This window comes from Alcaligenes sp. GW821-FHT11D07 (assembly GCF_058808495.1).
Map to the genome: position 1 here is coordinate 1,379,636 of NZ_JBXART010000001.1, position 115,343 is coordinate 1,494,978.

Consider the following 115,343-nt stretch of genomic DNA (forward strand, 5'->3'; position numbering starts at 1 on the left):
ACACCCGCCGCAATCGGCACAGCCATACGTGCCAAGGTGAAAATGGTGGACTGCAAGCCGTAGTCAGAGGCATTGCGCTGACGGCGGGTAAAGAACATGGTCAAACCAAACAAGAGCGCCGAAACGGCTCCCATGCTGGCAGCAATCAGCAAGGCACTAATCAGCAGCCATACCGGGCCCAACTGCGCCCAGACCGATGCCATTAACAAGATCAAGGACAACAAGGCCGCCAGCAGATAGATAGGAATCGCGCGTGCCGCCCCTAGAAAAGAGGCCAGCCGTCCGCCTATCAGGCTGAACACAGCCCCGGTAATGCCACCCGCAATCCCCACCGTCCAGGCGACTTCTTCCAGGGCCATGCCTTGATCCAGCATCAAGGGTTTCAGGTAAAACCACACCGCGCCAATAAAAGGAAAGCTGGTCAGCAGCAAGCTGGTCCACTGCTTGGCGCCTTCCTGACCAAAAAAGCTGACCCAATCGGCCACAAAACCGGGCTGATTCTGCACCTCCTGCTGCACTTGCAAACCCGCTTTCGAACGCAGAAAGGCAAAAGGCACACATCCAATGACCAAACCCAATCCCATCAAGGCGAACGGGGCTTGCCAGCCCCAGCGAGCCTGCACCAGCACCATGACGCCTGCCCCTACAATCGCCCCTAAAAAGAGCGCTGCCGAACGAATGCTGCCAGCCCGCAACTGCTCTTCACGCGGCAAATACTGCACAGCCAAGGCATTCAAAGGAATGTCCATCCAGGTCGCCACAATGCTGATGGCAAAGGTCAAAGCAAATAGAGTGGCTCGTTCATCAATCAGGTTGTCCCGGCCTATGCCCACATACAAAGCCAGCAAGAGCACCGCCATCAGCCATAGCCAATGCACAAAATGCCCACCGCCCAGACGAACGCGCTGCACGGGCATGGCCAGCACCAGCTTGAAAATAGCGGGCAAGGCAGCCAGTTGAAACAGACCAATCTCGGTACCGGACCAGCCGTGCTGGCGCATCACCAAAGGCATGCCCAGCATCAAATAAATACTGGGGACGGCCAATACCAGATTCATCCAACCAAACAGCAGCTGCGCCGCCCACGCTTTCCAAGTCCTCATGCTCATCACCCTTTGTGCGCTTTACACGCGATCAGTGCAGTCACAGGCGCAACGGGAAAGCGCACCTCATCAAACTGCTGAATACCCTCAAATCCGGCTTGATCCAATAGCTGGGCCAATTGCCCTTCAGGCAATACCTGACGGCCTTGCATGCGCATGTGCAGGTAGTAATGCAAAATCCGCCGGGCCTTGCCGATTTGCGTATGCACTTCGGCATGACAGCAAACCAGCACACCACCGGGACGCAAAGCGCGATGCAGGCGGGCTAGCAAAGCCGGAATATCGGGCACAAAATGCAGCACGGAGGAACACCAGATCAGGTCGTAATCCCCTCCAAAATCGTCCACCAGCAAATCGCCTGCCATCGTGCTCAAACGATCCTGCAATCCCGCTTGGACGATCCGCTGCTGCGCAACCGCTGCTGCCGCTTCGTACTCGAACACCACACCCGTCAAATCGTGCTGCTGCTGGGCCAGGGCGATCGCCACCAGGCCCGGGCCACCGCCCAGATCCAGCAAACGCTGCGCCTGCCAAAACTGCGGCACCGCCCCAAAAATTTCACAGGCCACCTGGGCCGTGACCGCCGTCTGTTCCTGGGCAATCTGCGAACGTGCCGCGGCCGCCCAAGCTTGCTGGATCACATGCGGATCAGGGCCTGGCGTCTTGCCATCGCGCAGCAAACTCGCTAACTGATTGCCCACCTGACGCAACACGCCGTGCCGAAACTGCATGGCATCGCCGCAGTACTGGGCCGACTCCGGATTCAAGTAACGTGCGGCTTTGGGCAAGCTGCGATAGCGGCGCGGACAGGTCCATTGACACTCCAGCAACTCCAGACTCCACAGCAATTCCAGCAAGTAATCCGTGTTGTCTTTGTCCAGATTCAGCCTGTGCGCAAGTTCTTCAGCAGCGATAAACTGATCCAGGTGGGCAAACAGACCCTGCTCTAAAGCCAGCTGCAAGGCATCCGCGCTCAAACCCGCCAACTGCGCATCCCAACAGGCTTGCAGCTCGTGGGACTCCAGCAAATGCTCGGATAAAACCACCTCTCTTCGCGATCGATCCAACACCGTTTTCTACCTCCGTGATTTCAACAATGGCTCCTGAAACTGCCATCACAGCTAGAAATGATATATATTTAATGAGAACCATTTGCATTAAGATATATGCCGAACGGAGCAATTCGTATGCGAGGCGCTTTTAGCAGGAGAAATGATGAGCACGCGCAATTTTGGCTATCGCTTAGCCACGGATGAACCGAGATCATGTCGGGCCCTGAGCGATGGCCGAGTCCGGCTACAACTACCCGAGGAGCTAGGCCACTGCTACTCCGAATGTGTGGAACTGGAACAAGGTTTTTTGCTGGGCCGCTTGCACTACCACCCCAGCCGATCCCTGATCGAAGAAAGCAACGGCCCCCATGCGGGCCGTGTCATTGTGGTGACCGTGGGCCTGCAAGGTCAGTCGGCCTACCAAGGCCGAGAAAGCTCGGACCTGCTGTTCAAGGCAGGCCACACTACCGTGACGGCCTTTCGCTCTTTACAGGGGGAACGCCGCTATCAGGAGGACCAGTCTGTCTCGCAATTGCGGTTGGTCATCAGTGAAGCGGCACTGAACAAATACGTAGGCCCGGAACGCGCCACCCAGTTGCTCGATTGCGTGGGCTTACACCGCCTGTCCTTTCAGGCCAGCAGTCAGGCCACGATGGCCCACGCCGCTGCCCTTGCCCGCTATATGCAGCCCTGCAGCCCGGAGCAACCCATTCACCACCACAGACTGAATCTGCAAATCCATGCACTCAGCCTGCTGGCCGAGCAGTTCAACCGGCTGGCGCCCCCCAGCACCCAGACCAGTTCGCCCTTGTCCGTGGATGATATTCAGCGCGTAGAGCGCGCCCGTGATCTGCTCAGCTCGCAGTTGGACCAGCAAATCACGGTGGAGTATCTGGCCACCACCGTGGGCATCAACGAGCACAAACTCAAAGAAGGTTTTCGCTACTTGTACGACAACACGCCTATTGGCCTGCTGCTGGAACTACGTATGCGCAAGGCCTACACCTTGCTGGAATCGGGACAACAAGTAGCGCAAGCCGCCTGGCAAGTGGGCTACAAATATCCCAATAATTTCTCGGTTGCCTTCACGCGCTACTTTGGTCGTTCGCCCAAGTCCATCTTTGGCAACAAACGAGCCTAAACCCTTGTATTTCCGCTGTTTTTGGCCTCTGTATTCATAGAGGCCCTCCCTTCCTTTCGGGCCGCCCCCTTGCGGCCCTCTCCCTGAAAAGTTCCCCATCTGCTTTGACAAAGCCCTTCAATTGCAGCGGATTTCCGGTCCTGCATAGGAATTGCTCCGTTCCGCATATCAATCTAAGTGATAACTATTCTCATTAATGTGAATAATATCCCCGTGCCTACCGTCGCCCTTGGAGACCAGGGTGAGCGGAGCCACTAAAGGGATTACGCCCTCATAGATTCTTATTTTCTTGCACGGAGCTCTGGTTCGTTTTATGTCCGCCACCCTTTTACCCCCAACAAAAAAACATGTGCTCAAGCCGCTGGTGTATGCCTTGATTCTGGCCTCCTGGGCCGGGCAGACACAGGCTCACAGCGTGGGCAGCGCCCCGCCCTCCTCCCGTCAGGACGAGAGCCCGGAAGACACGAACCGAGCCACTCGTCTGGACACCATTACCGTCGTCCGTGAAACCCGCGATGAGGTCGGTAAAGCTGATGTATTCGAGAAAGACGTCTCCAATGTGTATGCAGGCAAAGAAGAAATCGAGCTGTACAAGGGCAGCTCCGTGGGGGACTTGTTCAAGGGTTTGAACGGAGTCTATGCGGGGGACTCGCGCAATAGCGGCGCGCTGGACCCGAACATTCGCGGTATCCAGGGTGAAGGCCGTATCCCGCTGACGATTGACGGAACGGAACAGGCCACATCCGTCTGGCTGGGACCGGCCGGGGTGGCCAACCGCAACTATGTTGACCCCAATATGATCAGCAGCATTCTGGTGGAAAAAGGCGTGTCGGCAACGTCGGGAGCCAGCGGGATTGGCGGATCGGTGCAGATCCGCACGCTGCAGGTGGAGGACATTGTTAAACCGGGCGAGACCTTCGGGATTGAGCTGAAGGCAGAGACGGCAACGAATTCGACCAAGCCCAATGAGCGGGCTTTTGGGATATTCGGAAAAGACTATCGCGATATTCCGGGGGCGGTCTTTGATAGAGGAGGCAGCAACAGCGTTGTTCTGCCTGACAACATCTCGGCAGACCGTATGCCGAAAGTCGGGAATAGTGGCAAGAACTTCAACTTTGAAGACCACTCCTATCGTCTGGCCATCGCCACACAACAAGAAAATTTTGACCTGCTAGCCGCCTACAGCTACCGCAGTCGCGGCAACTATTACAGCGGTAAAAAAGGTAGTGGCAAGTACGAGAACGACACCTGGCAAGAGGACGCAAATAGCGACTACAACCCGTCGTACTCCTTCCCCAGAGTGAGTTACATCGCCAAGTACTACCGTCCTGGTGAAGAAGTTCTGAACACATCCAGCGAACTGGAAACCACGCTGCTGAAAGGCACTTTGCGCCTACCTCATGATCAAGCCATTGATATGAGCTATATGCGCAGCAACCATACCTTTGGCGAAAACGTGCCATGGAACGTGGTCTGGGCAATCCACGCCTTGGATGGCTATGGCGACAAAAAACTTCTCCAAACCGAAAATCCGTATAGCAAGGTCAAACAGGACACCTGGAACCTGAACTACTCCTGGAACCCCGAAGGCAACCGTTTCATCAACCTGAAAGCAGGAGCCTGGATTACCCAAAGCGATAGTGAACGTCATCAAAATGGCGACATCATTTATGGAATCCAAGGCCAAGGTCTTAATTACGGACGCGATGGTGACTGGGACAACTACACAAATTGCCATGTCCTGGGCACGAACGGCTCTGAGTGCGCTTGGGTACCGCCCACCGCCCCAGAAAAGCTGCCCAATACAGACGGGCGTTTCAACATCATCCCCAGAGCTTTGCAAATTACCGACCATAGGCGTAGCGGGCTGAACCTGAGTAACGCCATGACTTTGCATCCAGCTTTGGACCTGAGCTTATCGGCGGATTTCACACGGGAAAAACTCAAGCAGCATGACGCTTCGGAGAAGCTCGAGAACCTGAATGAGTTGACCTGGGGTGTGAACCACATGGGGCCTCGTTCGGGGACCCGTCAGCAATGGAATTTTGGTTTTAACTTCGACTGGCGGCCTGTGGACTGGCTGCAGGTGAATGCTGGTGCACGCTATAGCGACTATTGGTCATACGACGACAAGCTGGCAGACATGCGTAGTCAGCAACATAAGAACTGGGCTATTCAGCCTGCCCTGAAGGGCTACAACTATCAAGTTCAGCGCTTAATGAGCAACCAAGAAGTTGCTGACTACGAAGGCCAAATCATCGAAAAAGAACTCCCTCTGTACAAGCAATATGAAGAAGACTGGCAGTTCATTTCCGATTTAGATCCAAGCATGCTGGAGGCCGTTTTCGGGCATACAAGCAAAAAATCATTTGAAGAAATCTTAGGCAATTCATTTCATAAAGGAAAAATTAACGGCTATCGCTATACCGAAGAAACGGTTTTTGTTCCCTCTGGAGAAAGCCACAAAGGTTTCACCGCCAATAACCCCTTCACCAATGGCGAAATTGATTCAACAGAGCAAGTCACCGATGCACAGGGGCAAAAGGGCACAGTAGATAAATACATTGCCTCGATCAGTAATCGTAAGCCTGTTTACCAAAACGAATCTGAAATACCCAACAAATGGGAAGAACCTAAAAAACAAAAAGACCATGCATGGGTTCCCCACATCGGGCTGACGGCCTTCATTACAGACGATATTCGTCTTTATGCCCGATACAACGAATTTGTACGTTTTCCAAGCCTGTTCGAGTCCTCCATGGCCTTGGCTGGCGGCAGCAAGCGCTCGACCGGAGCCGCGAATCGTCCTGAGCATGCCTACAACTGGGAAATCGGTTATGTCCACAATCTGAGCAGCTACTTTCCAAGCCTGGACTATGCAGACCTCAAGATCAATTACTTCAACAACCGGATCAAAGACTATATAGACCGGGATTGGGACTTCAATACCGTGCAGTTTGACGAGAAAAAGATGTCCGGTATTGAACTGCAAGCTCGCGTGGATAGCGGTAAATACTTTGCGAACTTTGGCGGCACATACCGCTTAAAGCAGCAGCTCTGCGACGCTGACTACGCCCAGACGTTTATGCCCATTCCTGGAGCCGCAGGAAGCAACAACATACCTGCCTGCGTTGATGGAGGCTTCCCCCGCACCTTTGCCAGAACCAGTCTGCAACCGCAGTACTCGCTAAACCTGGATGTCGGTGCACGCCTGCTGGAAAAGAAACTATTGCTTGGCGCACGCGCGGTGTATCACAGCGCCGCGAAAAACAAAGATGAAGGCCATTTTGGCCTGGGCTGGGGACTGAACAGAGCGAACTACTGGAACCCCATTTTGGTCTTTGATGCCTACGCCAGCTATCAGGTGCAGAAAAACCTGAATGTGGACCTGGCAATCAGCAATCTAAGCAATCAGTACTACCTGGACCCTATGGCCCGCACTTCTATGCCAGCCCCTGGACGAACGGTGCGCGTCGGTATGACTGCACGTTTTTAAGTTAATGGTTTTTTTTGGTCGTTTTCGTAAAAACGCCCTTTTTCTTCACTTAATGGAGTTCGTAATGAAAGCAAGTCTGAATGTACAAAAACTGGCTATTGTTTCGGCTTTCCTGCTGGCCTCCGCCAGCAGCTTCGCTGCCCCGGTAGCTGGTGGCGCTTCGAAAAAATTTGTAGTCGCTGATCAAGCATCTACCTTGATGGCTCCTGGAGAGGCTGGCATCTCCATGCCCGGTAAAGACCCTTACAGCACGAATCCAGCTGATCAATCAGGTGTGGTCAGCTTCAAGAGCGGTCCGATTTGGCAAACCAACACCGTCTTGGGCGGCGTAGACGGACATGGCTATATTCAAATGCCCGTTGGCACCAAAATCTCCGAAACATGGCGCCACACCATCACCAGCGGCGTGGGTGCTGGTACTCAAATTTACGCTTATCGCCAAATGAATAGCCCTCTGCCAACATTCCCCCATTTCGGCGGTGAGGTCGTTGCGAAGGTTCCTGGTCAAGAGGTGTATTTTGGTGAGTGGGCTCCGCGCGTCGCTAACCCCAGCCAAGGCAGCAGCACGGATCTGAACCTGAGCCATGCTGACCGCACGGTGTTCTACACCGGCGAAAATCCCACCACAGCCATGCCTAACCTGGTCAATGCCAAGTACGACGTTGTAGGTGTCAACCAATACAACCCTGGCACTCAAACCGGTATTTCCAAAGGTACCTTGACCGCTAACTACGGTGGTGGCACAGGCACGCTGGCAGGTCTGGTTGGTACCGTAATTTTCAATGGCGCGACCATTAGTTCCAACGGTACCTTCGCCAAAAACTTTACCGACTCGTCCAAAATTGAAGGACAGTTTTACGGTGCTGCCGCTGATGCGCTGGCTGGTATTTACTACAACACCCCTGGTGGCACTAAAGACATGGCCTTCGGCGGTGCCAAGCAGTAATCCGCCTCTGACAACACCCTAGTGTTGCCATAAGAAAAAAGGGATCGACACGCTCGATCCCCTTTCTCTCCGGACCCTGCGTCCATCTCCCCTTTTTCTGGCAAGGTTTTCATTCATGCATGGGCGAGCCCTTCCCCTTTTGTGCCTGCTGCTGGCCATGGCATCCAGCGCGGTGCAAGCCAACGACGACGACACGCGCCGACTTCTGAATCAAATCGACCGTAATCTGAACGAACGTGAACGCTCCCATTTAGTGGAAGAAACCCCGCCCGATGTAGACCCGTCGGCGCTCATCACCATCAACGGCACCACCTATAGCGTTGATGCCACGCTGACTGATCTGGAACCGGCCATTTATGTCGCCATCAATCTGCAGCAGTGGGCCAAGGTGGATCAGTTCGTGGAAAAGTATCAGGAGCTGCCCGGCCACAACCCTGCTTTGGTGCTGATGGCTCAAGGGATGGTGGCCCGTAGCAAGGACAATCACAGTCTGGCTATCCGCAAGCTGCGCCAGGCTCAAGAAAGCGATCCCACTATGATGCGCGCCAAACTGGAGCTGGCCCGCGTGCTGTTCGAGGACTATCAATCCAGCGAAGCCAAAGAACTGTTCAGCCAGATTTCCTCTGCCGGTATTCCTGATGAAGTACGGCCCGTGATTGAAGGTTTCCAGGGTGCCCTGCAAGACCGCAATGCCTGGCACGGTTCAGCCTCGATTGGCCTGGGCTACAACAGCAATATCAACAAAGAAAACGGCCAGCAAGACACCTTCTTCACCTGCTATTTCTTTGGGTGCTTTCCATCGGTGCGCAAGATGCCGGACCCGGTCAAATCCACGGCCATGGTCTACGACCTGACCTTGAACCGGCGTTTCCAGCTAAGCGGCAACCACAATCTGCTGCTGCGCGGCTTGAGCTACGGCAATCTGTACGACAAGCACAAGCAAGCCGAGCCCAAGAATATTTATTACAGCGACAACACCAGCATTATTTATGCGGGCTACAACTATCAGGACGCGAAAAACGATCTGTCGATTACGCCCCTGTTCGAGAACAATTACACCAATCGGCGCACCAGCTATCAATCCTGGGGTGGACGTGTGGACTGGAAGCACAATTTTAGCGACAGGCTGCAAGTGGGCGTGAATGCTCAACACAAGAGCCTGTCCTACAAAGGTGATTTACGGCAGTACTTTGAAGGCACCAAAGAGAACCAGCTAGGTTTGTACGGCTCGTATCTGATTGACGCCAAAACCGTGGTCTACGGGGGGCTGAACTACACCCGCAATTTGCAGTCGCAGCAAACCGCGCAAAGCCGCAGCTATATGGCAAACCTGGGAATGTACAGAGCCTTTGATGCGGGCTTCAACATCAACGCCACGGCACTGTACCGCCAGACCCGTCACGATGCCGAAGACTTGTTCTTGGGCGGGCTGCGCAAGGACCGTCAGCAGATTTATATCCTGAACGTGGGCATGCCACGCTTCGCGTTCCAAGGCATTACGCCCAATCTGTATGTGAAGCACACCTTCAACAACAGCAATATCGACTGGGCCTTCAAGTACAAGCAAACCGAAGTCGCGCTAAAGCTGGAAAAGCGCTTTTAAATTGCCTGGCTGCGGGGGTAGACCGCCTGGATTCTGCCTTAAGGAGCCTTGTTCTTGACTTCAAGGGTGGCTAAAGCATGAGACTATGTGCCACTAGCAAGGCCTTATGCCTGAATTTATCTTGTCCTGCTGGTTGCCGCCCAAGGCTGACATCGCGCACACAGGACAAAAAAAACCCACAAAAACTGCTCTGTGAAAGCCCCCTTGACCATCAGCCGGGATATAGTCGAGCAATCGATTTTCCTTAGCAGTCAGAATATTTACCCCCTGGAGTCTCTCCCAATGTTTGGCCAAGAAAAAGACACTCGCTCTGATACCAGCCCTCAAGACAGCGCCTTCCTGGAAGAAAAAGCCTTCCGCGCCCGTACCGTGCAGGTCTTTGGCACCATTACGGACAAGCTCGCTTCAGAAACCGTACGCAAGCTATTGGCATTGGATGCCGAATCCGACGCCCCCATCACCATGATCGTGTCCTCGCCGGGTGGCCACCTGGAATCGGGCGATGCCATCCATGATATGGTGCGTTTCATTTCCTCGCCCGTCACGATGGTCGGTACCGGCTGGGTGGGCAGCGCTGCTACTCACCTGTTCCTGGGTGCTGCCCGCGAACGCCGCTTCTGCCTGCCACAAACTCGCTTCCTGATTCACCAGCCCAGCGGTGGCGCCGGTGGTCAAGCCAGCGATATGGCTATTCAAGCGCAAGAAATCATGAAGGCTCGTGAGCGTATTGCCCAAGTAATCGCCCGTGAAACCGGCCAGCCTATTGAGCGTGTGCGTGATGACATCGAGCGCGACAAGTGGATGGCGGCCGACGAAGCCATTGAATACGGCTTGATCTCCCGCATTATTGAACGCCGCGACGAACTGAAGTAAGCACAACTCGGCAGTGACAAGGCCCCAGCATGCGGGACATAGCGAGCAAAACGTCTTGCATCCCTGCGTAAAGCCTTATCCAGCCTAAAAAGATGCCGCAAACTGGTTTTGCGGCGTTTTTTATTGCTATCGTTTGCGCTGCCTTATACCTCTACCTCCCTCCCGCCATACTGAAGATATGCTCATGGAAGAAACGATTCGAGTCGGCTGTGGTGCCGTTATCATGCAAAACGGCAAAATTCTGTTGCTCCAACGTGTACGTGCTCCAGAAGCCGGGCATTGGGGCATACCCGGCGGCAAGGTAGATTGGCTTGAAACGGTCGAACATGCTGTCAAGCGGGAGATCGAAGAAGAAGTAGGCCTGCGCATAGACAGCATGGAATTGCTGGCAAATGTGAACCAGATTGACGCTGACAAAGCCGAACACTGGGTAGCTCCCGTATACCGTGTGACTGCCTTTAGCGGCCAGCCCCTTGTACAAGAACCGGAGAAACACAGCGGCATGGACTGGTTTGATCTGAACGCACTGCCCGAACCCCTGACAATCGCCAGCAAGGTCGCGATTGCAGCCCTTCTAAAGCAGCCATCCAAGGTCTAAGCACACGCGGTCGTTGACTAAGTTTGGGGCCACATAAAGCGTCTGCCAGCCATTAGTGGGCATCTGGTTTTGTAATATACTTTTCCGCATGCGCGCCCTGGGTCCCCGTTTCGTACTTCGCCCTGTCCGAGTCTGGCAACTTCTGTTTTGCCTGGCTTTGCTGGCCTATGCCTGTCGCGCCATCATTCCTGCAGGCTATATGCCCAGCCGCTCAGCACAAGACAGTGGCTTTGCCATTACCTTCTGTACGGCCGGCAATAACGCCAACACCCTGTGGATTGATTTGCTGGGGCAAGCCGACCCGTCAGACTCAGACCCGCACCTGACTCAGCAAGACTGCCCTTTTGGCATTGCTGCCTCACCCGCGCTATTGCCGCCCCCAGACACCTCAGTACTGCTCAGTCTGCTTTCTTATCGGCCCATTCTACGGGTCGCCCTCAATCAGACACGGCCCGCCCTTCCCGCACAAGGCCCGCCTTTAGGCTCCCGCGCCCCGCCTGCTTTCCTCGCTTGATATGTCCTGCTGATCGTCCCTGTGATGGTCTCTATCTTTCTATCTTGCCGAGGTTTCTCATGTTGATGACTCGTATTTCTTACCGTGCCCTGGCGGGCGTGGCTGCTGTTCTGTTCACCTCTTCTGCCTACGCCCACGTTTCCTTGCAACTTAAGCAAGCCCCGGTGGCCAGCAGCTACAAAGCCGTTCTGACCGTGCCACATGGTTGCAAGGGCTCGCCCACCACCAAAATCCGTGTGCGTATTCCCGAAGGCGTAGTGGGCGTCAAGCCCCAGCCTAAAGCGGGCTGGACCTTGGAAACCGTCAAAGGCGAGTACAAGCAGCCCTACACCCGCTTTGGAGCAAAAGTCAGTTCCGGCGTTCAGGAAGTGGTTTGGGCCGGTGGCCCCTTGCCGGATGAACATTACGACGAGTTCGTCTTCATCAGCTATTTAAGTGATGAGCTCAAGCCCAACAGCACACTGTACTTCCCAGTCGTTCAAGAATGTGAGCAAGGAGTAGAACGCTGGATTGATCAATCGCCTCCCGGTCAAAAAGAAGCGGCTGACCACTCGGATGCCCCTGCCCCTGCGCTGCAATTGCTGCCCAAGCCATAAACCTATTGGTCGCTGAGGCATGCAGTCTGCGTGTCTCAGCCTGAAGGAGAAAGTATGCAAACGCAGCTTATGCGTGGGCGGGCAGCGTGGCACATCATCGGCTTATGGATGCTCGCTTTGTCTCTACTGGTGTGGACATCGCCGCTCTACGCTCATGCATCCTTAACGGCCAGTACGCCGCAGGCTGGCGAAGTATTGCCAACCGCCCCCCGGTCCGTCACCTTGAGCTTTAATGAATCTGTCTCGCCCTTGGTGATGCGACTGATTCATCCCGATGGTTCCACCCAAGCACTAAATGAAGCACAGGCACAAAACCAAAACGTAGAACTGGCCTTGCCCGCTCTGGAAGCAGAAGGCTCCTACGGAGTGAGCTGGCGAGTGATCTCTGCAGACGGACACCCGGTGGGCGGCACACTGATGTTTTCAATCGGCGCCCCCAGCACTACGGCTCTTGATGGTGGGAACACGCATCCATTTAGAAATGGGGTGATCTGGCTGTCCCGTTTGCTCGGCTATCTTGGCTTGTTTATAGGCATAGGCTGGACCCTCTACAAAGCCAAAATCCATACAGTGGGCGGGCTTTATGTCCAACAGCGTAACTATGCCTGGATGGCCTTGGCCGTCGCTGCGCTTGCCTTGTTGCTGAACCTGGGGCTGGTGGGCGTAGATGCACTGGATCTCGCCCCTAGTGCGCTGCTGACTGGCACGGTTTGGACTACGGCAGCGGACACCTCAATGGGGGTAGCTGTCATGCTGGGCTGGGCATCTTTGGCCTGTGCGGCGGGCTCTTGGCTCAGCAAACGAACAAGCGGCCAAGCCTGGCTGGCCACCGCTGCCGTGATCATCCTGGGGGCATCTTTATCGGCCAGCGGCCATGCCAGCACGGCCACACCTGCCTGGCTATCCCGCCCCGCTGTGTGGCTTCACGTTGTCGCGTTAACGCTGTGGATAGGCTCTTTATTACCTTTGGCCTTTGCTTTGAAACAGCAGCAGGAGTCCCGCTTGCTGGCCCACTTCTCGCGCTTGATTCCCATGGCTTTGATCGCCCTGACACTGAGCGGCGCGGCGCTGATTTACGTCCAGTTCGATCAGTTGTCCTCTTTGTGGGAAAGCGCCTACGGGCAGATATTGAGCATCAAACTGCTCCTGGTCGCCTTGCTGCTGGGTGTGGGGGCTTACAACCGCTACCACCTGACAGCCGCGGTTTTGAACCAGCACAGCCAGGCCCGGCACACCATGAGCCGCACCATCAAGTTGGAAATAGTGCTGGTCGTGTTGATTCTGGCGCTTGTCGCTTTGTGGCGCTTTACACCGCCCCCGCGCGCCTTGGCAACAGTAAACACGCCAGCCATTGCCACTCATGTTCATACCGAGGCAGGTATGGCTGATCTGGTTTACACCCCTGCCCATTCCAACCAAGCGGCCCATTTAAACCTGTCTTTATTCGAGCCTGATTTCAGCCCCTTAAAGGCTCAGGAAGTGGAAGTGATCTTCGCCAATCCACAAGCCGGGGTGGAAGCGATTTCCTACCCCGCCAGCGAAGACACACAAGGGCAATGGCAAGTCGGCCCGATTGATTTGCCTAACTTGCCCAGCTGGAATATTCGAATCCAGGTTCTGATCTCCGACTTCGAGCGCATTCATCTGGACAGCACGCTGGATTTGCATAAGCCCTGAATAGTGGACGGGCTGATCTCATCGCCCAGGAATCAATATGGGTTCCCGGGCGATGGCATGCCTCTGTAAAAGGACGGGTCTTGGGCTTAGGCCTTATTGCTCATCGCACCTAGCAAACAGTCCAGCGCCTGCTGATACAGACCCGCTGTCACTTGCCCCGACCCGTCCTGCGTCATGGAAGCAGGCAAACCACAACCATGAGCGTGATCGACCAGAATCGCCAGCCACAACTCCGCATCCGAGGTGAGATCCAGCAGCAAACTGCGCAGGCGCTCCGTAATCTGCCGTGTAACACCCGCAAAGGCTTCTGGCGCTGCAAAGATGGCCAAAGTCAGATGAGGGTGACGGCTCACAGCCTGCTGATAGCGCAACAAAATCTCCCGCAACTGAGCCTGGCGGTCTGCCTCCTGAGCCACGCCGTCCAGCACTTGGCCATAAACACGATCCGACAAGGCACGCAACAAACCGGCCCTGTCCGCGACGTGGTTATACAGACTCATGGGAGTCACGCCCAAGCGGCTTGCCAAGGCGCGCATGCTCAAGCCCTGCTCACCACTTTCATCCAATAAGGCCAGGCCTGCAGTCAAAATATCGTCCAAAATCAAGCCGCTTCCAGCGGCAGGACGCCCGCGCCCGCGGCTCATGATCGGCGCTTGTAGTGCGACTGCAGCAAGCCGGAAGGAAAGCTTTGGCTAGAAACCAGGCTCCAATCCATGTCTCGGCCTAGATCTCCAAATAAACGACGGCCTTCCCCGATCAGAACCGGCATAGTGGAAATAATCATGTCCCGCACCAATCCAGCGCGTAAAAAGGATTGAATAAGCTGGCCGCCGTCTACATACACACGATGCAAATTCTCTGCGGCTAACTGTGCCATCACTTGTTCAGGCGTCTGATCAGAAAAGCGCAACTTGCCTTGCAGGGCCTCTGGCACTGGCGTGCCCACCAACTGGCTGGACAAGACCACGACAGGCAATTCATAAGGCCAAGCCTCAAATGTCACTACTTTTTCATAGGTTCCGCGCCCCATCACAACCGCCTCTTTATCCGCAATAAAAGCCTGATAACCGTGGTCTTCCGCAGGGTCGCTGCGTTCCAGCAACCAAGAGATGTCACCGTCTGGCTTGGCTATGAAGCCATCCAGGCTGGTGCCGATAAAAACGTGTGCTGTGCTCATCGCCTATTCCTTTAAATATACGATGTATATTTTATAGAGAAAACCATTGTTCCACAGCACAATTTATGGAAAGAATAACTAAGCAGCCTTTACGGCTTAAACAGGCCGGCTCGGAACTACCCACAAAACAGGCCGCATCAAGCGGCCCGTTTCATGAGGATGTTTTTTAGTAAAAACGGTTTATGTCCGCGTAACCCTGACCGGTAAGCACCGTATCGCCCACCATCTAAACTGGTTTCAAACCTATCGGAACCAGCTTTTACACCTTGGCATCGATAGACCTTGGAATACGGCGGCTCCGCATTGCTTAGTGCATCAAAAAGCGATCCGCCTCCGCACGCGCCTGGCCCTCATCCACTACAAAGGCAAAGCGCAATCCCAGCACGCGGCCCAGGGTATGTTGCGCCAGACGCGCTGCGGCCGGGATCGCTCGGCCTTGAGTAATCACCACCATTCCGGCACATAGATCTTTCAGCCGCTGCTTATTGTGTTTGAAAAACAAAGCGCGCTGTTTGCGATCCTCGTGGCTGTCTTCCTGGCTATGATCCTCACCTCCCAAGCGCTCCGTCAGCAAGACAAAACGCTGGCCCCGGTTCAGCAGCGCCTCCAACTGATGCTGGGCCTGTTGCGGTGTTTGCAACTGATCCTGCTCTCTTAAAAACACCAAGGGGAACTGGGTATCATCCACTTGCATGGCTCTCTCCTGAGAATTAATAAAAACAGCCAATGTCAAAGCGTCGAACCCCCTGGTAGGCCGTGCCCCCAAAAGCATGCATCAAGCCGCAAGGCAGATAGAGCCAAGCGGTATCACGCAAAAGATAAGGCCTGACGGTTCCACCTTCCCCTCTTCTCACAGCCTGGACTCCACAAAGTCACGCAGTTGCGGATCACGGATTTCCAGCGTCTCGAACAAGCCCAAGGCTTTCAAAGCGGGTAAAGCCGCAATAATGTCATTCAAGGCTTGCTGACGCTGTAGGTCGCTCAGATCAGCTTGGCGCAAAGTGGCCGCATTGGCCAGAAACGCACCCACCGTTCCCTTGCGGATCGTGGTGCCGTCAATCTGAATCTCGTTGCTGTGGTCGGGAAGAATGTCTTGGGCGTGCATCTGGAAACTCCGTTGTTCATCAAGGTTTCCAGTGTATGCAGAAAGGTTTTGGCGGCTATATACTATATCGGTCAATTAATATCATAAATACGCCATGACTGAACGCAAGCTGGGTTTGCATGATTATTTGAACCGGCGTGGCCATCCGACCCTATTCGCCATACAGGGCAATTACGATGCCGAGCTTTCTTCCCACCCTCATCAACACGAACGCGGACAGCTGTTTGGCTCGCTGCGCGGACTTTTGTCGGTAGGGGTGGAAGATGCCGTGTGGGTTGTACCCGCCATTCACGCTGTCTGGCTCCCCCCACGCACCCTGCACTCCGGCCAATCTCATGGCCCTTTTCATGGCTGGAGTGTGTACGTGGACGAAGGGGCCTGTGACGACCTGCCCCAACAAGCCTGCACCCTGCGTACCTCCGGCTTATTGCTGGAGGCCGTTTTACGCGCCTGCAATTGGGAACCGATCAGCCCAGACCCCTTGCCCGACCCCCAGGCCCATATTGCCGCTGTGATTCTGGATGAAATCCGCAGCCTGCCCATCGAACCTTTTGGCCTGCCCTTGCCCCAAGATCCCCGCTTGCAACGTATTGCCCGCGCCCTGATCGCCGACCCTAGCGATGACAGTGGCATGGAGCATTGGGCGGACTGGGCTGCCGTCAGCCTGCGCACACTCAGCCGCCGTTTCGTGACGGAAACCGGCTTTAACTTCACCGCCTGGCGCCAACGTGCCCGTCTGATGCGCTCCCTGGAAATGCTGGCCGCCGGGGTCCCGGTAGCCACCATTGCGTACGACCTGGGTTATTCCAGCCCCAGTGCCTTCATCAGCCTGTTCAAACGTAGCTTTGGACAAACACCGGCGAACTATCGGAATCAGCTTTGAACGCTGTTTTAACCACCTATCTGAGCACCCAGGCAAACTGAAATCCGGTTAGCCGCCTCCACAGTCAGCTGCGCCATTTCCTCAACCGAAGGAGCATTACTGACCTGTGTGGGTCTGCCTGCACTTACAGCCGCAATCACACGCCCTGTGAAGTTATAAATAGGCGCTGCCACAGAGACCGTTCCCCGGAATGAGCCATCTTCGGAAATTGCGTAGCCTTGCTGGCGGATGGCAATAATTTCCTCTACCAGGGATTCCCGTTTGGAAATATCAAAAGCAGAAAAACGCTTTTCCGCATAACGGCCCAATTTTTCGTAGATCTCATCGTCGGGCAGGTCCGCCAGGAGCACTTTGCCCATGGCAGTCGTCGCCAGTGGAACCTCTGAGCCCGGTGCGATACGGATATCGTAGTGGCCATAATCTTGAATCGTAATCAGGTACACCACGCTCAAGTCACGTGCTACGCCCAAAAATGCGTTCAAGCGATGGGCATCGACCAAGTTACGCAAAACAGGCGGCGCACAAGTCTCAATACGCGCAGAGCGCAGATAGGTACGGCCTACTTCAAAGGCTTCATAGCCGATCCGGTACTTGCCGGTTTCTGGATTTTTATCCAAGTAATTCAGTTCAGACATCGAACTCACTAATCGGTGCACAACCGCCAACGCCAGCCCTGTCTCCCGAGCTAGGTCACGAATTCCGATCTCTCCCCCGCAATGAGCGATATGACTGAGCAATCGCAGACCCTTGGTCATGACCTGGCTGCCACTACCCTCTGCCGCTCCTTCTCGCTTGGTTTTTGCTTTCTCTGTTGCCACCGTGCGTCCTTTTACAAAAAAACATCGTTCCGATTATCGGAAACTTGATCCGATATTGTCAATAAAAAATAGGGGAATGAAGCGAAAAAACACCCTTGTATTTAGTAAAAACCCTAAATTGACAGCATAATCAGTACGATTAAGATAGTCATATTACTTCGGAACAGCGTTCCTTTAAACGGAACGCTTATAAAATTTTCTTATTTTTTACTTTTATAGCAGGAGCGGTAATGAAGGTCATCCTATTTCATGAGGCGATTTGTCCCGCTGGCACCAGTTGGGCTCAGCGCTACAAAGAAGTCGTGAACGAAGCAGTTCATGCCGAACATTGCGGTTTCGATGGCTATGCCATGTCCGAACAGCACTTTGCCAGCGGTGAAGCCATTACCTCGGCACCCGAAATCGTGCTGCCCTATGTGGCTGCCCTCACCAAGAAGCTGCGGCTGCGCATTGCATCGGTCAACTTGCTGCCCTATAACCACCCTATCCGCATCATCGAGCAAATGGCCACCCTGGACTTGCTGTCCGGCGGCCGTGCCGAACTCGGTGGCGCACGCTCCAATAACCCTTACACCCTGGATGCCTTTGGCGTCGATCCCAAGCTCACCCGCGAATACCGGGACGAATTCCTGCAGATTATTGGCAAAGGCTTCACACAAGAAAAACTGGAACACAAAAGCGAGTTTTATGACATTCCAGCCCGCCGTATTTCACCCTGGCCCGTAGGCCGCCGCCCCGTCCCCGTCCATCTGTCCACAACCAGCCTGGAATCCCATCAGGAAGCAGGCGAAATGGGGGTGGGTGCCATGAGTGGCCTAAGTATCCTGGGCTGGGAATATGCCCAAGCATGTATTGATGCCTACCGCAAAGGAGCTGAGAGCGCCCAGAACATTACCGGCCTGATCACCAAACGCCAAGGTCTGTTCTCCGTCGGCGTCAACTGCCACGCAGATCGGGCCACCGCCTTAAAACAGACCGAAGAGAACACCTTGCGCTTTGTGGAGGTCATCATGGACTGGATGACCAAGCTGGCCAGTCGCTCAGCGGGGTATGAGTACTTCGCTCAAATCGAACGTATCCGCGCCAATATGCATGATTTGAACTATCTCGTGGATAGCTCGCCCTACATCATGGCCGGCACACCGGACGATCTCATCGCCCGCTGCGAACGCCTGCACAAAATGGGAATTGACGATCTGATCTGGCGTATCGACGGCATGGGCCACGACAACAATAAAAAGGCCTTGGAAATTATTGGCAAAGAGGTTCTGCCTGTGGTTCAGAGCTGGTCCGAGCATAGCTACTCCACACCCAGCTCAAGCTGGACACAAGACTAAAAGCCCGCAAAGGGACCACTAATAGGGGGTTTACCGTGAACGCATCGCGACTCATACGCGTTTTAGGGTCTGTACTGATCACTGCCTCGCTGGGCAGCGTCTCAGCTCAGGCTATCGCTAAAGACAAATTTGTCTTTGCCTGGCCATCCGCAATCAACTCAGGCGTCGCACCCTTGTCCTACGCCAAAAAACTGGGTTATTGGGACGAAGAAAACATCGATTTAACAGTCCAGGTTCTGACCGGCTCTGGGGTCATCGTGCCTCAATTGCTGGCTGGCAATATTCATGGCGCGTACTCCAGTCTGGAGACCCTGGTAATAGCACGCCAACCCGGTAAACCAGATTATCCTATTCTGTTTTCCTACAACTACTTGCGTAACTCCATCTGGGAGTTCGCCGTCTTGCAGGACTCCCCCATCAACACCTTCGCCGACATGGCGGGAAGCACGATCGGCGTGCTGGCACTGACATCAGGCAATATTTTCATGAGCCGCGCTATCTTGCGCAGCCAGGGTGTGCCTGAGAACAGCGTCAAGTATCTGGGCGTGGGAACCGGAGCAGCTGCTTTTGATGCACTACGCACCGATCAGATTCAGGTACTGAACCTGTTTGATACGGCCAATGTACGTATTGAGCAAAATGGCATCCCCATCCGCCGCATTTCGCTTCCTGAAGAGTTCCAAGGCCTGTCCAGTCACGGAATTTCCGTCACGAAAAAACTGTTTGATCAAAACCCTGACCTGATCGCCCGATTCGGTCGAGCCTTAACTAAAGGCACCTTGGCCTGCCAAGCAAACCTGGATAGCTGCATCAAAGCGTACTGGGAGGACTATCCAGCCATGCGCCCTCGCCCCGAGCAAGAACAAGCCATGCTTGCGCGTGAACACCAGGTTTTGAAAGTTCGCATGGCCAATCTGACTTTCTTTCGTCCCGGCGAGCCCCAGCAATACGGCGCCTTCTCCGACAAAGACTGGAGCACGCTGATTGCCGCGCTCAAGGCAGGTGGCGAGATTACTAAAGTCGATATGGATATGGATTCTCTGTATTCGAACAGTCTGGTCCCGCAATACAACCAATTTGATGTTGAAGCCGTCAGGCAGCAAGCCATTGCTAACTGATCAGGCTTTGCCACAGGATAAAAAAATGATTGATAGACAGAGCAAGGACGTAGTCCAGCCTCAATTGCAGATCGATGCACTCACGGTTACCTACCAAACGCGGCGCGGCGAATTAAATGCCGTGGCGGATCTTAGCCTGGATGTGGGCCGTAAAGAGTTCGTCGCTGTACTAGGCCCTTCGGGCTGCGGCAAGTCCACACTCCTGAAAATTGTGTCCGGCCTGCTCAAACCCAGCGGTGGGCGGGCGATTTTGGACGGTAGCGAAATTACTGGCCCTCGGCCAGATGTAGGCATTGTTTTCCAACAACCCGTGCTGCTGCCCTGGAAAACCATTTTGGACAATGTGCTGGTGCCGATCCGCGCCTTGCAACGCTCCGAAGCCGACTACCGCGACACCGCCTTATCCCTGCTCAAGCTGGTGGGCCTGGAAAAATTTGCACAGCATTACCCGCGCGAATTATCCGGTGGCATGCAACAGCGCGTAGGTATCGCCCGTGGCTTGATTCACAACCCCCGACTTTTATTGATGGATGAGCCATTTGCCGCACTCGATGCCATGACACGCGAGCAAATGTCAGAAGAGCTGCAAAGCATTTGGATGGAAACCGACAAGGCCGTTTTATTTATTACCCACTCTATTTCTGAAGCGGTCTTCCTGGCGGACCGCGTGATTGTGCTGTCTCCCCGCCCTGCCAAAGTCGTCGATAACGTGCTCATTGATCTGCCTCGGCCCCGGCAGTCCAACATCGCCAGCAACCCGCGTTTTGGCGAACTATGCGCCCACCTGAAAAGTCACTTTGCCAATGACGGCCCCAGCCCTGCGGGCGCGGCGACCCATTAATTGGAATTACGATGAACAATCGCTACGCAACTGTCTTTCTTCCATTGCTCACCCTGGTACTGATCCTGGGTCTCTGGGATATCTCAATTCGCTGGCTGGGCATGCCGTCCTACTTATTACCGCTCCCAGCCGATGTATTTTCTGCGCTTTGGCACGGTTTTGCCTCTGGTTTGCTATGGCCACACTTTCTGACCACCGCAGCGGAAACGGTGGGCGGCTTTATTCTGGGCTGCTCGGTTGCCGTTGTAGTCGGTAGCCTGGTCGCAGAATTCAAGCTGATCGAGCGCATGGTGTTTCCTTACGTAGTGGCCTTGCAGTCCATGCCTAAAGTGGCTTTGGCCCCCTTACTAATTGTTTGGTTTGGCTTTGGCATCATGTCTAAAGTCGTCCTGGTGGCCTTGATCTGTTTCTTTCCCATGTTCGTTAACGTTGTGGCCGGGCTGCGCAGTGCGCGTCAGGAACTGATCGACCTGTATACCGCCTTTTCAGCCAGCCGCTTTCAGATATTTCTGGACATCAAACTGCCCTCGGCCTTGCCCTCTATTTTTGCCGGCCTCCAAATTGCCTTGGTCCTGTCTTTGCTAGGTGCCGTTGTGGGCGAGTTTGTAGCCTCACAAAAAGGCTTGGGCAGCCTGATCCAAGCCGCTTCCCTGAACTTCGATCTGCCCATCATGTTCGCCTGCATTTTGACTCTGGCCCTGATGGGTGCCGCTGCTACCTTGCTGGTCAGTTGGGCACAACGGCGTCTGCTGTTTTGGCACGAGTCGACCCACACACAGACCAAGACCTGAGCAATCGAGAACACTATGACTTCCCCAAAAATTCTGGCGATTTCCGCCAGCCCTTCATCAACCTCCAAGACCGCCCTTCTAGTGGATCATGTCCTGGCCTTGCTGGGGCCGGCCGCCCACGACGCTGATCATTTGCGCGTACGAGATATCAATGCCAATGCGCTGCTCAGCGGTGATTTTCAAGATGCCAGTTTGCAAAACGCCATGTTCCAGTTGGAACAAGCGGATGCGGTGATCGTGGCCACGCCAGTCTTCAAAGCCTCCTATTCGGGCCTGCTCAAGGCATTTCTGGATATCCTCCCTCAGTTCGGGCTGGCTGGAAAATGTGTATTGCCCCTGGCAACAGGCGGCAGTGTTGCCCACGTTCTGTCGCTGGATTACGCCTTGCGCCCCGTCCTGCAATCGATGGGAGCAAGGCACGTTATTCAAGGCTTTTTCCTGGCCGAGTCCGACGTTTTAGCTTCAGCCCCCCAGTTTCAGATCAACCCCGTTGCCGCTGACAAGCTGGCCGAGGTGGTGCATCACTTTCGATGCGTTCTGAACGCTCCCGTAGCCGATGTTTTATTAGGACACCCACGTCCCCAGCGCCCATCCAACAATCCGCCCTCTTTGACACACGTCTGCTCATGACAACTCAGCACCCATCCTTAATTGCAGGCTATATCGATGGACAGTGGCTCTACACATCCAATCCTGGTTTTCCGATACCCAGCCCTGCAGATCGTCGCCAATCCGGAGAGCTTTTCGGCCGCGCAGAGCGCCTTCATCTGGAACAGGCGACAGCGGCCTGCGAACGGCAAGCCCACACATGGGCGCAGACCCCGGCGCTAGAGCGGGCGGCCTTATTAAAGCAGGCAGGTGAGCTTGTGCTCGCGCAAAGCGAGTCGCTGATTGCAGTGCTTGCCACCGAGGCTGGAAAACCTCGGCAAGAAGCACTGGGCGAGGTGCAGGCGGCTGCCGGATTTCTCTATGGCTTTGCCGCTTGGGCATCCTGGGGCCAACACGGCACCGTCAAGCAAAACGGTGAGCTGACCGTCGTGCAGCAAAAGTATCCGCGCGGTACGGCCGCCATAATCACGCCCTGGAATTACCCCCTGTCCAACCCTTGCCAGAAAATTGCTGCGGCGCTGATCGGAGGAAACCCGGTCATATGGCGTCCCTCCGTTCTGACACCCAGCCTTTCGGTGAAATTGACTGAGATTCTGCACCAGGCCGGCTTACCTGCAGGAGTCTTTAACCTGCTACTGGAAGACAAGGACACGGTTTCCAAAGCCCTGGTGGCCCACCCTTCTGTTCAGGCGGTGAGCTTTACCGGTTCCACTCGTGTCGGTCTACTGGTGTCCACCGCGGCTGCAGCTCGTGGTGCGGCCATCCAATGCGAAATGGGCGGCAAAAATGCGGCTGTCGTCATGCCTGATGCCGATCTGGACCTAGCAGCAGCTCGAATCGCGTTCGGCGCTTTCTCCTTCGCAGGCCAAAAGTGCACCGCGGTCAGCCGTTTGCTGGTGCATCACGAGGTGGCTCCCGCATTAATCGAAAAACTGATTATGCAAATGCGCACTTACCTTCCCGGTGACAAACACGCACAGCAAGACTGTCTAGCCCCTTTAATTTCGTCCGCCCAACTCACCAAGCTGACCCAAGTAATAGATACGGCCAGGCGGCGCGGTCTGCAGCCCCTAACAGGAGGACATTCGATTCAGCAAGGGACTTATCAACACGGGAACTACTTTGCTCCCACCCTGATGGAGCTGGAAACCGCTAAAGACCCTTTATGGCAAGAAGAATGCTTCGGGCCGATCTTGAGCCTGCGACGCTTTCACAACCTGGATGCGGCCATCGGTGAAGTCAACGACAGTCAATACGGCTTGGGTGCCGCGATCTTCAGCCAAAACCTGAGCACCATCCAGCAGTTCTGCCGCAATGTGCAAACGGGTGTCATCAAAGTCAATGACGTCCCCCCTGGCCTGTACCCGCATATCTCGGCAGGCGGCTGGAAGCAGTCTGGCGCTGGCACAAACGAACTCTCTGAGGATGGCGTAGATTTTTTCATGCACAAAAAATCCGTCTATCTGAACTGAACACGATGTAGTTAACTGCAAATCACTTGGAGAATTACCTTGGCACACAATCCTATCGATGTCTGGAAGACCATGGCCATGAAGATCTGGCCAGAACGCTATTGGCTGATCGACGTAGCGGCTGACCAAAGCGCTGCCGTACTAGCAGTGCTGGAGCACAGCGCGGGCAAATACAACTGCGTTATCCGTGACCAGACGGGCTACTCCTTGATCGTGGACGAGGCCACCTGGACTGCGCAAGGCTCACAGCAGGCCGAACGCCAAAAGTTTGGCCCTTTGAAAGTCATCTCCACAGACGGCCCCCTGCCTTTTGACGTAACCGGTTTTATTAAAGCCGCACTGGAACCTGTCAACTCCCTGGGGATGAAAGCGGCTCCGCAATGTGGTGCTGCCGCAGACCACTTCTTTTGTGCTGAAGCTGACATAGAAAAAATCAAGGCCGTCTTCGAGCAATTTACGGCAGGCTTTGCAAATTCACGATGACTACAACGGCCTCTTTGCCCCCGCCAGCTGCGCAAGCTAGCTGGCTGGTGATTCATGAAGGAAACTCGCCTTTGATATGCAGCGTTCCTCACGCGGGTACCGTCATTCCGCCCGCCTATCAAGGTAATTTCATCTCCGAGTGGGCCGCTTTGCGGGACTGCGATTGGTGGATCAATCATCTCTACGAGTTTGCACGAGACTTGGACGCTACTGTGATTCAGACTCGGATCAGCCGCTCGGTGATTGACGTCAACCGTCCCGCCGACAACAGCTCACTCTACCCAGGCCAAGCCAGCACCAGCCTTTGCCCTACCACCAACTTCGATGGGGAGCCTCTGTACTTGGCCGGCAAAGAACCAGACCCTGCTGAAACCGCACAGAGAAAGCAGCACTATTACCTGCCCTATCACGCAGCCTTGCAAGCGCAGATCAATCGTTTAAAGGCCAATTATCAACATCTTGTTTTATATGACTGCCACTCCATTCGCTCGCGTATCCCGCGCTTGTTTCCGGATCTGTTGCGGCCACTGAACATAGGTACCAATAATGGCCGTAGCTGCAGCCCAGACTTGCAAATGCTAGTCGCCTCCCTGTGCCAGAACAGCACCTTTGATTATGTGATCAATGGGCGCTTCAAGGGAGGAGCGATCACTCGTCAATACGGCCAGCCCGAGCAAGGTGTCCATGCCATCCAAATGGAAATCGCCTGCCGCGCCTACCTGCAAGAGCCCGATACGCCGCTCTCCCCTCAGAACTGGCCTCCCTTCTGGTCCCTGCAGGACTCCGCAACACTACGAGCGACCCTGTCGACGCTATTGCAAGCACTGCAAGACTGGGCAGTCCACCAGAATTGAATTCTCTTACTATGCAATCCAGTGACATCACCGAGTATCTAAAACTAGACGCCGTTGAGCTTTCAGAACGAATTCACCGCGGTGAATTATCCGCTGAACACGCCATGCGTTGTGCCACCCATCTCGCTACTCTGTACGACGAGCCCTACGGTCTATTGTGCCATCAACAAGTTCAGACGGCGCTAGGTCAAGCACGCCAGGGGCGAACACAAACCCGCTTTGCAGGCGTCCCCTTTCTGCTGAAAGACTCTGGCCTGGCCTCTCAACGCCTGCCTTCTAGCCTAGGCTCGCGCCTGTTTAGCAATACACATTACGAGCAGGACTCCACCCTGGCCCATCGTATTGACCAGGCTGGACTTATTTCCTTTGCCAGAACCCGCGTCTCCGAACTGTGCATGGCTCCCACTACCGAAGCAGTGTGCTACGGAACGCCTACCCGCAATCCTTGGGCCACGGACCTTTCCGCAGGTGGCTCCAGCGGCGGGGCCGGCGCAGCGGTTGCTCTGGGCCTGGTTCCGATGGCTCATGGCAGCGACGGCGGGGGGTCAGTACGCATTCCCGCCGCATGCTGTGGAGTGTTTGGCTTCAAGCCCTCACGTGGCCTGTTACCAGTGGGCCCTCATAAAGGAGAAAGTCTGGGCGGCATGGCTACTGACGGAATCTTGAGTATGACCGTCAGGGACAGCGCGGCTTTCCTGGATGCCGTGTGCGGTTATGAGCCTGGCGGCCCCTATGCGTCCCCCACTCACCGCCCCTCCTTGAGCGACAGTATTTTGCCCAACACGGACAGAAGGCGCTTGCGTATTGGCGTATGGCGACAAGCCTGGAATGGCTTGCCGATTGCGCCTGAATGTATAGACGCCGTCCAGGCCAGCGCCCAACTGTGCCAGACACTCGGCCACGAGGTCTTTGATGTGCCCTTGGCTCCCTTCAGCTACGAACAGTTCACGCAGGCCCACGCCACCATGCTGGCCACGGCCATCGCACGCAGCGTCGATGCCAAGCTACAGCAGCTAGGCCGTACACTCGCAGAACTGGACCTGGAGCCTGCCATCGCCGACGGCTACCGCATTGGCCAAGGAGTCAGCGCTTTGGAGTATGCCGCGGCCGTAGATTGCTTTCATGCAGTGGGCCGAGCCATTGAACATTCCATGTCAGACTGCGACCTGATTTTGTCGCCCGCTCTGATGAGTCTGCCCGTCAAAATCGGTACGTTACAAGCGACGGGCCCCTTTCCCGAATTTCGCCGCCGTGTATCGGAATACACCACGTTTCTGGCCATCATCAACGCCTCGGGACAACCAGCAGCCAGTATTCCACTTCACTGGACGGCCGAAGGCATTCCGGTGGCTACCCAACTAATTGGTCACTTTGGGCAGGACGACGTGGTTATAAGGTTGGCGGCAGAACTGGAACGAGCCGCCGCTTGGTTCCCCCGGCTCTACCAGTTCCGCCTAGATACCTATCAAACTCGGGCAGGCCTGACAAAGGAGGCGATAGCACAGCACTTCTGAGGTTGAACACTGAGCTGCACATAGTCGTCTACAGCGTCCACTAACTGCAGTTAGCCATTTAAAGGTTAACTGCAAGCACTTAGCGATGTCGCAAATGAGAATAATTGCTATTATTCATCCCTACTTTGGTATTGCACGGTTGTACGCCCCTATCTATGTCTGCTCTCGCCGCTGTCTCGTTTTCTCCTGCCCTTCCGGTGCAGAGCTGCTGTTCACCTGCGGCTTACCCATCTGCGCCGGGCGACCATGAGCACGCGTGATGAACTGCTGGAACAGGCGTATTTAAAGCTGCGCCTGCCCTTGTTCCGGTTTTTGAAACGCAAGCTGGGCAATGAGGCCGATGCGGAAGATGTGACGCAGGAATCGTTTGCGCGCTGGTCGGCCTCCAAAAACACGCAAGCCCCGGACAATACCAAGGCCTATCTGACGCAGATTGCGATCAATATTGTGCGCGAAACAGGCCAAAAACAAACTCGCGGCCCTGTCTTTGTGCCATTGGAAGATGATCCACACGACAATGACTACCGTGCCGCCCCCAGTGCCAGCTGTCCCCAACTGCGCATGGAACACCGGCAGTGTTTAAGCCGCATCGAACAAGCCTTGCAAGAATTGCCCCCCCTGCAACGCGAGGCCTTCTCCTTGCATCGCTTCGATCACCTCACCTACGAGCAAATCGCCCTAAAATTGAACATTTCCCGCGCCCTGGTCAGCCGCTATATCTCCAGAGCCGTGGCCTACTGCCGCTTACGGATGGATTATTCCGCTGAGCATGCCCTGTCTATGCTCTCCCCCAAGGAAACAGACGATGAAAAATGATCCATCAGTTGCCCTGTTCTACGAAGTGGCCTCTGAATGGTTCACACGTCAGCAAGATACCGAGCAATGGAGCGAGCAGGATCAGCAGGCTTTTGAACATTGGCTGCAACAGGACCCGCGCCATCAGTATGCCTATGAAGAAATCAGCCACACCTGGCTGGCGTTTGATCACGTGGAGCGTCCCGCCCCACCTGCAAGCAAGCCAGAAACAGCTCGCTCGCCCGGCCACACCAAGTCGCCCCGACAGTCCCCCAAACCAGGCTGGCGAGAACGCCTGGGCCTGCGCTGGCAGCCCCTGCTAGGTGGCGCCCTAAGTTTCTGTGTCGCCTTGGGAATGGCGACGTGGTACTGGTATCAACATAGCCCGCAATACATCAATCACATCCAAACCGCCCAGGCCGAGCAGCGCGAGCTGAGCTTGCCGGACGGCAGCGTTGTGATCTTGAACCGTAATAGCAGCTTGAATGTTGAATACTCTCCCCATGAACGGGCGCTTGAACTGGTGCAAGGCGAAGCTTTTTTCCAGGTCGCGCCCCAGGGAGACCACCGCTTTGTGGTTAAAACGGCCAACACAGAAGTACGGGTGATTGGCACCGCTTTTAATGTGCGTCGTGCTCCGTCCACCATTTATGTCAGCGTTCGCGAAGGGGTGGTGAACGTCAACAGCAGCAGTGACAATCAAAACCACACCACCACCCTGAAAGCGGGTGATGCGCTGCGTATCAACATAGACACGGGACGCCAACGAAGCAGCCCCAGTACTTCGGATCGTGCCGGTGCCTGGCAAACTGGGCAGCTGATTTTTAAACGCACGCCCTTGCATGAGGTCATCGACGAGCTGCAAGTCTATATGGAGCAGCCCATCACCTTGCTGGGCACTGACATTCGCCAATATCCGGTTTCAGGCTTTGCCAACACCGCACATCCAAGCGATTTTCTGGATGCCTTGGCACAGTTACTGCCTGTACAGGTTCAGAACCTGGGCCCGGCAGGCTATCAGATCTCAGGCAAGTAGATACAAACAATTACATATTAGCAGGCTGATTTTGTAGCCTACTTCGCCTGAAAACACTCTCTCTATATATGGCCTGCAATTTTCAGGCCATCAGCCTGGCTCGGGATTCAGCATGACACGTGCATGCACATCACCCGCAGCACGCTGTTCATCCTTGTCTTGAGCTTGAATATAGAAATGGCGTCCAACTCCACTATCTCTCCCTGTATTACGCGCTAGAGCACCGATCGACTGCGAAGTGATGGCCTGTGCCTCCCCTGCCGCTACTAGCGCTATACAAAACAGGAATGCGCCCCCCAGTTCCATCAGGGGGCGCTATATCGTTGATTTTGATAGTTGAGACCTCCATGAAGTCATTTCGCCAATGGTGTTTGGCCTTGAGCACCTACCATCGTGCGCGTACCCACTACAGCCGCTTTACGCTTAAACCGGGCCTGGTAAATACATTGATCGCCACCAGCATCAGCGTGCTGGCCGTCGCTCAAACTGTCCATGCCCAGGAAACAGCCCAGCACTTCGATATCCCGGCCCAATCCTTGTCCAGCGCGCTGCAAAGTTTTTCCCGTCAATCGGGCAGCCAACTGCTGTTCTCCGAAGTCTTGGTCGAAGGTCAAACTTCCCAAGCAGTATCCGGGTCCATGACACCCCATGCGGCACTGGAACGCATTCTGGGCGCAAGTTCCATTCAGATTCTGCCTTCCGGAAACAAGGTTTTCACACTACGCGCTGCAGCACCGGGCAGCAGCGACCCCACAACGCTCAGTGCTATTACCGTAGTGGGCTCCCGCAACGAAGCGCCTGCACCCTACGCAGGGGGACAGATTGCCTCCGGCAGTCGAGTCGGTCTGCTGGGCAATAAAGACGTTATGGATACGCCTTTTAGCACCACTAGCTTTACCTCTGAATACATAGAAAACCAGCAAGCCAGTTCAGTTGCGGAAGTCTTGCGCCACGACCCTTCCGTGCGCAGCGTTTTTCCCCAAGGTGGTGTTGGTGAACACACGTATGTGCGCGGCTTTTGGACTCAAAGCCATGAACTGGCCTGGAATGGCTTGTTTGGCTTGGTGCCACATAACCGCACCTCCACAGAGATGCTGGAACGTGTCGAAGTCCTGAAAGGACCCGGCGCCTTGCTCAGCGGCATGTCCTTGAGCGGTTCGGTGGGCGGCGTCGTGAACCTGGTGCCTAAACGTGCCACCTCCGAACCGATTACCCGGCTAAGCACCACCTTGAAATCGCATAACAACCTGGGCGGGCATATCGACTTTGGCCGTCGCTTCGGGGAGGACGACAAATTCGGCATACGCTTGAACGGTGTGAAATCGGACGGCAATCTGGATATACACGGCCAGCGTGAAAACCGCAGCCTGGGCTCGCTTGCCCTGGACTATCAAGGTGACCGTTTGCGTGCCTCGCTGGATATGTATGACATCAATGAAAAGCAACGCGGCGGCGCTCCTTTACTGACCAGCTTTGCGCCGGGCGAGTCCCCCACCCCGCCCAACCCAAAAACCAATTCCCTGCCCAATGGCTATAGCAACTCGTCAAGCCAGGCCATTATTGGCTCTGCCGAATTTGATATTACGGATAGCTGGACGGCCTTTGTTATGGGCGGGACCAAGCACCAGAAAGGCTCCGGCTACCTGAACAATGCCTTTGGTCAGCGCGCCAAAGAAAACGGCGATTACACCGCGCTGGGCATGAATATCAAAAACTACTTTGATGTGAATGCCTTTGAACTAGGCACACGGGGCGAGTTCTCTACCGGCGCGGTAGACCATCATCTGGTCCTCAGCGCCAATATGATCAGCCAGACATCGGGGGCCGTCGCCGCCTCCAAATCTTGGGCCTCGAACCTGTACGATCCGGCACCACCGGTAGACGTAGATGAGCCCGACGTCTTTAAAAACGGTGAAACCACCTTGAGCAGTCTGGCACTGGCAGATACCTTGTCGGCTTTTGATGATCGCCTGCTTCTGACCGCCGGCATGCGTTTGCAGCGAGTTCAACAAAAAAGTTTCAATGACCGCGGCGCCCTCACCAATCGCTACGACGAACGCGCTCTGACTCCAGCCATCGCCTTGGTGGTCAAACCCTGGGACGCCCCCATTTCCTTGTACGCCAACTACATTGAAGGCTTGTCGCAAGGCGGAACGGTGTCGGACGCCTCGGCCAGCAACTACGGCGAAATGTTCTCCCCCTACAAGACCAAACAATATGAAGTGGGCTTGAAGTGGGATAGCGGCACGATGTTGAATACGCTGAGTTTTTTCCAAATTGCCAAACCCAGCATGACCAAGGACGAGGCTAACAACCACTACAACGTAGATGGTGAGCAGCGCAACCGCGGAATTGAATGGACTATTGCGGGCGAGATCAGTCCCCAGCTGCGCATTCTGGGCGGTGTGGTCTATACCGATGCCGTGGCCACCAAAACCAATAGCGGCTTGCTGGATGGCAAACAAGCCATTGGCGTTCCACGCTGGAACTCCTCGTTGGGACTGGAGTGGGATACGCCCTGGGTGCCGAATTTGACCTTGTCTGCCTCGGCCCTGCACTCCGGCTCGCAGTGGATAGACACCAGCAATACCCAAAAAATACCCAGCTGGACCCGACTGGATCTGGGCTTGCGCTACGCCACCAAAATTGCCAGCAATAAGGTGACGTTCCGGGCCAATGTGATCAATGCCACTGACAAGCGCTACTGGTCCAGCATCTGGAATGGCTCCACCTCCATTGGTGCTCCCCGAAGCTACCGCTTGTCCATGCAAGTCGAGTTTTAAGCCGCCCCCGTCATGAAAGATTCTTTTTTTCAGAAGCTGAGCCTAGCCAGGCTGCGGGCTCAGTTGCCCCTGATCTCACGCATTCTGGCCGCCAGCTTAGGCGGCTATGTTCTGGCCTCGCTGTTTTCCGTAGCAACGCTGGTGTTTCCCATCTCTGGCCCTGAAGCGGTGCTCTGGGGGGCTCAGCTTAGCTTTCTGGTGTGGTCGGTCGCCTTCATCGGCGTATTTTTGGCGCGCTCCGCCACCCGTGCCTGGGTGGGGCTGGCGCTTTGCGGCCTGCTCTGCCTGGCCGCAATCCTGGGACATCAGTGGATGGAGGGCCGGCTATGAACACCACAAACACAGCGGCCAAAGCGCCGAAAGCCAGCAAGCCCCAAGGCGTGCGACAGATCATGTCCAACGTCCATATCTGGACGGGCCTGTTGGTGGGCTGGATTTTGTACGCCATGTTTTTAACAGGCACCGTGTCCTACTTTCGCGAAGAGCTGTCGGCGTACATGCGGCCGGAGCTGCATAGCGTGGCAGAGCGTCCTGCCCCTGCCGTAGCTCAGGACATGCTGAACACCATTGTGGAGCAGACACCTGACTCCCCTTTGGTACTGATGACCCTGCCCACCCAGCGCAACCCCTTGGCCAGTGCCTTCTGGCGTGACCCAACGGGGCCGGAAGCAGGCCGCCCCGCCTTCGCCCGTGCCATCTTCGATCCGGAGACCGGGCAAAAACTCAGCATTCGGGAAACAGAGGGCGGTGACTTCTTTTTCGCCTTCCACTTCAACCTGCACTACATGTCGCCCTTATGGGGACGCTGGATCGCCGGTCTGGCAGCCATGTTCATGCTGGTCGCCATTGTCAGTGGAGTCATCACCCACAAGAAGATTTTCATCGACTTCTTCACCTTTCGCTGGGGCAAGGGGCAACGCTCCTGGCTGGATGCCCACAATGCGCTATCAGTGCTGGGTCTGCCCTTTCATTTCATGATTACCTGGAGTGGCCTGATCACCTTGATGCTGCTGTATATGCCCTGGGGCATGCAGCAACTACCCACCATGCAGGACCGTGCTGCCGTCAATCAGGAGATGCGCTTTTTCCTGCCTGCCGGGCAAGCTTCCGGCACACCCGCCACCCTGGTTCCCATTCAGGATCTGGTGCAACAAGCCGAAGAACGGTGGGGCAAGAACAGCGTCGGCTCGATTCAAGTGAATTTGGCCCAGGACAGCAATGCGCGCGTTGCTGTAGCTAGGCAGCAGGCACAACGTATCTCCGTCACCCCGCACTATCTGCTGTTCGATGGCGTCAGTGGTGAATTGCTCAATGTCAAAGAATCCTCGGGCGCAGCGGCCACCACTCAAGGAGTGCTCTACGGCTTGCACCTGGGCCGCTTTGCCGACATTGCCACACGCTGGTTTTACTTCCTGGTCAGTCTGGCTGGCACGGCCATGGTGGGAACGGGCCTGGTGCTGTGGACCGTCAAACGCCGCAGCAAACTGCCCAACCCCAGCAAACCATATCTGGGCTTTGCCTTGGTCGAGCGCTTGAACATTGCCAGCATTGCAGGCCTGTCCGTCGCCGCTACGGGCTTTTTATGGATGAACCGCTTACTGCCTTTGGACATGGCGAATCGTGCCAATTGGGAAGTGCATGGTTTCTTCATCCTCTGGGGTCTGAGCTTGCTCTGGTCCTGCCTGCGTCCGGCCCGACGCGCTTGGTTGGAACTGCTGTGGCTGGCCACCTTCTTGCTGGCGGCCTTGCCCATCCTGAACTTTTTCCTGACGGACCGTCACCTGTTTGCCAGTCTGGCGACAGGAGACTGGCTGTTTGCCAGCTTTGATCTAAGCCTGTGGGTATTTGCGGCCCTCCATGCCTATATGGCCAGACGCGTCGCCCGCCACCGCACTAAAACTAAAGCCGCGCCAAAGGCCAAACCACCCGGCACCAAACCGGCCGTCAGCCCGACAAGCAGCAAGGCGCTTCAAGGCAATGCCGCCATAACACAGGGTCAAGAATCATGAGCCCAGCACAAGTGGATCTACTGGCACATGGCCTGATTTTCCTGCCCGCCCTGGCAGGCTTTCTTTGCCTGGCCCTGTGCATGTATCGACACCAAGTGGATGTCTTTGACAGGGAGTTTTCACGCCGCACAGTCGCGCTTTTACGCTGCGCGGGATGGAGCGCACTGCTGATTTCCCTGTTTGTCGCGGCCCACTACATGGGCTGGGGCTTTGGACTGGTGGCATACAGCGGTCACACCAGCCTCGCCGCCGGTCTGGTCTTTAGCGGCCTGCTTCTGTACGAGCGCGTCAAACCCAAAAACTAAGTCTAGCTACGATTAATCCCCTAAGGAGTACACGATGAAACCTTCCATCTTCAAGCTCAATGCCATTTTGTGCGCCGCTTTTTTCTTGACTGCGTGCACCACTATGGACTCTCGCCAGCCGCCGGCGGCTGGCACCGATACGACGCAGATCAGTACGACTCAACACACTGCCCCCCGCATCGAGCGGGTCAATATCGCTGAAGGCTTGTACCAAGTCGCCTTTAGCGAACGCCACAACACTTTGTACGTGGCTTCTGCCGGGAACTTTGAAGAGGGCTCACCACCCAGCGCCATCTATTTTCTGGACCCGCAAAGCCTGGCTGTGAAAGGACATTTGCCGCTGGAACGTAAAGCATTTGCCCTGACCTTGGACGATGCAGCGGACCGCCTATATGTGGGCAATGCCGTAGACAGCTCGATTACGGTGGTCGATACCGCCACGAAAACCGTTCTGAATACCGTACAGCTGGCCAGCAAAGTGAAACGGATGGGGCCAAACGGGAAAGAGATGGAGCTGTATACCCACTACCCGCGCGAGCTGATTCTGGACAAGAAGCATCAGCGCCTGTTCGCGCCCGGCCTCTGGTTCCAGGACAGCGTGCTCTATGTCGTCAGCCTGGACACCATGAAAGTGGAAAAACAAATTCCTGGCTTTGGCTATGTGGCCCGTGGTGCCACCTTGAATGAGTCCGAGAACAAGCTGTATGTGTCCAATTTCCAGGGACAGGTATTTACCATCGACACCGCCAGCCTGAGCCTTAGCCAGAAAGCTGAAGTCGCGGCCGATCAGCTGATTAACCTGGAGTTCGACAAAGAAAACCATCGGCTGCTGGCGACCGACGTAGGCGAAGCTCGCACAGATGCCATGCGTAAAAATGCCGGCAAGCTGGAATACACCGTTCGGGGGGAAGGCAATCGCGTGGTGATCATCAACCCGGACAATGGTCAGATTGAACACAGCATCAGCACCGGCCAAGGGCCTTTGGACCTGTTGCTGGACGAGAAACGCCACCGCCTTTACGTGACAACTCGCAATGCTGGCACCGTGGAGGTCTATGACAGCCAAACCCGCGAACGCCTGCATAGCGTGGATCTTCCCGCCCACCCCAACAGCCTGGCACTGAACCCCAGCACCGGGGATGTGTACGTCACCGTCAAAAATGCGGATGATGCCGCCAAAGGCAGCAAAGAGGCTCTGGTGCGCTTGAGCTTCTAAACTTCGCACCGCCCGAAGGCGGTAAACACAGCAGGAATTGATTCGCGTCTAGATACGTGCTCAAGCAAGGAATACTTGAGCACGTATTGTTTAAGCAAGCACAGGCCAATCTGCGCGAACCCGCAGGGCAATCACCAGGGACGCAAGCAGCATCACGCTCCCGCCCGTCATGAACACCGCTGGCACACCCCCCAGTCCAAACGCCAAACCACCAACAGACGCCCCGGCCGCGATGGAGAACTGTACCGAGGCCACGACCATTCCACCTGCTGTTTCTGCCTGATCGGGAATCGCACACGCCACCCAATTGGACCAGGCTACCGGCACTCCACCAAAAGCCAGGCCCCATAAAGCCACCAACAACATCAGACCGGTGCTCTCCACGGGAAGCCACACCATGGCCCAGGCGGCTATACCCACTAATACCGGCATAGTCACCAAAGTCACTTTCAGGCTTCGCTCTATCAAGTAAGCAGCCAGCAGCGTACCGACAAAATTGGCGATACCAAAGCCCAGAAGCAGCAAGGCCAAGCCATCCATAGTGATGGAGGGGAAGCTCTCCAATGCAGGACGGATAAAGGTAAACAGAATGAACTGGCCGCCATGAGCCAGCACGCAAGCCGCCATTCCCAACGCGATCCCCGGGAGACGCAGCAAGCCCAATACGCTTGTCCTGTCGCTTACATGGCGCGGGGCCATACGGGGCAGCGTCAAGAACTGGAACACCAAGGTCAAGGCACCGACCAAAGCGGCAGCAAAAAAGGCGCTGCGCCAACCATACAACCCACCTAAATAGCTGCCTAGGGGAACGGATACTACCGTCCCGACTGCGATCCCGCTAAAAATAATCGATAAGGCCCGAGGCACCAACTTGGCCGGCACCAATCGCATAGCCACTGCCGCGGTCATGCTCCAGAACCCACCCAAGGCAATGCCTAGCAACACCCTCATGAGCAATAGAACAGACAAGCTGGAGGACATCGCAACCAAGAGGTTGGATGCCACCATCAGCACCGTAAAACCCAGCAAGACCGTACGCCTATCCAAACGACGCGTCAGCCCGGGCACCAGCAAACCGGAGAAAAGAGCCACCCCCGCTGTGACCGTCACGGTCTGGCCTGCTACCCCTTCCGAGACCCCGAAATCGATCGCCATGGGTGTTAACAAACTGGCAGGCAGGTACTCCGCCGTCAGCAAACCAAATACACCCATCGCCAAGGAAAAAACGGCTACCCAGGCAGGAGGGGGCACCACAGATACCGCCCCCAAACCCGTACTGCACACATCACGACTCATCGCTACCTACCCTGAAAAACAAATACAGCCCTCAGTCTAGAGATCAAAAACGAGATGATCTATGATGATAAGTCTTGAAAATTTGACCGAAACTCCGAAAATGACCGAACAAGAGCAATTTGCACTTTCGTCAGATCTTATTAGCGAACTATTGACCGGCATGCGCTTGCGTGGCGTCCAATATCGCCGCATTCAAACCGGAGCTGACTTTGGCTTGGGCTATGAAAAACGCCCCGGACACGCTTACTTCCACTTTCTTGCGCTAGGTACGGCATTTCTACGGATTGGCGATGGCGAACTGCAAAAACTCTCTGCGGCTAGTGCGGTCTTTTTGCCCCAGGGGGTAGACCACCAGATACTCTCTGAGGCCGACGCAGCCGTTAAAGGCATAGATAGTTTTGAGGCGGCTCCGCTGGGACAGGCCGTGAGCGGGGTCAGCACTTGCCCCAGCTCCTACCCCACGCCCAGCGCCATTCTGTTTTATGGCTGTATGGAATTTGACCTGGGTGGCATGCACGGACTGGGCAAACTCATGCCCAGTGCAATGGTGGCCGATACACAGACGCCCTATTACCCCGGTTTGCTGCCGATTCTAGACGCCATGAAAAATGAGATTTGTGCAGGACGGATCGGCTATGCAGGAATTATGGCCAGGTTGGCTGAGGTAGCCGCAGCCATGATTGTGCGGGGCTGGATTGAGTCAGGCTGCGGCAAGGCGTCCGGCCTAGTCGCTGCTTTGCGAGACCCGAAATTAGCCCGCTCTATTTTGGCTCTGCATCGTCAGCCCGGTTATGAATGGACGGTGGCCGACTTGGCCGCCCAATCCCACCTTTCACGCTCTGTTTTTGCTCAGCGTTTTCAAGCTACTTTGGGCATGTCCCCGCTGCGCTACGCCACAGAGCTGCGCATGGGGTTAGCCAGCCAATGGCTAAGCCAAGAAAAACTATCGATAGATGTCATTGCTCAACGCCTGGGCTACACGTCTCAAGCGGCATTTAGTCGAGCTTATAAGCGCGTGAAGGGGCAGGCTCCCGGTGCCAGCCGACCAGCCAAACGCTGAAGGCACCAAACCAGCCCCTCCCCCATCTTTCCCCACTGCCAGGGACTTGGTCCTGCGGTTCTGAGCGATACCCGGCTTTTCCGAACATCAAGCCAAGAATCCTCATTAAAATGATGCGCCAGCTAATCATCAATATACGTTAGAGTATCTTTCAGCAATTCATACAGCAGGCAAAAACGAATTTTCTGATTCAAACATTACCGTTTGGTCATGTTCACTCTATGTCCTATCTTTGAAAATTGGATAGGATAATCATCATTAATAACTAAACCAGATTTTTTAAAAGGTTCCAGGACAGCCAATGTGGAATTGTTTACTGATTGAAGACGACCGGGAAAATGCCCGATACCTTGTCAATGGATTATCCGAATTAGGTTATTCCGTCGTCACCAGTCACGATGGCGTTTCAGGTTTGGAAAATGCCATGAAAGATGTTTGGGACGTCATTATCTTGGACCGCATGCTGCCCAATAATGTAGATGGCTTATCCATTTTATTTACCTTGCGCTCTTTAGGTAAAAAAGTCCCTGTATTGGTATTAAGCGCCTTATCGGGTGTGGACGATAAAGTAGATGGCTTAAAAGCCGGGGGCGATGATTATTTAATCAAACCCTTTTCGTTTCAGGAGCTGGCTGCGCGACTCCACGCCTTGATTCGCCGCAGCAGTGATGGGTCCGACATCAAGAACCTGCAGGTGGATGATCTGGTCATGAACATCCGCAATCAGAAAATCACCCGGGGGGACGAAGTGCTGGAGCTGCAGCCACGGGAAATCAAGCTGCTGTCCTACCTGATGATGAACAGCCACAAGATTGTGACTCGCACCATGTTGCTGGAGGTGGTCTGGGGCTACAACTTTGATCCGCAGTCCAATGTCATCGACGTGCTGGTCAGCCGCCTGCGCCGAAAAGTGGACAAAGAAGGCGCAACGCCTTTGATCCATACAGTGCGTGGCCGTGGCTATGTCCTGAGCGACAAAGACGCCATCGACGGCATGAAACTCAAGCGTTGCGATGATTGATTTCATCAAAAGGCTATGGGAGTCCACCTCCTTTCGCCTGACCCTGAACTACAGCATCCTGGCCATCTTCACCACGCTGTTTCTAATTGGCTTTTTCTACATTCAGGTCTTTAGTGCTCTGCGTGATGAGCATCTGCGCCAAATCAACGTGGCCATGCAGCGCTTGAGCATCGCCTACGAAGAAGGCGGACGCGATGAGATCCTGCGCATGATTGAACTGACTCTGTCTGATCGCATCGACTCAGGCCAAGAGATCTACCTGCTGCTGGATGAAAAAGGCCATACGCTGGTGGGCAATATCACGGAAATTCCGGGCCTGAACACTATTACTGACAGCCAGGTTGTGGAGGTCCAGATCAAGCATATCGGTGCCTTGACCGAAGGCAATGTCCGCGTCAGCAAAATGGCGGGCGGAGAAACCCTGGTGGTCGGGCACGAACTGGGCACCCTGAACGAGCTGCGCTCCATGTTAAGCCGCATCATTGTGACCTCTATGGTGTTGGCCCTGATGCTGGTCATTCTGGGGGCCTATGTCTTTAGCAGCGAATTGAAATACCGTGTGGGCAAAATCCGTCTGCTGACCGAACAAGTCGGTGCGGGGGATATTTCCAAACGCATCGTGTCCGAGAGCGATGATGTCTTCGGTTTGATCCACCTGGATATCAACCGCATGCTGGACAAGATCGAAAACCTGATGAAAGGCGCCAAACACATTTCCGATACGGTAGCCCACAACATCCGCACGCCCCTGACGCGCATTGTAGGCAGGCTGCGAGAAACTCAAGGTTTGGAAGGCGTACCCGAACAGGTGCAGCAGGCCCATCAGGACGCCATTGCCGAGGTGGAAAGCCTGAGTGTTCTGCTGGGCAAACTGCTGCAGATTGCCGAACTGAATGCCGGGGTTCAGCGCCAGAATTTCAAACCCTGCCAGATCGCTGTCATAGCGGAAGATGTGCTGGATTTATACAGCCCCTTTGCAGAAGAAAAAGGCATCAGACTGGAAGCGAAATATATCGCTACCGTAAAAATTAATGGGGATAGCAATTTATTGGCTAGCGCACTCGCCAACGTAGTCGATAATGCTGTTAAATATGCGCATTCCCATGTCAGCGTAGAAATAAAAAGAATTCCAGATAATAAAATAGCAATTATTGTGGAAGATGATGGCCCTGGCCTACCTGAAAGCGAATATGAAAATGTAGGTAAATATTTTTATAGAATTAATAATGATAACGAAGGCTTTGGCCTAGGTCTTACCAGTGTCGCCGCCATTATTGAATTGCATCGCGGCCAGATTCTATTTTCAGATGCCAGCCCAGGCTTACGGGTCACGATTCGTCTGCCTGCCTAAAGCACAGCCCTGTTTTAAACATGACTAAAAGGTAATGAAACTGTCATCCTAATTCATTTACTCCTCTATTAACCTAAGGTGATTTTCTGTCGTCTTTTCTGACATTTATAAAAATCATGATTGCATTTGGGGAACGAGGAGATTAATGAGCAAGCAAAAATACTATTCTGCCGGCCTGATGGTGGGCGTGGGGGTCTTCACGGTCCTGATGGGACAGAAGTACTCCCTGGGCACAATGGCCAGGATGGGACCGGGCTACTTCCCGTTTCTGCTGGGCATTGTGATGATCGCGCTGGGGGCGCTGTACCTGTTTGTGGAAACGGCTTCTCACGACGAGGAAGAAGAAGAAAACTTCGGCCCTCCGCAATGGCGTGGCTGGCTGGCCATTGTGGGCGGCATCATCGCCTTCATTATCTTGGGCCGCTACGGGGGGCTGGTGCCCGCCACCTTTGCCTTGGTCTTCATCTCCGCCATGGGGGACAAAGAACATTCCTGGCTGACCGCCCTGCTGCTGTCGATCTTCGTGACCCTGCTTGGGGTGGTTATTTTCTCTTGGGGGCTGGAGTTGCAATTCCCCCTGTTCACCTGGGGCTAAGCCATGGAAATCCTCTCTAACTTGATGAATGGCTTCAGTGTCGCCTTCCAGCTGGATAACCTGATGTGGGCCGTGTTCGGCGTATTCATGGGCAACCTGATCGGGGTGCTGCCGGGCATGGGCGTGCTGGCCGCGATCTCCATCCTGTTGCCCCTGACCTACGCCATGACACCAACGGCCGCCTTGATCATGCTGGCCGGTATCTATTACGGCTCGCAATACGGTGGTGGCATTACCTCCATCATGCTGAACTTGCCCGGCACGGCCTCTCATGCCGTGGCGTGTCTGGACGGCAACCCCATGGCTCGCAATGGCAAAGCCGGTTCGGCCTTGTTCATGCTGATGTTGTCCTCCTTCTTTGGGGCAACCATCGGTATCTTGGCCATGATTCTGTTCTCGCCCGCCTTGGTCGATGTGGCTTTCAAGTTTGGTCCCGCCGAATACTTTTCCATGATGATGCTGGGCCTGCTGGCAGGCGCAACGCTGGCCAAAGGCTCTGCCATCAAAGGCGTGGCCATGGTGGTGCTGGGCCTGATCTTTGGCGTGGTAGGCACGGACGTGAACAGTGGCGTGTCGCGCTTTGACTTCAACATCCCCGAACTGCAGGACGGTTTGCAGATTGTGGCGCTGGCGATGGGGCTGTTCGGTATTGCCGACTTCCTGAAAAACATCAACCGAATCAATAGCAGTCATACCAAAACCATTGGTAAGGTCTCCGGCCGTTCCCTGCGTCCAGAAAAAGGCGATATCAAGCAGTCCCGGGGCGCCTTGGTACGCGGTACGGCCATTGGTGCTGCTTTCGGGATCTTGCCGGGCACCGGGCCAACCATCGCATCCTTCATTGCTTACGCCACTGAAAAGAAAGTGGCCAAAAACCCCGAGCGCTTTGGTCGTGGTGCGATTGAAGGGATTGCTTCTCCAGAAGCGGCTACCAGCGCCTCCACGCAAACCAGCTTCATTCCTACCTTAAGCCTGGGCATTCCCGGCGACCCAGTGATGGCTTTGATGTTGGGCGCGCTCATCATCCACGGTATCCAGCCCGGCCCACAGATGGTGGTCGAGCATGCCGATATGTTCTGGGGTCTGATCGCCAGTTTCTGGGTGGGCAATATCCTGTTGCTGGTGCTGAACCTGCCGCTGATCGGCATGTGGGTGCGCCTGCTGTCTGTACCCTTCAAGTACCTGTACCCCGCCGCGCTCTTCTTTGTGTGCGTGGGCGTCTACAGCACGAACAACAACCTGTTCGATGTGAATGTGGTCTTGCTGTTTGGCATCCTGGGTTACTTCTTCATGCGCTTGCGCTTTGAGGCGGCCCCTTTGCTGCTGGGCTTTGTATTGGGGCCGATGGTGGAAGAGAATTTCCGTCGCGCACTCTTGCTGTCCCGTGGTGATCCCATGATATTCCTGGAGCGCCCGATCAGCATGGTGTTCATCATTGCCTGCGTATTGTTGATGCTGGGTCTGACCTACTCCTTCTGGCGCTCGAACAGCCAGAAAAAGCTGGGGACGCTGGCTAAAGCATAAGGCTAGCAAATTCGCTGTTCGACCAAGGATAGAAAGGACGAACCCGCTGAGGTAAACAGGCAGAGCCGGGCAGAAACGCCCGGCTCTGCTTTCTTTATAAATCGGCAAACAAAGTTCTAGAACACACTGAAAAAGGTAGCTGATCGTCCTAAGGCACCAATGACCTACACCGCTTCACACTTTGCCTCGCAAGCGGGGTGTGACCGTTTTTTTACCCGGCGCAAATACTAGGTAGCTCAAAGCGGCCAAGATAAACGCAGCTGCCGCCCCATACGTCATGACCCCCGCAAAACCGGCTATCAGGGCAGCATTGATCGACTCCAGGGGATTCGCCAAATGGGCCAGCAAGCCGCTGTACTGCGAGGCAACACCCAGGTCCCCTGACGCAATTTTTTCAGCCAGATAACGCAGTTCAAGACCCGCCGAAACGTCCAAACGGTCACGCAAATAGCCCATGATGCCTTGCACCAGCACAAAACCCATGACCGCAATATTGAAGGCCAGGGAGATCATGCGGGCACTGGTATCCGCCCCCGAGGCCATACCGGCTCGCTCGGCTGAAACGGAAGCAGTAATTACATTGGTTGTGGTTGTGTTGGCCATGCCCAAGCCAATACCCGCCAGCACGCAGCCCGGCAAAATAAACCAAGCCGGTCGGGTAGACACGCTGCCGACTCTCATCATCACAAAACCCAGACCAATCAGAGCCAACCCCAAAGAAATTACAAAACCGGGCTGCCAGCGCTGAGCCAGACGCTCCGCGAAAGGGGGGATGAACAGCGTGGGCAAGGTGTAAGCCAAAAGCGCCAGACCCGTTTGCACACTGTCATACCCCAGACCGACGTGAAAGTAGATAGGCAGGTAGATGATAAATGGCCAAAAACTGAAATTCTGTCCCATGGAGCCCAGCAGCGCCCCGGAAAAGTTACGGATGCGGAATACGGAAAACTCCAACATAGGACGGGCACTTCTGCGTTCGACCAACACAAAAGCAATCAGGCTCAGCGCAGAGACGGCGATGATGCTCAAGGCTTGAATACTGCCAAATCCCAGCACCGGGCCTTGCGTGACAAATAGCACCAGACAGAACACAGCCAAAGACAGGGTAATGATGCCGGCCACATCCAGACTGCTCGCCTGCGGATCACGCGATTCCTGAACTCCTGCGCGGGCCAGCAACAAGGTGACGATAGCCAGCACGGCGTGGATCAGAAACACCCATTCCCAGCTGGCCAAAGCCAGAATCATGCTGCCCACAATTGGGCCAAAACCCAATCCAGCCCCAAAGACCACACCCCACACAGCAAAAGCTTTACCGCGCTGTTGCCCATCCCGGAACTGATTGGACAAAATAGCGATCTGACAAATCAACATCATTGCCGCGCTTAGGCCCTGCAAGAAGCGGGCTCCGATCAGAACGGCGGCACTTTCCGTCAAGCCGCACACCAGGGACGTGATCCCGAAAGCCACAATCCCGATCGTAAAAATACGCTTGCGGCCATAACGGTCAGCCATCGTGCCCACGCCCATCAAAATCGTGGTCATGGCAATGGTGTAGGCAGCCATAACCCATTGCAGTTGTCGAAAGCTGGCTCCCATCACCTGCTCAATCGTGGACAAAATAGGCGGAACACTGGAGATCTCCAGCCCCATCATCAAGGCAGACAAACACACAGCGGCCAAGGCATAGCTGCCCTGTCGCGATATCGAAGGCGTCATCGCTATCTTCCAAAAATCATAAATACAAGAGGCATCCTATGGATGCTCGATAAGGCGATCTGCGAGGCAATGCCACCCTGCGCAGTTCAATCAGGAGAGATAGTAGGGACAGGCCAACTATTCATCAATGCTATGATCGAACATATCAGAAACAACAAATATGGATAGATAATGAGCCGCGCCGTCTTGGATGTGGAATCTGTGCAAGCGTTTGTCAGCATTGCCGAATTCCAAAGCTTCACCAAAGCCGCCGAAGCCTTGGGAACCACCCAAGGGGCCATCAGTGTGAAACTCAAGCGGCTGGAAGAACGCCTGGGCTACAAGCTGATCGAACGTACACCCCGGCTGGTGCGACTATCCGCTCAAGGCGCCATCTTTATTAATCCTGCTCGCGATTTTCTGGCAGCGCATGACCGAGCCAGACTTGCTCTGTCCTGCGAATGTCGCCGCTTTCGCCTGGGTATTGCGCAACACGTAGCCGGTCCCGAAGTGCCCAGCCTGCTGGCCCGCCTGAACGAACGTGACCCAGCCTTGACGATTGAAGTTCGTCTGGAAGGCTCTCATCAGTTATTGGAAGGTTTTGATAAAGGCGAGCTGGATGCGGTCATTGTGCGGGAAGAAGACCACCGGGCGGATGGCGAGGACTTGGGGCCAGAATATTTTGGCTGGTTTGCCGCGCCCAGCTTTCATCAACAAGAAGGCAAGCCTTTACGGCTGGCGGCTTTGGCTCCCTGCTGTGGCGTGCGAGATATAGCAACCCATGCCCTGGAAACGGCGGGTATTGAATGGAACGAGGTTTTTGTGGGCGGCGGTCATGCGGCCGTGATGGCTGCTGTCTCGGCGGGTTTGGCGGTTGCAGCTTTTTCATGCCGCTTGGCCCCAGCGGATGCTGTCGAAGTAAGCCAGCGCCTGGGTTTGCCTGCCCTGCCCGCGTCGCGCATCATCCTGCACTCAACACTGACGGACCAACGCTCACGGGAAGCCTTAAGGACGTTGGCGGCGGCCTATCGGGAGCACCGGAGCAATAAAATGGCGGAGCTCAGCTAAGGCCAGCCCAATCCACCCAAGAAACCCACACTTTTCACCGCATGCCTTAAGGCACTTCTTCGACTTCCGAGGTCAGGTGTCAGGTGTCAGGTGTCAGGTGTCAGGTGTCAGGTGTCAGGCACATAGTCTGTGCCCTTTTGAGTTTCCCGCCATTGCGTAAATAATTTGGCCCGGTGTATAGGGTAAGGCGTGTCCAGACGGGTCAAGGCTCGTATACGATCCGTCCGAAAATGACGGAATTGGCCTTTCAGCTCGCACCATCCCACCAGAATTCGGAAGTGTTCGAAGTAACCCAGGGAAAAAGGCCAGATCACCCTGTCAGACTGCTTGCCTGCGCCATCAACATAGCGGATACGCAGCTTGTCTTGAAAGCGGATCGCCGCTCTGGCGAGACCGAGGTCAATCGTTTCAGCATCCTTGATTTGCCGTGGTCCGACTCGCAGCGCAGTGCTGTCCAGGCTGTCTTTCAAACTGTCAGGCAGCACAGCCGAAATCTTGGCTCGTGCCTCCAAAGCCGCCTGAACCACCGATGGATCGGCTAACTTTTCTACCCAACGGAACCCAAGCAGCAAAGCCTCCAGCTCTGCCTGAGAAAACATCAAGGGCGGCAACATAAAGCTGGGTTTAAGGATATAGCCCACACCGGGCTCACCCTGTATATCTGCGCCCTGCGCCTGCAAGGATGCGATATCCCGATAAAGCGTGCGAATACTGATGCCCAGCTCTTGAGCCAGCTGCGCTCCGCTCACCGGGCGTTTATGTCGGCGTAATACTTGCAATAAAAAGAGGAGTCGCTCAGCTCTGACCATGCCCGATACTGCCATTTTTTGGCAGTATGGTCACGCATAATCAACGACTTCACCCCTCTATTGGAGTCACCATGAACCCGCCCAGTCTCATCCTTCTGTATGTCGCTGACCCTGAAGTCAGCCGCCTTTTTTATGAAAAACTGTTAGGCCAAGCCGCCAGCGAATCCCATCCAACCTATGTTGCCTTCGAGCTTGGCAATGGGCTTATCTTAGGTTTATGGTCCACCCACGCCGCCAGTTTTGTTTCCTCGGGCACAGGTCATCGATCAGAACTGGCGTTTACGGCAGAGAACGATGAGGCGGTCGATCAGCTCTATCAACGCTATGTAGCAGCCGGTATCCCCATTGAACAGGAGCCCATGACGGCCGTCTTTGGGCGCACCTTTGTTGCACTGGACCCAGATGGGCATCGCTTGCGAGTATGCACCGCCGCCTAGCCCGCTTACCGCCAGCATTGCTTAGCTCAAGTTTGTATGACGGCGGTGGAACAGATTCAGTGCGTTGTTCACCAGTCCAGTAAAACGAGCCGCATTGTGGCGCACGCCCGCTTGCTGCCCACCAATCAACAACAGGTGGGCCATCTCCCCCACCAGTTGGGCTTGCTTAGAGGGCAGAAAGGAAGCCTCAGAAGTCTTGATGGCAAAGGCCAGGCGAGTCGCGTCGACGCGTGTTTGATACTCGGCCACCAAGGGATCGTGCAAGGCCCAGGCTCGAATGGCCACTTCCCGGTTGGGCTGCTTGTCTGCGGCGATATGCACGTAGCGTTTCAGCACCTGAACCGGCCCGTTTCCCTTGGCGGCATAGTCCAGCATCCGCACGGTGTAATCCTCTTCCCAGGCCGACAAGAGCGCCCGCACAAAGTCCTCTCGATTGCGAAAATGATGGTAGAAGGAGCCGCGGGTGACATTCAAACGACGCGCCACGCGCTCGCCAGATACCTGGATATAGCCTTCCTGATCCAGCGTCTCCAAACCAGCAGTGATCCAATCTTCTCGGGTAAGCGTTTTCATGGCAGAAACATACAGCCTGTGTATGGTGATTCGTCGATTGTTAGGCTACGAGCTTCCAGTTTGACCATGGCAAGTCACAACACTGCCACCTTCCCAAAGGGCTCGTAATGAAAGAAATAGCGCTGATTGCCTTCGACCAGTTCACCGACATTGATCTGTTTCTGATGTGGGACATCCTGGGGAGAAACACAAAGGACTGGCGGGTGAAGATCTTAGGCGCAAAGCCTATTTTACGGTCAGCACACGGCTTGGAGATACCGATACATGGACATCTTTCCGAAGCGGCACAGGCCGATGCCGTCTTGTTCAGCAGCGGGAAAGCGGGCGTGCCTGCTGCCTTAGCCGATCCGGACTTTATGACGCACATTAAGCTGGACCCCAGCCGCCAATTGATTGGCTCAATTTGTGCAGGCGTGTTCTTTCTGGAGCGACTAGGTTTATTGCCTACGCGTCGTGCCACCACTCACCCCGATGCACGGGAGGTCTTGAAAACGCTGGATCTGGAGCCTGTTGACCAGCCACTTGTGTGTCACGGCCACGTCGCCAGCGCCGGAGGGTGCCTGGCCGCTCTCTACCTGGTCGGCTGGTTGGTAGAGTCGCTTTTTGATGCGGATAAACGGCAAGAAACCCTGCTCCCCGTTTATCCAACCGGGCAGCAGGAGATTTATGAAAATCTAGTCGACTGCAGTCTTAGGCAGGCCTGCCGCTAAGACGTGCGCAGCTGGGTTTAGCCTTCAGCCTGCTCGGCATTAAACATGTCCCAATGCAGCAACCACTCACCATCAACCTTGCGCCAGAACACCCAGTAACGGCCGCGCTGCGCAAGCACCCGTTCTTGCTGGGCGTTTTCGGCATACAAGGTGTAGCGGCCAATTTCCTGGGCTGCTGCATCTGTTCCCTCTACCGTCAGGGTTTCAAAGTTCGCCGCGCAAATCCCCATGCGAAAGACTTCTTCGAAATACGCCCCGACCGCTGCCTTGCCAACTAAAGTCGGCACGCCATGAGGCATCAAATGAATCTGCTCGGTGTAACGCGTCAGCAGCGTGGCAACATCGCGGCTGGCCAAAGCTTGTGCCAACTTGTCCTCTGCAGCCTGAATGGCCGCCTTTAATCCTGCCTGATCTGGCATATCCTTCTCCTTGAAAAAACTCTATTTAGAATGCAGCGCTGCGATAGACTATTTGCCCATCCACCATAGTCAGCAAGCTGCAAGTCTGCGGTAGCGTGTCAGGTGCTACAGTGAAAATATCTTGGGACAGCACCGCCAGATCAGCGACACAGCCCGGTAGCAAGCGCCCTTTGTCTGCCCCATGCCCCTCAGCAATCGCGCTGCCATAGGTATAGGCACGCAGTGCTTGCTCCATCGTCATGGCCTCGCCGGGTCTAGCGGGATGATCAATTGCCGCGAACAGACTCAGAAAAGGGTTCAACGGACCATCCGAGCCAATGGCAACTGATACCCCGGCGTGCTCCAAGCTGCGGAAAGCACCGCTGAAACCCGAAAAACCCGTATCACCGGCATAGAACCAGAAGTGCGTCGGGTTCTGTACCACCATGGCGCCCGTCTCTGGCAAACGTGCCAATTGCGCCGGGGTCAAACCATCCGCGTGTTCGATACGCAAGGCACGGGCACGCCAATCCACCTGAGGCTCGAATTCCTCCAGCGCACACAAAACGCTTTCCAGGGTTTGGTCCCCAATCGCGTGCAGGAGCAATTGCTCTCCCGCGCGCAGGCTTTCCTGCAACATGCGGGTAATTTCCTGCCGCGAAAAATTCTCTGTCCCATGCAGCGGCACACTGGCTTTTGCAGCCACAGCTCCGGCATAGGCTTGCGTGACAGCCGCCCCGCCCTCAATCGGCGTACCATCCAGAATCCACTTCGTCCCATGGAACTCAATGCGTTCGCCCGGATGTCGGGGCAGGCCCTGACCATCACTGACGATGCGGCCAGCATGAGCGGAGGGAGGGAACCGGATCACCCGAACCCGAATAGGCAGCGCTGCTGCTTTCAGCATCTCGATATAGCGCTCAGGCGGTGTCCAGCTCATGTTCTGAACACTGGTGATGCCCCAACGCAGGCAATCATCTGCCAGGGCCTGCAAACTGGCAGCCCCTTCTTGCACGCTAGTCATGGATGCAAAGCAGCGCTGGGGAGACCAGGACGCGTACTCGTGGACTCTGCCTGAAAGTCTGCGCGAACCCGGCAAGCGTTCGTAAACGCCGCCTACGGGATCAGGGGCCTCATCCTCCAAGCCCAAGCGCTCCATCGCCAGGCTGTTCAAGACATTGGTGTGATTCGTCATCCCTAAAAACAGCACCGGATGAGCGGGGGCCAGCGTATCCAGCAATACACGGTCCAGCTTGGACTCGTTGATCAACTGCGGTCCAAGTGTGGCGTAGATCCAGGTGCCGGCCGGGGACTCTGCCACTGCGGTCTGCACTAAAGAAACCAGAACATCCAAGGGCGGATCGGCTACGACATCAACGGGCAACCGTATGCCCATGGGATCGGGGGTGTGGTGCATATGCGCATCGTTCAGCCCCGGAATCAGCAGCTTGCCCTGCAAATCAATCAGCTCTGTATCGGGGCCGATGCAATCTTGCAACTGCTGCCAATCCCCGGTTTGCAAGACACGCCCATCGGCAATGGCCAAGGCCTCGCACCACGGCTGATCCGTGTCGCTGGTAAATATGCGCCCATTCCAAAACAGCGTATCTGCCCATTTCTCCCGCTCTTGGGGATTAGGCTGCTGCCCTGCACTTGCCCTTTTTGCTTGCTTCCTGCTCGGAGCAGGTGAGCCACCCTCTAAAGCTGCAGAGGCCGTCAAGGCTGCAGAAGCATAACGGCTGTCAGCGACACAGGCACGACTTGTTTCTTGCAGCAAGGCGCTGCGAATCGCTGCCTGTAAAGATGGTCGTTCCGTTGGCAGCACCGCCCGCCCTGCCAACACCTGCTGCCAAAATGAAGCCCCACAGGTCCAATGAAAACGCTGTGTCAAAGGGCTGACCTGCGTCCAAGACTTCCCTGGCTGGCTATCTGGCAAGACGGCGTAGGCATCCAGCAAAGCCAGGAAATCCGCCCCGCCTAAATGGCAGGCGCAGCGAGCCCTAGGCCAGGGCTGCATACGCCTATATGTCTCTTGTCCGCCGGGCTCCCCCGCCCCTGCCCAGAGAGAACTCCCCTGAACACGCTGAGCTGAATACGCGGTATTTTGGTCTTTAAAAGACTGCCCTAAGGACGCCGCTGGCGCCCCCCTTTCCTGCAGAGCTTTGCCCATCTCACTGTCTCCATTTCTTTTTATCTGACGATGACTGTACTCGGCTGGCACACGTCATCACGGACAAAAAACAGTCAGATCCTGCCAAAAGGGGTTCAGGCTGGGCGAAACAAGTTTGAGCAATTAGTCAGGGGTATAACCCACATGGCGGGCAAAAGCCCGTCGCAATTGTTGTGCGCTACTAAAGCCGCAGAGTGCGGCCACTTGCTTAAGAGATAAACGGGCTTCTTGCAGGTAGCGTTGCGCTGCCTGTACTCGAAATAGCTCCACCGATTTGGCCGGTGTGCGGCCCACACTTTCCACGTAGCGCCGAGCAAAGGTACGGGGGCTCATATTGACGCGCTCCGCCAAGGCTTCCACGCTCATATCAGCCGCCAGATTATCTGCCATCCAGGCATGCAATCGCCCGAAATCAGCAAGTACGCCACATTGACTGGCCAGCGTGCCTGAATGCTGTGACTGTGCCGATGAACGCTTCAAAAACACCACCAGCAGGCGCGCCAAATCCATGGCAACGGCATAGCCACGGTCCTCCTCCAGCAAGGCCAGCGCCATATCCACCCCTGCACTAAACCCGGCTGTACTCCACAGGTGATCGTCCCGCACAAAAACCGGCTCAGGTTCCACCCGAATCGCAGGATAGCGCGAAGCCAAGAGCTGCGCGGACTGCCAGTGCGTCGTCAAACGACGTTGATCAGCCAAGCCCGCTTCCGCAACCAGAAAAGCCCCCGTGCAGACGGCACAGACTCGTCGCGCCTTGCTGCCATGAGCCCGCAACCAGGCAACAACATCTGGCGGAACAGGCGGTTGATCGGGTGGCCCACCACCGGGAACGACCAAGGTATCAATCCCTTTCGGGTCACATGTTTCTATGGATTCGGTAGCAATCACCACCCCGCAAGACGTGCGTACCGGACCGCCGTGCAAAGACGCAAGCACAAGCTGATAGCCGGGCAGCGTTGGAGTGGGAAAGTGGGTGGAGGCGATGTAAAAGACATCACTAATGCCAGAGACATCCGTCAGCGTCACCCCTTCAAAAACCAGGATGACCAGCTGCCGCAAAGTGTTGGGGTCAGGAGTTGCCGCGTGGATTGAAGTATTCATAAGTCACGCAATGGAGCAGGTCCGAAGAACAGACGCACATTTTTCCAGACTGGCACCATGCCAGAACCGGAATGCTGGGCGATGGTAGCACAGAAGATTCTCTATCGCGGCTTAGCCCAAGCGCCCTTATGAACGGACTCGCTAGCCCGCCGTAGGGCCACCTTTATTCGCCCAGGAGGCAAGCGCCTCCAGGTAAAACCACAGCCCCTTAATGCGGGAAGGCGCCGTCCCACAGCCCTTCCCTGCCTTCACAAACAGGCCGAGCAGTTCAGTCTGTTACCTGCGCTCGGCGCATTATTTTCTGCGCCGTCTCAGACGAAACCGTCATCCCCAAGGTTCCATAATGTGCCCCCCAGGCCCCGACTTCTGCCGAACTTCGCGTGCTTAAGAACACATCCACGACGTCTTGAGAGCTATAGCGCATCAACTCTGCCGCCTGCAAAGCACGCGCCACGGCTTCAGTCATGGGGCGAGCCAAGAACTCCTCCTGGATTGCGCCACGCACCGAGCTTTCGGTATGGCGCAGCAACGCATCAAAGCGTTTATCCTGGCCGGCCAGAGGCTTGAGTTCATTGAAGACGGCCTCGATAGTACGCGGGTCTTTGATCATGGCACGGCGCACATCCATGCACATCATATTGGCCGTCCCTTCCCAAACACTGTTCAAAGGGGCTTCCCGATACAGGCGCGCCATCGGGTTCTCTTCGATGAAACCGTTTCCGCCATGGCACTGCAGGGCTTCGTTCGCGATGGACGGCGCACGAGAACAATTGAAATACTTGGCAGCAGGTGTGGCGACACGGGCCAAGAGCTTCTCTTGCTCGCTGTTTTGCATCAAATCCGTTGCCTTGGCCACCCGCAAGGACATCAAGGTGGCTGCCTCCACCTCTACCGCCATATCGGCCAGTACATTGCTCATCATGGGCCGATCAGCAATCGAGGTTCCAAAGGCCTTGCGCGATGTTGTGTGACGCAAGGCCAAGCTCAGCGCCTGACGCATCAGGCCAGCTGAACCAATCGCAAAATCCAGGCGAGTCAAATGCGAGTGAGACAGGATTTCCCGAATTCCACGCCCTTCCTCACCCACCCGGATAGCTAGCGTACCTGCATACTCCAGTTCGCTAGAGGCGTTGGATTTATTACCGGCCTTATCCTTCAGGCGTTGTATAAAAAAGCGGTTGTAGCTTCCATCGGGCAAGGTACGCGGCAAGAAAAAGCAGGTGACGCCCCCGTCCACCTTGGCCAGCGTAAAAAACCCATCCGACTGCGGCACAGAGCAAAACCATTTATGACCGGTCAGCTCGTACCAATGGGCCGTGGCGCCATGATAATCAGCGCTGTGAGAAAAACGGGCGGTCGTTTGCGTCTCGCGCAAGTCAGAACCGCCCTGCTTTTCTGTCATGGCGTAGCCAATAACGACTGAAGGCTTGTCCCCCACCTCGCGGCGGCTGAACTCATAGCGAGTCCCTTTGAGTTTGTCCGCCCACACCGCCAGAGCAGGTTCGGCCTGAAAACCTGCATACGCAGCGTAAGCCATCCCTGTCGGACAGCCCGTGCCATGCTCCACTTGGTTCCACAAATAAGACAATACCGCTCGTGCAAAGTGGCCGTTTTTCTCTTGAGTACGCCACGTCAGGTTAGGCACCTCGTGCTGCCAGGCCAGGCTCATCAGCTCATGCCAGCTTGGATGAAACTCTAGCCAATCCACCCGATTTCCAAACCGGTCATGCGTTTTCAGCTCAGGGAGATGGCGATTAGCCAGACGGGCCAGCTCCTGCACATCTTCATCCCCGGCTACCGCACCCAAAGCCTGACAGCGCGATGCTGCCCAAGGCGCTTCACGGTCAATAGCAGCCCGTAGCACCTGATCACCACTAAAAGCATTGAAACCACTGGCAGGCAGTGCCTGATTCAGAACCGCATGCGTGCTGTAGCGATCCGCTGCAGCGTCCAGGAGGCTGGGGGAAAGAGCTTGGTTCATGAGTGTCTCCGAAGTTTTTTTCTAAGGCGTGGCAGAGAGGACGGCCACACTGGCATAAGCCATATGGGCTATCTGGTCAGCCAGCGCCGCCACTTGGCGCTGGTAGCTGTCCGTGCCATCGTGCTGCTGACGGCTTAAAGGAGAAAGTGGGCCAATCAAGCCTTCCATGAAACCGCCCACAATGACGGTGGCGGCAATATCGGGCTGCACATCACTGCGCATTTCGCCGGCGGCCTGCCCTTTGGAAACAATGGAGTGGATCACCTGACTGATCGCCGCGCGGTACACCAAACGCGCCTGGTCGATTTCCTTGTCACAAGGCTCGGCAATCAAGGCATAGGCCAGACGGGGGTTACGCATGGCACGTTTCACAAAAGTCGCTACAGCCGCGTGCAAACGCAGCATCGACGAGCCGTCTGCTTGGGCAATTTCCGTAAGCACATCCACTTCGCGCTGTGAAACCAGCGACAAGACCTCGGCAAACAATTCGGCCTTGGACGGAAAATATCGGTAGACCGTCCCTGTGGCAATACCGGCCGCCGCCGCCACACTGGCAACCTGTGCTTCCTGCCACCCCCCCTCGCTCACCAAGGCGCGAGCGGCCTCCAAAATGCGACTGCGATTATCTTGCAAACGAGCTTCAACAGCGGGAGTTTGACGGTAAGCCATAAGAAGTGAACCCGAATTCATTACATGAGTGAATCCTAGTTCATTTCTTTAGGAGGGGCAATATTTTTTGCTGACAAAGTGAAGCCGTATTCAGAAATGCGGCACCCAACAAAAATCCCCTGTCAGAGGATGGCAAAAAATGCCAAGTCTGACAGGGGACGTCGGTACTGAACCGCAATAATGCGGATTAGGCCGAGATCTCTTTACGAACGATCTCTGCACCCGCGCTAAGCGCATGCAATTTGCCACGCGCCACGTTGCGGGGCAATGGAGCCATGCCGCAGTTGGTGGATGGGTACAGCTTATCTGCATCCACAAACTTCAGTGCTTTACGCAAAGTGTTGGCTACGTCTTCAGCCGTTTCAATGGCGTTGGTGGCCACGTCGATCGCGCCTACCATCACTTTTTTGCCACGGATCAGTTCGATCAAATCCATGGGAACGTGGGAGTTCTGGCATTCCAGGGAAATGATATCCAGCTTGGATTGCTGCAGCTTTGGAAAGGACTCCTCGTATTGGCGCCACTCCGAACCCAGCGTCTTTTTCCAGTCTGTATTTGCTTTGATGCCGTAGCCGTAGCAAATGTGAACGGCTGTCTCGCACTTCAGGCCTTCGATGGCACGTTCCAGCGTCGCGATACCCCAGTCGTTCACTTCATCAAAGAACACGTTAAATGCAGGCTCATCAAACTGGATGATATCCACGCCAGCCGCTTCCAGTTCCAGCGCTTCCTGATTCAGGATCTTGGCAAATTCCCAAGCCAGTTTTTCACGGCTCTTGTAGTGGTTATCGTAAAGCGTATCAATCATGGTCATCGGGCCCGGCAAGGCCCATTTGATCGGCTGACTGGTTTGCTGACGCAGGAACTTAGCATCATCCACAAAAACAGACTTAGGACGAGACACTGCGCCCACTACCGTTGGCACGCTGGCGTCATAACGGTCACGAATACGGACTGTTTCACGCTTTTCAAAATCGACACCGCTCAGGTGTTCAATAAAGGTGGTGACAAAGTGCTGGCGAGTCTGCTCGCCGTCACTAATGATGTCGATACCGGCGTGCAGTTGCTCTTGCAGGGACAAACGCAGCGCGTCTTTCTTGCCTTCAACCAGGTCCTCACCTTCCAGTCTCCAGGGCGACCACAATTTCTCGGGCTCAGCCAGCCAGGAGGGTTTGGGCAAACTGCCCGCGGTGGAGGTGGGTAGCAATCGTTTCATGTTAAATAACCTTGTTGTTTTGATTAATCAAAGTGCGTAGTTAGCAGCCCATTGATCAAGAATAACTTTGTACGGCTTGATAAAACTTTCTTCCGTGAACCGGCCCTGCTCAACCGCCAATCGGCTGCGCTCCTCACGATCATAGACAATTTGCGTGATCGAGTGATCCAGATTCTTCAAGCTGGGTTGATAGCGCAGTCCAGCTGCCGAGTTGGCATTGTAAATCTCGGGGCGGTAGATTTTCTGGAAGGTCTCCATCGTACTGATAGTACTGATCAGCTCCAGATTCGTATAGTCGCTGAGCAAGTCACCACGGAAATAAAATGCCAAAGGCGCAACGCTATTGGGAGGCATGAAATAACGGACCTGCAAGCCCATTTTGGCGAAGTATTCATCCGTAGGAGAAAACTCGTTCTGCTGGTATTCAATGCCCAATACAGGATGCTGGTTTCCAGTGCGATGGTAGACCTTGCTGCTGGACACGCTCAGGCAAATAACCGGCGATTTGTTGAAGTTTTCTTTGTACAGCGTGGAGTTCACAAAACACTTGAACAGCTTGCCGTGCAGATCACCAAAGCCTTCCGGGGCACTGAAGCCATTTTTATTTTTATTGTGTTCCAACAGGACGACGCTGAAATCGTAGTCCCGCACATAGGAGGAAAAGTTATTTCCAACAATGCCTTCAATGCGCTTATTGGCTTTGTGATCAACGATATTGGTCTTCAGGATTTCAATGGTAGGGAAAGTAGAACCGTTACCTTCCACATCAATGTCCACAGAAACAATATCCAGTTCAACCGAATAGCGATCCCCATTGGGGTTGTCCCAATGCGCCAAGTTGTTGAAACGATTGTCAATCATCTTCAAGGTATTGCGCAGGTTTTGCTGGCGGCTCTCACCCCGAGCCAGATTGGCGAAGTTCGTGGTGATACGCGTATTGTCAGAAGGACGGTAGTTTTCGTCGAAACGAATACTCTTGACGCTGAATGCAAATTCTAAGTTCATTTTTATAAGTGCCCTAAATTCTAAGATAGAACGTGAGTCTGTTTTCTCGACCACCGATCGAGAAGAACAAACTCACCGTAGTAACGTATTCGTTGTATTAATTAGCGGTGTGCGATCAGACGCTGGTGCGCAATGTCTTGGCTGCAGCAACCATATTGGTCAGAGCCGGGATCACTTCATTCCATTGACGCGTTTTCAAACCGCAGTCCGGATTCACCCAAAGACGTTCTGCAGGCACACGCTCGGCAGCCTTTTTCATCAGGTCCACGATGTGCTGCTCAGTCGGGATATTGGGCGAGTGAATGTCATAGACACCTGGGCCAATTTCATTGGGGTATTGGAAGTTCTCGAACGCATCGAGCAATTCCATATCCGAACGGCTGGTTTCAATGGTGATCACATCCGCATCCATGCTGGCGATCGACGAAATAATGTCGTTGAACTCCGAATAGCACATATGGGTATGGATCTGAGTCTCGTCCTTCACACCATTAGCGGTAATGCGGAAGCTCTCCACCGCCCAGTCCAGATAGTTCTGCCATTGTGACTTGCGCAGCGGCAAACCTTCGCGCAACGCGGCTTCGTCAATCTGAATGACATGCACGCCCGCCTTTTCCAGATCCAGCACTTCTTCACGAATGGCCAATGCCAGTTGCAGGCAAGATGCCGAACGGGGCTGGTCGTCTCGTACAAAAGACCAGTTCAAAATCGTCACAGGGCCTGTCAGCATGCCTTTCATGGGCTTTTGCGTCAGGGACTGCGCGTAGGTAATCCATTCCACCGTCATGGCTTGCGGGCGGCTGATGTCACCAAACAAGATGGGTGGTTTCACGCAGCGCGAACCATAAGACTGCACCCAACCGAACTGGCTGAAAGCGTAGCCATCCAGTTGCTCACCGAAGTACTCAACCATGTCATTGCGCTCGGCTTCGCCGTGCACCAATACATCTAGCCCCAGTTTTTCCTGTTCACGCACGCTGCGCTCTATCTCGGCGCGCATTGCGACCTGATAGCCCGCTTCGTCCAGGCGGCCGGCCTTGAACTCGCTACGAGCACGACGAATGTCTGCCGTCTGCGGGAAAGAGCCAATGGTCGTGGTAGGGAAATCGGGCAAATTCAAGAAAGTAGACTGCTTGGGAGCACGCTCTGCGTACACACTGCTGCGCTTGCCCAGCTCAGCCGTAACGCGAGCCACCGCAGCCTTCACAGCCGGATTATTCACTCGGGGCGAATTGCGACGTGCCGTCAGTGCGGCCAAGTTCTCAGCAAGCTCCGCCTTTACCGAATCGCGGCCGTCGCGCAGGGCCTTGCCCAGTACACGCAGCTCATCCAGCTTTTGCAATGCAAAGGCAAGCCATGACTTGACGTCAGCCTCCAGCTTTTCTTCACTGGCCAGATCCACCGGCACATGCAGCAAGGAGCAAGACGGAGCAATCCACAAGCGATCACCCAATTGTTTAGCGACGGGTTCTACCCAACCCAGCACAGCCGTCAAATCTGTTTTCCAGATATTGCGACCATTGATCACGCCCAGGGACAAAACCTTATCGCCGCCCAATTGCTTGATCAGGGACTCCACGCCATCACGGTCGTTAATCGCATCAATATGCAGACCCGCCACTGGCAGATTAGCGGCCAGAAAAGCATTTTCCAGCAACTGGCCAAAGTAAGTCGCCACCAACAGCTTCACGCCAGCGGACTGCAAGTGCTGATAAGCCGTCTTGAAGGCTTGCTGCCAGTCAGCATCCAGCTCAGTCACCAGGATAGGCTCGTCCAGTTGTACCCACTCTACGCCCTGCTTGGACAAGGTATCCAACAATTGGGCATACACAGGCAGCAGTCGATCCAGCAAAGCCAGCTTGTTGGAGTCGTCCTTGGCTTTACCAAGAGCCAAATAAGTGACAGGGCCAATAATGACAGGCTTGGCCTTCACGCCCTGGGCCTTGGCTTCAGCCAATTGCTCCAGCAGGCGAGATGCATCCAGTTTGAACTGGGTGTCAGCCGTAAATTCAGGGACGATGTAGTGATAGTTCGTATCAAACCACTTGGTCATTTCACCGGCAGCGACGCCGCCGCAGCAAGCGCTGTGATCTTCCTGCCCCTTGGCCGAGCGACCACGAGCAACACGGAAGTAGTTGTCCAGCTTGTCGCCGTGAAAGTCCTGTACCCGCTCGGGCAAGTTACCCAGTGTGAAACTGGTATCCAGCACCTGATCGTAGAAAGAAAAATCACCCACGGGCACCAAATCCAGGCCCGCTTGGTCTTGCCAATGGCGCTGACGCAGTTGAGCGCCCAGAGCCTGTAATTCGTCGCGCGAAGATTCACCCTTCCAATAGGACTCCAACGCAAACTTCAGTTCCCGTTTTGCGCCAATGCGCGGAAAGCCAAGATTGTGGATCGTTGTCATGTGCAGCTCTCTATAGGCCAGTGAAATAAGGTATGGATTGCATTGTAGGTATACGCTCCAATGAAGTAAAATGGCCTTATCTCACCAATCCATGAATATCCTTCACATATCATGTTAGAACGTATCCATCTGGCCATCGTGCAGCAAGTTGACAAGCAAGGCTCCCTGACTGCAGCGGCCGGCATGCTGCATGTCACCCAATCCGCGCTTAGTCACACCATGAGGAAATTGGAGCAGCAATTGGGCACCGAGATCTGGCGCCGCGAAGGGCGCAACCTGCAGCTGACCCAGGCAGGACAGTACCTTTTGGCCGTGGCCAATCGCGTTTTACCGCAGCTGGATCTGGCGGAAGAGCGCTTGGGCCAGTTCGCCCAGGGCGAACGCGGTTCGCTGCGGATTGGCATGGAATGCCATCCCTGCTATCAGTGGCTGCTGAAAATTGTCTCGCCCTACCTGAGCACCTGGCCCGATGTGGACGTGGATGTAAAACAGAAATTCCAGTTCGGCGGCATCGGCGCCCTGTTCGGTTTCGAGATTGATTTGCTTGTCACGCCCGATCCGCTCTACAAACCGGGCCTGACCTTCGAACCTGTGTTTGACTACGAGCAGGTACTGGTAGTCGCCAAAACCCATCGTCTGGCGACTGCGGCGTATGCCAAGCCGCAAGACATAGACAGAGAGGTCCTGATTTCCTATCCGGTAGATATAGACCGGCTGGATATCTACAACCAGTTCCTGCTGCCCGCTGGTATCGCCCCCCGTCGTCACAAAACCATCGAAACCACGGACATCATGATGCAAATGGTGGCCAGTGAACGTGGAGTCGCCGCCCTGCCCCGTTGGCTCGTGGAAGAGTACGCAGAAAAACTGGATGTGGTGCCAGTGCGATTAGGTAAGCAGGGGATCGCCAAGCAGATTTTCCTGGGTGCGCGGGAAACAGATACCACGATTGATTACGTAAGGGCGTTTGTGGAGCTTGCCCGTACTCCCGCTTTTTTGCAGGGTATTAGCTAAGGCCGGTAAGAACCCCCCGGAAATACCAGTCTTATAGCCGTTCTCCCTGCTCCCTCAATCAGGCCAAAGTCATGATCTCGTCGGCGTAGCGACCTTGACGCAGCAAGCTCACCATCTTCTCCATGGAAGGCTGGATATGGGTGAAAAAGGCCTTGTACCCAGCACACAAATAATTCAGGCCGAACTGTCCATCCGGAGTTTCAATGAAACGATTACGTGGACACTCTCCATAACAGGCAAAGAGCACGGGACATTGTCTGCAATATTCTGGAAGCGTATCGAACTTGGCATTGCCAAAACGGCGCTGCTTCTCGGAACTGACCAATGTGGCTAGCGGCGTGTCCTTAATATTGCCCAAGCGATACAGCGGCTCTACGAAATGGTCACAGGAATACACATCGCCATTGCGTTCCAACGCCAAGGAAGCGCCGCAGGTGGGCGCAACCAGGCAGCTATTGTGCTGATCCAGCCAGCTTCCCAGCGCCACGTCAAAAGTGGTGACGTACACCTTCCCAACATCGCGTCTTATCCATTCGTCGAATATCGCTACCAAAAAACGGCCAAATTTTTCGGCGGATACGGACCTGCTGCTTACTTGAGTGCCTTCTTGCTTATACAAGGGCCTGTCTTTGCCCTTTGCTCCACCCCAGCCTTGCTCGGCGAGCACCCTGGTCTGTTCCGTCACGCGTTCCACAATCGGGATCAGCTGGATATATTGCGCCTTTAACTCGTCACGGAAAAATCGGTATACCTCTACAGGATGATCCTCATTTCCGGCATGGATCGTACAGAGAATATTCGTTTCAACCCCGTGCTGCTGCAGGCAATTCCAACCCCGTAGCACCTGTTCAAATGAGCCCTGCCCTTGCCGGCCTACTCGATAAATATCATGCAGGCCGGCAGGCCCATCGAAGCTCACGCCCAGCAGAAAGTTATGCTGACGAAAAAAACGCGCCCACTCATCGTCCACCAACGTCGCATTGGTTTGCATGGTGTAGAGGATCTGTTGGTGGCTTTGACGATATTTTTCAGCCAGCTTCACAGACAAACGATAGAAATCCAGGCCCCGCAACATAGGCTCGCCGCCCTGCCAGGCGATTTCAACTTGAGGCCCAGGCGAGGACTCCAACAATTGCCGAATGTAGATCTCCAGCGTCGCCTCATCCATGAAATAACTGGCATCCGGGTACAGGTTTTCCTTGGACAGAAAAAAGCAGTACGTACAGCTTAAGTTGCACGCTGCGCCAGCGGGTTTAGCAAGAAGGTGATAGTACTGATGCCGTTGTGTTGACATAAGCTCCTCTGAAGTGACAGGTTCATGCCCGGCAGCGAGCAACAGGCTCGCCACCGGAGTTATCAGGAATCAGTCCAAATATTCGACCTTCAGATGACGGATGCTGCCGTTAAAGGCGAAGGGCTTACGGTCAAAATAGTCCAGCGACACCGGGGAATAACTATCCCGGCCCACGTCAAAGGCATCATTTGCGGTAAAGGTAAGCGCTGTAGCACGTGGGGCACGCCCTTTGCTGACCTCTTTGCCGTTTACACGAATGGTGATATCAAGCGGCGCGGGACGAACACCGTCGGCCTTGCGAGTTTCAACCTCTATCTTGACCTTCCCTGTCGGGAGCGGATCGGTGGTCTCCAAGCGGGTTCGCTCAATGGAAAACAGATTGTATTCATAGCTGAGCTTTCCATTCTCCACCCATAAAGCAAGGCCACCCGAGAACGCACCAAGCGCATAAAGCACGCCCTTTGAATCAGCATCCACGTCCGCATCGATTGTGACCAAATTACTGCGTGAGCCCAGCCGTGGCGCGGTAAATTCAGGAACGCCCACCACCTCCTGCGTGTAATTGAAGACCTTGGCCGGATTAGAGGGTGCATCCTCTGGATGGTAGACCGCGGACCATAAGCCCCCGCCCACCGGGTTGACCTTATTATCCTCAGCACTGACAGCAAAAGCCTTTTGCAGTTCAGTGAGCTTGTCGGGATAGGCAGCAGCAACGTCCTTAGCCTGCGAGAAATCCTTGCTTAGATCGTAGAGTTCCCAGACATCGTTTTTAGGCGACCATTGCATGATCGCAGGATCAATACCCGTTTTCCAAGGAATACGCGGTCCGAATACTGAAGCGATCCAGCCATCCTTGTAATAGGCACGGCTGCCCATGACCTCGAAATACTGGCCGCCCTTGCGTTCAGGCGCCGTCGGAGCCGCAAAGGAATAGGTCATGCTGATGCCGTCAAACGGATCTTGGCTAATACCATCGACAAGCTCTGGCGGCGTAATGTCCAGAATGTCGTAGATCGTGGGCACGATATCGTTCACATGATGGAACTGCGGACGTGGCGTATCGTCTGCCTTGATTTTGCTGGGCCAAGAAACTGCAAGCGGCGTACGCATCCCACCAAAGTGCGCTGCAATCAGCTTGGTTGACTGGTAGGGAGCAGAGCCTGCCCAAGCCCAGCCCGCGTGATACATATTGTCGACTTTGGACGTCCCCAGCACATCCAGCCCGCCAAGCTCGTTCATGACACGAATATGGTCTTTGATCTCCGAGGCAATCCCGTTCTGCGCCAACAGTTCGCTGATGGTGCCGTTTTGGCCCTCTGCACTGGAGCCATTGTCGCCCCAGATATAGAAGATCAGCGTGTTGTCACGAATGCCTAGCTCCTCCAAGGCATCGATCAGACGGCCTGCCTCCGCATCAGCGTGCTCGGTGTACCCGGCAAACACTTCCATCAGCCGGCGCTGGAAGGGTTTTTCATCCTCCGGAATATCAGCCCATGCCGCCAGTGTCTTGGGACGGGGCGTCAGCTCTGTCGCCTGCGGGATCCAACCCAGTTTTTTCTGGCGAGCGAACACGTCTTCGCGCATCACATCCCAGCCTTGGTCGAACTTGCCCTTATATTTGTCCGCCCATTCCTTGAAAATATGGTGCGGACCATGGGATGCCCCTGGCGCCCAATACATGAAGAAAGGCCGATCCGGCGTAAGCGCATGAACCTGCTTCATCCAGGTGACCGCTTTATCGGTCATGTCTTCGGTAAAGTGGTAGCCCTCTTTTCCTTCAGATGGATTCAAGCGAACCGTGTTTTCAACAACCGCAGGTTCCCAATCGGAAGACTCACCAGCCAGAAAGCCGTAAAAATAATCAAAACCGATGCCCTGCCCTGCTGGCCAGTTCGTATAAGGGCCCACCGCCGTGGTTTCTGTAGCTGGCGTGTTGTGCCATTTACCGAAGGCACCGGTTGCGTAGCCATAAGAACCCAGCACTTTCGCCACGGTGGCAGAAGTACGCGGGATTCGACCGGAGTACCCGTCCCAATCATTGGCAAGTTCAGCAATCTGACCATAGCCGACCCGATGGTGATTGCGCCCCGTCAGCAAAGCCGCCCTGGTGGGTGAACACATCGCCGCATTATGAAAGCGGTTATAGGTAATGCCATCACCGGCTACACGGCTAAGCGTCTCTGTTTTGATGACACCGCCAAAGGTGCTGGGAAGCGCCGGGCCCACATCATCGAGCATGATCACAACAATATTGGGCGCATTCGCTGGCAAGTGCGACTGAGCGGGCAAAGGATTGTAGGTCGACTCTGCAATCGTCGGCCCGGCTTTACTGCCCGATGGTGTTGGGGGAAACGGCAGTGATTTCTGTGCGGCCACTGGCGACCCTAACATCATCAGTGCTGTACTGACGCTCAAGCAACACGTTCTAATCGGATGGTTAATACGTCGTTTCATCGGGCTCTCCATTTCAAACAAGACATCTAAAACCGGCTGAATCATTAAGGTATTGATTGCCTCGAAATATCTATCGGCAGGCCGATAGCACTCATCATTGTTAAGAGTGCTTAGACACGATCTGCTTTTATTTCGAACAGCCTCCACCGCTGAATAAAATCAATAATCCGGCAATAAAAATTCTGAAGTCCAAAAAACCAGACAGCCATTTAGCAATGCACGGGTTTTCAAAACCTTGATGGCTGACTTGGCTACTCGCTGATTAGCAGTTACTCCGTCTTGAGCAGCCGTCTATCAGCTAGCGGTATGGACTCTTCTAAATGAGTCTATCCAGGCGTAATTTGGCTCGGCATGAATGCCGAAATTAATCAGTGATTTGCTGTAGACCTAGGAAAATCGAGAAGAAAGATCAGCTGTAGTTATTGCGATCGTCCTCAGCGGCGACCACCTAGATAGGGCTTGCCAATACACGATTGGCCTCGACATCGCCTTGCATCCATGCAGCGGCAGGTAGAGTGATGCAGTCTTGGTATTGAAGCGATGCGCTAGTCCTAGCAACAATAGAATCCAGGAGGGTTTGAACGGGCTGCGCGCTAAAGCTGCTGCCGATACCCAGCCCAAACATGCCCAGGGAAAACACAAACCACAGCCTGACCTGCTTGTTACCCATGTCACCCTTCCCTATTCAAATTCATGAAGCCCATTCACAACAGGAACAAGAAAAACCTCATCATCCTGTTGCCCTCCGATCACGCTTGCTTGCCGGAACTGCTGGTTTTTATAGTTCTCATACCAATAGCAGTCCCCCACAACTCGCAGCGCCTAAGCTAGCGACGGCATATCAAATTCCCGTGTAGCTGACCGATGTTGGGCTGATTCTATAAGAAGGCTTAGACAAAAACTTGCCATTTGACGCCAAGGATGAGAATCCATTTTTTTTTGGCTTATGGATGTGAAATAGGTTTCTGATAATTCACAAGGTAGCGCAGGCATATAAAAAATTATTTTTATAAGAATTTATTTTTTTCTATGAGCCGGTTCTTCCAGAAACCACTTCGATAATTATCATAGAGCTTGCAGGCGTACAGCTCTGAACTTTTAAAGTTTTCATTTTTTATTTCTGCACCTCTGAATTTCTATATTTTCTTCTGACTATATGTCCAAAGATTAAAAGGCCTCACTGGAAGGGAGTGCCTGAAATCACAAATCTTGCAGTAGCGTGACCTCCCATGATGCTGCTCCTGTTTTGTGGAGTTCTTAACTCCTTGCCTATAGTTTGAACAACGCTAAGAACTCCATTTTTGAGGGACAAAGTCCACCCAGACCCGCTCTATAAACTGGGTTTGAAGTTCGAGCCTGTATTCGATGACGAGCAGGTGCTTGTGGTCTGCGAAGACCATGCAGTGGCGACTGTAGGCTGTGGGCTGTGGCTGTGGCTGTGGCTATGCCCAGCCTAAGGGCCTGGATAGAGAAATACTGATTTCCTATCCTGTGGACATAGGCCGTCACGATATCTACAAGCAGTCTCTGCTGCCCGCTGACATCGCCCCCCTACGCCACAAAGCGATTGAGACAATAGACCTCATGATGCAGATGGTGGCGAGTGGCCTTCCTAGTGATCGGGTCAACGGTCTGCCTGCCGTGCTGTTCGCTAGCGACGGCCCGTTTTAGCGCCGGACTTGAGCTGTGTCCAAAGTTTGGCGAGCATCTTTTGTAGTACTTGGCATTCCGCTTCATCAAGGCTGCTGGTCAGCGATTCGCACATCTGCCAGAACGCCGGCAGGGCTTGGTCCACCAACTTACGGCCTTCATCGGTCAGCTCCAAGGAAAAACTGCGTCGGTCTTCGGTACTTAACTTACGGCGCAGCAGATCGCGTTTTTCCAGCCAGTCCAGCAAGGAAGTCACCGTGGAGCGGGTCACGCCGAAATACTCCGCGATGTTGGACGGAGTGATCGCCTGGCTCTCCACCAATCCCCGCTCTGCAAGACTGAAGAACATCAGTACATCGAACTTGCTCTCCGACAGGCCAAAAGGCGCTAGGCGGCTGTTAGCGCACTGCTCGATGTCATCGCACAGCCACAGCATCAACAAGCCTAGCCCTGCACGGCTTGGGTTGGTGGTTTCGTCGGCACTAGCGCGCATCAGCTCCAAGTGCGGACGTACTGCCTTAAGAGCCGTGAAGGATGGCGTAGAAGCGGATGTTTTGGGCCGTTGCATGATGGGTCAAGCTCAATACCAAAGGGAAAGTTGGCAATCATAGCGCAAAGAAATAGTACTACTTGCGTATAATACGATAGACGTACTATATTCCAATTGCCTCACAACAATCAAAGGCCAAGCCTTAACTAAAAAATCCCGAAGGAGCCTATACACCATGAAAGTAATCGAATTGCACCATGTTGGTTTCGGCGTCAATCATGCGCAGGCCGATGCCATGCTTGATTTCTATCGCAACGTGCTGGCTTTGCCACAAGATCCGTCTCGCTGGAAAATCCCCGGCATTTACGGTTCGTGGTTCAACCTACCCAATGGCACCCAGCTGCACATTCTTGGTTGCGAAGGCGTTTCCCAGTACGCCAAAGGGCCGGATCAGGACCCGGTCTCAAACCACTTCGCCCTGGCCGTCGAGGACATCCTCGTCGCCGAACAGGAACTGGTGGAGAAAGGCATCGAGTACTTCACCCTCGACAATGTGGCCTCTCCCAACCTTAAACAGTTGTTCCTGCGAGATCCCGCAGGAAACCTTATCGAGCTGCATCAGGCCACGGCTCGTAGCGCGGGTGTCGCGGCAGATGAGCAGCAAACAAGCCCCACCACCAATCGCTAAATGTATAGCTAGCAGGAGTGAGACATGTATTTCGATATGGAAGCTTTAAGCAGCGAGCAACGTAGCAAGCTGGTGCACTCTACGGTGATCCCCCGGCCCATCGCATGGGTGAGTTCGTGCAGTACTTCGGGTGCGGTCAACGTTGCGCCGTTTTCGTTTTTCAATGTGATGTCCGGGGATCCCCCGTTGCTATGCCTTTGCATCGGTTCACGCGCGGGTGAACCCAAGGACACAGCACGTAACATCGTCGACCAAGGCGAATTTGTGGTCAATCTGGTCTCGGCAGACATGGCCGGCCGCATGACCATCACCTCTATAGATTTTGAGGCCGGGTTCAATGAGGCCCAAGAGGCCGGGCTTGAAATGCTTCCGAGCCAGCAGGTGGCCGTGCCACGAATCGGATCGAGCCCTTGCTCAATGGAATGCAAGGTGCGCCAGTTAATTGATATTGACGGTATACGAACCTTTGTACTCGCAGACATCGTCGGCGTACACCTATGCGACGAAGCAGTGACCGATGCCACAAGAATGTTCATCGATCCATTGCCCATGGCGTTGATCGGACGTCTTCATAATCCTGGCTGGTACTGCAAAGTATCAGCTGATTTCCAACTTACCACGCCCTCTCTCCAGCAATGGCAGGCTCTGAAGGATCAGGGACAGGCGCAGCAGTTGTTGAGCTGGCAAGCCCCAGCCCCGAAACACTCCGGAGGCTGAGATGTTGAATGAAATTGAAGTGCGCCAAAGCGCGGAATACCTGGATAAGGCGGAGCGCTCCCGCGAGCAAATACGTCAGATCTCGCTGACCCATCCCGAGATGAGCATCACCGATGCGTATGCCATCCAGCATGCCTGGGTACAGATGAAGCTTGCCCGTGGTCAGCGAATCATCGGCCACAAAATCGGCCTCACCTCCAGGGCGATGCAAATGGCTTCACAGATTAATGAGCCAGATTACGGCGTGCTACTCGATGACATGCTCTGGGGCGACGGCAGTGAAATCCAACGCGAGAAGTTAATCCTTCCCCGGGTGGAAGTGGAACTGGCTTTCATCCTTAACCGCCGCTTGGCTGGCGAGCAAGTAACACTGTTAGATGTGCTTGACGCTACCCGTTATGTAATGCCTGCACTGGAGATCATTGATGCGCGCTCCGAACAGCTCGACCGTGAAACTAAGCGACCGCGGCGGGTAGTCGACACCATTGCCGACAATGCAGCGAATGCCGGAGTGATCCTAGGCGGGCGTCCAGTGCGGGTGGATGATCTGGACCTACGCTGGGTGGGTGCACTGTTGATGCGTAATGGCGTGATCGAGGAGACGGGCCTGTCTGCGGGTGTTCTTAATCACCCCGCCAACGGTGTTGCATGGCTGTGCCACCGCCTGGCTGCATTCGACAGTGGCCTCGAACCGGGGCACATCGTGCTCTCAGGCTCTTTCACTCGTCCAGTGCATGCCAACGCGGGCGACACCTTTCATGCTGACTTCGGACCACTGGGCAGCGTCGGCTGCCACTTTATCTGATCCTTCACTCTTCACGATTTAGCGATGCATAACTCCTTCAAACAAGCGCTTAGCAAGAACGATCCAGTCATTGGCCTATGGCTGGGCCTAGCTAACGCCTACACCGCCGAATTACTCGGCGGTAGCGGGTACGACTGGCTGGTTATCGACAACGAACATGCCCCCAACACCGTGCCCTCTACCCTGGCACAACTTCAGGCCCTAGCGGGTACACCGGCACACCCTGTTGTCCGTGCCGCTAGCGATGACACCGTAGAGATCAAACGCTTACTTGATTTGGGAGCCCAGACCCTACTCATCCCCATGGTCGAAAGCGCCGAACAAGCCACGCGGATCGTCGCCGCAACGCGCTACCCACCGATTGGAGTGCGCGGGGTCGGAGCAGCCCTGGCGCGAGCTTCACGCTGGCAACAAGTACCCGATTACCTAGCCCATGCTGATACCCAGATTTGTACACTGGTGCAGGTTGAAAGCATGGCGGGTCTGTCGGCCCTGCCTGAAATTGCACGGGTCAGCGGCGTCGACGGTGTGTTCATCGGCCCGGCTGACTTGGCAGCGTCAATGGGTCATTTGGGCAATCCTGGACACCCGCACGTGCAGCAAGCGATAGCCACCGCCATCGGCGAGATTCGTAGCGCAGGTAAGGCGGCGGGTATCCTTAGCGGCGACTTGGCTATGGCTCGCACTTACTTACAACTGGGGGCCGTGTTTGTCGCAGTAGGGTCAGATGTCGGATTACTGACAAATGGCGCACGAGCTCTGCGTGAATCATTTCGAGATATTGCGTAATTACCTTGCTTCGGGTGCTTGGGTCAAAGTAGGTTCGAAAGGTGAATCGTACTAACTTTAATTAGACGGATCGGGCGGGGGCCGGTGCGAAGTGCGCGCAAGGCCATGCTCGTTCCACCAGACTGTAGTCGCGTTTGCTACATCGGACTCCTTGCCCCAACTGACTTTCCTTCGATAGAAAGAAGTGTCAACGTAATTCAGGAACGGTCGCAAAAAACAAAAAAGCCCGCAATTATGCGGGCTTTTTTACTTTCTATGCTATCAGATGGCTGGCCGTGCCAGACAAGGCATCACTCCCACTCAATCGTCGCTGGTGGCTTGCTGCTCACGTCGTAAGTCACACGGTTGATGCCGCGAACTTCATTGATGATACGACCAGAGACACGCTTCAGTAGTGCGTAAGGCAGCTCAGCCCAATCGGCTGTCATGAAATCGCTTGTCTGCACGGCGCGCAGGGCTACGACGTATTCGTAGGTACGGGCATCGCCCATGACGCCTACGCTCTTGACGGGCAGGAATACGGTGAAGGCCTGGGAAGTCAGGTCGTACCAGTTCTTGCCGCTGATGTCGTCCACGGTGGTGCGCAGTTCTTCGATGAAGATCGCATCCGCTTGGCGCAGCAAGTCTGCGTATTCGCGTTTGACTTCACCCAGGATACGCACACCCAAGCCTGGGCCTGGGAAGGGGTGGCGGTAGACCATGCCGGGAGGCAGGCCCAAGGCGACGCCCAATTTGCGGACTTCGTCTTTGAACAATTCGCGCAAGGGTTCCAGCAGCTTCAGGTTCAGCGTATCTGGCAGCCCGCCCACGTTGTGGTGGGATTTGATGCCAGTGGCTTTACCGGATTTGGCGGCGGCGGATTCGATCACGTCTGGGTAAATCGTGCCTTGTGCCAACCAACGGGCATTGCTCAGTTTCGCCGCTTCTTCCTGGAAGATTTCCACGAATTCACGGCCAATGATTTTGCGCTTGGCTTCTGGATCGGTCACGCCGGCCAGCTTGCCCAGGAAACGGTCGGAAGCGTCGATATGGATGATCTTCAAACCCATATTGTCCGCGAAGGTGCTCATGACTTGCGTTGCTTCGTTCAAGCGCAGCAGACCGTGGTCTACAAATACGCAGGTCAACTTGTCGCCGATTGCTTGATGAATCAGTGCAGCTGCAACGGAGGAGTCCACACCGCCAGACAGAGCCAGAATGACTTCTTCGTCGCCCACTTGTTCGCGGATGTTGGCAATGGCCTCTTCCACGTAGTCGGGCATGTTCCAATCGCCCACGCAACCGCAGATCTCGCGCACGAAACGCTGAAACAAAGCAGCGCCTTGCAGCGTATGGGTTACTTCGGGGTGGAACTGAACCGCGTAGAAACCGCGCTCTTCATCAGCCATACCGGCGATTGGGCAGGTAGGGGTGGACGCCATCAGCTTGAAGCCAGCAGGCAAAGCGGTGACTTTATCGCCATGGCTCATCCAGACTTTCAGCATGCCGTGGCCTTCTGCTGTCATGAAGTCCTGGATGCCTTCCAGCAATTTAGTGTGGCCATGGGCGCGTACTTCAGCGTAGCCGAATTCGCGCTTGTCGGAGCCTTCGGTAACACCGCCCAACTGGCGGGCCATGGCTTGCATGCCATAGCAAATACCCAATACAGGCACGCCCATTTCAAAGGCGGCGGAGGGAACTTGCAACGCATCTTCGGCATATACCGAAGCGTGGCTGCCGGACAGAATGATCCCTTTCAGGCCTTCCTGGGAACGGATGAATTCATCGCTGACATCACCGGGGTGGATTTCGCAGTAAGCACCGGCTTCGCGTACGCGACGCGCAATAAGCTGGGTGACCTGGGAGCCGTAATCAAGAATCAGAATTCGCTGGTGCATGAAAGTATCGAGCCAATAATAAAGCGGTAAAGGATCTATTTTACGCTGTGTAGCGCCGCTTAGGGAGCCGCAGAAATACTCCAGGCCGAAATTGTCCTGCATCACTGGTATTCATGCGGCAAGGCAGCTACAGTACATGCAGCCATTTTGGGAGTTTCAGCATGTCTTCGAGTCGTACCCCGCATCAAAGCGAGCTCAATGAACACCATGAATCCCGACCTACCCAGGCCGGTCAACAGCAAGGCGGAAGCAGCTACATCCCTTCTTCCGGCTCTTCCGGTGATCGCTCGCACAGTTTTGCCTATGAATGTCAGGAGGACACGGATGAAGTGTCTGACAGCCTGACTTTTGTGTTGGTTCACGGCGCCTGGCACGGCGGTTGGTGCTGGTCCCGGCTAGCGGCACGATTGCGGGCCAAAGGGCATAAAGTCTATACGCCGACACTCACCGGACTGGGTGAGCGCAGCCACTTGCTCAACCCCGACATCACGCTGAACACATTCGTGGATGATGTCGCTAATTTGATACGTTGGGAAGAGCTCTCCAATGTGGTGCTGGTAGGCCATAGTTTTGGGGGACTGGTCATCAGCGGTGTGGCAGATGTTCTGCCTCGTTGCATCCGACAACTGATTTACCTGGACGCATTTATCCTTCCCAGCGGAACCAGCACATTTGATACACTGCCTGCCAAAATGGTGGAAAGCATGACAGCTTCAGCAGGTAAAAGCGCCGTTCCTGCCGTGCCCCCTCCCCCATTAACGGTCTTGAGCCTGCATGCCGCTGAAGACCAGCATTTCGTCGGCAATCGCCTCACTCCTCAGCCGCTCAGTGTTTATCACTCCTCCTTGCGTCTGCAGAACCCCGTCATCGGCAATGCCCGGCCCTGCTCGTATATTTCTTGCACGCAGCCGACCTTCCGAGGTGTGGATACATCGCGCGAATGGGCACGCCAGCAAAAAGACTGGGAATTCCGCGAGCTGGAAAGCGGTCACAGTGCTGCCATCACCCACCCAGATATGCTGAGCCGGTTGTTGCTGGAGCTGGCGGACTAATCGGCTGCGCGTTCTTTAGAGCGATAGAACTCTCTGGGAGTCACACCAAAATGCCGCCGGAATACGGCGGCATACGCACTTTGACTAGCGTAACCGTGTTGCAAAGCGACATGCACAACGGGCTCTCCTGCAGCTAAACCTTCTAAAGAACCGAGTAGACGGGCGAACTGGCGCCATTGCCCAAAACTGATGCCCGTATGACGACGGAATAGGCGGTGAAATGTCTTCACGCTCATCGCCAACTGCTGTGCCCAGTCCTGCGCATCCCGGTCATCATCCGGAGAGGTTTCCAACTGCCTACACACCAATAACAGTCGTGCCTCTTCAGGCCAAGGTAGATGAAACGGCAGAACCGGGAGCTCACGCAGCTCATCCAGCAAAAGGCGCATCAAGCGCCCCTCACGACTGTCCAGCGCATAGACCAACGGTATTCGGCTGGCCTCCAGAATCAGCTCCCGCAACAAGGGGCTGACATCCAGCACACAATTACGTGTTGGCAAGCCAGGGGCGGCATCAGCATCCACAAAAATGGTGCGCATTTTGACATGCCCTCGCATACGCACCGAATGAGCCCGACCTGGTTGCAGCCAGACACCGCGGCTGGGAGGAACTACCCACCGCCCTTCCTGCGCATCGATCACCAATACGCCTTGCACTGCATACAAAAACTGCGCGCGCACATGTTGGTGTTCCTGGATGACATGGCCATCCGGATAATCTGCCGCCAAACCACTGATGGGCATCTTAGCCAGTTCAACCGGCATATGAAGTAGAGGATCGACCACAAGCTGTCCCATTCGCGCTAAATCAAGTCAGTTTAGCGAAAGACAGGCATAGCGGTCTACGGCGAGCATACGTCTTCTTATTAACGGATGCTTTTTATGCGCAACTATGCTTATCCACTGGTGACCATGCTTTTATGGTCTGGCAACGTGATTGTTTCCAAAATGGCTCACGGCCTGATCGCCGCCCCCGCCATGAGCTTTTATAGAGTCGTGTTGGCACTGTCCATCATGAGCTTGTTCGCTGCCCGCCCCGTCTGGCGCAACTGGCACAAGATCCGCCCTCAATTACCCAAGTTGGCGTTTCTGGGCTTTTTAAGCATGGCCTTCTATCAATGCCTGTCTTACTGGGCGGCGGCCAGCACTAGCGCTACCAATATGGCAGTGATCACCGCTTTGACACCTTTACTGACCTTAATGACGGCTCGCCTGCTGCTTCCAGGCACTGGCGCGCGCGGAATGCTGCCTGGTGCCATCCTGGCCTTGGTCGGAACAGTGTGGTTGATTAGCGGCGGCCAGCCTTGGCAGTTGCTATCTCAAGGAGTCCGCAGCGGTGACCTGCTGATGCTGACCGCGGCCTTGAGCTATGCCTTTTACAGCGTCTTTTTGAAGAAATGGCAGATTGATGTACCCGCATGGCAGTCTACCTATCTGCAAGCCTGGGGTGCTTTGATCACCTTGTTGCCCGTATTTTTCTGGCTGCCGCCTGAGCAGACACAGCTCAATGATCAGACTGTTCCACTTATTCTATATGCGGGTATTTTGGCCTCCGTGCTGTTGCCCTATTGCTGGATTCAAGGCATCACACGCCTGGGGCCGGCCCAGTGCAGCCTGTTCCTGAACATCTTGCCCTTCATGACCGCCATGCTTGCCATCCCTTTGCTAGGTGAAAAACTGGCCACCCACCACTTAACAGGCGGGCTGCTCACTCTTGCAGGGGTGATTCTGGCTCAATGGCCTCCCCATCGTTGGCTGTTCAAGTCCAAACCCGTCACCGCTGAATGAAGAACAAGGAACTTTGCATCCTGGCCGATGGCATAGCTGATTTCGGGCCAAGAGTATCGGGTGCCACCCCTAATTCGCCATTCTGCCAATGAGGGATTGAACAATTGATATTCCGGTATTTGGGTATTTGGGTGTTTCGATGTTTTGATATTTCGATATTTCGATATTTCGATATTTCGATATTTCGATGTTTCGATGTTTCGATGTTTCGATGTTTCGATGTTTCGATGTTTCGATGTTTCAGCATTACAAGGATAGGCGCATCACGTCGTATCTGAAGCAAACCGCCCCTTCACAAAGAGGGCGGTTTTTTACTGTTTCCCACTACTTGTGGAGTCGCTTTGCGCCGAACTCAACGCAACTCAACTCAGACAAATCAAAGCAGCATTTCCTGACCAGTACTGCTACGACCTAGCCATGATGGTCAAGAGCGCTGGAGGGAGCAGGAGCAGGAGCAGGAGCAGAGGAAGAGGATGAGGACGAGGACGGGGAAGAGGAAGAGATTATTCACCCGCCTCGCCCACGAAAAAATAGAAACTTCCGAGGCGCCCTGTGGTGGATAGACACGGAAGGCTCTTCTTCCATCCTTACCTTCATAAGACACGAGGCCTTTCTCCAGCAAGATCTTCTGACCGAAAACAAACTGCCCGCAGCGGTTTGCATCAGAAAGTCTGATCCCGACAGAATCTACCTTGTCTGCAAGATCCAGGGGAGTAATTTCACTGTCCGGCGTCGGCCGCCTTCAGAACATCACAAACTACCCAAGCTTGGTCGGCGTAGTTTTTGCGTCCCGAAAGTCGATGGTATGGCTATCAAGGCCGAAGCGAAAAGCTCCGTACTCTGGGTTTTCGGCTTCGGGGTGTGGGGAATGTGGTAGCTGCATGCCTACCGGGGCGTAGATGTCCCGGACTGCTGCGGTTAGCCGATCCAGAAAGAAGTTCAAGGAGGTTGTTCTTGAAGCTATAAAAGTGCCACTACGCCCTAGCGGAATTGCGCAGGACATGCGCAGGAAGTACGCAAAACCTGCACTGGCTTAGCGGACGACACTTAAAAACAAGCGCTCGGCAATGGCGGTTTAGGCCCGCCATTGCCAGGCTGACTCAGGCCTCGCTAGCTACCAGCACGGGCTGTTTGCGAGAATTCGCCGAGGCTTCTTCCAACTGCATGCAACGCTCCAGGAACAGGAACATGAAGTCATAGCTTTTGCACACGGCTTGGCGCAACTCCACCTGCAACTCCTTGCTAGGCTGGTTCCCAGCCAGCGTGCAGATGATTTCCAGGGCTTCCCACGGGTGCGCATCATCGTACTGAGCGTGCATTTTCAGCCATTTCATTGCGCGCTTGCGATCTTCTTCCGGGAACGCCGCGGCGTACACGCCGGTGGAACACACCACCGCGGACCACTCGCCAGTGGCCCCTTCAATGGCATAGTTAGTGGCGGCAATGGCCACGATCAGTGAATCGGAAGAGCTGGTGTGCCAGCACCAGTGGCTTAGCGCGTGCAGTTCAGGCGGCACATTCTGCGCCTGTAGCTCCTCCAGACTGACTCCGTGGGCGCGGGCCCAATCCACCCAATAATCGGCATGGTTGAGTTCCACGCGAATATTGCGCATCAGCCAGCGGCGCGCCATGTCTTCTCCAGGATGGCGGGCAAATTTGGTCTTGGTCAGGTTCTGTGCCATGTACAAGGCAAACTGCTCAACCACCGGCCAACCACCAATCACGTAGTGACGCATCGTGGCAGCGCTGAGCTTATTGTCGCGCATGCGCTGGTACAACTCATGCTCTACAACACGGCGCTTGCTCTCGCTACAGTCCTGGATAAGCTGCTGCGCCCAGGCAGGGTAACTGGAAGCTTCCATAAGCGGGCCGGTTCTGTGGAATGTATCGATCACTGTCTAGCTCCTTTTGATGTGATTAGGTACAGACCAGAAAGTGTTCTACCGGAATGTACCGGGTGCCTCAGACGGAAAAAGATCACGGCCACACAGGTCGACACAACAGGCTGTTAGGGGTAAGCAACGGCGGTCGTTCGATCAGGTAGCTCTGCGCGTAGTCTACTCGAATTTCGAGCAAGGCCTGCTCGATTAAGGCCTCTGCGAAACTAGGGGCGATTCACTCGCGATTGAACTGCGGTTGCCGGAGCACCTCGCTACACAATGCGGACTGCAGCCATTGAGCTATGCTTTTTACAGTGCTGTTTTGACGAAATAGCAAATTGATGTGCCTGCGTGGCAGTCAACCTATCTGCAAGCCTGGGGGGCCTTAATCACTTTACTGCCCGTATTTTTTTGGCTACCGCCTGAGCAGACACAGCTCAATGATCAAACTGTTCCACTTATTCTGTATGCGGGTATTTTGGCCTCCGTGCTGCTCAAACTTGCAGGGGTGATTCTGGCTCAGTGGCTCCCACGACGTTGGCTCTTTAAAGCCAAACCCGCTACGCCTGAATGAAGAATAAGGCACTTTACATCCAGGCCGCCTTATATAAATTGATCTCGGGCCGGGAGCTGCGGATGACAGGTATAAACTGCCCGTAAGACGTGTTTTTCCTGAGACACAGGCCCTCAAAAAGATGAAGACCCCAAAAAAAACCGCCACCCCTAAGGGCGGCGGTTTTTGGCATGCAAGAGACTGGCAGAAATCAGTCAGCGCGGTAGTTTGGCGCTTCCTTGGTAATCTGCACGTCGTGTACGTGGGACTCACGTACGCCGGCGGCGGTAATTTCCACGAACTCGGATTTGGCGTGCAATTCGTCAATCGACTTGCAACCGCAGTAGCCCATGGAAGCACGAATGCCACCTACCAGTTGGTAAATAATGGCGATAACGCTGCCCTTGTAAGGCACGCGGCCTTCAATACCTTCTGGAACCAGCTTGTCAGCGTTGTTCGATGGGTCTTGGAAATAGCGGTCGGCCGAGCCGTCCACCATCGCGCCCAAGCTGCCCATGCCGCGGTAGGACTTGTAGGAACGACCCTGGAACAAGACTACCTCGCCAGGGGATTCTTCCGTACCCGCAAACATACCACCCATCATGCAAGCCGAAGCACCAGCGGCCAGAGCCTTGGACACATCGCCCGAGAAGCGGATACCGCCGTCAGCGATTAGAGGTACGCCAGTACCTTCCAATGCCTTGGCCACATCAGCAATAGCAGTGATTTGAGGCACGCCCACACCCGCAACAATACGGGTAGTACAAATAGAACCTGGGCCGATACCGACCTTGACGCAATCCGCGCCGGCTTCAACCAGCGCAAGCGCGGCTTCTGCTGTTGCGATATTGCCGCCAATGACCTGAATGCGGGGGAAGTTCTTTTTAACCCAACGAACACGTTCGATAACGCCACGGGAATGACCGTGGGCGGTGTCCACCACCACCACGTCCACACCGGCTGCAGCCAGTTTTTCGACACGTTCTTCGGTACCGTCACCCACACCGACCGCAGCGCCTACGCGCAGCTGACCATGGCTGTCTTTGCTAGCCATGGGATGTTCAGTGTTTTTGACAATATCTTTAACCGTTGCCAGACCACGCAGTTGGAACTGATCGTTCACGATCAGTACGCGTTCCAGACGATGGCGGTGCATCAGAGCCTGGGCTTCGTCCAGCGTGGCGCCTTCATTCATGGTGATCAGACGCTCTTGAGGCGTCATCACATCACGCAAAGGCAGATCCAGGCGGTCTTCAAAACGCAGGTCGCGGTTGGTGACAATACCCACCAGCTTGCCGGCTTCAACCACAGGCAGACCGGAAATACCGTGCTGGCGCTGCAAGTTGATGGCATCGCGCACTTTCATGGTGGGCGTAACCGTAACCGGGTCGATCACAATACCGAACTCGTGACGCTTCACACGTGCAACTTCACGTGCTTGAGCATCCGCTGTCAAGTTTTTGTGAATAATCCCGATACCGCCTTCCTGCGCCATGGCAATAGCCAGACGCGCTTCGGTCACGGTGTCCATGGCGGCCGAAACCAGCGGGATATTCAGGGTGATGTCCCGCGTAAAGCGGGTGAGCAAGGATGTATCGCGAGGCAGAACCTCGGAGTAAGCGGGAACCAACAACACATCGTCGAAGGTCAGTGCTTTCTTGATGAGACGCATGCTTTTATAACTCCGTCCAAAAATCGATTATACGCGTAAGCAATTACGCAATCCAGACCCGAGCGTTGCGAAACATCCGCATCCAGGGAGTAAAACCACCATTTGCCATCTGATCGGCGCCTTGGTCAGCCGCGCCCCACTGGGCTGGCGTCCAGGACATCATGACGTTGCGCGTCACGCGTTCAGGGTGAGGCATCATGATGGTGAAACGGCCATCAGCAGTGGTCACACCGGTCAAGCCATAGGGGCTGCCGTTAGGATTCAGGGGGTATTGCTCAGTGCGCTGCCCCAAGTGATCGACAAAATGCACGGCGGCGGCCACTTTGGACGCATCGCCTTGGCGCTGGAAGTTGGCAAAGCCTTCACCGTGGGCCACGGCCACCGGCAGACGTGTACCTTCCATGCCCTTGAAGAACAGGGACGGCGAGGACGCAATTTCCACGCTGGAGAAACGCGCCTCGTATTTTTCCGACTGGTTACGGGTAAAGCGTGGCCAGAATTCAGCGCCCGGAATCATGGGAGCCAAGGCCGCCATCATCTGACAACCATTGCAAATGCCCAGACCGAAGGTGTCGCTGCGGCCAAAGAAGGCAGCAAACTGATCGGACAATTGGCTATTGAAGCGAATTGTCTTGGCCCAGCCTTCACCTGCACCCAGCACGTCACCGTAGCTAAAGCCGCCCACTGCCACCATGCCCTGCATGCCTTCCAGCGATGCGCGGCCCGACAGCAGGTCAGTCATATGTACGTCCACGGCCTCGAAACCGGCCGTATCAAAAGCCCAGGCCATTTCAACCTGGCTGTTACATCCCTGCTCACGCAAAATGGCAACACGAGGACGCTTGCCCGTGGCGATAAAGGGAGCCGCAATGTCTTCCTGCGGGTTGAACATGACACGAGGAGAAATACCGGGGTCTTTTACATCGCCCCAACGATCAAACTCAGCCTGTGCGCAAGCAGGATTGTCGCGACGCTCCATAATGCGGCGGCTAACTTCGCTCCACTGCTTGGCAAGTTCCACACGTGGTGCCTGGTAAATGCAGGCGCCATCACGGTAAAACTCCACCTGATCAGTCTTGTTCAAGCTACCAATTACGTGGGAATGAGCCGACAAGCCAGCGTCACGCAGAGTCTGCATGACCAGATCACGCTTGGCCAAGGGAACCTGAATAACGGCACCGGCTTCCTCATTAAAGAGTGCGCGCAAGGTGATTTCGTCACGCTGTACGGAAACTTGCTCGGCACGGATCTTGAAATCACCCCAATCCGCCGCGTGCGGATCAATGGTCAACATATCCAGATTGACCGATACACCGGTATGACCCGCAAAGGCCATTTCGGCCACAGTCGCTGCCAAACCACCGTCGGAACGGTCGTGGTAAGCCAGAATCAGATCCTGATCAGCCAATTGGCGTACTACTTTCACAAAGGCCAACATGGCCTCGGCGTCCTGCATATCCGGCACGGACTGGCCAACTTGATTGAATGCATGAGCCAGCACGGATGCACCCATGCGCTGCTTGCCCTGCCCCAGATCAATCAGTACCAACGCGCTATCGCCCTGATCAGTCTGCAACTGAGGGGTCAAGGTACGGCGCACATCGGCCACTTGGGCAAATGCAGTTACCACCAGTGAAACGGGGGAAACCACCTGGCGGGACTCACCATCTTGTTCCCAGCTAGTACGCATGGACAAGGAATCCTTGCCCACCGGAATGGACAGGCCCAGCTTCTGGCACCACTGGCTAACCGCTTCTACCGTATCAAACAAGGCAGCATCCTGGCCGTCTACCCCGCAGGCAGCCATCCAGTTAGCGGACAGTTTGACGTCTTTCAGATCACGCACATCACTGGCAACCAGGTTGGTCAGTGCTTCAGCCACGGCCATACGGCCAGAGGCAGCAGCATCAATCATGGCGCTGGGGCTACGCTCGCCCATGGACATGGCTTCGCCACGCACACCTTCGTAATCGGCCAAGGTCACGGCGCAATCGGCCACAGGCACTTGCCAAGGGCCAACCATCTGGTCACGGCTGCACAAACCACCGACGCTACGGTCGCCAATGCTGATCAGGAACGTTTTGTTAGCCACCGTAGGATGGCGCAGCACCCGATGCATGGCTTCGTTCAAAGGAATGACGGTCAGGTCCAGCGGCTCAGCCACACCTTCCTGGCGCTTGACGTCGCGTTCCATGCGCGGTGCTTTGCCCAAGATGACATCCATAGGCACATCCACCGGACGCTCCTCGATGCTCTTGGGGGTATGGACTTCGTCCACACCCGGCAAACCTTCACCGAAAGTCACGCGCAGTTGGCGCTCTTCCGTGGCCACACCCACAACGGCAAAGGGGCAACGCTCGCGCTGGGCGATACGCTCAAAGCGTGGCAAGTCCTTGGGCAAAATGGCCAGGACGTAGCGTTCCTGCGACTCGTTAGACCAGATTTCAGCGGGCGACAGGCCCGACTCTTCCAGAGGAACACGAGTCAGTTCAAAAATAGCGCCTCGTTCTGCATCGTTCACCAATTCAGGGAAGGCGTTGGACAAACCACCCGCCCCTACGTCGTGAATAGCAATAACGGGGTTGTTCTCGCCTTGCTGCCAGCAACGGTCGATCACTTCCTGGGCGCGGCGTTCCATTTCTGGATTGCCACGCTGAACGGAGTCAAAATCCAGTTCGGCACGGTTGGCACCCACACCCATGCTGGATGCAGCACCACCTCCCATACCAATACGCATGCCAGGGCCGCCCAGTTGAATCAGCAAGGCACCTACGGGCAAAGGATCTTTATGAGTCAGGCGATCGTCGATAGAACCCAGACCACCGGCAATCATGATGGGCTTGTGGTAACCCCAACGCTGATCCCCTGCGGTTTGTTCAAAAGTACGAAAGTAGCCCAGCAGGTTAGGACGGCCAAATTCGTTATTGAAGGCAGCGCCCCCAATTGGGCCTTCCAGCATAATGTCCAGCGGGCTGGCGATACGGTCAGGAATACCGTGGGAATCTTTCTCCCAAGGCTCCATTTGTTCAGGGAAACACAGGTTGGAGACGGTAAAGCCGGTCAAGCCTGCTTTGGGCTTGGAGCCACGGCCTGTTGCGCCTTCGTCGCGAATCTCGCCGCCTGCGCCGGTAGAGGCACCGGGGAATGGGGCAATCGCGGTCGGGTGGTTGTGCGTTTCCACCTTCATCAAGGTATGCACCAGCGCTTCGTGACGCTGATATACCGGCTCGTTGGCCTGATCGTTGATGCCTGCATGGAACAAGGTGGCCGGGCCGCCTGTCATGATGGCGGCGTTATCGGCATACGCCACCACTGTGTTCTCTGGCTGAGCCGCGTGGGTTTCACGAATCATGCCAAACAAGGTCTTGCCTTGGGCTTGACCGTCGATCACCCACTGAGCGTTAAAAATCTTGTGACGGCAGTGTTCGCTATTGGCTTGCGCGAACATCATCAATTCAACGTCATGAGGGTTACGACCCAGACGCGTGAACGATTCCATCAAGTATTCGATTTCGTCCTCGGACAGCGCAAGACCCATTTGCTCATTAGCTGCGCGCAAGGTTTGCACGCCACCGCCCAGAATGTCCACGGTTTGGATGGGCTTGCCTTCCAGCTGCGTGAACAGGTCCTGGCCGTCGAAATCCAGACCCACGACGGTTTCGGTCATGCGATCGTGCAGCAATGCAGCCAGTTGCTCCAGCTGAGCCTGGTCCAATTCCTTGGCACCGAGCAATCCGCGCTTGGGGGTGATGATGTAGCGCACACCGCGTTCGATACGGCGCACCCCGCTCAAACCACAGTTATGGGCGATATCAGTGGCTTTACTGGCCCAGGGGGACACAGTACCCAAACGAGGCACCACGCGCAGAACCAAAGCGCCTTTAGACGGCTGCGGGTCCAGCGCTGGCAGACCATCGTCCAGCAGATCACTGAGTTGCTGACGCGCACTGGCATCCAGACCGGACTCATCAGTCCAGACATAGTATTCGTGCAGGGCAAGAATGTCGGCAACAGGCAGCTGACGCTGCTCGACACGCTCTAGCAAACGCTCACGACGAAATGCGGAGAGCACGGACGAACCGGGAAAGTACAGGATTTGGCTCACGATACGAGAGGGGCAAAAAAGGTGGGAGAAATAGAAAACACGCCATTTTAACCGGAAGCGACGCAAGCGGTCATATCGGGAAATGGCGTGCACAAAAAGGGAAAATCAAGTTCAGAACAGCACGGCGCGGTGGGCGTAAAGGACACAGCAAACCCGGCAAGCGCAGCAAAACGTCTTGAGGGGCCGGAGCGATTGGCGCCCCGCAGTCTCCAATACGGACAAGGCACGGCGATCAAATCGTACTGTCTCCATCAGGGTCGGGGGCCGGAGCCGGGTCGGGATAGGACACTTGCAAAATATCCAGTTCCTCTTTGCCGGCTGGCGTACGCAGTACCACCGTGTCGCCTTCACGCGCCTTGGTCAAGGCACGGGCGACCGGAGATATCCAGCTGATGCAAGCTTGCAGCGGCTCGGCTTCATCCACCCCAACAATAGTGACGGTGAATTCCTCGCCCTGGCTATCGCTATACGTCACCGTAGCACCGAAAAAAACCTGATCCGGATTAGGCTGCAGGCCAGGGTCCACCACTTCGGCAATTTCCAGCCGCTTGGTCAGAAAACGGATGCGACGGTCAATTTCGCGCAGGCGTTTTTTCCCGTAAAGGTAGTCGCCGTTCTCGGAACGATCCCCGTTAGATGCCGCCCAGGAGACGATTTGTACAACTTCAGGGCGCTCTTTGTTCATCAAGTGCATTAGCTCGGCTCGCAAACGGCGGTAGCCCAGCACGGTCATGTAATTCTTGGTGCCACTGGGCAGCGCACTGGCCGGTGCATCCAGATCGTCGTCGTCCTGATCGGACTCTTTCACAAAGGCTTTGTTCATATGTTTACTGGCTCCTGCTAGAGCCACTCCTGCCAGACAGGTTTCAGTCCCGAAGGCAAAGGTGGCAGACCACCCAAATCAACCCGCCCTTCGCTAGGACCATGAAAATCCGAACCACAGGACACTTCAAAACCGTAGTTGCGTGCTACTTGGGCGTACACGCTGTACTCCTGGGGGGAATGGCTGCCCGTCAGCACTTCGATGCCCACACCGCCCAATTCCAAAAACTGGGTATACAGGGCATGGCTGCGCGTATCGTCCAGTTCGTAACGACCCGGGTGAGCAATAATGGCTTTACCACCGGCATTGCGTATCCAGCCCACTGCTTCTTCCAAACTGGCCCAGACCGTTTCGACAGCGGCGGGCTTACCGTCTGCAAGATAACGCCGAAACGCCTCGTTCATATCCGCACAATAGCCTTGCTGCACCAAATAACGTGCAAAGTGCGTACGGCTTATCAATTCAGGGTTCGCCGCGAAAGGAACCGCGCCTTCATAAGCGTTGGGAAAGCCCAGCTCGGCCAGGCGTTCACCCATACGGCGCGCTCGTAGTTCACGGCCAACGCGAACTTCCTGCAAAGCCTGACATAAGGCGGCGTGCTCGGGATCAACTCCCAAACCCACAATGTGTATGGTTTTCTTGGCCCAGGTGACCGAAATCTCCACCCCGTCCACAAAGCGCATGCCCAGTTCTTGGGCATGTTGACGAGCCAGCTTCAGGCCGCCGATTTCGTCATGGTCCGTCAAGGCCCAGAGCTGCACGCCGTTAGCATGAGCACGCGCGGCCAGTTCCGCGGGGCTGAGCACACCATCTGAATAGATAGAGTGGCAATGCAAATCAACGGGCAAACGGGCCTGAACACTCATAGGGGGCTATCCAGCTAAAAAATAGTCGATGTGGTCGATCTGCTCGGCATTGCGCAGCATGGGCGCATGCCCTACGTTTGGAACCGTTACCAGTTGCGCATTAGGATTGCGTTGCACCATTTCCTGGGCAACCTGCGGGGTCAGCAAATCCGACTCTGCCCCACGCACAATCAACACTTTGTCGGGCAGACCTTCATACGCCCCCCATAGCAAGGCCTGGGCGGCTTCCAGATCTACATCTGCCTGCTGAGCGAAGGCTTGTGACAAGCGCAAATCGTAATGACGACGCCACTTGCCTTCGTGTTCAACAAAAACATGGCGGGACATATCCGCCCACTCTTGCAGGGAATGTTCACCAAACGAGGCTGATACCGAACGCACGTACTCAACCGCCTGATCAAAGGTGTCAAACAGCACGGACTGGCCTACATATTCACTGATGCGCTGCAAGCCTGTCATATCCAATGCCGGGCCCACATCATTGAGCACCACACGGCCCAAGGGCAATTGCAAAGGCTCGGAAGACAAACCAGGGCCGGGACGCGCAGGACGCAGCAACGCGGACATCGCTTGTGCCCCATGCAGCGCCAGGGCAATCAAACCGCCCATCGACGTTCCCACCCAGTCCAGCCGAGCCGGCTTCGAACGGGCAATCAGAACCAAGATATCGGCAACGTATTGGGGAATGGCGTAAGCGGCGGGGTCTACCAGCCAATCGGAACGGCCCCGCCCAACAATATCGGGGGCCACAACGCGATAACGCGTGGACAGGCGCTGAGCCAACTGATCAAAATCCCGGCCCGTACGTGTCAAACCATGCACGCACATCAAGACCTGATCGTTATCGGGATCGCCCCACTCCCAGTACGCCATGCGGTGCGTGCCTGAGGCACTGGCACACATAACCCAATTAAGGCGCGGCTCCTGAAAATCAGTTGTCATGAACGCTCAGACCAGAATTTGACAGATAAAGGACTATTGTAGCCCAGCCGGGAGGCTTTACTGTGCCGTTTATGTCCTGCCCTCAGGGCGGGGCCGGAGACTGCCAATAGCGGGCGTGACGATCACGCTCGCCAAAATAGTACAAGGCAGAGGGCCGAGACTCTACCGTCACGGCCCCCCATTGATCGGTACGCAGGAATAAAGCACCGGAACGCTCCCAGCGGGCTTGAACCTGCGCATGAGGATGGCCAAATCGGTTCCACCAACCTAACTGCGCAATCGCCAGCCCCGCCTGCATGTGCTTGACGAAATGTGCACCGGACGAAGTACGGGAGCCATGATGCCCAACCACTACCACATTTATAGGCCCTAGCCCGGCTGCCACAATGGCCTTTTCCTGAGCCACACCCGCATCCCCCAAAAGCAAAGCGCTATGTCTGGCCCCTTGAACTTCCAGCACACAGCTAATGGCGTTTTTATCCTCCTCGCTTCCATAGGCAGCTTTAAAGTCTTCTGCGTTCGCAGGCGGCCACCAGAAACGAAAACTCACCCCATCTACCTCCCAGCTCACACCCTGCTCGCAAGGCAGAGTCTGCGCAGGACGGCTCACCGAGCCCGGAGCCACACCCAGCAAGCGTTCCTCTCGATTCAAGTGCGCGTCCAAGTCAAAGCTGCTGTACGAACGCGTCACCGGCACCGCCTGCAACACACTGCGTGTGCCGCCCACATGGTCCATATCAGCGTGGGACAACACCAGCGTGTCCACCTGCGCAATTCCCTTCGCTTTCAACCAGGGCGCAATACTGCGTTTGCCTTCGTCCGACTCGGGCCCGTAACGATTCCCCGCATCGAATAAAAGCACCTGACTGCGGGTACGCAAGACAATGGCACTACCCTGCCCCACATCCAAAGCAAACAAATCCCAATCGCCTTCTTGCAATAAAGGAGGACGTATTGCCAGCGCAGGCAGCAGAAGCGACAAGCCACCAAGGCGGGCGACAAAACCTTTAGGCAACAACATCAAAACCACACCCAGCATGGCGAGCACCGTCCAAAACCCATGCTGAGTTGGCACAGGTACGCTAGCCAGACTGCGCTCTGCCAGCCAAACGGTGGGCTTCATTGTGAAATCCAGCACACCATGAGCGACAGCGGCCAAAGCCTCACACCAGTGCTCCGGTGCCTGAAAGGCGGCCAAAATCAGCAAAGCCAATACCAAAGGCGTCACGACCGAGCCGATCAAGGTAATCGCGTAGGCATTGGCCGGCAAAGATGCCAGGGATATTTCATGAAACAAAGGTGCCAATGCGGGCAGCAAAGCCAAGGTAATGAGAAGCTGCAACTGTGTGGCGAACCACAGTCGTCGCCCCCAGCGCCGCCATATCGTCCCGCCGGGCGGCACTTGCCCCAGCAGATAGCCGAAGGCAAAAAGCACAGACACCGCGGTAAAAGAAAGATAAAAGCCTGTGGTCAGCCCAGCCCACGGATCATGCAAGACCACAAGCAGCGCTGCGATCAACAAAGTCCTGCTCGCTCCCAGATGCAAGCCACTTATCCGGCAAAGCCCCACTACCAGCAACATCAAAAAAGTACGTTGTGCAGGCACTCCCCAGCCCGCAATCACACAGTAAGCCCCAGCCCCGGCAAGAGCCACCCAGGTGGCTGCAACTTGAGCGGGAATCCACTCGGCCAGGGCCCAGCTTCTCCAGCGAACGCGTCGCCAGAACCAAGACAGCAGCCCCGCCAGCAAGACGGCCAAAAAAGTGACATGGGTGCCGCTAATAGACACCAGATGCGTTAAACCACTGCGATTGAAGATCAACCAATCTTCGGTGGCGATACTGGCTTGATCGCCCAAGGACAGCGCCAGCATCACTCCGCCCCAGCGTCGTTCCTGCACATAGGGCATCAGCGCACTGCGCAAACGATGACGCAAACGCTCAGACCAGGAGCCCCAAGACTGATCTGGGTCACCGTCCAGCATCTGGGGCTGCCCCCGCACACTGCCTACTGCCCGCCAGCCCTGCGTCATGGCATGGCGTTCCGCATCAAACCCGTGGGGATTACGAGCACCTTGAGGTGGCCGCATCACTAAAGACATACGCCAGCGCTGGCCGGGCATTAAGTCAGGAAAACGCTGGGGAGTTGGCTCTCGGTAAAGGGAATGACGCTGGGGAGCCGTCCACCGCACCAGAATATGTTCAGGCAAGCCGGGCGGCTGGGATTGCAACACTCGGGCTCGAAACTGCCTATAGACCGGCCCTGATTGCACCAAGGACTGTATTTCCAGCTCTACCCGGCTCACTTTATTGATGTCGGCAGGCGGGACAGATTGGCTTAGGCGGTCCTGTATATGCCAAATGCTATAACTCGCCCCCAAACAGCCAGCGACCAAGACCCAGGCAAGAGGAAAGCGCTGTGCCAGTAACCAGGCGATCAGCGCAGCGCCCCCGCCGTACCAGACGGATGCCATCAACACGGATGGGGACAGAAAATGGCTAAAGGTTGCGGCCGCAACAAAAGCGCTTAAACAAACCCGTCCCATCATGGCATTTGCCCTGGCATCACGGCCTCCACGCAAATCTTTAGCGTAGTGGCTCGCGCGGCCTTGGCAGGCAGGCTAGGTCTTGTTTTGCTCCCCTCAGTTTGTACTTAGGGGACTAAGACCCACACGGGCTTGGATAATGTATTTAGTAGCCCTGACTAGCCAAAAAGGCATCCAGACGGGGCAAGACGCGTCGGGCCGTGGCACCCGTCTGGGCAATGACCTCAGCTACGTCCATCTGACGAAGCTCGGCCAAGCTTTCAGCAATCCCTTTGACTTGCCCTGGTTCATTGCGAACCGAGGCCAAGGGCGTACCCGGCTCCACCAGCCAGGACGGGGCCAGATCCGGCGCATCTGTTTCCAGCACGATATCGGCCAGACTCATTTCCTGCGCCAGCCTACGTATCTGTTTGGCACGGCCAAACGTCATGGCGCCGCCAAAGCCCAGGGCACAGCCTTGACGAACAAACATCTGCGCTTGCTGCTCACTGCCATTAAAGGCATGGGCAATGCCGCCCACGCCCGGAAATTGGCGCAAATATTTCAACACGCGATCTTGCGAGCGCCGCACATGCAACAGCACAGGTAGCTCGTAGCGCTGCGCCAGAGCCAATTGAGCTTCGTAAAGCCACTCCTGATGCTGGCTGGCTGCCTCCGTTTTCAGTTCAGGGACAAAATAATCCAGGCCGATTTCACCCAAAGCCACGAAACGCGGGTCATCCAGACGCAACTGGATTTCCTGCTCCAGGGCCTCTATATCTTCACGCCCTGCCTGAGGAGTAAATAAGGGATGAATCCCCAAGGCATAGACGCCGCAAGGCGCGAGCATTGCCGCTTCCCTCGCCTGCTGAAAATCGAACACAGCCACCGATGGCACCACAATCGAGGCCACGCCGGCCGCACGGGCACGCTCAATGACTTGCTCGCGGTCGTGAGCAAACTCGGAGGCATCCAGATGGCAGTGCGTATCAATAAGCATAGCGAGACTCCCCATAAGGATCAGGCCTGCCAGACTAGGGCGAAGACGCAGCCAACTTGGCCACGTCCGGACTGGCTACACAGACCTGCAATCAGGCCTGGGTCTCCTGGGCAAGATAGCCTTTATCCATCACCAGCTGACGGTGAGCCAAAGCCGCCAAGGTCTGATCGTGCGTGACAATGACAAAGGCCGTACCAAACTCTTCATTCACCCGGCTCAGCAATTCAAACATGCCTTCGGCAGTGTAGCGATCCAGGTTCCCGGTGGGTTCGTCAGCCAGTACGCAAGCGGGTCGAGTAACCAGGGCACGAGCCAGAGCCACCCGCTGGCGCTCACCACCGGACAACTGTCCGGGATAGTGATGCACACGCTGGGACAGACCCACTTGTTCAAGAATCTGCTGAGCTTGCTCACGCGCATCTTTACGTTTGAGACGCCGCACAATCAAGGGCATGGCCACATTATCCAGCGCATCAAATTCAGGCAATAAATGGTGGAACTGGTACACAAAGCCCAGCACCTTATTGCGCAACTGGCTGCGTTCGCTTTCGTTCAGCGTTTCAGTCTGCACGCCATTGACTTCAATGCTGCCGGTCGTCGGTTTGTCCAGCAGCCCCAGGGCATGCAGCAAGGTACTCTTGCCCGAACCCGAAGCGCCGATAATGGCCACCATCTCGCCACGGCACACTTCCAGACTGACGTCGGAAAGCACCTGGATGCGGTTGCCGCCTTCCTCGTAATGCACGCTGACATCGCGCGCGCGCAGCACTGTTGGAGCGATGGAATCAGTCATGACGCAGCACCTGTGCAGGTTGGAGCTTGGACGCACGCCAGCTTGGGTACAGCGTGGCCAGGAAAGACAAAGCCAGGGAAACAATGGCAATCAGCACAATGTCGTCAACTTGAGGGTTGGAAGGCAGTTCGCTGATGAAGTAAATCTGCTCGGGCAGGAATTTACGGCCCATCAGGTTCTCGATAAAGGGCACGATCACATCAATGTTGTAGGCAATCAGGGTACCCAGACCCACGCCCAGCAAGGTGCCGATCACCCCGATCAAGGAGCCCTGCACCAAGAAAATGCGGGCGATCTCGCCGGGAGTCGCGCCTATGGTGCGCAAAATAGCAATGTCAGACTGCTTGTCCTTTACGGCCATCACCAAAGAGGACAGCAAGTTAAAGGCAGCCACGGCCACAATCATGGCCAGAATCAAGAACATCATGCGTTTTTCTGTCTGTACGGCAGCAAACCAGGTACGGTTATTCGCCGTCCAGTCCGCCACCATTACAGAGCGCGGCATCGCAAGCGCCAGTTCCTGAGCAATCATGGGAGCCTTCTGCATATCTTTGATACGCAAACGCACACCACTATTGCCGCCGTCACGGAACACCTTAGCCGCATCTTCCACGTTCACAAACGCCAGGCTGGCGTCATATTCGTAATAGCCGGAAGAAAACACGCCCGTTACTGTGAACTGCCGCATACGGGGCGAAAACCCAGCAGGTGAAATTGAACCCTGCGGTGCCATCAGCATGATCGTGTCGCCCGTGCTCACTCGCAGCATATTGGCCAACTGCTCACCCAAAACAATGCCAAAGGTGCCGGGACGCAGGTTTTCGAGGCGTCCCATCACCATTTGCTGGGCCAGCTCGGACACTTTGGTTTCCTGGTCCGGTTCAATACCGCGCACCTGCACACCCAGTAATTGATTGCTGCGCACCAACATGCCCTGCCCGGCCACATAGGGGGCAGAACCCACCACAGCAGGATTGGCCTGGGCTTTCTGGGCCAGCGTCTTCCATTCCTCCAGAACTTGCTGGTGATCGGCATTGCGCACAATCAACTCAATATGCGGCAAGACCGACAGCATGCGATCACGCACCTGGGTCTGAAAACCGTTCATCACTGACAAAACCACAATCAGCGCGGCCACGCCCAAGGCAATCCCCGCCATGGAGCTGCCTGCAATAAAGGAAACGAAACGGTCTTTTCGTCCCCCACGCCGTTTGCGGCCTCGGGCTAGACCGGCATACCGCGCCCCTATCCAAAATTCGTATCCCATGCGAGATGCTATCGCCTCAAAGAAAACACTACAATCGCTGTCATGCAGATCGTAATCAACGGTGCGCTGCCGGAACCGGCCATCGCGCGCGAACTCATTAAACACTTGGCCCAGACCGCCCCCAACTTGGTTCAGTTGATGGGCCAGGGTAAGGGCACGCTGTCGGTACGCGAACCAGCGCTAGAGCTCTGTACGCCAGAACAATCCTGGCTACTGAAGGCTCACGGCTTTACGGCGCACCAAGCCCAGCATCTTAGCGCAGGTCTGGGCCCTTTGCGGCTACGCCAGTTGAAACAAATCCACTCGATAGGGCCTGACGAAGCGGTCTGGCTGGCCGAGTTGGTTCATATCGCACCTTCGCGGGAAGGAGCCATGCTCTTGCCTGCTGCGCAACTGGCCCTGACCGAGTCCTACAGCCGTGCCTTGCTGGATGCTATTCACCCATATCTGGACGGCACAGGCTTTGATTTCGAGTATGTCAGTCCGGAACTGTGGCGCGTCATCCCACCGAAGGATTTTACCGTTGATGCGGCCTCCCCAGAACTGGTCAGCCAAAGCAATTTGAATAATTGGTGGAAGCAGGATGTGCAAACCCGTCCTTGGCGCCGCCTGACCAACGAATTTCAGATGCTGGCTTTTTCCCTGCCAGATAATCAGGAACGCGAACAAGCAGGCCTGCCCACTGTGAACAGCTTGTGGCTGTTTGGTGGTGCTGCCTGTAATCAACTGGGCCCGGAACCGGCCCAGATGCGCATTATTGATGACTTGCAAGACAGCCTGATGCGACAAGACTGGGGCCTGTGGCTGGAACAATTGGCCCAGTTGGATCGCACCGTGCTCGCCCCCCTGGCCGCAGGGCCTGCGCCTGAGTTGGTGCTGACGGGTCCCGATCGCTACGCGCATATCGGTCCGCCCTCGCGCCGTATCTGGCCCATGTCCCTGTTCAAACAAACCTCTAACTGGAGTCAGTGGTGGTCACCCCTATCCTGAAAAACCGTCCCGAACAACAAGCCGCCAGCCTAGCCCTGAAGCAGGCCGGGATTCACGACTTAATGGCGCGCCTGCTGGCCTCGCGTGGTGTTACGGATGCCGCTCAGATCGATCCGGCCTGGCGCAATATGATTCCTCCCAGCCTGCTGACCCAAGCGCGGGAAGCCGCCGTATTACTGGCTGATGCCATCGCTCGACGCGACCGCATGCTGATCATTGCTGACTATGACTGCGATGGCGCTACCGCCTGTGCCGTAGGCCTGCGAGCTTTGCGCAGCATGGGTGCGGTGGTGGACTTTCTGGTTCCCAACCGTTTCGAGACTGGCTATGGCCTGTCGCCCGCGGTAGTGGAACTGGCCGAGCAACATCCCTCGGGCAAACCAGATCTGTTGATCACTGTGGATAACGGCATTGCCAGTATTGATGGTGTGGAAGCCGCGCACATGGCGGGTATGCAGGTTCTGGTCACTGACCACCACTTGCCCGGCGACGAACTGCCCGATGCCTTGGCGATTGTGAATCCCAACCAGCCCGGTTGCGAATTCCCATCCAAGAACCTGGCCGGCGTGGGTGTAATTTTCTATCTGATGTTGGCGTTGCGGGCCGAACTACGCCAACGCGGGGTGTATGAAGCCAATGCAGGTCCTCGACTGAACGAACTGGCGGACCTGGTGGCCTTAGGCACCGTCGCCGACGTGGTCAGCCTGGACGCCAATAACCGCTTGATCGTCACCCAGGGGCTGGAGCGCATGCGCAAAGGCCAGATGCAGGTCGGGTTGCGCGCCCTATTTCAAGTGGCTGGCCGCGATCCGCGTCAGGCCAGTGCGTTTGATTTGGGTTTTGCTCTAGGCCCACGCATTAACGCTGCGGGCCGTCTGGCCGATATGGCTTTGGGTATCCGTTGCCTGATTACCGATGACGAGGACGAAGCCGCGAATCTGGCCCGCGAACTGGAAGACATGAACCAGGACCGGCGCTCCATCGAACAATCCATGCGCGAAGAAGCCCTGCGCGCTGCCGAGTTGGCAGAGCCGGACACCAGCGCCACGGTCTGCGTGTATCACCCTGAATGGCACCAGGGCGTAGTGGGATTGGTGGCCTCGCGTCTTAAAGAAAAGTACTGGCGCCCCACCCTGGCCTTCGCCCAAGGTGACGAAGGTGAGATCAAAGGCTCGGGTCGCTCGATCCCGGATGTGCACCTGCGCGATGCGCTGGACTTAGTGTCCAAGCGCTATCCCGGCCTGATCCTGAAGTTCGGCGGCCACGCGATGGCAGCAGGCCTGACTATTGAGGAAGACAATTACGAAGTCTTTGTGCAAGCGTTTGAAGAAGCGGTTCAGGAACTGACCGGCCGCTACCACTTCGACCCTATCATCGAAACCGACGGCTCGCTGGAGCCCGAGCACATCAACATCACCGTCGCCAGCCTATTACAAAAACAGGTTTGGGGAGCAGGTTTCCCAGCCCCAGTGTTCCGTGACAACTTCTTTGTGCGCCAGCAGCGTTTGCTAAAAAACAAGCACTTAAAGCTAAGTCTGGAGCGCAACGGCGAATACTTCGATGCCATCTGGTTCAACCGCGATACCCTGCTGCCCGAAAATATCGAAGCCGCTTATCGCCTGGATCAGAACGAATGGAATGGCAATGTCAGCGTGCAGTTCATTATTGAATTCGCTCAAGGCCAGGACTAAGCAGTACCGGTTCTGACTAAAGAACCCGCTGTGTTTGCAGCGGGTTTTTTTACGACTCCTCAGGACTTTTTAGCGCCAGGCCGAGTTGGCAAAGTCGCCAGCACCAAACCGGCTAAAGCCAGGGCAAAAGCATACACATGCATGGTGGTAAAGCTTTCCCCCAAGACCAGCACCCCCACCGCCGCCGTACCCAAAGGCATCAACACCATGAAAACAGCCGCTTGCGAGGCCGGTACAGAGCTCACGCCTGTCATCCACAGCCACACTGTCCAGACACTGGCCGCCAGGGAGTAAAACAGAAGTAAAGGCCAGATCCAACCCGCGGGCGCCGTAAAGTCAAAGCCCCAGGCCGCATACAGGCCCAGGGGGGTAATCAGGACCAGGCTGCACAGGTTGATAATTGCGCTGATACGTTTGGGACTCATCACCGCCGTCAGTCGCTTGCCAATGACCGCATAGGCAGACTCACACAGCACGGCACAAAAGATCAGTGCATTACCCAGCCATATTTTGGACGGGTCCAGTTGCTCCACTCCATGATCATCGGCCTGTACCAGGGCCAGCAGGGCAATACCTGCGACCCCCAGCGCCAACGAAGCCCAGGTACGCGGACCTATGCTTTCTTTCAGGAAATACCAGCTGAGCAAGGCCACCATCCCGGGGATGGCAGACAAAATCACCCCGGCCGATACGGCACTGGTCATGCTGATGCCGGTCACCATGCACAGGGTGAACAGGAAATTCCCTAAAAATGATTCCAGAAAAATCAAACCGCGAGTGCGTAGATCCAGCGCAGGTTCCGTGGCGGGTTTGCGCAACCAGCGCAACATGGCCACGGCACCAATGCCAAAACGCAGCCAAGCCAACAAAAACACCGGCAAAGCGGCCACCAAAGGCCGCGTCAAGGCGATATAACTTCCCACTAAAGTCATGGACAGAGCCAAACAGGCATAGGCTGCCAGACGTGATCCCGCTGTATTCACCCACGATCTCCTAATACACACATTTGCAAGGCAACTAATCAAAATACCATGGAGGCCAGGGTCTACAATACGCCCGAGCTCGGCCTTCCAGGATAAAAAAGCAGGGCCGCCCTGTGCCCTTACCGCTCATCACAGCCTGTACCCCGGACCTTACCCAGATCTGTCTACAGTTTTGCCGTGTCATGCCTGCGCTTTATCCCACCCCACCGGAAAGCTGTGTCGCCAGCCCTTAAGCAGGTCTGCGATTGACGGTCCCATCACGCCCGGTCCGACACTGATAGCTCCCCCCTACAACAGACTAATCCGCACCGCGCGGGCCTACCGGCCAGCCGTGCTCCTTGAAGGATATTTCATCATGCAGGCTATCGCCCGCCTGAGCCGTTTTGTTGGCAATACCTTTGCCATCTGGGTTCTACTGTTTGCCGTTCTGGCTTACTACTTTCCTGACCACTATCGCTGGTTGGGCGCTTATATTGTGCCTTTGCTGGGCATCATCATGTTCGGCATGGGGCTGACTTTGTCGCGCCAGGACTTTGCCGAAGTGTTTGTGCGCCCTGGCCGCGTGGCCGTTGGTGTGCTGGGTCAGTTCATCATCATGCCCGGTTTGGCCTGGCTGCTGACTTACGCCTTTTCCCTGCCACCGGAACTGGCCATTGGGGTGATCCTGGTGGGCTGCTGCCCAGGCGGGACCTCCTCCAACGTCATGACCTTTCTGGCCCGTGGCGATCTGGCCCTGTCAGTGGCCATTACTTCGGTAACCACCTTGCTGGCCCCCATCGTGACGCCTGCCCTGATTTACTTCCTGGCCAGCCAATGGCTGGAGGTCAGTGCATCCGCCATGTTCTGGTCCATTGTCCAGGTCGTCATTTTGCCCATCGCGTTGGGCATTATTGTGCAATCTTTGCTGGGTGAAAAGGTTAAAGCCGGTGTTGCTGCTCTGCCCATAATTTCCGTTGTCGCCATCGTAGCTATTGTGGCCGCCGTTGTCGCAGGCAACCAAGCCAAGATCGCCACCAGCGGCCTGTTGGTGTTCACGGTCGTGGTTCTGCACAATATGCTTGGCTACCTCTTGGGCTACGTCCTGGCTCGCCTGACCGGCATGCCGCTGGCCCAACGTAAAACCCTGGCCATTGAAGTGGGCATGCAAAACTCTGGTTTAGGCGTGGCCTTGGCCAGCGCACACTTCTCGCCACTGGCCGCAGTGCCCAGCGCTATTTTCAGCGTCTGGCACAATATTTCCGGTCCTTTGGTCGCGACTATCTTTCGTCGCATGGGCGATGACAAACAGTAAACCCTTGTCATTCCTGCGGGTTTGACCCTGAGCCCGCAAAAGAAAGGGGCGCTCTATCGGGCGCCCCTTTTTATTTCCAGACACATCCAGATATCAAGCCGATGTGCCGTCCTTGAACTGGCTGATGGCCTTGACGACACGACGGGCATCCTCTCGAATGCGCGTCATCAAACCACCTGCCGTTTCACTTAATGCCAGACTATTGCTGACATAGCCCAGACTGCCTTGCATCTGAGTGGCCGCACGCTGAGCCAGTTGCTGGTTTTGCTGCATCAAAGCAGCGATATCCACCGTGAACTGGTGCGTGCGCCCGGCCAGACTACGTACTTCAGAGGCCACCACGGCAAAGCCCTTGCCCTGCGTCCCTGCCCTGGCGGCTTCAATAGCGGCATTCAAGGCCAGAATATTGGTTTGAAACGCAATGCCTTGAATTGAATGCACCATTGCGCCAATCTTGGCAGACTGCTCATTTAAGGCATCAATCTCCTGCCCCGCCTGCTCTAAATGCTGCTCAATCCCCCGCACGGCACCCAGCGTATCCTGCATGGTGGTTTCGCCCTCATGTGCGCCAGCATCCGTATCTTGGGCAATATCCATTGCCAACTGCGCTGCCCGTGACTCTGCGTGATTACGCTCAACTTGAGCGGTAACATCCGTGGCGAACTTCACCACACCATATAAGCAGCCTTGGGCATCGTAGAGGGGGTTATAACTGGCTCGCAGCCAGACTTGGCGACCATCGCGCGTACGGCGGCGAAACTGGTCCGACACAAAGTGGCCCAGGTTCAAGGTGCGCCACAATTGTTGATACTCGGCAGAGTTAAGCTGCTCCGGAAAGCAAAATTTGGCGTGGTGCTGACCTAAGACCTGATCCAGCGTGTAGCCCATCACGGTCAGGAAGTTTGAATTGGCATTCAGAACTTTACCGTTCAAATCAAACTCGATCATGGCGGTGGAGCGTTCAATTGCCGTCAAGACACTGGCTCGTTTGCTTTCTGTCCCCGCCTCGGAACTGACGTCCGTCGCCAGCATCAGAATTCGCTCACCGCCGGCACGTCGCACCAAAGGGGAAAATGTGGCCTGTAACCAATGGTCCCGTCCCTCGCTATCGCTTACCGATAAGCGGGCGCTACCACCGTGCTGACTACTCCACTGCCCCCATTGATGGGAGGCCTGACCCTCGCCCTTGAAGATCTGGCTAAAACTCATGCCCGCCAGATCAGTGGGTTCGATACCCAATAGCTGACACAGCAAAGGGCTACAAGCCTGAATTTGTCCTTGAGCGCTGAATTCAGCTGCCAACATGGTGCCCCACACCGACTGCGCAAAAGGTCCGGACTGCGGCCCTGCGGAAACCCCGGTTCGGGCCTTGAATAAGCGCGTAATAGATAAAGCCATTTTGTTTCTTTTGGATGCAATTCAGACAGTAAGCGGCAGTGTAGCGCCGTCTTCAAGGAAACAGGCGCCTGCCGAACAATTTGCATCCAGGGTGTCGCACGGCACCCACAAGTGGCGTGTTATCAGCTTTTACGTGACGAAACGAAAATACCGCCCACAATCAGCAAAAAGGCGGCACCGTGGTAGAGCTTGGGGGTATCGCCCAAAATAAAGACCGACATCAGGGCCGCAAATACCGGCATCAGATTGACGAAGAAACCGGCAGTGGCCGCCCCCACTCGCTGGACCGCAACCCCCCAGCATCGCAACGCGACCAAAGCTGGGCCAGTACCCACATACAGAATAGCCAGCACCAGCCCCCAGCTCCAGTCGATATGCCAATCGGTGAATTGCCACTCCATCGCCGCAAAAGAACCAGACCAGATCACACCAAAGAACACTTGCGCCATCACGACAGTGGCCCAGGTTTCTGCAATCGCCCCTTCATGGCGACGGGTACTGAGCATCCAGCTGTAGACCGCCCAAGCAATGGTGGCGATCACCATATAGACGTCGCCCGGTACAAAGCTGAAAGCGATCAGCTCGTTCCAGTCAGCCCGCGTCAAGACCAGAACCACGCCCAACAAAGACATCAGGCCCCCGACCAACTGACGCCCGTTCACCGTTGATTTGAAGAACAAGCGCCCAATCACCAGCATCCAGAACGGCAGGCTGGCATTGACCAGCGTGACGTTAATGGGAGAGGAGCTTTGCAGGGCCAGATACTGCAAGGCGTTATAGATTCCTATGCCCAGCAAGCCCAGGATCGAATAGCGTTTCCAATTCGTCCACAGATTGCTGCCACGCCGCAGTACCTGACGACCGACAAACAGCAAAATCGTAAAGGCCACCAGCCAACGGAAAAAATTCAGCGTGATGGGAGGCACCTGATCATGGATCAAGCGCCCCACAATGGCATTACTTGCCCACAGAATGGTTGGCAAAACCAGCAAGGCTGTTGTGCCGGGGGTCAGTTTCTGATTGCTCACAAGCTTGTCCTAAAAAACAGCAACGGCGCAGGTGATCCTTCATCAGGTCAATGTGCGCCGTTACGATTGGCCTTAGTATATAGGCAAGATCGCCCCGCCCTCTATGGCTTTGCTCTGTGGTTTATTGATGCTTGAACTGGTCAATCTTTGACCAATCCATAAATATTATTTATAATCATACAATTGTCCCGTCATGGCGCTAATTGAATTCATTGGCCCATCCCATCCACGCTCGTCTGGCTTTAACAACACCTGACGCAGCTATCCAGGGTAAACCGACCTTGAAACACCCCCACTTTTGGGAATAAGGCTTGACCGAATCAAGCGCCCCAAGTGCATTGCTTGGCACCACGACCATCTCTTTTACCGGCATGGGTCTTCCCCATCTGCCGCGGTATGAGTCCATGCACTTGACAGGTATTGGTGTTTTTGCCCCTAGTCCATGTACGCAGACGCACGGTGTGCTTGCTCCACGTAGACCCCTGTACGAACGACGGGCCCGTTTTCAATTTAATCAACCCAGCCCTGTCTGGAACAAGCCGCTCCTGACAGAACCCGCTTCACCTCGATTTTCACGGGCCTAGTGCAAGCTGGACTCATGACGCCGCTTGTCCGGTTTGTCTGTCCGCCCTTGCTGCTATGCCCTGCCCCGTCCCGCCCTGCTGGGCCAGACGGGAATTATTATTTTTAAAGGAGTCCCGATCTATGGCCAAAGAAGAGCTACTTGAAATGCAAGGTTCCGTTACCGAAATCCTGCCTGACTCGCGCTTTCGTGTCACGCTGGAGAACGGTCATGCCGTCATTGCCTACACAGGCGGCAAGATGCGCAAGCACCACATCCGCATCCTGGCTGGTGATAGTGTCACCCTGGAAATGTCGCCTTACGATTTGAGCAAAGGCCGCATTATTTTCCGCCACTTGCCCAAACGCATTGGCGCACCCTCTGCTCCTCGTCGCAGCCCCCAGCGCCGCTAAGACATATCGCCACACCCCTGTCACAATTAGATGCAAAGATAGGCCCGCATGACAGGGGTGCGGTAGGAGCCAACAGCGCTCGGGCGCACCCCACTCTTTGTGGGAGTCGCCTTGAAGAAATTACTCACGCTTAAAACAGGCTTTATTGCCTATTTTGCGGTTCTGAGCCTGTTTTTAATTCTGATGCTCATTGCTTTGCAGCACTTGAGCAACAGCTTAGAACAACGCAAACACCTGGAAGCGCAGCGCCATCAAACGACCGCGCTCAGCAAAGACTTCAAACGCATCAGTGAATCGATCAGCCGCCAGGCCATCGCCTTCGTTTCCAGCGAACAAGTCGAATTTCAGGATCATTTCCGCCACCTTCTGGCTATCTTCACCGGTACACAAGCTGATCAGGACGGCGTAGCCCAAGCCATGCTGGAGCGCTTTAACGGTCTGGAGCTGGAACCCGCCGAGCAAGACTTGCTGCGTTCAGCCTACGAGCAAACGCTGGAACTGGCCCAAATCCAATCTGAAGCCATCCAAACCGCCAGCGGCCAATTTGAAGAAGGTAACGGCGCCATTCGCATTGCCTTGCCCAACGCCTTGATGGCCAAAGTGCTGGTGTTCAGCCAGCAATACACCCAAGCCTCCTCCCAGATCACCTCCACTCTGGATCAATTCGAGCATCAGTTCGGCGAACGCCTGGACAACTCGCTAAAACAGGCTGGCCGCAGCAGTGATCACGCTTTCGGTTTGGCCCTGGCGGCTCTGGCCTTGTTTTTCATCGCCAGCACCTTGGCTTTGCGCCTGCTTTATCAGTCCATCAAACAACCTTTGGATCAAGGCGCGAATCTTGCCAAAGAATTGGCCCAAGGCAGACTTAATGCCCAGCTTGTTGTACGTCGTCACGATGAATTTGGCACCTTGCTGACTGCTCTGAACGGCATTGGTCAGGGTGTACAAACGGTGGTGCATCAAATCCGTGAACAAACCCGCTTGATCCGTGACGGCTCGCAGGACATTGTGCTGAGCAGTCAGAGCCTGAGTGAACAGATTCAAGAGCAATCCACCGAACTGAATCACACGGTCAAAACCATGACTCAGTTAGCTGACACGGTGCGACAGAATGCCCAACAGGCCCAAACCGCCGACCAACTGGCGCAAGACACCTCCAGCCAGGTAGAGCAAGGCAGTCAGGCTTCTCGCCGCCTGCTTGATACCATCAACGCTATTGCCGACAGCTCGCACAAAATGAGCGAGATCACCAAGCTGATCCGCAGCATTGCTTTCCAGACCAATATCCTGGCCTTGAATGCGGCCGTCGAGGCTGCCCGAGCTGGCGTACACGGCCATGGTTTTGCGGTGGTCGCCGCTGAGGTACGCAATCTGGCCCTGCGCTCTACAGATGCCTTGCATCAGATCGCCACGCTGATCTCCAGTTCCGTTGAACAAACCGAGCAAAGCTCGGCCGCTGCCCGCAGCATGGCGCAGGTTATGGTAAGTACACAACACAAGGTCCATGAAATGCGCGGCATTGTGGCTCATATCGCTCAAGCCTCTCAAGACCAGGCCACCCATATCGAATCCGTGAACCAGGTCATGACGCGCCTGGACCAGCAAGGTCAGGCCAACCGCCAAAGGGTCGAGCACAGCGCCAGAACAGCCCAAGAGCAGCTGGAACAGGCTACGGTACTGGCTCAGGTAGTGGCTCACTTCAGCCTGGATAATGTCATTTCCGATACCCCAAAACCTGCCCGGCCCACTGCATCAGGACGGGGCATTGAGCGATCTGGCGCAGCCTACCGCCCACAGGCCTGCCCAATGTCCAGTTCCTGATATGCCAATACGTGCCATAGGCCGCCGATAAGGGTAAAATCGGAAGTTTGCCGCGCGCCCCACAATTGAGTGGCGCAGACTGGCACCTCAAACATAGGAAAGCCGTTAAATCATGGAATCGGAACGACTTAATCAACTGGAAGCCCGCCTGGCCGATTATTCGGAGCGGGAAAATGCACTACGGAGGTATCTTTGACTACGATGAAAAAGCTCATCGTTTGCACGTAGTCAATGCCGAACTAGAAGATCCCAACGTCTGGGATAACCCACAGCACGCTCAAGATCTGGGCCGCGAAAAGAAGAGCCTGGAAAATGTGGTGCACGTGCTGGACGCCTTGCACACGGGCCTGAAAGATTCGCAGGACCTGTTTGAGCTGGCCGCGATGGACGATGACGATGACACCATCGCCGCCATCGAAGAAGATTGTGCCGCCATGGCCAGCCGCATTGAAGAGCTGGAGTTTCGCCGCATGTTCTCCAACCCTGCCGACCCCCTGAATTGCTTTATGGATATTCAGGCTGGCGCGGGTGGTACCGAGGCCCAGGACTGGGCTTCCATGCTGCTGCGCATGTATGTGCGCTATGCCGAGCACAAAGGCTTCAAGGCTGAGATTCTGGAACAGTCCGATGGGGATGTCGCCGGTATCAAATCGGCGTCGATCAAAATTGAAGGCGATTACGCCTACGGTTTTCTGCGTACCGAAACCGGCGTACACCGCCTGGTTCGCAAGAGCCCCTTTGACTCCTCCAACGGTCGCCACACCTCGTTTACCAGTGTATTTGTGTACCCGGAAATTGACGACTCCTTTGAGGTTGAAGTCAATCCGGCCGATCTGCGTATCGACACCTACCGCGCCAGTGGTGCCGGTGGTCAGCACATTAACAAAACCGACTCGGCCGTTCGTATTACCCACGAGCCCAGCGGTATTGTGGTGCAGTGCCAGAACGATCGCTCGCAGCACCGTAACCGTGCCGAAGCCATGCAGATGCTGAAGTCGCGCCTGTACGAGCTGGAAATGCGCAACCGCATGGCCGCGCAGCAAAAACTGGAAGACTCCAAGAGCGATGTAGGTTGGGGTCACCAGATCCGCTCCTACGTTCTGGACCAAAGCCGCATCAAGGACTTGCGTACCAATCTGGAAATGTCCAATACGCAAAAAGTCCTGGATGGCGATCTGGACCCCTTTATTCAGGCCAGCCTGAAACAAGGTATCTAATATGCACGCTTCCACGCTGACCGTTCTAAGCGGTGCCTCGCGCGGCCTGGGCCTGGCCCTGGCACGTCAGGCACTGGCAGCAGGCCATCAGTTAATCACCCTGTCCCGCAGCCAACTGCAACTGGATGCCCCACAAGGGTCTCATCAGCACCTGCAAGTGGATCTGGCCAGCGCGGAAGGCGCACAACAGGCTGCCAAGGCTCTTCAGGCCTTGCTCAGCCAGTCCCAGGCTCAACGCTATGTGCTCATTAACAATGCCGGCACCGTTGATCCCGTTGGGCAGGCCAGCCACCTGCTCGATGCCCAGGCCATTACACAGGCGCTGCAATTGAACCTTGCCAGTGTCATGAGCCTGACCGCCGCCTTTTTACAAGGCGCCCCTCAGGATGCCCAGCGACAGGTGCTCAATATCTCCTCGGGTGCAGGCCGCAACCCCGTATCTGGCTGGGCGGTGTATGGGTCCAGCAAAGCCGCACTGGACTTTTATACGCAAACCCTGAAGCTGGAAAACCCCGAACTGGCAGTCTGCTCCTTGGCCCCTGGCGTGGTGGATACCGATATGCAAAGCCATATCCGTAGCCACAATCGCGACCAGTTTCCGAACCTGAGCCGCTTTATTGATCTGCATCAGCAGGGTCAGCTAAGTAGCCCAGAAGAGACCGCCGAGCGGATTTTGCGCCATCTCGACAGCCCAGCTTTTGGCCAGCACATCCTGGATGACATCCGCCACTACGAATAAGTACCGAAACAATGACTGAACCGCTAGACACTTCCGCACCCGTCGTAGACGAAAACCGCCTGATCGCCGAGCGCCGTTCCAAACTGGACCGCGTACGCGAAAACGGTATCGCCTACCCGAACGATTTCCGCCCTGATGCGCATGCCGCCGAGCTGCACAGCCAGTACGGCGAGCAAGACAAAGATGCTCTGGCCCAAACTGCCAAGACGGTGAAAGTCGCTGGCCGCATGATGCTCAAACGCGTCATGGGTAAAGCTAGTTTCGCCACACTGCAAGACGCGTCGGGCCGTATCCAGATCTATCTGGACAAAGCGGCTCTGGGCGAAGAAAGCTATGCGGAATTCAAGGGCCTGGACATTGGCGATATCCTGGCCGTGGAAGGCACGGTCTTCAAGACCAATAAAGGGGAGCTGTCAGTACACGCCAGCGGCGTGCGCTTGCTGGCCAAATCCCTGCGCCCCCTGCCAGATAAATTCCACGGTCTGGCTGACCAGGAATTGAAATACCGTCAACGCTATGTTGACCTGATCATGGGCGAAGACACCCGCCAGACCTTCCTGGCGCGCAGCAAAGTCATGAGCAGCCTGCGCCAGCACATGGCCCAGGCCGACTTTCTGGAAGTGGAAACCCCCATGCTGCACCCTATTCCGGGTGGCGCATCGGCTAAACCTTTCGTGACTCATCACAATGCGCTGGACATGGAAATGTACCTGCGTATTGCTCCTGAGCTGTATCTGAAGCGTTTGATCGTGGGTGGCTTCGAGCGCGTGTTCGAAATCAACCGCAATTTCCGTAACGAAGGTGTCAGCCCGCGTCACAACCCTGAATTCACCATGATGGAGTTCTACGCAGCCTACACGGACTACCAGTGGCTGATGGATTTCACCGAGAACCTGATTCGTGAAGCCGCGATCAGCGCTCGTGGTACCGCCACTTTGCAGTACCAGGAACGCGAACTGGATCTGAGCTTGCCGTTTGATCGTCTGACGATTACCGGCGCTATCTTGAAGTACGCCCCTTCCTACACGCTGGAGCAACTGCAAGACATCGCTTTCCTGCGCACCGAACTGGCCCGCAAGAAAGTGGACGTAAACGCTCCCCCGCTGCGTGATGCTGGCCTGGGCGCTTTGCAACTGGCCCTGTTTGAAGAGACCGCGGAAGCCCAGTTGTGGCACCCGACTTTCATCATTGACTACCCGGTAGAAGTGTCCCCATTGGCGCGCGCTTCAGACACTCAGGACGGTATTACTGAGCGCTTCGAACTGTTCATTACCGGACGCGAAATTGCGAACGGCTTCTCGGAGTTGAACGACCCCGAAGACCAGGCTGCCCGCTTCCAGGCTCAGGTTCAAGCCAAGGATGCAGGCGACGAAGAAGCCATGTTCTACGACGCTGATTACATCCGCGCTCTGGAATACGGCATGCCTCCTACAGGCGGCTGCGGGATTGGTATCGACCGCCTGGTGATGTTGCTGACCGATAGCCCTGCTATTCGCGACGTGATTCTGTTCCCTCATCTGCGCCGCGAAGACTAATCGCGATCCAGAACGAAAAAGGCGCGGCATTGTCCGCGCCTTTTTTGGCCTAGCTATTCATCCCTATGCAGACCTCCTGCATGGGCGAGATCAGCCCCACCTCACCGCATCACGCGCGTCACTACCGAATCAAGCCCCAAGCTATAGCAGCAACTCACTCAGGTGTGATGCCGGCAAGCGCTGCCACTTCGCGAAACAAGGCGATGTCACGCGCCACGATCTGATCAAGTGACTCTGCTGAGCCCGGCGCGATGACAAAGCCCAGCTCCTCCAGAGGCGCAGCGAACTCACGTGAACGCAGCACACCCGTAATATCGCGATTAAGGCGAGCCACCACATCATCCGGGGTAGCACGGGGAACAAAGATCCCCTGCCAGCTCTCAATTACAAAGTCCGGTACACCCAGCTCCTGAAAGGTCGGAACATCTGGCAGAACCTTAGAGCGCTGTGGCGATGTGACCGCTAGAGGCACAAGCTCACGGCTCTGCACGTTCTGAGTCGCCGCCGAGATATCGATGAGCGCGCCATCCACATGCCCGCCCAGTATGTCCAGCACAGCCGGTGCCCCGCCTGCATAGGGAATATTATTGGTGCTCGTGCCCAAACGCTGATTAAGCAACTCGACGGCAAGATGATAGATGCTGCCGTGGCCGATCGGCAGCGCCGCAGAGACCTCGCCCGGACGCCGCTTAAGCAATGCAAGGTATTCGTCAAAGCGAGTAATGCCTAGACCCGGACGTACTACCAGCACCTGCGAATTAACGATAGTGCGGGTTACACCGCGCACATCGGTCTCGCGGTAAGGTAGCTTGCGCCCGAGCGCCGCATTGATTGCTAGCTGATCACCGCTAGATAGCAGGGTGTGACCTGTCGGTGCCGCGCGAACTACTCGGTTGACGCCAAGGCTGGTGTGGGCACCTGGCACATTGTCCACAATTACGGTTTGCTGCCACAACTCGGTAAGGCTTTGTCCGAGCATCCGCGCTATCCGGTCAGCATTGCCACCCGGATTAACCGGAACAACGATGCGCACTGGCCCCGACGGAAAGGCATCAACCGGCTGTGCAAGTGCCGGAGCCGCAGCAAACGCGGCGCTAATTGATGAAGCAGCGCCACCAAGCCGGGTAAGAACTCCCGCGCCAGTGGCTTTCAGAAGCATGCGACGATTCAAGCCCACCTCCTATAGCGACATACAAACCCATGATCCGCAGTCTAGTGAACACTTGCTCACTATTCAAGTAGACCTTGAAGGCCCCTGCCCTAGCCCTCAGAATTGCCAGACGGCAGTCATGCTGAAAAGAAAAAAGGACGCTTTAAAGCGTCCTTTTTATTGCCTGCACAACAAGGCGATTACAACTTACGGCACCTAGGCGGCTAGTGCGACTGAGCTGACTTAGTTCTGCTGCCTCATGCCTGTTAGTTAAATTCCACTGCTTCGATCTTGCGGGCTTATCCTGATTCTTTCGTGCCCGCTGGACCCTTACCTTGTGCCCATCCAGTGCAATCAATCCACCGGCAAACGAATCACGGCTTGCGCCCACTTGTGGGCCACCTCTGGCGACGAGAAGCACGATGCCTTGTCAGCCACCACACGTACAGCGCGCTCCAGCAACTGGATGTCGGCTTCGTGCTGACGAGCTACGTGCGGGTCTTCAAAGAAGATCACACGCTGACAACGGTTTTCCAGCACCAGCTCCGCAATCTGCGCGTCGCCACCTAATGGGCCGCTTAGGTAAGACTGAATCCAGGGCGTATCTTTAGGCCAGCCCTTGGACCAGGCCAGCTGGTTCAGCAAAGTACTGGTGGTTCCCGTTCCCACACGCTGCCCAAAGCGGGACAACAGATCAAAATGCTTGTCGGCAAACTCGATCATCTTGTCCTTGAGTGCATCGTGCGCAATCATGGCCAAGGTCTGGTTGGGGAAGTCAAAAATACGTTTGCAACTGGAATCGGGCCACAGGCCACGGCTGACGCGCTCGACTTCAATCCACTCAATCGCGCCCATCAGTGTAGAAATGAAGGGACGACCGTGCGTGATGCATTGGCGCTTCAGTGCCAAGGCTTCAGGGAAGATGGAGGAAGGATCAACCGGGTCGATCAGATAAATGGCGCCATCAAAAGGAGGCGTACCATCCGGGTATTGCGTTACCCGCGCCACCAGCTTCATCAAGCCGCCATCACGACCATAAGGGTAGCGAACCAGGCCGCCATACCCTTCCAGCAGGCCGGAACGCTCAATCGCGTTACAGGTACGTCCTACTGTGTAGAGCTCAATTTCCAATTCGCGAATACCGCTGGCTGAGCGCCGCAACCACTGAAACAAAGCCGCATCTGCCGAATCATGGTGCAATTGATTGGCCGCCAAACCGAAACGTAATGACATGGGTTCCTACACGGTAAACGATTCGCCACACCCGCAGGAGGCTTTCTCGTTTGGATTGATGAACTTGAAACCTTCATTGAGGCCGTCACGGCCGTAATCCAGGCGCGTGCCATCAATAAAGGGCAGGCTCTTGGGATCAACAAACAGTTTAACGCCGTGCTCTTCAAACAGTTGATCGCCTTCCACAGGCTCATCAACAAAATCCAGCTTATAGGCCAGACCCGAGCAACCGGTCAGACGCACACCTAAACGTAGCCCCAAACCGCCCCCGCGTTTTTGCAAATGACGCTGGATATGTTCTGCGGCGGGCTGAGTAAGAGAAATAGACATAATCTTTTCCTTTTTAGAAATCTAAGGAGTTCAGCCTTCAGGCTTAGACAACTGAATAAGGCCTTTGTTCAGTATCGAGGCAATAGCAGCTGCTACAGCCTCTTGGGCCAGCAAGGCGCAATGCACTTTAACGGGCGGCAATTGCAGTGCCTGCTGAACATCGGCAGAGGAAAACTCGGCTGCCTGCTCCAGGCTGCGGCCTTGCAGCCACTGCGTGGCATAAGAGGCGGCAGCAATCGTACAGCCACAGCCATACGCTTTAAAACAGCTGTCCTGGATCAGCCCCTGTTCCGACACGCTCAACTGAATGCGGATCAAGGCGCCTGTTTCGTGGCTGCCTGCCACGCCGGTACCCACATCAGCATCGCTGCTGTTCATGACACCCACATGACGCGGGTGCAGGAAATGATCCATGACAGCGTCACTATATATCATTGCGCGAACTGCTCCGAACCGGACTCGCTCCACAAAGGAGAAATAGCCCGCAATTGTTCAACCACACGACCAATGGCGGCGATCGTGTCATCAATATCCTGCTCTGTGGTGAAACGCCCCAGACTCAAGCGCAAAGAGCTGTGAGCCAACTGGTCACTGCGCCCCAGTGCCCTGAGCACATAGGAAGGCTCCAGGCTGGCCGACGTACAGGCCGAACCGCTGGACACAGCCAAATCCGTCAAGGCCATCATCAAGGCTTCGCCTTCGATGTGATCAACGCTGATATTCAGGTTATGAGGAACACGCTGATCCAGTGTGCCATTTAGATAAAGATCCGGGATCTGCTTCAAACCGGCCCAAAGGCGATCCCGCAACGCCGTAATCCGCTGCGTGTCCGCTTGCATTTCCTGGCCAGCTAACTCAAACGCCAGGCCCATACCCACAATTTGATGGGTTGCCAGCGTCCCAGATCGGAAGCCACGTTCGTGACCACCGCCGTGAATCTGCGCCTTCAAACGCACAGCCGGCTTGCGGCGCACATACAAAGCACCAATTCCCTTGGGGCCATAAGTCTTGTGAGCGGACATGGACATCAAGTCCACAGGCCATTCCTGTAGATTGATTGCCACCTTGCCCGTGGCCTGGGCGGCATCCACATGGAACAGGACCTTGTGTTCGCGGCAAATAGCACCGAGAGCCTGGACATCCTGAATCACGCCAATTTCGTTATTGACCAGCATGACTGAAGCCAGAATGGTGTCAGGACGGATGGCTTGCTTAAAAGCGTCCAGATCAAGCAGTCCGCTGGGCAAGACATCTAGAAAGGTGACTTCAAAACCTTCGTCCAGCAAGGCCGAACAGGTATCCAGCACCGCTTTATGTTCGGTACGGACGGTAATAATATGGCGGCCTTTGGACTGATAAAACTGCGCAGCGCCCTTCAAAGCCAGGTTGATCGCTTCAGTGGCACCGGAAGTCCAGACAATCTCGCGTGGCTCGGCACCGATCAGCGTAGCCACTTGGCGACGCGCCTGATCCACCGCCTCTTCAGCATCCCATCCGTAAGGGTGGGTGTTGGAGGCTGGATTGCCAAATCGTTCCGTTAACCAGGGGATCATGCTGTCGGCCACACGCGAGTCAACCGGCGTGGTGGCGGCATAATCCATATAGATACGCTGAGGGCGATTCATACAAAACTCCGGGTCAGGGGCAAGGGCCACCTACAAAGTACATTCTTCTGGCTGACCGGCTTCCTGAGCGGCCAGCTTGAGCTGACGCAAACGCTGTTGATCCACCAAGTCCTGTAACGAGACAGAATCCAGGTAATCCACCATTTTACGACTAAGCGTTGCCCAAAGCTCGTGAGTCATGCACTCACCTTTTTGCCCATTTGTGCCCTGCTTGCAATTGCCTTTGCCACCGCATTGGGTCGCATCGACAGGCTCATCAACCGCAAACACAATGTCAGCAACGGTAATGTGACGGGCCAAACGCGCAAGCGTATAGCCACCCCCGGGCCCACGCACACTATCGACCAGCTCATGGCGGCGCAGCTTGCCAAATAACTGTTCAAGATAAGAGAGCGAGATACCCTGTCGCTGGCTGATGCCTGCGAGCGTCACCGGTCCACTTTGCTGGCGCAGCGCAAGATCGATCATCGCGGTTACGGCGAAACGCCCTTTTGTCGTCAAACGCATGATAGTTTCCTTGCCAAAGGCGAAAGCGGCCGGATTGCAAAAGCAAATCCGACCAATTTGGTCCAGTATAGCAAATACGGGGGAAACTACCGTGCTTGAGGGCGTGATTTTACACTTATACTGAAGTGTTTATCGCCCTGCTCAGGCGGCGCGATAATTAGGCACACGTTTGCGAACCAGCTCGAATACACCCTTGCAGGCATCCTCGATATAGTCCATGACCTTATTAAAGCCATCCTGCCCCCCGTAATAGGGATCGGGCACGGTAGCCGCCTCAAAGTCAGTGGCAAAGCGCATCAGCAGCATGAGCTTATGGCGATACAAGGGAGGACACATTTGCTGCAAGGCAGCGTGATTTTCCCAGTCCATGCTCAAAATAAGGTCAAAGTCGCGAAAATCATCGCGCTGAACCTGCCGGGCCTGATAAGTAGAGATGTCATAGCCGCGCTTACGAGCGGCTATCTGTGCGCGTGTGTCAGGATGCTCGCCCACATGAAAGCCATGTGTGGCGGCGGAGTCCACCAAAATATCCTCCGACAAGCTGGCTTGATCCACCAGTTGGCGCAAGACACCTTCGGCGCTGGGAGAGCGGCAAATATTCCCTGTACAGACAAACAGAACCTTACTCATAATGCGTCAAAGTCTGCGGGAAAACCCCAAATAAGGCAAGACAGAATGGGGGTGGAAAGCAGCCGCAAAACAAGGTTTTCTGGCGCTAAATCAGGCCACTTTGTGAAGCTTGAGGCAGCGTAAAATCCGAGCGTTTGAAGCTTGTAACAAATAAAAGGCGCGGCACCCTTTGCTTAGCGGATACCCGCCATTCTCGTGATGAGATAAATCAAGCAATACACCCACGCAATGAAAGCCGGTAGCGCAAGCACTAACTTTTTAGGCTTACATGCGCAAATAGTTGCAAATACACCACAAGCATCACCATAAAAGAAAGCACCCCATTTTTCCAGGTAAAGCGCTTCTTTTGAACTCCAGACCACCCTGCTCCTGCTGCATCAGCACCGGGTATTGCGATCCTGTCTCATCAAGCCAGGATCAACCCAGTAGCAACTTGGCCTTCAAGCGCTGCAACTTGTCTCTGGCAGCGGCGGCCTGCTCGAATTCCAGGTTGCGCGCATGATCCATCATCTCTTTTTCCAGACGCTTGATTTCGCGCGCCGCCGCCTTTTCATCTTTGATCAAGGCTTCTGGCACTTCTTCACGCAAGCTCGCGGTCGGGTCTGACGACACCACGCCATCAATCAATTCACGAACCGCTTTGTTGACGCCGCGTGGCGTAATGCCGTGCTCTTCGTTAAAGGCAATTTGCTTGTTGCGACGACGTTCGGTTTCCGAGATCGCCCTATGCATGGAGTCCGTCATTCTGTCCGCATAGAGAATGGCCTTCCCATTCAAGTTCCGCGCTGCCCGGCCTATGGTTTGGATCAGGCTACGTTCGGAGCGCAGAAAACCCTCTTTGTCTGCATCCAAAATGGCCACCAGGGAGACTTCAGGCAAGTCCAGACCTTCGCGCAGCAAGTTAATCCCGACCAACACATCAAATACGCCCAAACGCAGATCGCGAATAATTTCAGCCCGCTCCACCGTATCAATATCGGAGTGCAGATAGCGCACACGCACCCCGTGCTCTGACAGATAGTCGGTCAAGTCTTCAGACATGCGCTTGGTCAAGGTCGTTACCAGCACGCGATCCTGCTGAGCAGTGCGCAGCTTGATTTCACCCAGCAGATCATCTACCTGCGTGGTCGCGGGGCGAACTTCGATGAGCGGGTCCACCAAGCCAGTGGGGCGCACCACCTGCTCCACCACATTATCCGCATGTTCCTGCTCGTAGTTGGAAGGAGTGGCAGAGACAAATACCGTCTGCGGCATACGCCTCTCGAACTCTTCCAGTTTGAGAGGCCGGTTATCCATTGCCGAGGGCAAACGGAAACCAAATTGCACCAGGGTCTCTTTACGCGAACGGTCACCACGATACATGGCGCTTAGCTGCCCGATGGTGACGTGGCTTTCGTCAATGAACATCAGGGCATTGCGCGGCAGATAGTCAATTAGGGTAGGAGGCGGATCGCCGGGGGCTGCCCCTGACAAGTGCCGCGAGTAGTTCTCAATGCCTTTGCAAAAACCCAGCTCCTGCAGCATTTCCAAGTCAAATCGAGTCCGTTGCTCCAGACGCTGCGCTTCAACCAACTGCCCGTCCTTAACTAAAAAGTCCAGGCGCTCGCGCAGTTCCAGCTTGATGGTTTCGATGGCGCGCAAAACCGTTTCGCGTGGCGTCACGTAGTGCGAGCTAGGGAATACGGTAAAGCGATTTAGCTTTTGCACCACTTTGCCGGTCAGGGGATCGAACAGCTCCAGCTCTTCAATCTCGTCGTCAAACAGGCTGACGCGTAAGGCCAGCTCCGCGTTTTCCGCCGGGAAGATATCGACCACTTCCCCACGAGCACGAAACACCCCGCGCTGAAAATCCAGATCGTTACGCTCGTACTGCATGGCCACCAACCGCGCCAGCAATTCCTGCCTGGCGATCCGGTCACCTTTGCGCAGGGTAAGCACCATCGCGTGGTAGTCACCCGGGTTACCAATACCGTAGATGCAGGACACCGTACCCACAATAATGGTGTCAGGCCGCTCCAGCAGGCTTTTCGTCGCCGACAGGCGCATCTGCTCAATATGTTCATTGATGGACGAGTCCTTCTCAATAAACAGATCGCGCGACGGCACATAGGCTTCGGGCTGGTAGTAGTCGTAGTAGGAGACGAAGTACTCCACGGCGTTGCGTGGAAAGAACTCGCGCATCTCAGCGTACAACTGGGCAGCCAAGGTTTTATTGGGGGCCAGCACGATCGCCGGACGCCCGGTACGAGCGATGATGTTGGCCATCGTGTAGGTCTTGCCCGAGCCCGTCACCCCCAGCAGGGTCTGGTACATCAAGCCGTCATCGATCCCCTCAACCAACTGCTCAATCGCCGCTGGCTGGTCGCCCGCTGGCAAATAAGGTTGGAAAAGTTTGAAGGAACTCCCCGGAAACTCTTGAAAGGCAGGCTCAAATTTCATGCTAGACACGCTTTAGGGTAAGCCCGTATTATCCCATTAATGCTTTGTTTTACTACCTTTCTGCACTAACGCCCCCATATCATCATGACATCGCTCTTCGAAACCGTCGAACTGGCTCCACGCGACCCCATCTTGGGTTTGAACGAACAATACAATGCCGATGAACGCAGCGGCAAAGTTAATCTGGGAGTCGGTGTTTATTACGACGATCAAGGGCGTATCCCGATTTTGCAGGCTGTCCAGAAAGCGGAAGAAGCCATGATGGCCACAGCGGCTGCCCGCAGCTACCTGCCCATTGAAGGGATCAACACCTACAACCTGGGTGCACAAACCCTTTTGCTGGGCGCAGACTCCCCTATCATCGCCGAAGGCCGTGCCCTGACCGTGCAGTCTCTGGGCGGTACCGGTGCACTGAAGATCGGCGCCGACTTCCTGCAGCAACTATTGCCCCAGTCGCAGGTCTACATCAGCGACCCAAGCTGGGAAAACCACCGCGCCCTGTTTGAACGCGCCGGCTTCAAGGTCAATACCTACGCTTACTACGATGCCGCCACCCATGGCCTGAATTTCGACGGCATGCTGGCCTCGCTGCGCGCCATGCCTGCTCAGTCCATCGTGGTTCTGCATGCTTGCTGCCACAACCCCACCGGCGTTGATCCCAGCGCCGAGCAATGGACCCAGATCGCTGAACTGATCAAAGAGCGCCAACTGGTTCCTTTCCTGGACATCGCCTACCAAGGCTTTGGTGACGGTCTGGAAGAAGACGCCAGCGTGGTTCGCTTGTTCGCCAAGCTTGGCCTGTCCATGTTCATCAGCTCCTCGTTTTCCAAATCGTTCTCGCTGTACGGTGAGCGTGTGGGTGCCCTGACCCTGGTCACTTCCAGCAAAGACGAAACCTCCCGTGTGCTTAGCCAGGTTAAACGCGTGATTCGCACCAACTACTCCAACCCGCCCACACACGGCGGCAAGGTCGTGGCTACTGTGCTGAACTCGCCCGAACTGTTCCAAACCTGGGCGACTGAACTTGCCGGCATGCGTGACCGCATCCGCGAGATGCGTGGTCAGCTGGTTGCCAAACTCAAAGAGCATGGCGTAGAACAAGACTTTGATTTCGTGCTGCAACAGCGCGGTATGTTCTCCTACTCCGGCCTTACCGCCGCCCAGGTGGAGCGTCTGCGTCAAGAGCACGGTATTTACGCCGTCAGCAGCGGCCGTATCTGCGTAGCTGCGCTGAACAGCCAAAATATTGATGTTGTGGCCAAAGCCATCGCTCAAGTATTGAAGTAAGCTAATTGGCAGTTAGTAAGAACGACGCCCTTCTTCGGAAGGGCGTTGTCGTTCCAGCTCTTGCTGCCCTGCACCTATCCCGACACCATGACCGAACCTATCTCCCTGACTACTGAGCGCCTGAACTTGCGTCCCTGGAAGCCCAGTGACCTGGAACCCTTTTCCGAACTGAATGGCGATTCCGATACCTTGCGCTACTACCCTGCAACCCTGAGTCGTGCAGACAGTGACGCGCTAGCCCAGCGCTGCCAGCGACTGATTGAGGAACACGGCTGGGGGCCCTGGGCAGTAGAACTAAAGGAAAGCGGCCAGTTTATAGGCATGGTCGGCTTGAACCGTCCCACTGCAGACTTGCACTTTCAGCCCTGCGTAGAAGTCCTTTGGCGTTTGCTGCCCGAGTTTTGGGGCAAAGGCTATGCCACCGAGGCGGCTAAAGCCTGCCTAGACTTTGGCTTTACTAAATTAGATCTGCAGCAGATCGTGGCCTATACGGCTCAGTTAAATCTGCCATCTCAGACGGTCATGCAGCGTCTGGGCATGCAGGCTCAGCCCGGCACCTTCGACCATCCTGGAGTACCCGCTGGCCATAAGCTCGTCCCCCATGTGCTGTACACAATGGACCGCGACAATTGGCCCACCGCCAATCAGCAGGGCTCAAGAGTTCAAAAATGAGGCCTTGAAGGCCTGTGCCGCTTGCCAAAACGCAAACTGTAACGCACAATCTTTACTGTATATATATTCAGCAGACAATACTATGACCGTCAAGCTCACTGCACGCCAACAACAAGTGCTGGACATCATCCGTTCTGAAATTGAACGGACGGGTTTTCCGCCCACCCGCGCAGAAATTGCTCAGGTGCTGGGCTTCAAATCCGCCAATGCAGCCGAAGATCATTTAAAAGCTCTGGCCCGTAAAGGCGCTATTGAACTGACCGCGGGTGCCTCGCGAGGCATACGCTTGCTGGGCACTGAACCCCGCGAAGCCGCTGCCCCTAGCGCGATGCTGGCCAATCTGGCCGATGCCTTGTTGCTGCCTATTATTGGACGGGTTGCTGCGGGTAGCCCCATCCTGGCCACCGAGCACATCGAGCGCGAAATCGGCGTAGCCCCTACCCTATTCGCCCAGACCCCAGACTACCTGCTCCGCGTACGTGGACTGAGCATGAAAGACGCGGGTATTTTTGACGGCGACTTGTTGGCCGTTAAAAAAGCAACGGAAGCCCGTAACGGCCAGATTGTGGTGGTCCGTATTGGCGATGATGTCACCGTCAAGCGTCTTTCACGTTCCAGCAATCAAGTTGTACTCTTGCCCGAGAACCCCGACTTTGAACCCATCATTGTGACCGACCCAGACTCCCTGGCTCTGGAAGGTATTGCAGTTGGCCTGATTCGTACCAGCCCCTTGCATTAAGCAACTGGCCACAGGCGAAGAAAACCCCATACACCACTGGTCTATGGGGTTTTTTAATGGCTTGGGATTGTCGCTGTCGACAGTCAACTTGCAGATATATTCGTCGCGGTTACTGTGGGCTCCAGAAAACACAACTCGCTAGCTGAGCTATTGCAGTGATGATAGAGACTGTGCGTCTTCTGCTACCTTCGCTGTTGTGGCGGTTGTAGATGTTCTGGCTGTTGCTGTTGCTGTTGCTGTTGCTGTTGCTGTTGCTGTTGCTGTTGCTGTTGCTGTTGCTGTTGCTGTTGCTGTTGCAGGCAAAATTGTAGGGCCAGACCTAATTGCTTGCCACACCCACAACCATGCGACTGCGAAGTACCAAAACATCAGTCTGACACCGCCATCCAATTACCTTCGCAGAAAACAAACAGGCCACCTTGAAAACAAGGTGGCCTGTTTGCGGGAAGATACTCCCTGTACTACTTATGGCTTAGTGCTTAAAGGACTCAGAGCCCTGCGCTGCCGCACGATTAGCTGCCAAGGCCTCAGCGGCCAGACGCGCTACTTCCTCGTCACTCAGAGGCGTTACCGCGTCTTGCAAGGCCACTTCCAGTACACGATCAATCCAACGCACCGGGATGATCTCCAGCGTGTTTTTCACGTTATCTGGAATATCGGCCAAGTCTTTGACGTTTTCCTCTGGAATCATCACGGTTTTGATACCACCGCGCTGAGCAGCCAGCAGCTTCTCTTTCAAACCACCGATAGGCAGAACTTCACCACGCAAGGTGATTTCACCCGTCATGGCAACGTCCGCACGAACCGGAATACCCGTCAAGCTAGACACAATAGCCGTGGTGATAGCGATACCCGCCGATGGACCATCCTTGGGCGTAGCGCCTTCAGGAAAGTGCACATGCAAGTCACGCTTCTCAAACACGGTATTGGCAATACCCCATTTCTGGGCACGCGAACGTACGACTGTTCGAGCAGCTTCAACCGACTCTTTCATCACGTCGCCAATCGAACCAGTACGCAGCACATTGCCTTTACCGGGCATGTCAGCCACTTCAATGGTCAGCAATTCGCCACCCACTTCAGTCCAGGCCAGGCCCGTAACTTGTCCAATCTTGTTCTCTTTTTCGGCCAGACCGAAGGAGAAACGACGCACGCCCAGGTAATCATTCAGATTCTCTGCATTGACGACCAGAGTCTCTTGAGTGAGCGTCTTGTTACGAGCAGCACGTGTACCTGCTTGCGGGTTAGCCACGAGCAGCTTGCGCACTACCTTGCGGCAGATTTTGCTGATTTCACGTTCCAACGAACGCACACCTGCTTCGCGAGTGTAGTAACGCACGATGTCGCGCACCGCGTCTTCTGTCACTTCCAGCTCACCATCGCGCACGCCGTTGTTCTTCATCAGCTTGGGCAAGAGGTAATCGAAAGCGATACGCACTTTTTCGTCTTCGGTGTAGCCAGACAGACGAATCACTTCCATACGGTCCAACAGAGCCGGAGGAATGTTCAAGGTGTTGCTAGTAGCCACGAACATCACATCGGACAAGTCGTAGTCCACTTCCAGGTAGTGATCCTGGAAGGTATGGTTTTGTTCGGGGTCCAGAACCTCCAACAGCGCCGAGGATGGATCACCACGGAAATCCGCACCCATCTTGTCGATCTCGTCCAGCAGGAACAAGGGGTTACGTACACCCACTTTGCTCATGTTCTGAACCACTTTACCGGGCATGGAGCCAATGTAGGTACGACGGTGACCACGAATCTCGGCCTCGTCACGCACCCCGCCCAACGCCATGCGAATGAACTTGCGGTTCGTGGCCTTGGCAATGGATTGACCCAGCGAGGTTTTACCCACGCCTGGAGGGCCAACCAAGCACAAGATTGGGGCCTTGAGCTTGTCAACGCGCTGCTGCACAGCCAGGTATTCCACAATGCGCTCTTTGACCTTCTCCAGACCAAAGTGATCCGCATCCAATACTTCCTCGGCATTGCTCAAGGAGTTATTGATACGGCTCTTTTTGCGCCAAGGCAGACCCACCAAGGTCTCAATGTAGTTGCGCACCACAGTCGCTTCGGCCGACATCGGGGACATCAGCTTGAGCTTTTTCATTTCGGATTCGGCTTTCTTGAGCGCTTCTTTGCTCAGTTGGGCCTGCTCGATGCGTTTTTCCAGCTCTTCAACAT

General features: G+C 55.3%; 100 protein-coding genes and 1 pseudogene (2 of these 101 running past the window's edge). 53 read left to right on the forward strand and 48 right to left on the reverse strand.

Features of this window, described 5'->3' with window-relative positions; genetic code table 11:
• Both AC1RSM_RS06380 and AC1RSM_RS06385 read right to left on the reverse strand, forming a co-directional pair.
• Positions 1–1,103 carry the 5' portion of an MFS transporter gene (locus AC1RSM_RS06380; protein WP_492930566.1) on the reverse strand. It extends 133 nt beyond the left edge of the window, so 1,103 of the gene's 1,236 nt are visible here — the first part of the coding sequence; it begins with the start codon at positions 1,101–1,103; the stop codon falls past the left edge of the window.
• 5 nt (positions 1,104–1,108) lie between these two features.
• Complete coding sequence (locus tag AC1RSM_RS06385) at positions 1,109–2,149, reverse strand: class I SAM-dependent methyltransferase (protein ID WP_492930568.1); 1,041 nt, start codon at positions 2,147–2,149, stop codon at positions 1,109–1,111.
• 169 nt (positions 2,150–2,318) lie between these two features.
• On the opposite strand from AC1RSM_RS06385, the gene AC1RSM_RS06390 reads away from it, so the two are divergent.
• The 9 genes from AC1RSM_RS06390 to AC1RSM_RS06430 all read left to right on the forward strand — a co-directional run bounded on the left by AC1RSM_RS06390 (position 2,319) and on the right by AC1RSM_RS06430 (position 13,599).
• Entirely contained in the window at positions 2,319–3,296 is a 978-nt protein-coding gene (locus tag AC1RSM_RS06390) for a helix-turn-helix domain-containing protein (RefSeq protein ID WP_492930570.1), read from the forward strand.
• Between the two features lie 313 nt (positions 3,297–3,609).
• Complete coding sequence (locus AC1RSM_RS06395) at positions 3,610–6,792, forward strand: TonB-dependent receptor domain-containing protein (protein ID WP_492930572.1); 3,183 nt, start codon at positions 3,610–3,612, stop codon at positions 6,790–6,792.
• A 64-nt stretch (positions 6,793–6,856) separates the two neighbouring features.
• Positions 6,857–7,738 carry a Slam-dependent surface lipoprotein gene (locus tag AC1RSM_RS06400; protein ID WP_492930574.1) on the forward strand — a complete coding sequence of 294 codons (882 nt, stop codon included), beginning with the start codon at positions 6,857–6,859 and terminating at the stop codon, positions 7,736–7,738.
• Positions 7,739–7,853: 115 nt separating this feature from the next.
• Positions 7,854–9,341, forward strand: coding sequence for a surface lipoprotein assembly modifier (locus AC1RSM_RS06405; RefSeq protein ID WP_492930576.1), 1,488 nt, complete (start codon positions 7,854–7,856; stop codon positions 9,339–9,341).
• A gap of 282 nt (positions 9,342–9,623) precedes the next feature.
• Positions 9,624–10,214 (forward strand): ATP-dependent Clp protease proteolytic subunit, encoded by a 591-nt coding sequence (locus AC1RSM_RS06410; protein WP_492930578.1) that lies wholly within the window; start codon positions 9,624–9,626, stop codon positions 10,212–10,214.
• Between the two features lie 184 nt (positions 10,215–10,398).
• Positions 10,399–10,812, forward strand: coding sequence for an NUDIX hydrolase (locus AC1RSM_RS06415; RefSeq protein WP_492930580.1), 414 nt, complete (start codon positions 10,399–10,401; stop codon positions 10,810–10,812).
• An 88-nt stretch (positions 10,813–10,900) separates the two neighbouring features.
• Positions 10,901–11,326 carry a DUF2946 family protein gene (locus AC1RSM_RS06420; RefSeq protein WP_492930582.1) on the forward strand — a complete coding sequence of 142 codons (426 nt, stop codon included), beginning with the start codon at positions 10,901–10,903 and terminating at the stop codon, positions 11,324–11,326.
• Between the two features lie 65 nt (positions 11,327–11,391).
• Positions 11,392–11,922: a YcnI family copper-binding membrane protein gene (locus AC1RSM_RS06425; protein WP_492930584.1), complete on the forward strand. Its 531-nt coding sequence runs from the start codon at positions 11,392–11,394 to the stop codon at positions 11,920–11,922.
• Positions 11,923–11,976: 54 nt separating this feature from the next.
• The gene (locus tag AC1RSM_RS06430) at positions 11,977–13,599 is read left to right on the forward strand and encodes a copper resistance CopC/CopD family protein (protein WP_492930586.1); all 1,623 of its coding nucleotides are present in this window, start codon (positions 11,977–11,979) and stop codon (positions 13,597–13,599) included.
• An 86-nt stretch (positions 13,600–13,685) separates the two neighbouring features.
• Here the strand turns inward: AC1RSM_RS06430 and AC1RSM_RS06435 are convergent, their stop codons facing one another.
• The 4 genes from AC1RSM_RS06435 to AC1RSM_RS06450 all read right to left on the reverse strand — a co-directional run bounded on the left by AC1RSM_RS06435 (position 13,686) and on the right by AC1RSM_RS06450 (position 15,881).
• Positions 13,686–14,243, reverse strand: coding sequence for a TetR/AcrR family transcriptional regulator (locus tag AC1RSM_RS06435; protein ID WP_492930588.1), 558 nt, complete (start codon positions 14,241–14,243; stop codon positions 13,686–13,688).
• Positions 14,240–14,776, reverse strand: a complete 537-nt coding sequence (locus AC1RSM_RS06440; RefSeq protein ID WP_492930590.1) for a dihydrofolate reductase family protein — start codon at positions 14,774–14,776, stop codon at positions 14,240–14,242. The genes AC1RSM_RS06435 and AC1RSM_RS06440 overlap by 4 nt, the downstream gene beginning before the upstream one ends.
• A 307-nt stretch (positions 14,777–15,083) precedes the next feature.
• On the reverse strand, positions 15,084–15,470 hold the full coding sequence (locus AC1RSM_RS06445; protein WP_492930592.1) for a hypothetical protein: 387 nt from the start codon (positions 15,468–15,470) through the stop codon (positions 15,084–15,086).
• A gap of 156 nt (positions 15,471–15,626) precedes the next feature.
• Complete coding sequence (locus AC1RSM_RS06450) at positions 15,627–15,881, reverse strand: hypothetical protein (RefSeq protein WP_492930594.1); 255 nt, start codon at positions 15,879–15,881, stop codon at positions 15,627–15,629.
• A 94-nt stretch (positions 15,882–15,975) separates the two neighbouring features.
• Between AC1RSM_RS06450 and AC1RSM_RS06455 the strand changes: the two genes are divergently transcribed.
• The gene (locus tag AC1RSM_RS06455) at positions 15,976–16,764 is read left to right on the forward strand and encodes an AraC family transcriptional regulator (RefSeq protein ID WP_492930596.1); all 789 of its coding nucleotides are present in this window, start codon (positions 15,976–15,978) and stop codon (positions 16,762–16,764) included.
• A gap of 8 nt (positions 16,765–16,772) precedes the next feature.
• Here the strand turns inward: AC1RSM_RS06455 and AC1RSM_RS06460 are convergent, their stop codons facing one another.
• Positions 16,773–17,582 (reverse strand): IclR family transcriptional regulator, encoded by an 810-nt coding sequence (locus tag AC1RSM_RS06460; RefSeq protein WP_492930598.1) that lies wholly within the window; start codon positions 17,580–17,582, stop codon positions 16,773–16,775.
• 230 nt (positions 17,583–17,812) lie between these two features.
• On the opposite strand from AC1RSM_RS06460, the gene AC1RSM_RS06465 reads away from it, so the two are divergent.
• From AC1RSM_RS06465 to AC1RSM_RS06540, 16 genes are all read left to right on the forward strand, one after another.
• A complete protein-coding gene (locus AC1RSM_RS06465) occupies positions 17,813–18,919 on the forward strand; it encodes an LLM class flavin-dependent oxidoreductase (RefSeq protein ID WP_492930600.1) in 1,107 nt (368 codons plus the stop codon).
• Positions 18,920–18,954: 35 nt separating this feature from the next.
• Positions 18,955–20,037: an ABC transporter substrate-binding protein gene (locus AC1RSM_RS06470; RefSeq protein ID WP_492930602.1), complete on the forward strand. Its 1,083-nt coding sequence runs from the start codon at positions 18,955–18,957 to the stop codon at positions 20,035–20,037.
• A 25-nt stretch (positions 20,038–20,062) separates the two neighbouring features.
• Positions 20,063–20,878: an ABC transporter ATP-binding protein gene (locus tag AC1RSM_RS06475; protein WP_492930604.1), complete on the forward strand. Its 816-nt coding sequence runs from the start codon at positions 20,063–20,065 to the stop codon at positions 20,876–20,878.
• Between the two features lie 11 nt (positions 20,879–20,889).
• The gene (locus AC1RSM_RS06480; protein ID WP_492930606.1) at positions 20,890–21,669 is read left to right on the forward strand and encodes an ABC transporter permease; all 780 of its coding nucleotides are present in this window, start codon (positions 20,890–20,892) and stop codon (positions 21,667–21,669) included.
• Between the two features lie 15 nt (positions 21,670–21,684).
• A complete protein-coding gene (ssuE, locus tag AC1RSM_RS06485) occupies positions 21,685–22,299 on the forward strand; it encodes an NADPH-dependent FMN reductase (RefSeq protein WP_492930607.1) in 615 nt (204 codons plus the stop codon).
• Positions 22,296–23,750 (forward strand): aldehyde dehydrogenase family protein, encoded by a 1,455-nt coding sequence (locus AC1RSM_RS06490; protein ID WP_492930608.1) that lies wholly within the window; start codon positions 22,296–22,298, stop codon positions 23,748–23,750. The genes ssuE and AC1RSM_RS06490 overlap by 4 nt, the downstream gene beginning before the upstream one ends.
• A gap of 39 nt (positions 23,751–23,789) precedes the next feature.
• Entirely contained in the window at positions 23,790–24,233 is a 444-nt protein-coding gene (locus AC1RSM_RS06495) for a hypothetical protein (RefSeq protein WP_492930610.1), read from the forward strand.
• Positions 24,230–25,087, forward strand: a complete 858-nt coding sequence (hutG, locus tag AC1RSM_RS06500; protein ID WP_492930612.1) for an N-formylglutamate deformylase — start codon at positions 24,230–24,232, stop codon at positions 25,085–25,087. Before AC1RSM_RS06495 ends, hutG begins: the two co-directional genes overlap by 4 nt.
• Before the next feature lie 11 nt (positions 25,088–25,098).
• A complete protein-coding gene (locus AC1RSM_RS06505) occupies positions 25,099–26,601 on the forward strand; it encodes an amidase (protein ID WP_492930614.1) in 1,503 nt (500 codons plus the stop codon).
• Positions 26,602–26,847: 246 nt separating this feature from the next.
• Positions 26,848–27,417, forward strand: a complete 570-nt coding sequence (locus AC1RSM_RS06510) for an RNA polymerase sigma factor (RefSeq protein WP_492930616.1) — start codon at positions 26,848–26,850, stop codon at positions 27,415–27,417.
• A complete protein-coding gene (locus AC1RSM_RS06515; protein ID WP_492930618.1) occupies positions 27,407–28,432 on the forward strand; it encodes a FecR family protein in 1,026 nt (341 codons plus the stop codon). The genes AC1RSM_RS06510 and AC1RSM_RS06515 overlap by 11 nt, the downstream gene beginning before the upstream one ends.
• Positions 28,433–28,779: 347 nt before the next feature.
• Positions 28,780–31,215, forward strand: a complete 2,436-nt coding sequence (locus tag AC1RSM_RS06520) for a TonB-dependent siderophore receptor (RefSeq protein WP_492930620.1) — start codon at positions 28,780–28,782, stop codon at positions 31,213–31,215.
• Positions 31,216–31,227: 12 nt separating this feature from the next.
• A complete protein-coding gene (locus AC1RSM_RS06525) occupies positions 31,228–31,545 on the forward strand; it encodes a DUF3649 domain-containing protein (RefSeq protein ID WP_492930622.1) in 318 nt (105 codons plus the stop codon).
• Positions 31,542–33,224: a PepSY-associated TM helix domain-containing protein gene (locus AC1RSM_RS06530; RefSeq protein WP_492930624.1), complete on the forward strand. Its 1,683-nt coding sequence runs from the start codon at positions 31,542–31,544 to the stop codon at positions 33,222–33,224. Before AC1RSM_RS06525 ends, AC1RSM_RS06530 begins: the two co-directional genes overlap by 4 nt.
• Complete coding sequence (locus AC1RSM_RS06535; protein WP_492930626.1) at positions 33,221–33,529, forward strand: DUF3325 domain-containing protein; 309 nt, start codon at positions 33,221–33,223, stop codon at positions 33,527–33,529. Before AC1RSM_RS06530 ends, AC1RSM_RS06535 begins: the two co-directional genes overlap by 4 nt.
• Before the next feature lie 34 nt (positions 33,530–33,563).
• Positions 33,564–34,745, forward strand: a complete 1,182-nt coding sequence (locus AC1RSM_RS06540) for a YncE family protein (protein ID WP_492930628.1) — start codon at positions 33,564–33,566, stop codon at positions 34,743–34,745.
• A gap of 90 nt (positions 34,746–34,835) precedes the next feature.
• Here the strand turns inward: AC1RSM_RS06540 and AC1RSM_RS06545 are convergent, their stop codons facing one another.
• Positions 34,836–36,041: an MFS transporter gene (locus tag AC1RSM_RS06545; protein WP_492930630.1), complete on the reverse strand. Its 1,206-nt coding sequence runs from the start codon at positions 36,039–36,041 to the stop codon at positions 34,836–34,838.
• A 61-nt stretch (positions 36,042–36,102) separates the two neighbouring features.
• Here AC1RSM_RS06545 and AC1RSM_RS06550 point away from each other — a divergent pair, with 61 nt between their 5' ends.
• The 5 genes from AC1RSM_RS06550 (at position 36,103) to AC1RSM_RS06570 (ending at position 41,592) form a co-directional block, all read left to right on the forward strand.
• Entirely contained in the window at positions 36,103–37,101 is a 999-nt protein-coding gene (locus AC1RSM_RS06550; RefSeq protein ID WP_492930632.1) for an AraC family transcriptional regulator, read from the forward strand.
• A gap of 301 nt (positions 37,102–37,402) precedes the next feature.
• Positions 37,403–38,122 carry a response regulator transcription factor gene (locus tag AC1RSM_RS06555; protein ID WP_492930634.1) on the forward strand — a complete coding sequence of 240 codons (720 nt, stop codon included), beginning with the start codon at positions 37,403–37,405 and terminating at the stop codon, positions 38,120–38,122.
• Positions 38,115–39,473: a sensor histidine kinase gene (locus tag AC1RSM_RS06560; RefSeq protein ID WP_492930636.1), complete on the forward strand. Its 1,359-nt coding sequence runs from the start codon at positions 38,115–38,117 to the stop codon at positions 39,471–39,473. Before AC1RSM_RS06555 ends, AC1RSM_RS06560 begins: the two co-directional genes overlap by 8 nt.
• A 145-nt stretch (positions 39,474–39,618) precedes the next feature.
• Entirely contained in the window at positions 39,619–40,068 is a 450-nt protein-coding gene (locus AC1RSM_RS06565) for a tripartite tricarboxylate transporter TctB family protein (RefSeq protein WP_492930638.1), read from the forward strand.
• Positions 40,069–40,071: 3 nt separating this feature from the next.
• Positions 40,072–41,592, forward strand: coding sequence for a tripartite tricarboxylate transporter permease (locus AC1RSM_RS06570; RefSeq protein WP_492930640.1), 1,521 nt, complete (start codon positions 40,072–40,074; stop codon positions 41,590–41,592).
• A gap of 174 nt (positions 41,593–41,766) precedes the next feature.
• Here the strand turns inward: AC1RSM_RS06570 and AC1RSM_RS06575 are convergent, their stop codons facing one another.
• On the reverse strand, positions 41,767–43,311 hold the full coding sequence (locus AC1RSM_RS06575; protein WP_492930642.1) for an MFS transporter: 1,545 nt from the start codon (positions 43,309–43,311) through the stop codon (positions 41,767–41,769).
• A gap of 171 nt (positions 43,312–43,482) precedes the next feature.
• Between AC1RSM_RS06575 and AC1RSM_RS06580 the strand changes: the two genes are divergently transcribed.
• Complete coding sequence (locus tag AC1RSM_RS06580) at positions 43,483–44,358, forward strand: LysR family transcriptional regulator (RefSeq protein WP_492930644.1); 876 nt, start codon at positions 43,483–43,485, stop codon at positions 44,356–44,358.
• Between the two features lie 107 nt (positions 44,359–44,465).
• Here AC1RSM_RS06580 and AC1RSM_RS06585 read toward each other — a convergent pair whose 3' ends face one another.
• Entirely contained in the window at positions 44,466–45,167 is a 702-nt protein-coding gene (locus tag AC1RSM_RS06585) for a helix-turn-helix transcriptional regulator (RefSeq protein ID WP_492930646.1), read from the reverse strand.
• A gap of 71 nt (positions 45,168–45,238) precedes the next feature.
• Between AC1RSM_RS06585 and AC1RSM_RS06590 the strand changes: the two genes are divergently transcribed.
• A complete protein-coding gene (locus AC1RSM_RS06590; RefSeq protein ID WP_492930648.1) occupies positions 45,239–45,604 on the forward strand; it encodes a VOC family protein in 366 nt (121 codons plus the stop codon).
• A gap of 21 nt (positions 45,605–45,625) precedes the next feature.
• On the opposite strand, the gene AC1RSM_RS06595 is transcribed toward AC1RSM_RS06590, so the two are convergent.
• Positions 45,626–46,177 (reverse strand): TetR/AcrR family transcriptional regulator, encoded by a 552-nt coding sequence (locus AC1RSM_RS06595; RefSeq protein ID WP_492930650.1) that lies wholly within the window; start codon positions 46,175–46,177, stop codon positions 45,626–45,628.
• 107 nt (positions 46,178–46,284) lie between these two features.
• Between AC1RSM_RS06595 and AC1RSM_RS06600 the strand changes: the two genes are divergently transcribed.
• Entirely contained in the window at positions 46,285–46,887 is a 603-nt protein-coding gene (locus AC1RSM_RS06600) for a DJ-1/PfpI family protein (protein WP_492930652.1), read from the forward strand.
• Positions 46,888–46,904: 17 nt separating this feature from the next.
• On the opposite strand, the gene AC1RSM_RS06605 is transcribed toward AC1RSM_RS06600, so the two are convergent.
• The 8 genes from AC1RSM_RS06605 to metE all read right to left on the reverse strand — a co-directional run bounded on the left by AC1RSM_RS06605 (position 46,905) and on the right by metE (position 57,837).
• Complete coding sequence (locus AC1RSM_RS06605) at positions 46,905–47,306, reverse strand: YybH family protein (RefSeq protein ID WP_492930654.1); 402 nt, start codon at positions 47,304–47,306, stop codon at positions 46,905–46,907.
• Positions 47,307–47,331: 25 nt separating this feature from the next.
• Positions 47,332–49,302, reverse strand: coding sequence for an amidohydrolase (locus AC1RSM_RS06610; RefSeq protein WP_492930656.1), 1,971 nt, complete (start codon positions 49,300–49,302; stop codon positions 47,332–47,334).
• A gap of 276 nt (positions 49,303–49,578) precedes the next feature.
• Positions 49,579–50,559, reverse strand: a complete 981-nt coding sequence (locus AC1RSM_RS06615) for a GlxA family transcriptional regulator (RefSeq protein WP_492930658.1) — start codon at positions 50,557–50,559, stop codon at positions 49,579–49,581.
• Between the two features lie 268 nt (positions 50,560–50,827).
• Entirely contained in the window at positions 50,828–52,540 is a 1,713-nt protein-coding gene (locus tag AC1RSM_RS06620; RefSeq protein ID WP_492930660.1) for an acyl-CoA dehydrogenase family protein, read from the reverse strand.
• Positions 52,541–52,561: 21 nt separating this feature from the next.
• Positions 52,562–53,209 (reverse strand): TetR/AcrR family transcriptional regulator, encoded by a 648-nt coding sequence (locus tag AC1RSM_RS06625; protein ID WP_492930662.1) that lies wholly within the window; start codon positions 53,207–53,209, stop codon positions 52,562–52,564.
• A gap of 187 nt (positions 53,210–53,396) precedes the next feature.
• Positions 53,397–54,425 (reverse strand): methionine synthase, encoded by a 1,029-nt coding sequence (locus AC1RSM_RS06630; RefSeq protein ID WP_492930664.1) that lies wholly within the window; start codon positions 54,423–54,425, stop codon positions 53,397–53,399.
• 27 nt (positions 54,426–54,452) lie between these two features.
• Positions 54,453–55,430, reverse strand: a complete 978-nt coding sequence (locus AC1RSM_RS06635) for a DUF1852 domain-containing protein (RefSeq protein ID WP_492930666.1) — start codon at positions 55,428–55,430, stop codon at positions 54,453–54,455.
• Positions 55,431–55,545: 115 nt separating this feature from the next.
• Complete coding sequence (gene metE, locus AC1RSM_RS06640) at positions 55,546–57,837, reverse strand: 5-methyltetrahydropteroyltriglutamate--homocysteine S-methyltransferase (RefSeq protein WP_492930668.1); 2,292 nt, start codon at positions 57,835–57,837, stop codon at positions 55,546–55,548.
• A gap of 111 nt (positions 57,838–57,948) precedes the next feature.
• Here metE and AC1RSM_RS06645 point away from each other — a divergent pair, with 111 nt between their 5' ends.
• Positions 57,949–58,851, forward strand: coding sequence for a LysR family transcriptional regulator (locus tag AC1RSM_RS06645; RefSeq protein ID WP_492930670.1), 903 nt, complete (start codon positions 57,949–57,951; stop codon positions 58,849–58,851).
• A 58-nt stretch (positions 58,852–58,909) separates the two neighbouring features.
• Here the strand turns inward: AC1RSM_RS06645 and AC1RSM_RS06650 are convergent, their stop codons facing one another.
• The 3 genes from AC1RSM_RS06650 to AC1RSM_RS06660 all read right to left on the reverse strand — a co-directional run bounded on the left by AC1RSM_RS06650 (position 58,910) and on the right by AC1RSM_RS06660 (position 63,269).
• On the reverse strand, positions 58,910–60,199 hold the full coding sequence (locus AC1RSM_RS06650; RefSeq protein ID WP_492930672.1) for an anaerobic sulfatase maturase: 1,290 nt from the start codon (positions 60,197–60,199) through the stop codon (positions 58,910–58,912).
• Positions 60,200–60,214: 15 nt separating this feature from the next.
• Entirely contained in the window at positions 60,215–62,599 is a 2,385-nt protein-coding gene (locus AC1RSM_RS06655) for an arylsulfatase (RefSeq protein ID WP_492930674.1), read from the reverse strand.
• A gap of 448 nt (positions 62,600–63,047) precedes the next feature.
• Positions 63,048–63,269 carry a hypothetical protein gene (locus AC1RSM_RS06660; protein ID WP_492930676.1) on the reverse strand — a complete coding sequence of 74 codons (222 nt, stop codon included), beginning with the start codon at positions 63,267–63,269 and terminating at the stop codon, positions 63,048–63,050.
• A gap of 643 nt (positions 63,270–63,912) precedes the next feature.
• Between AC1RSM_RS06660 and AC1RSM_RS06665 the strand changes: the two are divergent.
• Positions 63,913–64,207, forward strand: a pseudogene (locus AC1RSM_RS06665) (type 2 periplasmic-binding domain-containing protein); the annotation flags it as partial.
• Positions 64,208–64,250: 43 nt separating this feature from the next.
• On the opposite strand, the gene AC1RSM_RS06670 reads toward AC1RSM_RS06665, so the two are convergent.
• Entirely contained in the window at positions 64,251–64,817 is a 567-nt protein-coding gene (locus AC1RSM_RS06670; RefSeq protein WP_492930678.1) for a MarR family winged helix-turn-helix transcriptional regulator, read from the reverse strand.
• Between the two features lie 157 nt (positions 64,818–64,974).
• On the opposite strand from AC1RSM_RS06670, the gene AC1RSM_RS06675 reads away from it, so the two are divergent.
• Genes AC1RSM_RS06675 through hpaI form a run of 4 tightly spaced genes read left to right on the forward strand, consistent with a single transcriptional unit; the run spans position 64,975 to position 67,738 of the window.
• Positions 64,975–65,427, forward strand: coding sequence for a VOC family protein (locus tag AC1RSM_RS06675; protein WP_492930680.1), 453 nt, complete (start codon positions 64,975–64,977; stop codon positions 65,425–65,427).
• Between the two features lie 24 nt (positions 65,428–65,451).
• Entirely contained in the window at positions 65,452–66,144 is a 693-nt protein-coding gene (locus tag AC1RSM_RS06680; protein ID WP_492930682.1) for a flavin reductase family protein, read from the forward strand.
• A 1-nt stretch (position 66,145) separates the two neighbouring features.
• Positions 66,146–66,949 carry a 2-oxo-hept-4-ene-1,7-dioate hydratase gene (gene hpaH, locus AC1RSM_RS06685; RefSeq protein ID WP_492930684.1) on the forward strand — a complete coding sequence of 268 codons (804 nt, stop codon included), beginning with the start codon at positions 66,146–66,148 and terminating at the stop codon, positions 66,947–66,949.
• A gap of 24 nt (positions 66,950–66,973) precedes the next feature.
• Positions 66,974–67,738, forward strand: a complete 765-nt coding sequence (gene hpaI / locus AC1RSM_RS06690; RefSeq protein WP_492930686.1) for a 4-hydroxy-2-oxoheptanedioate aldolase — start codon at positions 66,974–66,976, stop codon at positions 67,736–67,738.
• A gap of 290 nt (positions 67,739–68,028) precedes the next feature.
• On the opposite strand, the gene guaA is transcribed toward hpaI, so the two are convergent.
• Positions 68,029–69,615: a glutamine-hydrolyzing GMP synthase gene (gene guaA, locus AC1RSM_RS06695; RefSeq protein ID WP_492930688.1), complete on the reverse strand. Its 1,587-nt coding sequence runs from the start codon at positions 69,613–69,615 to the stop codon at positions 68,029–68,031.
• Positions 69,616–69,776: 161 nt separating this feature from the next.
• Here guaA and AC1RSM_RS06700 point away from each other — a divergent pair, with 161 nt between their 5' ends.
• On the forward strand, positions 69,777–70,667 hold the full coding sequence (locus AC1RSM_RS06700) for an alpha/beta fold hydrolase (RefSeq protein ID WP_492930690.1): 891 nt from the start codon (positions 69,777–69,779) through the stop codon (positions 70,665–70,667).
• Here the strand turns inward: AC1RSM_RS06700 and AC1RSM_RS06705 are convergent.
• On the reverse strand, positions 70,664–71,464 hold the full coding sequence (locus AC1RSM_RS06705) for an AraC family transcriptional regulator (protein ID WP_492930692.1): 801 nt from the start codon (positions 71,462–71,464) through the stop codon (positions 70,664–70,666). The two genes, AC1RSM_RS06700 and AC1RSM_RS06705, sit on opposite strands and share 4 nt — an antisense overlap.
• An 84-nt stretch (positions 71,465–71,548) precedes the next feature.
• Between AC1RSM_RS06705 and AC1RSM_RS06710 the strand changes: the two genes are divergently transcribed.
• Positions 71,549–72,454, forward strand: coding sequence for a DMT family transporter (locus AC1RSM_RS06710; protein WP_492930694.1), 906 nt, complete (start codon positions 71,549–71,551; stop codon positions 72,452–72,454).
• 424 nt (positions 72,455–72,878) lie between these two features.
• Here AC1RSM_RS06710 and AC1RSM_RS06715 read toward each other — a convergent pair whose 3' ends face one another.
• From AC1RSM_RS06715 to AC1RSM_RS06765, 11 genes are all read right to left on the reverse strand, one after another.
• Positions 72,879–73,172, reverse strand: coding sequence for a MepB family protein (locus tag AC1RSM_RS06715; RefSeq protein WP_492931481.1), 294 nt, complete (start codon positions 73,170–73,172; stop codon positions 72,879–72,881).
• A gap of 382 nt (positions 73,173–73,554) precedes the next feature.
• A complete protein-coding gene (locus tag AC1RSM_RS06720) occupies positions 73,555–74,349 on the reverse strand; it encodes an iron-containing redox enzyme family protein (RefSeq protein WP_492930696.1) in 795 nt (264 codons plus the stop codon).
• Between the two features lie 749 nt (positions 74,350–75,098).
• Positions 75,099–76,559, reverse strand: a complete 1,461-nt coding sequence (gene guaB / locus AC1RSM_RS06725; protein ID WP_492930698.1) for an IMP dehydrogenase — start codon at positions 76,557–76,559, stop codon at positions 75,099–75,101.
• Positions 76,560–76,602: 43 nt separating this feature from the next.
• On the reverse strand, positions 76,603–80,664 hold the full coding sequence (gene purL / locus AC1RSM_RS06730; protein ID WP_492930700.1) for a phosphoribosylformylglycinamidine synthase: 4,062 nt from the start codon (positions 80,662–80,664) through the stop codon (positions 76,603–76,605).
• A gap of 232 nt (positions 80,665–80,896) precedes the next feature.
• Positions 80,897–81,487: a transcription elongation factor GreB gene (gene greB, locus AC1RSM_RS06735; protein ID WP_492930702.1), complete on the reverse strand. Its 591-nt coding sequence runs from the start codon at positions 81,485–81,487 to the stop codon at positions 80,897–80,899.
• Positions 81,488–81,504: 17 nt separating this feature from the next.
• The gene (locus tag AC1RSM_RS06740) at positions 81,505–82,353 is read right to left on the reverse strand and encodes a 3',5'-nucleoside bisphosphate phosphatase (RefSeq protein ID WP_492930704.1); all 849 of its coding nucleotides are present in this window, start codon (positions 82,351–82,353) and stop codon (positions 81,505–81,507) included.
• 6 nt (positions 82,354–82,359) lie between these two features.
• Entirely contained in the window at positions 82,360–83,256 is an 897-nt protein-coding gene (locus tag AC1RSM_RS06745; protein WP_492931483.1) for an alpha/beta fold hydrolase, read from the reverse strand.
• Between the two features lie 121 nt (positions 83,257–83,377).
• The gene (locus tag AC1RSM_RS06750; RefSeq protein ID WP_492930706.1) at positions 83,378–85,843 is read right to left on the reverse strand and encodes a DNA internalization-related competence protein ComEC/Rec2; all 2,466 of its coding nucleotides are present in this window, start codon (positions 85,841–85,843) and stop codon (positions 83,378–83,380) included.
• A gap of 142 nt (positions 85,844–85,985) precedes the next feature.
• Positions 85,986–86,819 (reverse strand): TatD family hydrolase, encoded by an 834-nt coding sequence (locus AC1RSM_RS06755; protein WP_492930708.1) that lies wholly within the window; start codon positions 86,817–86,819, stop codon positions 85,986–85,988.
• A gap of 91 nt (positions 86,820–86,910) precedes the next feature.
• Complete coding sequence (gene lolD, locus AC1RSM_RS06760) at positions 86,911–87,612, reverse strand: lipoprotein-releasing ABC transporter ATP-binding protein LolD (protein WP_492930710.1); 702 nt, start codon at positions 87,610–87,612, stop codon at positions 86,911–86,913.
• The gene (locus AC1RSM_RS06765; protein ID WP_492930712.1) at positions 87,605–88,879 is read right to left on the reverse strand and encodes a lipoprotein-releasing ABC transporter permease subunit; all 1,275 of its coding nucleotides are present in this window, start codon (positions 88,877–88,879) and stop codon (positions 87,605–87,607) included. Before AC1RSM_RS06765 ends, lolD begins: the two co-directional genes overlap by 8 nt.
• Positions 88,880–88,921: 42 nt before the next feature.
• Between AC1RSM_RS06765 and AC1RSM_RS06770 the strand changes: the two genes are divergently transcribed.
• Positions 88,922–89,869, forward strand: a complete 948-nt coding sequence (locus AC1RSM_RS06770) for a hypothetical protein (RefSeq protein WP_492930714.1) — start codon at positions 88,922–88,924, stop codon at positions 89,867–89,869.
• The gene (gene recJ / locus AC1RSM_RS06775) at positions 89,851–91,560 is read left to right on the forward strand and encodes a single-stranded-DNA-specific exonuclease RecJ (RefSeq protein ID WP_492930716.1); all 1,710 of its coding nucleotides are present in this window, start codon (positions 89,851–89,853) and stop codon (positions 91,558–91,560) included. The genes AC1RSM_RS06770 and recJ overlap by 19 nt, the downstream gene beginning before the upstream one ends.
• A 59-nt stretch (positions 91,561–91,619) precedes the next feature.
• Here recJ and AC1RSM_RS06780 read toward each other — a convergent pair whose 3' ends face one another.
• On the reverse strand, positions 91,620–92,543 hold the full coding sequence (locus tag AC1RSM_RS06780; protein WP_492930718.1) for a DMT family transporter: 924 nt from the start codon (positions 92,541–92,543) through the stop codon (positions 91,620–91,622).
• A gap of 355 nt (positions 92,544–92,898) precedes the next feature.
• Between AC1RSM_RS06780 and AC1RSM_RS06785 the strand changes: the two genes are divergently transcribed.
• The gene (locus AC1RSM_RS06785) at positions 92,899–93,834 is read left to right on the forward strand and encodes a bile acid:sodium symporter family protein (RefSeq protein WP_492930720.1); all 936 of its coding nucleotides are present in this window, start codon (positions 92,899–92,901) and stop codon (positions 93,832–93,834) included.
• A 93-nt stretch (positions 93,835–93,927) separates the two neighbouring features.
• Here AC1RSM_RS06785 and AC1RSM_RS06790 read toward each other — a convergent pair whose 3' ends face one another.
• Together AC1RSM_RS06790 and AC1RSM_RS06795 are read right to left on the reverse strand one after the other, a co-directional pair.
• Positions 93,928–95,232, reverse strand: a complete 1,305-nt coding sequence (locus tag AC1RSM_RS06790) for a methyl-accepting chemotaxis protein (RefSeq protein ID WP_492930722.1) — start codon at positions 95,230–95,232, stop codon at positions 93,928–93,930.
• A 122-nt stretch (positions 95,233–95,354) separates the two neighbouring features.
• Complete coding sequence (locus AC1RSM_RS06795) at positions 95,355–96,260, reverse strand: DMT family transporter (RefSeq protein ID WP_492930724.1); 906 nt, start codon at positions 96,258–96,260, stop codon at positions 95,355–95,357.
• 705 nt (positions 96,261–96,965) lie between these two features.
• Here AC1RSM_RS06795 and infA point away from each other — a divergent pair.
• The 5 genes from infA to lysS all read left to right on the forward strand — a co-directional run bounded on the left by infA (position 96,966) and on the right by lysS (position 102,547).
• Positions 96,966–97,235 (forward strand): translation initiation factor IF-1, encoded by a 270-nt coding sequence (infA, locus tag AC1RSM_RS06800; protein WP_492930726.1) that lies wholly within the window; start codon positions 96,966–96,968, stop codon positions 97,233–97,235.
• Between the two features lie 111 nt (positions 97,236–97,346).
• Positions 97,347–99,056, forward strand: coding sequence for a methyl-accepting chemotaxis protein (locus AC1RSM_RS06805; protein ID WP_492930728.1), 1,710 nt, complete (start codon positions 97,347–97,349; stop codon positions 99,054–99,056).
• A gap of 112 nt (positions 99,057–99,168) precedes the next feature.
• Positions 99,169–100,273 (forward strand): peptide chain release factor 2 gene (gene prfB / locus AC1RSM_RS06810; protein WP_492930730.1). Its coding sequence is split into 2 segments (ribosomal slippage): positions 99,169–99,249 and positions 99,251–100,273, totalling 1,104 coding nucleotides; the frame shifts between segments, so codons are not numbered across the junction.
• Position 100,274: 1 nt separating this feature from the next.
• Entirely contained in the window at positions 100,275–101,012 is a 738-nt protein-coding gene (locus AC1RSM_RS06815) for an SDR family NAD(P)-dependent oxidoreductase (protein WP_492930732.1), read from the forward strand.
• Between the two features lie 11 nt (positions 101,013–101,023).
• Positions 101,024–102,547, forward strand: a complete 1,524-nt coding sequence (gene lysS, locus AC1RSM_RS06820; protein ID WP_492930734.1) for a lysine--tRNA ligase — start codon at positions 101,024–101,026, stop codon at positions 102,545–102,547.
• 154 nt (positions 102,548–102,701) lie between these two features.
• Here the strand turns inward: lysS and AC1RSM_RS06825 are convergent, their stop codons facing one another.
• The 8 genes from AC1RSM_RS06825 to uvrB all read right to left on the reverse strand — a co-directional run bounded on the left by AC1RSM_RS06825 (position 102,702) and on the right by uvrB (position 110,461).
• Positions 102,702–103,724, reverse strand: coding sequence for a Bug family tripartite tricarboxylate transporter substrate binding protein (locus tag AC1RSM_RS06825; protein WP_492930736.1), 1,023 nt, complete (start codon positions 103,722–103,724; stop codon positions 102,702–102,704).
• 327 nt (positions 103,725–104,051) lie between these two features.
• Positions 104,052–104,930 carry a methylglyoxal synthase gene (locus AC1RSM_RS06830; RefSeq protein ID WP_492930738.1) on the reverse strand — a complete coding sequence of 293 codons (879 nt, stop codon included), beginning with the start codon at positions 104,928–104,930 and terminating at the stop codon, positions 104,052–104,054.
• A gap of 6 nt (positions 104,931–104,936) precedes the next feature.
• Entirely contained in the window at positions 104,937–105,260 is a 324-nt protein-coding gene (locus AC1RSM_RS06835) for a HesB/IscA family protein (protein WP_492930740.1), read from the reverse strand.
• Positions 105,261–105,290: 30 nt separating this feature from the next.
• Positions 105,291–105,695, reverse strand: a complete 405-nt coding sequence (locus tag AC1RSM_RS06840) for an iron-sulfur cluster assembly scaffold protein (RefSeq protein WP_492930742.1) — start codon at positions 105,693–105,695, stop codon at positions 105,291–105,293.
• A complete protein-coding gene (locus AC1RSM_RS06845; RefSeq protein ID WP_492930744.1) occupies positions 105,692–106,885 on the reverse strand; it encodes an IscS subfamily cysteine desulfurase in 1,194 nt (397 codons plus the stop codon). The genes AC1RSM_RS06840 and AC1RSM_RS06845 overlap by 4 nt, the downstream gene beginning before the upstream one ends.
• 30 nt (positions 106,886–106,915) lie before the next feature.
• Entirely contained in the window at positions 106,916–107,392 is a 477-nt protein-coding gene (iscR, locus tag AC1RSM_RS06850) for a Fe-S cluster assembly transcriptional regulator IscR (protein ID WP_021446710.1), read from the reverse strand.
• Positions 107,393–107,533: 141 nt separating this feature from the next.
• On the reverse strand, positions 107,534–108,025 hold the full coding sequence (locus tag AC1RSM_RS06855; RefSeq protein ID WP_492931485.1) for a low molecular weight protein-tyrosine-phosphatase: 492 nt from the start codon (positions 108,023–108,025) through the stop codon (positions 107,534–107,536).
• Between the two features lie 414 nt (positions 108,026–108,439).
• Positions 108,440–110,461: an excinuclease ABC subunit UvrB gene (gene uvrB, locus AC1RSM_RS06860; protein ID WP_492930747.1), complete on the reverse strand. Its 2,022-nt coding sequence runs from the start codon at positions 110,459–110,461 to the stop codon at positions 108,440–108,442.
• 84 nt (positions 110,462–110,545) lie between these two features.
• Between uvrB and AC1RSM_RS06865 the strand changes: the two genes are divergently transcribed.
• From AC1RSM_RS06865 to lexA, 3 genes are all read left to right on the forward strand, one after another.
• Positions 110,546–111,748, forward strand: coding sequence for an amino acid aminotransferase (locus AC1RSM_RS06865; RefSeq protein WP_492930749.1), 1,203 nt, complete (start codon positions 110,546–110,548; stop codon positions 111,746–111,748).
• A gap of 45 nt (positions 111,749–111,793) precedes the next feature.
• A complete protein-coding gene (locus AC1RSM_RS06870) occupies positions 111,794–112,420 on the forward strand; it encodes a GNAT family N-acetyltransferase (RefSeq protein ID WP_492930751.1) in 627 nt (208 codons plus the stop codon).
• An 82-nt stretch (positions 112,421–112,502) separates the two neighbouring features.
• Positions 112,503–113,159, forward strand: coding sequence for a transcriptional repressor LexA (gene lexA, locus AC1RSM_RS06875; protein ID WP_492930753.1), 657 nt, complete (start codon positions 112,503–112,505; stop codon positions 113,157–113,159).
• Between the two features lie 472 nt (positions 113,160–113,631).
• Here the strand turns inward: lexA and lon are convergent, their stop codons facing one another.
• Positions 113,632–115,343: the 3' portion of an endopeptidase La gene (gene lon, locus AC1RSM_RS06880; RefSeq protein WP_492930755.1), read on the reverse strand. It continues 754 nt past the right edge of the window; only the last 1,712 of its 2,466 coding nucleotides appear in the window; the start codon falls outside the window, past its right edge; it ends in the stop codon at positions 113,632–113,634.

Excerpts from the sequence above, each read along its gene's own strand:
- AC1RSM_RS06420 (WP_492930582.1), top strand. The coding sequence starts at position 10,901 with ATGCGCGCCCTGGGTCCCCGTTTCGTACTTCGCCCTGTCCGAGTCTGG.
- AC1RSM_RS06840 (WP_492930742.1), bottom strand. The coding sequence starts at position 105,695 with ATGATATATAGTGACGCTGTCATGGATCATTTCCTGCACCCGCGTCAT.
- AC1RSM_RS06765 (WP_492930712.1), bottom strand. The coding sequence starts at position 88,879 with ATGGGATACGAATTTTGGATAGGGGCGCGGTATGCCGGTCTAGCCCGA.
- AC1RSM_RS06550 (WP_492930632.1), top strand. The coding sequence starts at position 36,103 with ATGATGATAAGTCTTGAAAATTTGACCGAAACTCCGAAAATGACCGAA.
- AC1RSM_RS06705 (WP_492930692.1), bottom strand. The coding sequence starts at position 71,464 with ATGGGACAGCTTGTGGTCGATCCTCTACTTCATATGCCGGTTGAACTG.
- AC1RSM_RS06595 (WP_492930650.1), bottom strand. The coding sequence starts at position 46,177 with ATGAAAACGCTTACCCGAGAAGATTGGATCACTGCTGGTTTGGAGACG.
- uvrB (WP_492930747.1), bottom strand. The coding sequence starts at position 110,461 with ATGAAATTTGAGCCTGCCTTTCAAGAGTTTCCGGGGAGTTCCTTCAAA.
- AC1RSM_RS06535 (WP_492930626.1), top strand. The coding sequence starts at position 33,221 with ATGAGCCCAGCACAAGTGGATCTACTGGCACATGGCCTGATTTTCCTG.
- AC1RSM_RS06770 (WP_492930714.1), top strand. The coding sequence starts at position 88,922 with ATGCAGATCGTAATCAACGGTGCGCTGCCGGAACCGGCCATCGCGCGC.
- AC1RSM_RS06450 (WP_492930594.1), bottom strand. The coding sequence starts at position 15,881 with ATGCACGCCCAAGACATTCTTCCCGACCACAGCAACGAGATTCAGATT.
- AC1RSM_RS06625 (WP_492930662.1), bottom strand. The coding sequence starts at position 53,209 with ATGGCTTACCGTCAAACTCCCGCTGTTGAAGCTCGTTTGCAAGATAAT.
- AC1RSM_RS06425 (WP_492930584.1), top strand. The coding sequence starts at position 11,392 with ATGACTCGTATTTCTTACCGTGCCCTGGCGGGCGTGGCTGCTGTTCTG.
- AC1RSM_RS06515 (WP_492930618.1), top strand. The coding sequence starts at position 27,407 with ATGAAAAATGATCCATCAGTTGCCCTGTTCTACGAAGTGGCCTCTGAA.
- AC1RSM_RS06580 (WP_492930644.1), top strand. The coding sequence starts at position 43,483 with ATGAGCCGCGCCGTCTTGGATGTGGAATCTGTGCAAGCGTTTGTCAGC.
- AC1RSM_RS06560 (WP_492930636.1), top strand. The coding sequence starts at position 38,115 with ATGATTGATTTCATCAAAAGGCTATGGGAGTCCACCTCCTTTCGCCTG.
- AC1RSM_RS06405 (WP_492930576.1), top strand. The coding sequence starts at position 7,854 with ATGCATGGGCGAGCCCTTCCCCTTTTGTGCCTGCTGCTGGCCATGGCA.
- AC1RSM_RS06445 (WP_492930592.1), bottom strand. The coding sequence starts at position 15,470 with ATGCAAGTGGATGATACCCAGTTCCCCTTGGTGTTTTTAAGAGAGCAG.
- AC1RSM_RS06700 (WP_492930690.1), top strand. The coding sequence starts at position 69,777 with ATGTCTTCGAGTCGTACCCCGCATCAAAGCGAGCTCAATGAACACCAT.
- hpaH (WP_492930684.1), top strand. The coding sequence starts at position 66,146 with ATGTTGAATGAAATTGAAGTGCGCCAAAGCGCGGAATACCTGGATAAG.
- AC1RSM_RS06830 (WP_492930738.1), bottom strand. The coding sequence starts at position 104,930 with ATGTCATTACGTTTCGGTTTGGCGGCCAATCAATTGCACCATGATTCG.
- AC1RSM_RS06755 (WP_492930708.1), bottom strand. The coding sequence starts at position 86,819 with ATGCTTATTGATACGCACTGCCATCTGGATGCCTCCGAGTTTGCTCAC.
- AC1RSM_RS06575 (WP_492930642.1), bottom strand. The coding sequence starts at position 43,311 with ATGACGCCTTCGATATCGCGACAGGGCAGCTATGCCTTGGCCGCTGTG.
- AC1RSM_RS06520 (WP_492930620.1), top strand. The coding sequence starts at position 28,780 with ATGAAGTCATTTCGCCAATGGTGTTTGGCCTTGAGCACCTACCATCGT.
- AC1RSM_RS06865 (WP_492930749.1), top strand. The coding sequence starts at position 110,546 with ATGACATCGCTCTTCGAAACCGTCGAACTGGCTCCACGCGACCCCATC.
- AC1RSM_RS06525 (WP_492930622.1), top strand. The coding sequence starts at position 31,228 with ATGAAAGATTCTTTTTTTCAGAAGCTGAGCCTAGCCAGGCTGCGGGCT.
- AC1RSM_RS06465 (WP_492930600.1), top strand. The coding sequence starts at position 17,813 with ATGAAGGTCATCCTATTTCATGAGGCGATTTGTCCCGCTGGCACCAGT.
- AC1RSM_RS06660 (WP_492930676.1), bottom strand. The coding sequence starts at position 63,269 with ATGGGTAACAAGCAGGTCAGGCTGTGGTTTGTGTTTTCCCTGGGCATG.
- AC1RSM_RS06435 (WP_492930588.1), bottom strand. The coding sequence starts at position 14,243 with ATGAGCCGCGGGCGCGGGCGTCCTGCCGCTGGAAGCGGCTTGATTTTG.
- AC1RSM_RS06475 (WP_492930604.1), top strand. The coding sequence starts at position 20,063 with ATGATTGATAGACAGAGCAAGGACGTAGTCCAGCCTCAATTGCAGATC.
- AC1RSM_RS06505 (WP_492930614.1), top strand. The coding sequence starts at position 25,099 with ATGCAATCCAGTGACATCACCGAGTATCTAAAACTAGACGCCGTTGAG.
- AC1RSM_RS06415 (WP_492930580.1), top strand. The coding sequence starts at position 10,399 with ATGGAAGAAACGATTCGAGTCGGCTGTGGTGCCGTTATCATGCAAAAC.
- AC1RSM_RS06455 (WP_492930596.1), top strand. The coding sequence starts at position 15,976 with ATGACTGAACGCAAGCTGGGTTTGCATGATTATTTGAACCGGCGTGGC.
- metE (WP_492930668.1), bottom strand. The coding sequence starts at position 57,837 with ATGACAACGATCCACAATCTTGGCTTTCCGCGCATTGGCGCAAAACGG.
- guaB (WP_492930698.1), bottom strand. The coding sequence starts at position 76,559 with ATGCGTCTCATCAAGAAAGCACTGACCTTCGACGATGTGTTGTTGGTT.
- AC1RSM_RS06630 (WP_492930664.1), bottom strand. The coding sequence starts at position 54,425 with ATGAAACGATTGCTACCCACCTCCACCGCGGGCAGTTTGCCCAAACCC.
- AC1RSM_RS06680 (WP_492930682.1), top strand. The coding sequence starts at position 65,452 with ATGTATTTCGATATGGAAGCTTTAAGCAGCGAGCAACGTAGCAAGCTG.
- AC1RSM_RS06740 (WP_492930704.1), bottom strand. The coding sequence starts at position 82,353 with ATGAGTGTTCAGGCCCGTTTGCCCGTTGATTTGCATTGCCACTCTATC.
- AC1RSM_RS06610 (WP_492930656.1), bottom strand. The coding sequence starts at position 49,302 with ATGCAGCCCTGGCCTAGGGCTCGCTGCGCCTGCCATTTAGGCGGGGCG.
- AC1RSM_RS06585 (WP_492930646.1), bottom strand. The coding sequence starts at position 45,167 with ATGGTCAGAGCTGAGCGACTCCTCTTTTTATTGCAAGTATTACGCCGA.
- AC1RSM_RS06570 (WP_492930640.1), top strand. The coding sequence starts at position 40,072 with ATGGAAATCCTCTCTAACTTGATGAATGGCTTCAGTGTCGCCTTCCAG.
- AC1RSM_RS06835 (WP_492930740.1), bottom strand. The coding sequence starts at position 105,260 with ATGTCTATTTCTCTTACTCAGCCCGCCGCAGAACATATCCAGCGTCAT.
- AC1RSM_RS06605 (WP_492930654.1), bottom strand. The coding sequence starts at position 47,306 with ATGCCAGATCAGGCAGGATTAAAGGCGGCCATTCAGGCTGCAGAGGAC.
- ssuE (WP_492930607.1), top strand. The coding sequence starts at position 21,685 with ATGACTTCCCCAAAAATTCTGGCGATTTCCGCCAGCCCTTCATCAACC.
- lysS (WP_492930734.1), top strand. The coding sequence starts at position 101,024 with ATGACTGAACCGCTAGACACTTCCGCACCCGTCGTAGACGAAAACCGC.
- AC1RSM_RS06790 (WP_492930722.1), bottom strand. The coding sequence starts at position 95,232 with ATGGCTTTATCTATTACGCGCTTATTCAAGGCCCGAACCGGGGTTTCC.
- AC1RSM_RS06565 (WP_492930638.1), top strand. The coding sequence starts at position 39,619 with ATGAGCAAGCAAAAATACTATTCTGCCGGCCTGATGGTGGGCGTGGGG.
- hpaI (WP_492930686.1), top strand. The coding sequence starts at position 66,974 with ATGCATAACTCCTTCAAACAAGCGCTTAGCAAGAACGATCCAGTCATT.
- AC1RSM_RS06430 (WP_492930586.1), top strand. The coding sequence starts at position 11,977 with ATGCAAACGCAGCTTATGCGTGGGCGGGCAGCGTGGCACATCATCGGC.
- AC1RSM_RS06390 (WP_492930570.1), top strand. The coding sequence starts at position 2,319 with ATGAGCACGCGCAATTTTGGCTATCGCTTAGCCACGGATGAACCGAGA.
- greB (WP_492930702.1), bottom strand. The coding sequence starts at position 81,487 with ATGAACAAAGCCTTTGTGAAAGAGTCCGATCAGGACGACGACGATCTG.
- lexA (WP_492930753.1), top strand. The coding sequence starts at position 112,503 with ATGACCGTCAAGCTCACTGCACGCCAACAACAAGTGCTGGACATCATC.
- AC1RSM_RS06670 (WP_492930678.1), bottom strand. The coding sequence starts at position 64,817 with ATGCAACGGCCCAAAACATCCGCTTCTACGCCATCCTTCACGGCTCTT.
- AC1RSM_RS06395 (WP_492930572.1), top strand. The coding sequence starts at position 3,610 with ATGTCCGCCACCCTTTTACCCCCAACAAAAAAACATGTGCTCAAGCCG.
- AC1RSM_RS06845 (WP_492930744.1), bottom strand. The coding sequence starts at position 106,885 with ATGAATCGCCCTCAGCGTATCTATATGGATTATGCCGCCACCACGCCG.
- AC1RSM_RS06480 (WP_492930606.1), top strand. The coding sequence starts at position 20,890 with ATGAACAATCGCTACGCAACTGTCTTTCTTCCATTGCTCACCCTGGTA.
- infA (WP_492930726.1), top strand. The coding sequence starts at position 96,966 with ATGGCCAAAGAAGAGCTACTTGAAATGCAAGGTTCCGTTACCGAAATC.
- AC1RSM_RS06620 (WP_492930660.1), bottom strand. The coding sequence starts at position 52,540 with ATGAACCAAGCTCTTTCCCCCAGCCTCCTGGACGCTGCAGCGGATCGC.
- AC1RSM_RS06785 (WP_492930720.1), top strand. The coding sequence starts at position 92,899 with ATGCAGGCTATCGCCCGCCTGAGCCGTTTTGTTGGCAATACCTTTGCC.
- AC1RSM_RS06555 (WP_492930634.1), top strand. The coding sequence starts at position 37,403 with ATGTGGAATTGTTTACTGATTGAAGACGACCGGGAAAATGCCCGATAC.
- lolD (WP_492930710.1), bottom strand. The coding sequence starts at position 87,612 with ATGACTGATTCCATCGCTCCAACAGTGCTGCGCGCGCGCGATGTCAGC.
- AC1RSM_RS06400 (WP_492930574.1), top strand. The coding sequence starts at position 6,857 with ATGAAAGCAAGTCTGAATGTACAAAAACTGGCTATTGTTTCGGCTTTC.
- AC1RSM_RS06655 (WP_492930674.1), bottom strand. The coding sequence starts at position 62,599 with ATGAAACGACGTATTAACCATCCGATTAGAACGTGTTGCTTGAGCGTC.
- AC1RSM_RS06600 (WP_492930652.1), top strand. The coding sequence starts at position 46,285 with ATGAAAGAAATAGCGCTGATTGCCTTCGACCAGTTCACCGACATTGAT.
- AC1RSM_RS06540 (WP_492930628.1), top strand. The coding sequence starts at position 33,564 with ATGAAACCTTCCATCTTCAAGCTCAATGCCATTTTGTGCGCCGCTTTT.
- AC1RSM_RS06510 (WP_492930616.1), top strand. The coding sequence starts at position 26,848 with ATGAGCACGCGTGATGAACTGCTGGAACAGGCGTATTTAAAGCTGCGC.
- iscR (WP_021446710.1), bottom strand. The coding sequence starts at position 107,392 with ATGCGTTTGACGACAAAAGGGCGTTTCGCCGTAACCGCGATGATCGAT.
- AC1RSM_RS06815 (WP_492930732.1), top strand. The coding sequence starts at position 100,275 with ATGCACGCTTCCACGCTGACCGTTCTAAGCGGTGCCTCGCGCGGCCTG.
- AC1RSM_RS06635 (WP_492930666.1), bottom strand. The coding sequence starts at position 55,430 with ATGAACTTAGAATTTGCATTCAGCGTCAAGAGTATTCGTTTCGACGAA.
- AC1RSM_RS06590 (WP_492930648.1), top strand. The coding sequence starts at position 45,239 with ATGAACCCGCCCAGTCTCATCCTTCTGTATGTCGCTGACCCTGAAGTC.
- AC1RSM_RS06440 (WP_492930590.1), bottom strand. The coding sequence starts at position 14,776 with ATGAGCACAGCACACGTTTTTATCGGCACCAGCCTGGATGGCTTCATA.
- AC1RSM_RS06545 (WP_492930630.1), bottom strand. The coding sequence starts at position 36,041 with ATGAGTCGTGATGTGTGCAGTACGGGTTTGGGGGCGGTATCTGTGGTG.
- AC1RSM_RS06615 (WP_492930658.1), bottom strand. The coding sequence starts at position 50,559 with ATGAATACTTCAATCCACGCGGCAACTCCTGACCCCAACACTTTGCGG.
- AC1RSM_RS06745 (WP_492931483.1), bottom strand. The coding sequence starts at position 83,256 with ATGTGTGCCAGTGCCTCAGGCACGCACCGCATGGCGTACTGGGAGTGG.
- guaA (WP_492930688.1), bottom strand. The coding sequence starts at position 69,615 with ATGCACCAGCGAATTCTGATTCTTGATTACGGCTCCCAGGTCACCCAG.
- AC1RSM_RS06675 (WP_492930680.1), top strand. The coding sequence starts at position 64,975 with ATGAAAGTAATCGAATTGCACCATGTTGGTTTCGGCGTCAATCATGCG.
- AC1RSM_RS06490 (WP_492930608.1), top strand. The coding sequence starts at position 22,296 with ATGACAACTCAGCACCCATCCTTAATTGCAGGCTATATCGATGGACAG.
- AC1RSM_RS06530 (WP_492930624.1), top strand. The coding sequence starts at position 31,542 with ATGAACACCACAAACACAGCGGCCAAAGCGCCGAAAGCCAGCAAGCCC.
- AC1RSM_RS06750 (WP_492930706.1), bottom strand. The coding sequence starts at position 85,843 with ATGATGGGACGGGTTTGTTTAAGCGCTTTTGTTGCGGCCGCAACCTTT.
- AC1RSM_RS06645 (WP_492930670.1), top strand. The coding sequence starts at position 57,949 with ATGTTAGAACGTATCCATCTGGCCATCGTGCAGCAAGTTGACAAGCAA.
- AC1RSM_RS06710 (WP_492930694.1), top strand. The coding sequence starts at position 71,549 with ATGCGCAACTATGCTTATCCACTGGTGACCATGCTTTTATGGTCTGGC.
- hutG (WP_492930612.1), top strand. The coding sequence starts at position 24,230 with ATGACTACAACGGCCTCTTTGCCCCCGCCAGCTGCGCAAGCTAGCTGG.
- AC1RSM_RS06410 (WP_492930578.1), top strand. The coding sequence starts at position 9,624 with ATGTTTGGCCAAGAAAAAGACACTCGCTCTGATACCAGCCCTCAAGAC.